Below are 110,961 nucleotides of genomic sequence, written 5' to 3'. Positions count from 1 at the left end.
GATTCGCCCGCCGCGGGACCGGACGGGGTCGTTCGGCCGGCGGCTCAGGGGGCGAGGCCGTAGACCCCGTCGCCGAGCCGGTGGAAGACCGAGCCGCCCTGCGCGCGCTTCCACAGCCGGGTGTTGAGCGCCGCCACGGGATCGTGGCCCGGCAGGGTCAGGCCGCAGGCGGCGAGCCGCTCCCAGATCTCCGCGGCATGCATCGGCCGGCCGGCCGCCGCCAGGATCTCCTCCGCCGCCTCGATCAGCCGCCGCCCCTCGCGGCGCGCCGCGCCGCCGCCGGCCGGACGAGGCTCCGCGGCGGGTTCGGCCCGCGGCGGCGCGGCGGGTGGAACGGGGGCGGCCGTGACCGGTCGGGATGCCGGGGGAACCGGATCCGGGTGCGGCGGGGCGGCCCGGGCCGGCTCCGCGACGGGGGCCGGGACGGGATCCGCGACGCCCGGCCGGGCCAGCCGGCGGCCGAGATCGAGGTAGAGCTCGTGCTCGGCGATGGCCCGGTCGAGGGCGGCGCGCTGGCGCCGCAGGTCGTCCAACCGGGCCTCCGTCTCCGCCTCCGACAGGAACATGCTTGCCTCTTGGAATATTCCATATTCCCAGACTGGAACGACATCCATCCGGAACAGTGAGAATAGGAATATTCCACGAATGAGCAAGCCCGCCGGATCGCCCTCCCCAGGGAATGCCGCTGCGGGCGATGGGACACCCTCCGCCCCCTCCCGCACGCCATCAATCCCGGTTTCGAGACCGAGACCAGGTGGATGGGATAGAATGAATTCGAAACATTCTATTTGCAGAAGGGGCATTCCATTGTTCCTCAGGATCATCGGCCGGCGCGAGGCCGACGAGAGGGGGATCGCCCTCCCCCGCCGGCGCTAGCCCAGTCACACGACCCAGGTCGAACGGCCTCCCGTCGAAGGTCCGTCGCAGGCGATCGCCGGGTCTCGGGCAGCCTCCCTGTACGTCCCGTCATGGACGCCGCAGGGACCGGAACGGCGCCAGCGCCCGGTGCACGACGGCCGCCATGGCGGCGGCGGGCACCGCGAACAGAGCCGCCGGCGACGAGACGAGGGGGCTCAGGAACGTTGCCCGGCGCCAGGCCCGCTGGCGGCGGTCCGCCGCCACGGCGGTCCGGAGCGCGTGCCGGCGCCGTCGATCGCGATCGGCTGCGACAGGGCGAGGAGCCGTCCCCAATCGGACCGGTGATGTCGGCGATGCCCGACCCGTCCGGCGAGGAGCCCGGCCATGCGGTCGAGGATGACCGTCCAGGCCCGAAGCCCGACAGCAGCAGCGCCAGGCCGACCAGACCGGCGGCGGCGAGGCCGATCCTCGCCCGCCCCTGCGCATGGGTGCCGAATCGGGTCCTCGGGCGCGTCAGCTGCCCGCACCGCGAGGGTGGCCAGGAGGCCGACACATGGGCCGGCACACGGGCCGACGCCCCGGGAAGACGGTGGGACGGCATGGGGGCGACAGCGGCGCGCGACCCTGGCAGGCGTCGTCAGGGTGGCGGCGCTTGCTCGCGGTCAGCCCTCAGGCGGCTCCCGCCCCCGCCGCCGCGGCCTTGCGACGGGCGGCCTTCGGCGGCACCAGGAGCAGGCCCGGATCGGTCGGCATCAGCTGCAGGCCGGCCTCGTCGAGGCTGAGCGGGAGCTTCGGAAAGACTTCCTTGACGTGGGCCACGTCGGCCTTGAACGCCTGGCGGAAGCTGCGCAGGGAGGCGTTGTCGGCGCCGAACTGCTTGTGCACCGTGTCCCAGCTCAGGCGGAGGGGGCGCTGCAGGCTGCGCAGGCGGTAGCCGACCCAGAACAGCAGGTCGAGCTTGCGCGCCGAGCCCGAGAAGGCGCGGGCGGCCCGGATGTCGACCGGCAGGGCGTGCTGGACCAGGTTGTCGTAGAAATCCTGGTGGAACTGCACCGTCTTCGACCAGGCGATGCCGTCCTGGCCGTCGGCGCGCCAGAGGTCGAGCTGGCGGAAGGGCGGCATGGTGAGGGTCGAGGAGCGCGACTGCCCGTCCCACAGGCCGATCTGCATCGTGCAGGCGGCCAGCCGGTGCAGCTGCTCCTTGAACTGCCGGATCGTGCCGCGCTCGCCGCCGGTGACGGCGAATCCCATCTCGCGCATGAAGCCCGACAGGCTGTCGGCGACCTCGACGGTCGGGCTGCGCTGGCGCACCGCCTCGGTGCAGAGATGCAGGAGCACCAGCCGGGCCTTGGGGCCGTAGGGCAGCCCCTGCAGTTCCATCTGGCCGGTCGCCGGGTTCTTCAGCCGGCCAGCCAGGAGGCTCAGGGTGTTGCGGCCGTATTCCCGAAAGAATTCCCGCTCGTCGCCGGGGTCGCGGTAGGGCAGTCCGCAGAGCGCCAGCACGGAATGGATGTGCTGGATCGTGTCCGGGGTCACCGGCTCGGCCTCGATCACCAGGCGGACCGCGTCGCGGCGGCGCTGGTCGCGCCCCATCGCGGCGCGGGCATCCTGCTGGCGGCCGGCCTCCGCCCGCTCGGCGTCGCGCAGGGCCTGGCGGTGGGCGATGTGCTCGACGATGACCGCGTACAGGAACCCGCCGCGGGCCGCTTCCAGCTCGGCCAGCAGGTCCTCGTCGTGGATCGCCGCGATCTTGGCCTCGATGCTCATGCCTGACGGTCTTGCCTGACGCCTGCTTCGGGTTCCGCGGCCGTCCTCGCCGGCCCGTGGTCCAAACCGTCATGCACGATTCGGCTCCCGGGATTCCGTGTCCCGGGACGGGTTATCCCAAGATTCCGACGACTCGTCCCCGTTATCCCGCGCCGATTCCGGCACCGGCCTGCCCCGAGGGCGGTCCCAGGGCCGCCAGGAGGGCCGCCGGGAGGACCGCGCAGGCTCGAGCGGAGGCCCCGGGCTCCCCCACTCCCCGGCCCGCCGCGGCCCTGTGGGCCGGCTGTGCACGACCCTGTGCACCGTCCTGGGGACCGGCGGTGGCTGGGCCGGCGCGCAAGCCTGTGGGCGGGGTGGGCAGGCCCCGGTGGAGCACCGGTGGAGGAGCGGCGCAGAGTTCGATACGGGGCCGGATCCCGGATCCGCCGGCCGCGCAGAGTTCGATACGCGAACGCGACTCGAAACCGACCGGATTCCGGGGACTTGGCCGGGCCCCGACGCCGAATCCGATGCGCGGGCACGCAGACTTCGATGCGCGAACCCCCAGAATCCCCGCAGAATCCGATGCGTCTCCACGCAGAGTCCGATGCCGATCCACGCAGAGCAGGATACGCGACCACCCCGCAAAGCCTTGTCATGGAAGGGAAATTAGCTCCTCCATATAATCCACATAACTGACTCTCTGAGAATCCATGACTGATAAGTCACCTATAGGGCCGAGACAGGGTTCGTTTTGAAGAACGATCGAGGGCGCCTTCGGCGCCGATCGGATACAATCCTCGACCGGTACGGAATTTATGGAATAAGCGAGCTTCTTCAGTGCCCTGCCCTCTCGCACCGGGCGCTTCCCCGGGGGCTTGGCGGCGCCTATGAGCGGGGTCGAGGCGCCGCCCGGGGCGGCGCGGACGGATGGCGAGCGACCATGAGCACCACCCCGATCGCGCGGCTTCTCGGGATCATGGCGCGCTTGCGCGACCCGGAGGGCGGCTGCCCGTGGGACCTGGCGCAGAACCATGCCAGCATCGTCCCCTACACGATCGAGGAGGCCTACGAGGTCGCCGAGGCGGTGGAGAACGGCGACCCGGAGGAGCTGCGCGACGAGCTCGGCGACCTCTTGTTCCAGGTCGTGTTCCAGGCCCGGATCGCCGAGGAGGCCGGCGCCTTCGGCTTCGACGAGGTGGCCACCGCCATCGCCGACAAGATGGTGCGCCGCCACCCCCACATCTTCGGCGACGCCAAGGACCTCGATCCGGCGGCGGTGAACGCGCAATGGGCGGCGATCAAGGCCGAGGAGCGGCGCGCCAAGGCGGCCCGCGCGGCGGCGAGCGGGCGCCCGCCCGCCCCGGAGGGCATTCTCGACGGCGTGCCCCTGGCGCTGCCCGCCCTCGCCCGGGCCGAAAAGATCTCGCGCAAGGCGGCGTCCGTCGGCTTCGACTGGCCGGACGCGGCGGAGGTCGTCGCCAAGGTGCGGGAGGAGACCGACGAGGTCGTGCAGGCGCTGGCCGGCGAGGGCCCGGAGGCGGTGGCCGAGGAGATCGGCGACCTCCTGTTCTCGGTCGCCAACCTCGCCCGCCATGCTGGCGTCGATCCGGAGGAGGCCCTGCGGCGGGCCAACCTGAAATTCCAGCGCCGCTTCGCCGCCATGGAGGCGGAGGTGACGAAGGACGGCCGCCCCCTGGCGGGAGCCGGCCTCGCGACGATGGAGGAGGCCTGGGTCACGGTGAAAAGGCGGGAGCGCCAAAACCCACCCTTATAGAGAGCGTCGGGCGATCGGCTTGACGGCCGATCGAATATGGGAAAATCTCTCATTCATGAGAGATGACCTCATGCCCGAGCCCGTGGCCGACTCGCGCGCCGCGCCCGGCGAGGCCGCGGCGATCGACCTGCGGCTGGCCGCCCGGCTCGCGTCCTTGCGCCAGGAGCACGGCCTGTCCCTCGACGCCCTCGCCACCGCGAGCGGCATCAGCCGCCCCACCCTGTCGCGGCTGGAGCGGGCCGAGACCAGCCCGACCGCCTCCCTGCTCGGCCGGCTCTGCACCGTCTACGGCCGGCCGATGTCGCGGCTGCTCGCCGAGATCGAGGCCGACCCGGCGGAGGTCGTGCGCCACGACGCGCAGGCGGTCTGGGTCGATCCCGAGACGGGGTTTCGCCGCCGCGGGGTCTCGCCCCCGGCCCGGGATTTTTCCGTCGAGCTCGTCCACGGCACCCTGCCGGCCGGCGCCAGCATCGCCTACGCGGCCCCTCCCGTCGGCGGGCTCGAGCATCACCTCTGGATGCTGGGGGGCCGGCTCGACCTCGCCCTCGACGGTGTCGTCCATGCCCTGCTGCCCGGCGATTGCCTGCGCTACCGCCTCGCCGGCGCCTCCCGCTTCACCAGCCCGGGCCCGGACGAGGCCCGCTACCTGATCGCGATCGGCCGGCCGTGAGAGGACGCGACACGATGACGAGAATCGAGACCCTGTCGGCCGACGCGGCGGAGGCCGCCCTGCTCGACCTCGCGGCCCTGCTCCATGCCTGCGTCCTCGCCGGGGCCAGCATCGGCTTCGTGCTCCCCTTCACTCTCCCCGAGGCGGAAGCCTTCTGGCGCGACGGGCTGCCGGCTTTGCGCAGCGGCGCCCGCCGGCTGCTGGTGGCCCGCCACGAGGGGCGCGTCGTCGCCAGCACCCAAATCGGCCTCGCCGCACCGCCGAACGGCCGGCACCGGGCCGAGATCACCAAGGTGCTGGTCCATCCGCAGATGCGTCGCCGCGGCCTCGCCCGGGCCCTGATGCGGGAGGCCGAGGCGGTGGCCCGGGCGGAAGGCCGCTCGCTCCTGATCCTCGACACCCGCTCGGACGATGCCGGCGAGGCGCTCTACCGCTCGCTCGGCTACGCCGTCACCGGCGTGGTGCCGGATTACGCCTGCTCGCCGGAGGGCGTGCCGGAGCCCTGCACCTTCATGCACAAGCGTCTCCAGGAGACCGAGCGGGATACCAGGCGCCGATCCGGACCCTGACGAAATTTTGATGCCCTGATCGCTTGCGCACAATCGAATGCTCGGGTCATGTCGCGCCGGGCCGAATCGGCCCCGCGAAGGGACGACCGACCATGACCCCCACCCCGATCCGGCGCACGCTCCTCGGCGCCGCCCTGCTGCTCGCCGCCATCCCGGCCGCCTCGGCGCAGGATGCCTCGTCCACGGCCGAGCAGACCATCGCGGCCATGACCAAGATCTTTGGCGACCATCCCGGCAAGCGCTCGAACCACGCCAAGGGCGTGGTGGTGGAGGGCAGCTTCACCCCGTCGAAGGACGCCAAGACGCTCAGCAAGGCGGGCGTCTTCTCCGGCGCCGCCGTGCCGGTGACCGTGCGCTTCTCCGACGCCACCGGCCTGCCGCAGATTCCCGACGGCGCCCCCGAGGCCAACCCGCACGGCCTGTCGATCAAGTTCAAGCCCGCCGACGGCTCCGAGATGGATGTCGTCACCAACTCGCTCAAATTCTTCCCCGTCGCCACCGGCGAGGAGTTCCGCGACCTTCTGGTGGCGATCACCAAGAGCGGCCCCGGTGCCGCGAAGCCGACCCCGGTCGAGCAGTTCATGGCCGCCCACCCGAACGCCCCGAAGGCGCTCGCCACCGCCAAGACCCCGTCGAGCTTCGGCCGCCAGGTCTATAACGGCGTCAACGCCTTCATCCTGGTCGATGCCGCCGGCAAGCGCACCCCCTTCCGCTACCGCATCGTGCCGGTGGCCGGCGAGGAGCTCCTGAGCGCCGACGACGCCAAGGCCAAGGGCCCGAACTACCTCGTCGAGGAGATGCCGGCCCATCTCGCCAAGGCGCCGGTGGCCTTCCGGATCGAGGCGCAGATCGCCCAACCCGGCGACACGACCAAGGACGCGACCGTGGCCTGGCCGGAGGACCGCCGCTTCGTCGATCTCGGCACGCTCACCCTGACCAAGGCGGTGCCCGACAGCCAGACCGCCGAGAAGGCGCTCCTGTTCATGCCCAACAACCTGCCGGACGGCGTCGAGGTCTCGGACGACCCGCTGATCGACGCCCGGGTCCAGGCCTACGCGATCTCGTTCGGGCGCCGCTCGCAGTGAGGTTTTTTGGCGCGCGGCGCGGCTCCAGGGCCGGCGCCGCGCGCCTCCCTCGGCCGCCTTGCGTCGGCCGGCCGACGCGAGGCGGCCGGGATTGGTCTCGCCGCAGATTTTCGCCGCAAAACCGGCCACCACTTTTGCGAAATCTGCTTATGCCGCTTCCCGCGCCAGGGGCCGGATGCGGTCGATCTCCGCCCCGATCGCCCGCTGGGCGCGCCGAAGTTCGTAATCGCCCTGCAGATTGATCCACACCTGGGGGTTCATCCCGAAGTAGCGCCCGAGCCGGAGCGCGGTATCGGCGGTGATCGGCGTCTCCTCCCGCGCGATCCGCTCGATCCGGGTGCGCGGCACCCCGCAGGCCTTGGCCACCGCGTAGGCCGTCAGCCCGAGCGGCACCATGAACTCCTCGCGCAGGACCTCTCCAGGATGGAGGGGGGGAAGCAGGTCTTCGGTTTCCAGTTCGATCGCCACGGGGCTGTCCCCTCCGATTGGGCCGGGTCGACACCCATGCCCGCGATGCAACTCTTCGCGTCAGTGATCGTCCGCGATCTCGACCGCTTCGGGCCCTTGACCGGTCCAGCGGACGCAGATGCGCCACTGATCGTTGATCCGGATCGCATGCTGCCCCGCTCGATCGTGCAGGATCGGATGCAGCTTGTTACCCGGTGGCAGTTTCAAATCGTCGAGTGACGTTGCGCTGTGAAGGTAGCGCAGCTTGCGACGTGCGACCTTCAGGATACTGGTCGGCAATCCCTTCGGCTGCTGATCGTTGAGCACCGCTTCGGTTCTTTCGTCGGAGAAGCTGCGGATCACGATGAGTCACCCCGACCACCTGATAGTATCATGATGCGATACCAACGACTGGGAAAGGCTTGATTTTTCGCGGTCGAAGCGCTGCCCTCCCTCGGCGTTGCCGGCCACGCTGATTCGCATTGCGTGCCTCCCGGCGGCGTCGCGCAAACCTCGCAGTCCACTCCCTCATGCCCCCCTTCCTCACGGCCAACCTGCGCTGGCTCGCGGCCGGGTTCCTGCTCCTGTTCTGCGGCTGCTTCGGCCAGACCTTCGTGGTCGCCCTGTCGGGCGGGGCGATCCGGCGGGAGTTCGGGCTGTCGGACGGGGCCTTCGGGACGCTCTATGCCGGCGTCACCCTGGCGGCGGCCCTGGCGCTGGCGGGGCTCGGCGGGCTCATCGACCGCTGGCCGGCGACCCGGGTGGTGAGCCTTGCCGCCGGCCTCCTGGCGGCCGGGGCCGCGCTCCTCGCCCTGTCGCCGAACCTCCCCGTCCTCGCCGCCGCTCTCTTCCTGCTGCGCCTCGCCGGCCAGGGGCTGATGCTGCAGACCGCCTACACGCTGCTGGGGCGCTGGTTCTCGGCCGAGCGCGGCCGGGCGGTGTCGCTCGCCGCCCTCGGGCTCAATGCCGGCCAGGCCTGCCTGCCCCTCGCCCTCGTGGCGGCCGCGACAAACCTCGGCTGGCGCGGCGCCTGGCTCGGGATCGCCGTGCTCCTGGTCCTCGTCGCCCTGCCCCTCGCCCGCCGTCTCGTGCGGCGCGAGCGGGTGCCCGTGGCGACGGGCGGCGCCGGGCCGAGCGAGGGCGCGACCCGGGCGCAAGCCCTCGCCGACCCGTTCCTCTACGGGTTGCTGCTGGCGATGCTGCCGCCCTCCTTCATCAGCAACACGATCTTCTTCCATCAGGTGCATCTCGCCGAGAGCCGGGGCTGGCCGCCGGAGGTGCTGGCCGCCGCCTTCCCGCCCTACGCGGTCGCGACCGTCCTGTGCCTGCTGCTCGCCGGCCGCCTGGTCGACCGGTTCTCGGGCCTCGCGCTGCTCCCGTTCTACCTGGTGCCGTTCGGCCTCGCCTGCCTGGTCCTCGGCGGGGTCTCCGCGCCGTGGTCCGCCTTCGCCTTCATGCTGCTCTACGGCGTCACCGACGGGATCTCGCTCACCCTGTTCGGCGCGCTCTGGCCGGAGGTCTACGGGACCCGCCATCTCGGGGCGATCCGCGGCGCCATCGTGGCGATCATGGTGCTGGGTACGGCTTTGGGCCCGTTCCTGGCAGGCAGGCTCATCGATGCCGGCGTGCCGTTCTCCGGCATCGTCACCGGGATGGGCCTCTATTGCCTGGTCGTCTCGGCCGCCTTCTGCCTCGTCCGGCGCCGGCTCGCGGCGCATCTGCGCGGGCGCCGGTTCGCGGCGGCGTGACCCGCGCCATGGACCGGGCCTACCGCTTGGGCCGGGACTATCGTTTGGGCCAGGTCCAGGACGGCGGGTCGTGGTCGGGCGCGAGGGTCTCGCCGAGGCGCTTCTCCAGGGTGATCCGCGCGGCGCCCTCCTGCTCCAGGGCCGCCACCAGGGCGGCGGCGTGCGACACCACCAGGATCTGCGTGTCCCGCGCGGCCCGGGCGATCAGCGCGGCCAGCGGCGCCAGGAGGTCGGCGTGCAGGCTGGTCTCGGGCTCGTTGAGCACCATCAGCGCGGGCGGGCGCGGCGACAGGAGTGCGGCGGCGAGCAGGATGTAGCGCAGCGTCCCGTCGGAGAGTTCCGCGCCGCGCAACGGGCGCAGCAGGCCGTGCTGGCGGAATTCGAGGGTGAAGTGGTCCTCGCCGCTCGCCACCGACAGCGCCGCCCCCGGAAAGGCCTCGGCGATGGTCGCGCCGAGGGCGTCCCGGTCGCCGATCTCCAAGATGGTCCGGATCGCCGCCGCGACGTCGGCCCCGTCGCCGGCGAGCACCGGCGTGCGGGTTCCGATCTGCGGCCGGCGGGCCGGCGCGTCGCGGTCGGTGCGGAAATGGTCGTAGAAGCGCCAGGCCCGCATCCGCTCGCGCAACATCAGCACGTCGAGGGCGTCGCGGGGATCGGCGCCGTGGGTCATCAGGCTGTCGAAGGCGGGCAGATCGTGCAAGGCCTCGGTCCAGGTGCCGGTGCCGTCGCGCAGCCGCACCAGGGGCCCGCGGCGCTCGGCGAAGACGTTGGCCCGCCCGACGATCGGCCCGGTCCAGACGCTCTCGGCCTTGATCTCGGGATCGTGGGAGAAGAACGTGCCGGCAAAGGACGGCGGCGGCAGGCCGAGGGCGATGGCGTAGCCGACCTCGTCGTCCGAGAAGCCGAGCTTCAGCTCGACGGGGCGGCGCCGCACCGTGCCCTCGACCCGTTGCGAGCCGTCGAGGACCCGGCGCCCGAAGGTCTCCGGCCCGGCCCAGAGCGCCGAGGCAAAGCCCCCTTCCCGGGCGAGCGACGGGATCGCCCGCCCCTGCGCCACTTCGGCGAGGAGCCGCAACGCACGGTAGAGACTCGACTTGCCGCTGCCATTGGCCCCCGTCACCACGGTCAGCCGGTCGAGGCCGAGCACGATGTCGCGCAAGGAGCGGTAGCCGGAAATGGCGAGGCGGTGGATCGGCATGGGCCCGCGCGCCTCAGGGCGAAACGGGAGCGAGATCGTCCGCCCCCACCGTGGCCAGGGCGCCCGGCGGCTGCGCGAATTCGACCTCGTAGGCGGCGCCGTCGCGCCAGATGCCGACGATCGTGCCCTCGGTACCGGCGGGGATCGCGTCGCCGTCGTCGGTCGTGACGGGGATGGTCACCAGGACGCTGTCGAGATCACGGAACCGCGATTCTCCCCCACCGCGCCGCGCAACGGATATCGGGTCAGTAGGTGAATGCGAACCTTTCATCGCCGATCATCCCTTCGCCGCGTCCTTTGCTGTGACCCGGGCCGAGAAGGTTTGAGGTCGATACCATCGAGAAGGTCCCGGTCCTGCCGTCGGAGCAGCGCACGGTGCCTTCGCCGCTGGAGGACCAGTGCTGGTACGAACCACGACATTCGAGGCCGTCTCTCGCCTTGAAGTCGATAGAATGGCCATCGAGATAGCCCGAGAGCATCCGGCCGCTCGCGGAGGTGCCCTCCATCCTCGTGAGGAAGCTGCAGGCGCCGGCACTCGCGCACAGACCCGCCATGACGATTAGGAGCGGCCATCGGCCGAGGATGGTCATGCGTGATGCTCGTTTTTCCGAATCGGCAGCGATGGACATTGCCACCGTCCGATTGCGAGCTTACGCGCGTCACGTTCACGAAACATGAATTTCGTTTGCCGTCCGACACTCGAACGTCGTCGGCACGTGAGAGGGCGACCCGTCGCGACCGCCCCGGGAGGCCCTACCCGCTCCCCTTCAACCGCCGCGCCGCCCCGAACCGGTTGAGGAACCGCGGCTCCTTCTCCGGCGCGACCCGGACCACGAGATGCATCGCGCCCTCGGCATCCTCGCGGCGGTCGAGCACCTCGGCATTCTCGTAGAGCCAGTGCAGTTCCGCTCCTTGCGCCGGGTCCAGGATCACCGCGAAGCTCGTGCGGGTCGCGGCGATCCGGGCCTCGATCCGGGCCATCAGGCGGTCGATACCCTCGCCGGTCAGCGCCGAGAGCAGCACGGGCTTCGGCCCCTCTTTCCCATTCGGCCGGCTCAGGTTCATCAGGCGCTCGCGCTCCGCCTCGTCGAGGAGGTCGGCCTTGTTCCAGACCTCGATCACCCGGTCGGTGTTCGGCTCGATGCCGAGCTCGGTCAGCACCTGGGCGACGTCGGCTCCTTGCGCCTCCGCGTCCTCGTGGGCGATGTCGCGGACGTGGAGCAGGATGTCGGCCTCGATCACGTCCTCCAGCGTCGCCCGGAAGGCGGCGATCAGCATGGTGGGCAGGTCGGAGATGAAGCCGACGGTGTCGGACAGGATCGCGGTCTCGCCGTGCGGCAGCTTGATGGCGCGGGCCGTCGGGTCGAGGGTGGCGAACAGCATGTCCTCGGCCAGCACCTCGGCCCGGGTCAGGCGGTTGAACAGGGTCGACTTGCCGGCATTGGTGTAGCCGACGAGCGCGACGATCGGGTACGGCACCCGGCGCCGGGAGCGGCGGTGCAGGCCGCGGGTGCGGGTGACGGTCTCGAGATCGCGCTCGATCCGGGTCATCCGCTCCTGGATCATCCGCCGGTCGGCCTCGATCTGGGTCTCGCCCGGGCCGCCGAGGAAGCCGAAGCCGCCGCGCTGGCGCTCGAGGTGGGTCCAGGACCGCACCAGCCGGCTGCGCTGGTAGGCCAGATGCGCGTGCTCGACCTGCAGCGTGCCCTCGCGGGTCGAGGCGCGCCGCCCGAAGATCTCCAGGATCAGGCCGGTCCGGTCGATGACCTTGACGCCCCAGGCCTTCTCCAGGTTGCGCTGCTGCACCGGCGAGAGCGCGCAATCCATCACCACGAGGCGGATGCCGTCGGCCTCGATCCGCCCGGCGATCTCCTCGACGCGGCCCTTGCCCAGGAAGGTCGAGGGCCGGATCTGCTGGACGGTGACGAGGAGCCGGTCGGCGACGTCGAGCTCGATCGCGGCGGCCAGGCCCACCGCCTCGTCGAGGCGGGCGAGCGGGGCCCGGGGCTCGCCGCCATGGTCGCGCCGGGTCTGGTAGGGGCCGATCACCAGCGTGCGGGTCTCGGCCGCGATCGCGGCTTCCGGCTCGGCCTGGCGTTGCAGGCGGATCTCGCCCGGTGTCCGCGGTTCCATCGTGTCTCCGGCTGCTCCCGAAAACAGGCCGGGAGTCCATCGGATAGAGGTTGGATGGAGCGGGGCCGGAATCAAGCGCCGGAGGGCGTGCGGACGACGAAAAACAGGCCGCACGAGGCGGCCTGGATGAAGTCGACGTGCCGAGGGCGGCACGGATGCGCGCGGCGGGCCGGCGAGGCCCGGCCGCGCGGGGTGCAGGCTGCGAGCGTGCGGCGGATCAGGCCTTCTCGGCCCCCTCCTCGCCCTGCTCGAACAGCTGCACCGGATGGCCCGGCATGATGGTCGAGATCGCGTGCTTGTAGACCAGCTGCGAGTGTCCGTCGCGCCGCAGCAGCACGCAGAAGTTGTCGAACCAGGTCACGACACCTTGCAGCTTCACGCCGTTGACCAGGAAGATCGTCAGCGGAATCTTGTTCTTGCGAACGTGGTTGAGGAAGGTGTCCTGCAGATTCTGAGCGCGTTCGCCCGCCATTCTTCTTGTCCTTTGAACCCGCTGCCAGTCCCTGTTGACGGGTCGGTCCGTGTTGTTGTGCTGCGGGAGGCGCGACGCGCCGCCCCGGGAACCGGCCGCCCCATTACACGGTGAAGCTCGTCCGGGCGCAAGTGCAGACTGGCCGCAGGGAAAGCTCCCCGGACCGTCGCACCCGCCGCAACCGTCCTTTGCCCGCGCTCCGTCGCGTCCCGGCCACAGGCCCGCCTAGCAGAAAGCCCCGGGCGGGGCACCGTCGCAAGCGGGCCGGCGCGACCGCGGCGCCGTCAGGCGCCGTCAGGCGCCGATGCCGAGCGACTTGAGCTTCCGGTGCAGGGCCGAGCGCTCCATGCCGATGAACTCGGCGGTGCGGGAGATGTTGCCGGAGAACCGGGCGATCTGCGCCACCAGGTATTCGCGCTCGAAGATCTCGCGCGCCTCGCGCAAAGCCAGGCTCATCAGCTTCTCGCCGCCCGCCCCGCTCGGGGTGGTGGGCACGAGCGCGCCGACCTCGCTCGGCAGCATCTCGGTCGTGACCTCGGTCTCGGGATCGCCCTGCGTCAGGATCATCAGCCGCTCGACGTTGTTGCGCAGCTGGCGGACGTTGCCGGGCCAGTCGTGCGACTGCAGCACCGCCATGGCGTCGGCGGCGATGCGCCGTTGCGGCAGCCCGGTGGCGGCCGAGATCTGCTCCATGAAGAACGCGATCAGTTCGGGCACGTCCTCGCGCCGCTCGGCGAGCGAGGGCACCCGGATCGGCACGACGCTGAGACGGTGAAAGAGATCCTCGCGGAAGCGCCCGCCGGCGATCTCCTCCGCGAGGTCGCGGGACGAGGACGAGATGATCCGCACGTCGACATGGACCCGCGTGGTGCCGCCGACGCGCTGGAAGTTCTGGTCGACGAGGACCCGCAGGATGCGGTTCTGGGTCTCGCGGGGCATGTCCGCGACCTCGTCGATGTAGAGGCTGCCGCCATGGGCCTCCTCGAGCGCGCCGACCCGGCGCGGCTTGCCGTCGGCGGCCTCGACGCCGAACAGCTCGGCCTCCATCGTCTCGGGCGTGATCGTGGCGGCGTTGATCACCACGAAGGGGCCGTTCGCCCGCGACGAGGCGGCGTGGATGGTGCGGGCCGAGAGCTCCTTGCCGGAGCCCGGCGCGCCCGCGATCATCACCCGGGCGTTGGTGGGCGCCACGCGCTCGACGGTCTGGCGCAGCTGGTTGGCCGCCACCGAGGCGCCGACGATGCGGCTCGCCTGGCCCGACCGCGCCTTGAGGTCGCGGACCTCGCGCTTGAGGCGCGAGGCCTCGAGCGCCCGCTCGGCGACCAGGATCAGCCGGTCGGCCTTGAACGGCTTCTCGATGAAGTCGTAGGCGCCCGCCTTGATCGCCGAGACCGCGGTCTCGATGTTGCCGTGGCCCGAGATCATCACCACCGGCAGGTCCGGGGCCTGGGCCTTGATCACGTCGAGCACCTGGAGCCCGTCGAGGCGCGAGCCCTGGAGCCAGATGTCGAGGAAGACGAGGTGCGGGCGGCGCGCCTCGATCGCCGCCAGCGCCTCGTCGGAGGAGCCGGCGGTGCGGGTGCGGTGGCCCTCGTCGTCGAGGATGCCGGCGACGAGCTCGCGGATGTCGGCCTCGTCATCGACGATCAGAATGTCGGCGCTCATGGCTTCAAGGCCTCCCCCGCGACGCGGGCGGCGGGCCTGAGGCCCCGCACCCGGTGCTGTATCGAATTGGGCTGTCGGATTGGGCGTTCGTGAGGTCCGGCGCTTCCGGCGGCGGGCCGGGGCGTCACGCGGCGGGCTCCGGAGAGGTCGCCGGGGAGGTGGGTGTCTCCGGGGTCTTGACCGGCCGGGCCCGGCCGGCCTCCGCCGGCTCGTCGCGGCGCATCTCCCGCAGGACCCGCATCCGCACCTGGCCGCCGCGCCCGCGCGGGTTGTCGTTCAGCTCGATGCCGCCGCCGTGCTCTTCCAAGACCTTGCTCACGATCGCCAATCCGAGGCCCGTGCCCCCCTCGCGGGTGGTCATATAGGGTTCGAGGAGCCGCTGGCGCCCTTCGGCCGGGAATCCCTTGCCGGTATCGGTGATCTCGATGACGGCGGCCTCGCCCTCCTCGTAGAGCCGCACCGCGACCAGGCTCTCGCCCCGGGTCTCTTCCGGCACCGCCTGCACCGCCTCGACGGCGTTCTTGAGGATGTTGGTGATCGCCTGCGACAGGAGCCGCGTGTCGAAGGCGGCGCTGACGCGGTTCACCCCCTCCTCCAGCGTGAAGGCCACGTCGGGATGGGCCACCCGCATCATGAACAGGTTCTGCTTGACGATCTCGGTCAGGTCGTTGCGGGCGATGGCGGGCTTGGGCATCCGCGCGAAGGACGAGAACTCGTCCACCATCCGCTTGATGTCGTCGACCTGGCGCACGATCGTGGCGACGCACTGCTCGAAGATGTCCTTGTCGACGGTGATGACCTTCCCGTACTTGCGCCGGATGCGCTCGGCCGAGAGCTGGATCGGGGTCAGCGGGTTCTTGATCTCGTGGGCGATGCGGCGGGCGACGTCGGCCCAGGCCGAGGTGCGCTGCGCGGTCACGAGGTCGGTGATGTCGTCCAGCGTGACGACGTAGCCCCGGTCGCCGTCCTGCGACTGCTCGCTCGTGGTGCGCACGTCGATGGTGCGCTCGCGGCCGTTGCGGGCGATCTGGATCTGCTGCTGGGTCGGGCGGGCGCGGGCATCCCCCGGCAGGCCGCCGAGCTCGGGCATCGCCACCGCCAGCGGCTCGCCGACGAGGTCGGCGACGGAGCGCCCGAGCATCCGCTCGACCGACGGGTTGGCGATGGTGATGACGCCGCGCCCGTCGACGCCGATGACCCCGGCCGGCACCCCGGCCAGCACCGCCTCGGTGAAGCGGCGGCGGCTGTCGATTTGCTCGCTCTGCTCGATCAGGGTGGTGCGCTGGCGGCTGAGCTCCTGGGTCATCTTGTTGAAGCTCTCGCCCAGGTGCTGGAGGTCGCCCTCCGTCTTCCGGAACGGAACTTGAGCGTAGTAGTTGCCCGACGCGACCTGGTCGGCGGCGTTGATCAGCCGGCGGATCGGCGCGACGAAGCGGTTGGCGAAGTTGAGCCCGAACCACACCGCCGACAGGAGCGCGATCAGCGCGATGAGCGCGAACATCGTCGCGAAGGCGATCTGCACGCTGCGCCGCCCGGCATCGATGGTCAGGAACTCGGTCGCGGCGGCCCGCGACACGCCCGGGAACTCGACCGCGAGCCGCGTCACCTCGCGCTCGACCAGCAGGAAGGCGTCGTCGTAGGCCGGCAGCTTCATCAGCGTGCCGAAGACCCGCCCCTCCCGGGGCAGCAGGCAGGTGGCGTCGGGGGATTTCGCCGCCTCCTCGAAGTCGCTGGCCGAGGGCAGCGGCGGATCCTTGAGGATGTCGATGTTGGCCCGCGCCACGGTCTCGGTCGGCGAGCGCATGATCCGGGCGATCGGCAGGCCGAGCGAGGCGGCGCGCGCGGTGAGGAAGCTCTCGAACCAGGCCCGCTCGACGTCGAAGGCGGGCCGGGCCCGGGTGAGGTCGTCGGACAGGATGCGCGCCTCGCGGGCGAGGCTCTGGCACTGGTTGGTCAGGTAGGCGTCGGCGACGTCGACCGACATCAGCACGACGTTGCGCATCCGGTCCGAGAACCAGGGCGACAGGCCGCGCTCGAGGGTGATCGACGCCACCACGGCGAGAAGCACCGTCGGCAGGGTCGCGATCAGGCTGAACAGGCCGACGATGCGGGTGTGGAGCCGGGCGGCCGCCGCGTTGGTGCGCCGCGCCCGCAGGAAGACCCGCGCCTCCCAGGCGATGACCACGACGAGCAACAGCACCAGGGCGACGTTGCTGAGGAGTAGCGCCACCACCACCGTATGGGTCGGCGCGATCGCGGTGGCGCCGACCAGGATCAGGAAGGTGACGAGCGCCAGCGCCAGGGCGACGATGACCGCCAGCGCCCCGAACCAGCCCGGACCCCGCGGCGCGGCGTCCGGAACCGACCCGGGCGGGAGCGGCCTGTCGGGATGACCGGCCGGGCCGGAAGCGGGCGCCGGAGCCCGGGGGCGTCGTGTGAACAGCATCCGTGGTGCAAGGCCACTACAGTGTGGCGAAATTAATACGGATGCCGCCGCGGCGGCAATCGGTGCCGCCGGCGGCGATGGGTCGGCGCGGGGTCGGGCCTGGCCGGATCCAGAGTGCCGGGTCGGGGCCCGCGGCGCGTCAGGCCGCCTGGTTCGAGCGCGGGCGGCGGACCACCGGCTTCTGGCCGAGCCCGATGCTCTTGGCGAGCTCGGAGCGCTGGGCGGCGTAGTTGGCGGCGACCATCGGGTAGTCCGGCGGCAGGCCCCACTTCTGGCGGTACTGCTCGGGGGTGAGCCCGCGGCCGGCGAGATGGCGCTTCAGCGTCCGGTACCGGCGCCCATCCTCCAGGCTGATCAGGTAGTCGGGCGAGACGGTCTTCTTGATCGGCACCGGCGGGGTCAGCCGCTCGGGCTCCGCCGGGGCGGCCGTGCCGAGACGGGCGACCGCCTCGTGGACGCTGCGGATCAGGCTCGACAGCTCGCCCACCGGCACGCTGTTGTTCGACACGTAAGCCGACACAATATCGGACACCAGGCCGATCATCTGGGGCGTTTCGACGTGGTCATCTGAACTCATTGTGGTCCTCGAGAAATGCGGCCCCCGGTCCGAGGTGATGGATGTTACGCCGGTCTGCGTCAACTGCAAGCTGTCCCGGTCAACATAAGAGAAGGTTCTGCTTTGGAGGTATTTTCCCGGAGCAGCGGACACCAGGGTGGTCGCCGTCGCGGCGGGCTGCCGTCCGACCCCGCCGGGGCACCGGCCCGCCGATCGATCGACGATGAAAAAACGATTTTTATCAAGGGCTTGTCCATAAGGACGACGCATCGTCAGCGGTCCGAGGCGAGCGCCATCCAGGGGGCTCGGCATACCGGCGCCGCTCCGCCGGTGCCAGTTAACAATCGGTAAAAACTACAAAACAATAGTTCGCGGGCCGGGCAAACTCCGCGCAGAGGCCCAATCCACGCGCCGCTGGGCCGACCGTCGCGACCGCGGCTGATCGCTCGAAACCGTGTCATCCCGCGGAGATTTTGCGCGTGGGCGACGGCGATCACGGTCCGGTGCCGCATTCGATAGATCTAACGGCGCTTCGGTCGCCGATGGCTGGCCGGATCGACTGAAGAATATGCTTGGTTCGAACGATGTTCTATTGTCCAGAGAGCGCCATGCCGCATCGTAAACGCACGGCATACGACGCGCGGCAAGGTTTCGTGCCGGTCGTGCCCAAGAATACGCCTATACTGTGGGCGGCCGATACCGGGTGCGACAGGCTCTCATCGGGCCGTCGGCAGGCCGGCCTTGCCGAATTGTCCCGGATCTTGGTCTTTGGTACCCCCCTCGTCCTACGGGGAGCCAGGATCTGCGTCGGAATGTCGCGCACGAGCGAGGGGGTTTTCCCCTCGCTTCTCCCGTCGATCGTCCCCGTCGCCAGCCTCAGCGCGGGGTGCGGAAGACCTGCAGGTCGAGGTCGCGCACCTTCTTGCGCAGGGTGTTGCGGTTCACGCCCAGCAATTCGGCGGCGCGGATCTGGTTGCCGCGGGTCGCCGCGAGTGCCGCGCCGATCAGCGGGCCCTCGATCTCGCGCAACACGCGGTGGTAGAGGCCGGGCGGCGGCAGCGTGTCGCGGTAATTGGAGAAATACTCCGAGAGGTGCCGCTCCACCGCCGCCGACAGGCCTTCCGCCTCCCCGTTCCCCTTGCGCCCCGTCCCGCCTTGCGCGGGGGCGGCGAGCGGCAGGGTGTCGAGCTCGGCCTCGATCACCGGGCCGGTGATCGTCTCCTGGGGGTAGAGCGCCGCGAGGCGCCGCACCAGGTTCTCGAGCTCGCGCACGTTGCCGGGCCAGCGGTAGCGCTTGAGCTTCTCCATCGCGTCGCCGTCGAGCTGCTTGCGCGTCAGGCCCTCGCGCTCGACCAGCACGAAGAAGTGGCGCACGAGGTCCGGCACGTCCTCGGAGCGCTCGCGCAGGGCCGGCAGGCGCAGCGGCACCACGTTGAGGCGGAAGAACAGATCCTCGCGGAAGATGCCCTGCTGGATCGAGACCCGGAGGTCCTTGTTGGTCGCCGCGATGATGCGGACGTTGGTCTTGATCGGCACCCGGCCGCCGACGGTGGTGTATTCGCCCTGCTGGAGCACCCGCAGCAGCCGGGTCTGAGCCTCCATCGGCATGTCGCCGATCTCGTCGAGGAAGAGCGTCCCGCCCTCGGCCTGCTCGAACCGGCCGGCCGAGCGCGCGGTGGCGCCCGTGAACGCCCCCTTCTCGTGGCCGAACAACTCGGATTCGATGAGGTCGCGGGGGATCGCCGCCATGTTGACCGGCACGAACGGGCCCGAGCGGCGGCGTCCGTAATCGTGGAGCGCGCGGGCCACCAGTTCCTTGCCGGTGCCGGATTCACCCGTGATCATCACCGTGAGGTCGGTCGGCATGAGCCGGGCGAGCGAGCGGTAGATCTCCTGCATCGCCGGCGAGCGGCCGACGAGCGGGATGTCCTCGTTCTCCGGGGGGGCTCCCGGGGACGCGGCGCCGCGCGGGCGCGACAGGGCGCGGCCGACGATCGCGGTCAGCTCCTTCAGGTCGAAGGGCTTGGGCAGGTACTCGTAGGCGCCGCGCTCGGAGGCGCGGATCGCCGTCATGAAGGTGTTCTGCGCGCTCATCACGATGATTGGCAGGTCCGGCCGCACCCGCTTGATGCGCGGCAGGAGGTCGAAGGCGTTCTCGTCGGGCATCACCACGTCGGTGATGACGAGGTCGCCCTCGCCCTGCGCCACCCAGCGCCACAGGGTGGCGGCGTTGCCGGTCGAGCGGACCTCGTAGCCGGCGCGGGACAGGGCCTGGTTGAGCACGGTGCGGATGGCGGCGTCGTCGTCCGCCACGATGATGTGTCCGTTCGGCATGGCGCTCACTCGGTCTCGGCGGAGGATTCGCGCCCGTCGCGCGCGTGCGACATCGGCAGGAGGACGCGGAAGGCGGTGCGGCGGGGGGCGGGATCGCACTCGACGATGCCGCCGTGGTCGCCGACGATCTTGGCGACCAGCGCGAGGCCGAGGCCCGACCCTTGCGCCTTGGTGGTCACGAAGGGGTCGAACAGGTCCGGCAGGAGTTCGGCCGTGACGCCCGGTCCGTTGTCGCGCACCGCCACCTCGATCGGCAGGCTGACCCGCTCGCGCGAGCCCGGCACCTGGAGGCGCAAGCCCGTGCGGAAGGCGGTGGAGAGGACGATCTCGCCGTCGACCGCATCGGCGCCGATCGCTTCCGCCGCGTTCTTGACGAGGTTCAGGATCACCTGGACCAGCTGGTCGCGGTTGCCGAGCACCGGCGGCAGCGAGGGGTCGTAGGTCTCGACGAAGCGGATGTGGCGAGCAAAGCCCGACTGGGCCGAGCGCTTCACCTGGTCGAGCACGCCGTGGACGTTGACCGGCCCGCGCTCGACCGGGCGTTCGTCGCCGAAAAGCTCCATCCGCTCGACGATGCGCACGATCCGGTCGGATTCGTCGCAGATCAGCCGGGTCAGAAGGCGGTCGTCCTCGGCGGCCGACTGCTCGAGGAGCTGGGCGGCGCCGCGGATGCCGGCGAGCGGGTTCTTGATCTCGTGGGCGAGCATCGCGCCGAGCGCCACCATCGAGCGGGCCGCGCCGCGATGGGTGAGCTGGCGGTTCATCTTGTCGGCGATGGTGCGCTCCTGGAGCATCAGCACCACGAGGTCGTCGTCGAGATGGGTCGCGAACACGTCGACGCTGCGCTCGACGCCGGTGCGCGGCGAGGCCAGTTCCACCCGGTACTCGCTGACGCTGGCGCGGCGGCGGCGCACCTCGTTCACGAGCGCGATGATCGGCGAGGAGAACGGGATGATGTCGCGCAGGCGCTGGCGCTGCATCATCCGGCGCGAATAGTCGAAGAAGTGCTCCGCCGCCATGTTGACCCGGAGGATCCGCTCGTCCGGACCGATGGTCAGGACGGGCAGCGGCAGGGCGTTGATGATCATCTCGCTCGTCGGGTCGCTCATGGACGAGGCCTTCCGGGTGCGGGCGGCAGGGGGGGCATCGCTCATCCTTACGCGGCCTGCTGCTCGGGCCGTGCGGCGGGCGGCGCGGCGGGCTGTTCGGACGGGGCCTCGAAGGCGCGCCGCAGGAGCCGCGCCGCCTCCGCCGGGTCGGTGGTGGTGAGAAGCCGGGTCCGCTCGTCGGGGGTGAGCCCGCCGGCATGGTCGGCATAGGCCGCGAGGTGCTTGCGGGCGTGGCGCACGCCCATCCGGGCGCCGTAGAGGGCGATGAGGCCGTCGTAATGCTCGGCTGCCAGCTCGGCCTTTGCCGCGGCGTCCGGCTCCGCCAGGCTCTCGCCGGCGAGGCCCGCCGCCACCGCGGCGACGAGCCAGGGCCGCCCGACCGCCGCCCGGCCGATCATCACCGCGTCGGCGCCCGACGCCTGGAGGCAGGCCCGCGCGTCGTCGAGGCCCGCCACGTCGCCGTTGGCGACGAGCGGGATCGCCACCGCGTCGCGGACCAGGCGGATCGCCGCCCAGTCGGCCCGGCCGGTATAGAATTGCTGCCGGGTGCGGCCGTGCACCGTGACGGCGGCGTAGCCGAGCCGTTCGGCCCGGCGGGCGAGGTCCGGGGCGTTGCGGGTGGCGTCGTCCCAGCCCAGCCGCATCTTGACGGTGACCGGCACCGAGACGGCCTCCCGCACCGCGGCGAGCAGGCGCTCGGCATGGTCGAGGTCGCGCATCAGGGCCGAGCCGGCCTGGCCGCCGGTCACGGCCTTGGCCGGGCAGCCCATGTTGACGTCGATCACGTCGGCGCCGTTCGCCTCGGCCAGCCGCGCGCCCTCCGCCATCCAGCGCGGGTCGCAGCCGGCGAGCTGGACGATGTGGGGCAGCACGCCCTCGCCCTCGGCCCGCAGGCGCGCCTCCTCGGTGCCGCGGGCGAAATCCTCCGCCGCCACCATCTCGGAGACGGTCGCGGTGGCACCCAGCCGACGGGCGATGCGGCGCATGTGCAGGTCGGTGACGCCGGACAGGGGCGCCAAGAGCGCCCCGCGCGCCAGCAGCGGCCCCCGCGCGTCCGGACGCGGCGCCCGCAGCGCGCTCCGCGCGTGCAGCGCAGCGCCGTCCGCTCCCGCCGGTGGCAGCGCTGCCGGCGACGCCCCCGAAGCCGCCCCCGGCCCCTCGACGCTCAAATAATGGTCAGTCGTCATTGTGCTCAGCAAATAGCCAAAACCCGGTCATACGCAAGCGCGTTCGACCCCCGTTCCCCGATTCGCTCCCGATTTACGCGTCGGATGGCCGTTCCTCGCGCCCCGGGGGGCCTTCGCGGGGCCCGGCGGGTGTCCGCGCGATGGCGTGCCGCGTCGATGGGACGGTGTGCGGCAGGATAGCGGGCACGAGCGCGGGAATGGAAGCGCCGGGATCCTGTCTTTGCTGCAGTGCGGGGTAGCGCCCGGCGCCGTCATCGGCCGGCGGCGGCCGCCAAGCCCTGCCCGCCAAGCCCTGCCCGCCAAGCCCTGCCCGCCAAGCCCCGACCTTGACCTGCATGCGCCGCGCGCAACCCCGCGTCCCGGCTCCGGCGGGCCCTCGCGCGCCGGTCCGTCCGCATGACCGTAAGCTGCCCCCTTCCCGCGCGGCACCGCCCTTCCCCCAGTGCATTTGCCTCGAAGGAGGACCGTCGCTAAGGAGCGGGCAATCCCGGGAGCGACCTCTTTGACATTTCCCAAGATCGCCGCGGTGGTCGTCGCCGCGGGGCGCGGCATCCGCGTCGGCGGCGACACGCCCAAGCAGTATCGCCGCGTCGGCGGCCAGGCGGTCCTGACCCGGACCCTGGCGGCGCTCGCCGCCCATCCGGGTATCACGCGGATCCAGGTGGTGATCGCGGCCGATGCCGCCGCCTTCTACGACGAGTGCCTGGGCGACCTGCCGCCCGGGATGCGCGCGAAGCTCGCCCGGCCGGTCGCTGGCGGCGCCACCCGGCAGGCCTCGGTCCGGGCCGGGATCGCGGCCCTCGCCGGCGGCGACGCCCCGGAGCTGGTGCTGGTGCACGACGCCGCCCGCCCCTTCGTCGACGAGGCGCTGATCGACCGGGCGATCGCGGCGGCCGAGACGCACGGCGCCGCGGTGCCGGGCGTGCCGGTGAGCGACACGATCAAGGTGGTCGAGCCGGACGGGCGGGTGCGCGAGACCCCGAAGCGCGAGGACTTGCGCGCCGTGCAGACCCCGCAGGCCTTCCGCTTCGCGCTCCTCGCCGAGGCGCATGCGCGCGCTGCGGCGGAGGGGCACGACGGCTTCACCGACGACGGGGCGCTCGCCGAATGGGCCGGCCTCCCGGTGGCGGTCTTCCCCGGAGACCTGCGCAACCGCAAGATCACCCAGGCCGCCGACCTCGTCGAGGCCGACCGCGCCTTTTCGCCCACCTCCGAGAGCGACCCCGCCATGACCCTTCTGACCCGCCTCGGCACCGGCTTCGACGTGCATGCCTTCACGGAGGGCGACCACGTCTGGCTCGGCGGCGTGCGCATCCCGGCCGATCGCGGCGTGCTCGCCCATTCGGACGGCGACGTGGTGCTGCACGCGCTCACCGACGCGATCCTGGGCGCGCTCGCCGACGGCGATATCGGCGTGCACTTCCCGCCGAGCGATCCCCGCTGGCGCGGCGCCTCCTCCGACCAGTTCCTCGCCGACGCGGTGCGGCGGGTGAGCGAGCGCGGCGGCGTCATCGACCACCTCGACATCACGGTGCTCGCCGAGGCGCCCCGGATCGGCGCCCATCGCGAGGCGATCCGCACCCGGATCGCCGAGATCGCAGGCGTGCCGCTCTCGGCGGTGTCGATCAAGGCGACGACGACGGAGAAGCTCGGCTTCGTCGGCCGGGCCGAGGGCCTCGCCGCCCAGGCGGCGGCCACCATCCGCCTGCCGGAGGCGCGCGCCTGATGTTCGATGCCGCCCTCATCACCCGGGCGAGCGTGCTGATCGCCGCCTATCGCGAGCGCCAGGCCCGCCTCGTCACCGCGGAATCCTGCACCGGCGGCCTCGTCGCCGCCCTGCTCACCGAGGTGGCGGGCTCCTCGCAGGTGGTGGAGCGCGGCTTCGTCACCTATTCCAACGAGGCGAAGGCCGAGATCCTCGGCGTCGACTTCAACCTGATCTCGGCCCACGGCGCGGTGAGCGAGCCGGTGGCGCGGGCGATGGCCGAGGGGGCGCTGGCCCATTCCCGGGCCGACGTGGCGCTCGCCATCACGGGCATCGCCGGCCCGAGCGGCGCGACGCCGACGAAGCCTATCGGCCTCGTCCATTTCGGCCTCGTCGCGGCCGGCCGGGCGACCCGGCACATCGAGCGCCGCTACGGCGATCTCGGCCGCTCCGAGGTCCGCCGCTGCGCCGTCGAGGACGCGCTCGGCTTCCTCGAGATGGCGTTGGAGAAGGTGTGATATGGGATCCGGAAGATTGCTTCCGGATCCAATATCACCAGCCGGCGCGGTGGAGCCGCAGGCTCCACACGCTTGAGCGAAGCCGAAATCCGCATTGCGAAGCAATCGATCGGATTTCGTATGAGGGCGCGCCCTCACAGGTCCAGCATCCAGGTCTCCCCCACGAGGTCCTGCCCGAACGAGCGGTGCGGCGCCGACTCGACCAGGCGGAAGCCCGCATCGCGATAGATCCGCCGGGCGGCGCCCAGCACGTCGTTGGTCCAGAGCGTCAGCTGCCGGTAGCCGCGGTCCCGGGCCCCCGCGATGCAGGCCTCGGTCAGGCGCCGGCCGAGGCCCTGGCCCCGGGCCGAGGGCTCGACGTAGAGCAGGCGCAGCTTGCCCACCCCCTCGGCGCCGCCCGCGGGCACCAGGAAGACGCTGCCCGCCACCGCGCCGTCCCGCTCGGCGATCCAGGACGCGGCCCGGGCCGGGTCGAAGTCCCGCACGAAGCCGGCGAGGATCTCTGCCACCAGGGCCTCGAAGCCCGTGTCGAAGCCGTATTCGGCGGCGTAGAGCAGGCCCTGGCGGTGGGCGATCCAGCCGATATCGCCGGGCTGCAGGGCGCGCAGGACCGCCGGCGCGTCCGGCGACGGATCGCCGAGCAGGCGGCGCACCCGCCCCATCGCGCCGACGAGCGCCGCCCGGTCGGCGGCGGGCAGCCGCGCGAGGAGCGCCCGCACCTCGGCGCGCGAGGCCGCGTCCAGCGGTGCGAAGGCCGCCCGCCCGGCCTCGGTCAGGGCCAGAACCTGGCGCCGTCCATCCTCCGGGGCGGCCCGGCGGATCACCAGCCCCTGGTCCTCGAAGCGCTTGAGCAGGCGGCTGAGATAGCCGGCATCGAGGCCGAGATCCTGGCCCAGGATCGAGGCGGTCAGGCGGTCGCGGTGGGCGAGCTCGTAGAGCACCCGCGCCTCGGTGAGCGAGAAGGCGCTGCGGTGGAGCCCCTCCTCCAGGAGGCCGATCTGCCGGGTGTAGAACCGGCCGAAGGCCCGCACCGCCCCGATCGCGCCCTCGTCGACGTCGCCTTCGGCCTCGTCACGCATCGTCCCGCCTCCGCTCCATCGGCAGGATCGGTCAATCGGTTGACTCCGTCAACCATCTCCGTCGCGGGTCGCGACCAGCGTCGCGACGAGGTCGCGCACCTGCTTGAGCCGGAAGGGCTTGCGCAGGAAGGCGGCGTGGCCGGCGGCGCGCTCGCGCACGGTCTCCTCGGGCATCGAGCTCATCAGCACGACCGGGATGGCCCGCGTGCCGGGATCGCCCGCGAGGGCGGCCAGCATCGCGGGCCCGTCCATCACCGGCATCATGAAGTCGAGGAAGATCAGGTCGGGCGGGTGCGCGGCGACGCGGGCGAGCCCCTGGCGGCCGTTGGCGGCGGTCGCCACGGTGTGGCCGTCGTCGGAGAGGACCGCGTCCAGCAGCTCGGCGATGCCGAATTCATCGTCCACGATGAGCACCGTCGCCACGGGCCTACTCCCCGCCGTGGCGCGGGGCGTCCCGATCGGCCAGGATCGCCTCGGCCCGCTCGGGGCCGTCGTCGATGTCCAGGCCGCCCGGGCGGATGTCGAAGAGGCGCAGGCGGGGATCGATTCGGGCGTCCCGGACCTTGGCGACGGCGATCAGGCGGTGGCGGCCGGAGCGCAGGGCGCAGGAGCGCATCAGCACCACGTTCTCGGCGACGCTGGAGGTCTGCCGCAGGGAGCCGCTGCCGGAGGGTGCTTCCACGAAGGTGCCGCGCAGATCGGTTTCTCGGGTGTACATCGCCGTCACGCCCAGCGCCCTCAGCTCCGCCGTGAGAGCGGCGAAGATGCGGACGATCCGGTCCTGATCCCCTGCGATCCGGCTCATCGCGTCCAGACCGTCGATGAACACGCGCCGGACCCCCCGGTTCCGGATCTGGCTGAGGAGATCGTCGCAGACCTCGTCGATCAGCCCCTCGGTGGCGGGCTGCCACATCACCCCGATCCGGCCCGCCGCGATCAGCCCGGCGACCGGCAGGCCGAGCGCACGCGCTTTGGCGAGGAGCGCGGCCTCGCTCTCGTAGAAGCCGCAGAGCAGGCCCGGCGCGTCCGGATCGGCACCGAGGAACTGGAGGCCCAGCGTGGTCTTGCCGATGCCGGCGGGGCCGCCGACGAGGGTGGTGGAGGCGTGCGGCAGGCCGCCGCCCAGCATCGCGTCGAGGGAGGGCAGCCCGGTGGTGAGCGCCGGGCCCTCGACGTGGTCGTGCCGGCTCGGCAGCCGCAGGCGCGCCTCGATGCGGGGAAAGACCCGCACCCCGTCGTCGGTGATGCGGAAGGCGTGGCGCCCGCGTAGGAAGCCGCCGCCGCGGAACTTGCGCACCTCGAGCTCGCGCTCGGCCCGCCACCCGGTGAGCCGGCTCGACAGGGCGATGAGCCCGTCCACCATCGTGTGCTCGGCGGCCACCAGGTCGGCCCCGGCGGACGCGCTGGTGAGGAGCAGCACGGTGGCGCCGGTGGCGGCGGCCTGGGTCTGCAATTCGTGGATGAAGGTCTTGAACTCGAGGGTCGAGGCGGCGGTCTCCTCCGCCGCCACCAGCCCGTCGAGGACGACGAGGCTCGCCTCGCGGTCGGCGGTCTCCCGGCGCAGCAGGGTCAGGAGACCGGCGAGCCCCTCGTCCTGCAGGGTGCGGAAGGCGCTGAGATAGGTGATCCGGTCGGGGATCAGGTCGGGCCGGAAGAAGCCGAGCGGCGCGATGTGGCCGAGCATCCGCGCATGGCTCTCGGCGAGCAGCGTGACGTAGAGCGCCCGGTGCTCCGGCGAAGCGCCCGCATCACCTTTGGCGGGCGGGGCGCCCGCATCACCTTTGGCGGGCGAGGCGCCCGCATGCGTGTAGCAGGCCTGGTTGCCGAAGATGGTCTTGCCCGAGCCCGGCGTGCCCTGGACGATGTAGACGCCGCCGCGAAACAGCCCGCCGCCGAGGATCTCGTCGAGGCCGGCGATTCCCGTCGGAACCCGCTCCAGCCCGCCATAGGCCCCGGCCCGCCCCATGCTCGGTCCCGCCCCCGTCATCCGCGCTCTCGGCCTCGTCTAGGAATTCGTCGACCCGTGCCGGGATCGTCGAGCCGTGGAAGGATCGCCTACCCGTGAAGGGGAAGCGTTACCGTGAAGGTCGCGCCTTCGCCAGGGCGGCTCTCGAGGGCGACGCCCCCGCCCATCGCCTCGGCGAGGCGGCGCACCAGCCACAGCCCGACCCCGAAGCCGGTCGGCGCCGTCCCGGGATCGGCCACCGCGCGCTCGAACCGCTCGAAGATCCGGGCCTGGTCGGCCTCCGGGATGCCGACGCCGCGGTCGCTCACCCGGATCCGCGCCACCGCGCCGTCCCGCAGGCCCACGACCGCGATGGCGCCGCCGTCGCCGTACTTGATCGCGTTGGTGATCAGGTTGTCGAGGACCTGGTCGAGGGCGAGGCGCTCGCAGGACAGGACGAGGTCGTCCGGCACCGCGACCGCGATCGTGCTGCCGGCATGGGCCGCCATCGGCCGCAGGCTCTCCACCACCTCGTCCACCACCCCGGCCAGCGGCACGGGTGTGGCCAGCAGCGCGAGCTGCCCGGCCTGCGCCCGCGACACGTCGAGCAGGGTCGTCGCCCGGCGCATGTAGCGCTCGACGAGCCAGTGCAGCTGCGCCAGCCCCTGCGCCACCCGGCCCTCGGGCGCCTCGCGCTCGGCGGCGGCGCGCAGGCGCTCGACCTGGCCGAGGATCGGGGTCATCGGGTTGCGCAGCTCGTGCGCCACGCCGGCCAGGAACGCGTCGCGCTCGGACAGGGCGCGCCGCAGGGCGCCGACCTCCCGGCGCAACGCGGCGGCCTCGTCGGCCTGCGCCACCTCGGCCAGGATTCGCTCCGCCCCGCTCATGCGCGCGGCCGCCCGCTCCCGACGGGGGGCGTCCGGCCGGGGGACCGGCAGGCTGTCCGGTTCGACGGCGTGGGGGGCGAGGTCGGCATCACCCGCACGGCATAACAAATCGCGGCCGGGCAGGCGAGCGCCCGCCCCCGCTCCCAAAAGCCCTTCCCGCTCCGGTTCCTGCGAGAGAAGGTCGCGGGTTAGCGCCGCGGCGCGTCGACCGGGATCACCCGGGCCCCCCCGACCCGCCGCTCGCCGCCGTTGATGACGTAGAGCACCGGATCGGCCTTGGGCTGGGGCGGGATGCCGGCGACGGTCGGGATGCCGTAGGTCCCCTCGCCCCAGGCCGACGGGACGAGCTCGCTCGGGCGCGGTAGCTTGAAGTAGGGCTCGGCGACGAGGCCGGGCTCCAGCACGCCGTTGGCGCCGTAGAGCCCGAGAGGACCGGCGAAGGTGGTGCCGCCATAGGCGGCGAACCGTCGACCCGCGAAGCCCCGGCCGGCATGGCCCCTGCCCGCGAAGCCCCGCTCGCGCAGCGCCCCGATGCGCCCGTGCCGCCCGCGCACGTCATAGACCGCGGCGCGGCCGCCCTGCGGCCCGACATGCGGCTGCCCGGCGCCCGCCCGGCCGGCGCCGCCGAGCGGCTGCGCCGCGGCGCCCGTCCCCGCGAGGGCCGCGGCGGCGAGGGTGAGGACGATCAGGTCGCGACGCATGGTGTGTCTTCCCGGCTCCCGGCAACTCGCAGGTTCAATGCCGGGGTGCCATCCTCGTTCCCGCGGGGGAACCGCGCCAGCCGTGGCAGAGTGCGGACGCGGCATGGTCGTTTCCGGTCGGAAGACCCTGGGAAAGTCCGTGTCCGATGGCCGCCGCCAGCTCAATCCGGGCAGCGGTAAATATCCAATCCCGGCCGCAATCCCCGATCGACCAGCATCGACAGCACCTGTGGCTGCAACTCCGCGCCCTCTTTGCTGTCCTGCATGAACAGACCACAGAACATGTCGCACCGGAAGCGCTCGTTCAGGTCGCGCCAGACGGCCGGATCGTGCGGGAGCTTGCCCAGGAGTGCGCCGATTCCCGCGTCGAGGCCGTCGGGCGTATCGGTCGAGAGCACCCATGATCCGACCTGGGCGATCACGTCGCGACCGGACGCGATGCGGCGGACGTCGCCCTTGCAGGTGCATCGCGTGGGTTCGATCCCCAGGAGAAGGGTGATCTCCTCCGGGTCGAGCATGTCCCCGGTGATGCGCAGGCTGACGGTCGTGCGGGCGATGTCGGGCATGCTGCCGATCCTGGCGTGGCTGCCGATATCCGCCAAGTATTTCGCCGCGTCATGTTTCGCAGCGTCATGGGCCATGGAGGCTCTCCAGAACGGCCCCCCGACGGAAGTCTCACGACCTAAGTCTCACGACGAATTGTCGAATGGGCTCCGGGATAAGGCTGGCTTAACGATTCGTGCGAGCGGCGCGGATCACGTGCGAGCGGGCGGTTCCCATCCCCCGCCCGGCATCGACGGCGCCGCCCGAGACCCGGTTCACCTCGAAACGCGACGATCCCGACGCGGCGAAGATTCGCGCGGGCGCGGCGTGCCGTCACCCAGGAAACGCTCCCCAAGGAGGATACACCCCATGGCAAGCTCAGCCGCCCTCGGGTCCGCCGGCGATGCCGCGCGCCCGATGACGCGGGAGGAGAAGAAGGTCATCCTGGCCTCCTCCCTCGGCACCGTGTTCGAGTGGTACGACTTCTACCTCTACGGCTCGCTCGCCGGCATCATCGGCGCGCAGTTCTTCTCGTCCTACCCGCCGGCGACCCGGGACATCTTCGCGCTGCTCGCCTTCGCGGCGGGCTTCCTGGTGCGGCCGTTCGGCGCCCTGGTGTTCGGGCGCGTCGGCGACATCGTCGGGCGCAAGTACACCTTCCTGGTCACCATCCTGATCATGGGCCTGTCGACCTTCATCGTCGGCATCCTGCCCAATGCCGCGCAGATCGGCATCGCGGCGCCGATCATCCTGATCGTGCTGCGCCTCGCCCAGGGCCTGGCGCTCGGCGGCGAGTATGGCGGGGCGGCGACCTACGTCGCCGAGCACGCGCCGCAGGGACGGCGCGGCTTCTACACCAGCTGGATCCAGACCACGGCGACGCTGGGCCTGTTCCTGTCGCTGATCGTGATCCTGGCGGTGCGGAGCATCACCGGCGAGGCCGCCTTCGCCGAGTGGGGCTGGCGCATCCCGTTCCTGGTCTCGGTGCTGCTGCTCGGCATCTCGCTCTGGATCCGCCTGCAGCTCAGCGAGTCGCCGGCCTTCCAGCGGATGAAGGAGGAGGGCAAGACCTCGAAGGCCCCGCTGACCGAGGCCTTCGGCCAGTGGCGCAACGCCAAGATCGCGCTGATCGCGCTGCTCGGCCTCGTCGCCGGTCAGGGCGTGGTCTGGTACACGGGCCAGTTCTACGCGCTGTTCTTCCTGCAATCGATCCTGAAGGTCGACGGCTATACCGCCAACCTCCTGATCGCCTGGGCGCTGCTGCTCGGCACCGGCTTCTTCGTGGTCTTCGGCTGGCTCTCGGACAAGATCGGCCGCAAGCCGATCATCCTGGCCGGCTGCCTGATCGCGGCGCTGAGCTTCTTCCCGGTGTTCAAGCAGATCACCACGCTCGCCAACCCCGCCCTCGAGAAGGCGATCGAAAACGTCAAGGTGACCGTGGTGGCCGATCCGGCCCAGTGCGGCAGCCTGTTCAACCCCGTCGGCACGCGGGTGTTCTCGGCGCCCTGCGATCTCGCCCGCGACTACCTCGCCAAGTCCTCGGTGCGCTACACCACCGAGGCCGCGCCCGCCGGCCAGCCGACTCTGGTGCGGATCAACGGCACCGAGGTCCCGTTCGCGGTCGGAGCCCCGGCGGCGGAGTTCAACAAGGCGGCGGCCTCCGCGCTCCAGGCGGCCGGTTACCCGAAGGCGGGCGACGCGCAGGTCGTCAAGATGGCGAACCCGTTCGACATCTTCCGGCCGCAGGTGGCCGGCGTGATCGGGCTGCTCTTCGTCCTCGTGCTCTTCGTCACGATGGTCTACGGCCCGATCGCCGCGGCCCTGGTCGAGCTCTTCCCGACCCGGATCCGCTACACCTCGATGTCCCTGCCCTACCATATCGGCAACGGCTGGTTCGGAGGCCTCCTGCCGGCCACCGCCTTCGCGATGGTGGCCCAGACCGGCGACATCTATTACGGCCTCTGGTACCCGATCGTCATCGCGCTGATGACCTTCGTGCTCGGCCTGCTGCTGGTGCCCGAGACCAAGGACCGGGACATCTTCGACGAGCGGGACACCGCCGCGCACTGACGTCGCGGATGATGGAATAAGAGGGGCGTCCGCGGCGAAGGCTGCGGGCGCCCCTCTCGTTTTCAGGACATCCCCGCAGGGGGAAGGACGCTGCCCTCGTCCTCGACGTCATCCTGGGGCCCGGCTGCTCCGGAATGACGCGGAGGGGTCCAGGACCGTCGCGCGAGGTCGGGACCGGCGACGGCGAGGGACCGGCCCATCCACGAAAAAAGGCCCGCCTCCCCGAGACGGGCCCCGAACACCGTTCAGGCGCGTACGGTCACCGGCAGGTCGTGATCCGCCGCACGATCCAGCCCTCGCCGTCGACGAAGAGCTTCCGGCGCGCGGTGAAGCACTGGGCGTCGTCGGCCTCCGGGGTGGTGACGCTCGCGGTGGCGGCGACGTCGCGGGTGGTGCCCGGGGCGGCCTTCGGCGCCTTGTCGACCGCCGGCGCGGCGCTGGCGCCGGACGGGGCGACGCCCGCGGCCAGGGCGGCCAGCACGGCGAGCAGGGGCAGTCGGGCGCAGGGGCGCGCACGCATGATCGGTGATCCCATCGGTTGAATGCCGAGCGGCAACGTCCGGCGGAGTGGCTCTGGACCGCTCTCTCTTGCCATGGATAAGTCGCGAGCGCCCGAAGAGTTGCGCCGCCAAGGCGCGTCCATTCGCAAAACGGTAAACACGGGGGTGCGACGCCGCGGTGACATTCCGCACCCGGTCTGGAAATTGACCCCACGGCAGTGGCGGACCGGCCCTCGACTGTCGCGCGGCCGCGGATCGACTGGACTGGACCTCGAACGGCGCAAGTCCCGGCGAGTTCCCTGCCCCGGCGGCGACAGACGAGGCGGCCCTCGACTGTGCCCCGGATCTCGTCCGTCAGGCCGGGACCGGCCGGCCCTGCCCGGCCTGGCGCTGGACCAGCCACAGGGCGATGGCGACGTTGAGCAGGTTCCAGCCGATGCCGTTGGCGAAGGCCGCCGCGTAGGTGCCGCTGAGGTCGAAGATCACGCCCGAGAGCCAGCCGCCGAGCGCCATCCCGAACAGGGTCGCCATCAGGACGACCCCGACCCGGCCGCCGGCCTCGCTCGCCGGGAACAGCTCGCGCACGATGATCGCGTAGGCCGGCACGAGGCCGCCCTGGAAGAGGCCGAACAGGGCCGAGATCACGTAGAGCGAGGTCAGCCCGTCGAAGGCGAGGTAGAGGAGCAGCGCCACGCCCTGCAGCACCGAGCCGACGAGGAGCGTGCGCAGGCCGCCGATCCGGTCGGCGAGGAAGCCGGAGGCGATCCGGCTGACGATGCCGAAGCCGAGCATCAGGGAGAGCATCTCGGCGCCCCGGGCGACGCCGTAGCCGAGGTCGCCGCAATAGGCGACGATGTGGACCTGCGGCATCGACATGGCGACGCAGCAGGCCAGCCCCGCGACGACGAGCAGGCCCTGGAGCAGGTTGGGCGGCAGCCCCAGCGTCCCGCCCGACCCCGCCTCCCCGGCGCGCACGACCGCCGCGACCGGCGGGCGCCGGCGCATCAGGAGCGCCAGCGGCAGCATCGTGGCGAGGCAGAACACCCCGATGCCGGCTTGCGTGGCGCGCCAGCCATAGGCCGACACCGCGTGCTGGACCAGCGGCGGCCAGATCGTGCCGGCGAGGTAGTTGCCCGCGGCGCAGACCGAGACCGCGATGCCGCGCCGGCGCGCGAACCACAGCGAGATGTCGGCCATCAGCGGCCCGAAGGCGGCCGACGAGCCGAGGAGCCCGATCAGCAGCCCGTGCGCCAGGGCGAACTGCCACAGGCTCGTCGAGAGCGCGGTGGCGCCGTAGCCGAGGCAGAGGCAGACCGCGCCGAGCGCCAGCGGCGCCAGGATGCCGAACCGGTCGGCGAGCTTGCCCATCAGCACGCCCCCGAAGGCGAAGCCGATCATGGTCAGCGTGTAGGGCAAGGCGGCGGCACCCCGGGCGGCGCCGAACTCCGCCTGCACGGCGGGCAGCACCACCACCACCGACCACATCCCGACGCCCCCGATGGTGGTGAGAAGGACGGAGACGGTGAGGCGGCGCCAGGCAGCGGCGGAATCGAGCCCGTCGGCGGGCATCGGGCGGGTCACGGGCGTTTCCTCGAATCGCTTATGGCTTTGCCGGGGCTGTAGCAGCTGGGCCGCTTGCCGAGGAGCGATCCGGGTGCAACCCCTGCCCGCTTTGCGAGGTAACGGCCCCGTGTCGCGTGAGCTTAACCGTCTGTATCCGCTCAGGACGGGTATGCCGTCACGAATCTGGCAATGTGCCGAGGATTATCGGTTGGGACATGCCAGACGGACAGGATGAAGGGCCTGGTTCCATTCGGCGTCGAGATCGGCCCCTCAAAGACGAGGTTCCGCCCCAAGGGCACGATCCGTGCGGGCCTGGAATGCTCCGGCTTGGCGTGGCGCCACAGGGCTTGCGCCAGTTCGGTCGGCGCATCCCGATGGAAGCCGTGCTTGATGAAGAACTTCGCCTTCGCCGGAGCCGCCCCTTCCGCGTACAGAAGATAATGGGTGAGCTTTGGGAACGGAATGACGAAATCCAACGGCTCGCAGAGGCCGTGTAGCACCTACCCGACTCGCCGGACCGAGCCGATCTGATGCGGATAGATCGTCGCGAGCGCGTGGATGGGAGCTTCGAACTCGACCCCGAACGCGACCGCGTCACCGTAGACCGCAACGATCGTTCCCGTCGCACCGGCCGGTACCGTCCCCCCGTCATCGCTCGCGGCGGGAGTCTTCAATGTCACCACGTCGAGTTCCGCCGGGCTGACGAGCGCCCGGTCCTCGGAGGCGAAAAGGGTGAAGGCGGGTGCGGGCATGGCGGCTTCGAGGGGCTGTGAGGGAAGAAGATAATCGACTCGCCTTGCCACTCAAGGCCGGGCCCTCCGCAGGGTCACCCTTCCGCGACCGTTCCGGGAAATTTCGCCGCGAGGTCCCGGCGCGTCGCCTCCAGCCAGTCGCGGCCGCGCTCCGCCCGCGGGGTCGGCAGCGCCACCTCTCCCGCGAGTCGCGCCGGCCGGCCGGAGAGCAGCAGCAGCCGGTCGGCCACGGCCAGCGCCTCGGGCACGTTGTGGGTCACCATCAGCACCGCCGCGCCGCGCGAGCCTGCGCTGCCGAACACCGCCGCGCGCAGGGACGCGGCCGCCGCGTCGTCGAGGGAGACGAAGGGCTCGTCGAGGACGAGGAGGCCGGGGGCCAAAGCGAGCGCCCGGGCGAGCGCGACCCGCCGGGCCATGCCGAGGGAGAGCGCCCGCGGGTAGCGGTCGCGCCACTCGGCGAGCCCGAGTTCGTCGAACAGCGCGTCGAGGGGTTGCCCGCGCTCGCGCCGCGGCAGGGACAGGCGCACGTTCTCCTCGACGGTCCGCCAGGGCAGGAGCCGCGGCTCCTGGAACACCATGCCGATGCACAAGTCGGGGCGGGTGACGAGGCGGCCCTCGAAGTCGCGGTCGAGGCCGAGCAGGATGCGCAAGGTCGTGGTCTTGCCCGCCCCCGAGGGGCCGATCAGGCACAGGGTCTCGCCGGGCTCGATCGTGACGGCGAGGTCGCGCACCGCCTCGACCGGCTCGGCACCGGCCGGGCGGTAGACCTTGCGGCGGACCGTCAGGGTGAGGAGCGCGTCGGCGGCGGGCATCTTATCGCCAGCGGCGGGCATGGGCGTCCAGGGGCTGGAGCAGCAGGGCGTCGACCGCCAGCATCACGGCGCTGAACACGAGGCTGTAGCCGATCAGCGCCGCGACGTCGAAGAGCTGGAAGTAGTACGAGATGGCGTAGCCGACGCCGTTCGGCCGCCCGAGCAGCTCGACCACCAGCACGATCTTCCAGGCGAGCGAGATGCCCGAGCGCGTCGCCGCCACCGCGAAGGGCTCGAGCTGGGGCAGGAGGACGTGGCGGATCCAGGTCCGGCGGTCGTACCGGAAGGCCTGCGCCATCTCCTCGAGGCCGGGATCGAGCCCGCGGGCGCCCTCGCGCAGGATCACCGCGACGTTCGGCATCTTGTTGAGCGCCACCGCCAGGATCGCCGCGGTCTCGGTCAGGCCGAGCCAGATATAGGCGAGCACCGTGACGATCAGCGCCGGGGTGTTGAGGAGCACGAGCAGCGGCGTGTCGATGAGCTTGTCGGCGGTCCGCGAGCGCCCGAGCGCGATGCCGAGCACCGCGCCCGTCGCCATGGCGAGGACGAACGAGGCCACGACCCGCCACAGCGTGATGCCGATGTTGCGCAACAGGTCGCCCGAGGCCGCCTCCCGCCCCACGAACGCCGCCACCGCCTCGGGCGACGGCAGGGTGCGGGGATCGACGAACCGGCTCGCCAGCCACCAGCAGGCGAGGAGGATGAGGGCGGAGGCGAGGCGGGCGAGGAGGGCCATCAGGCGGCGGCCGGCCCGCAGGGGCACCGCTCAGCCATTCGGCCCGCCGTCCCAGTACAGCCCCTCCGGCAGGGTCGTGGCGGACCCGACCAGGCGCTCGCCGCCCAGCCGCGCCAGCACCGCGTAGAGGCGTTCGGCGTCCTTGCGCTCGGCGGCGGCGGGCCGGCGCGGGATGCCCTCCAGGAAGGCGCGCTTGAGGGTGGCGTAGGTCGCCTCGTCCTCCGCCGCCATCAGCGGGCGCACGGGTGCCCAGGCGGCGTCGCCGGCCTCCAGGGCGCGCTTGGCCCGCGACGAGGCCCGGGCGAAGCCCGCGATCGTGTGCGGCGCGCGCTGCAGCAGCGCCTCGTCGAAGACGTAGCCGAGGAGCGCGATCGGGCCGGTGACGCCGAAGGCCTCGGCGATGCCGTCGGCGCCGATCAGGCGGCGGAAGCCCCTGGCCTCGAGCCGGGCGCAGAAGGTCCAGTAGAGGAGCGCCGCGTCGAGCTCGCCGGTCTCGAGCTTGCGCATCAGGAGCGGCGGTGCGCCGAAGACCGGCTGCGCCTCGCGCTCGAGGTCGCGCCCGTCCTTCTCGCGGGCCCGGGCCCGCAGGAGCAGCCAGTTCTTGTCGAGCGGGCCCCCCGCCACCCCGAGGCGCTTGCCCGCGAGGTCGGCCACCGAGCGCACCGGGCTGTCGCCCGGCACCATCAGGGCGCCCTCGGTCGAGGAATAGGGCAGGAACTTCACCGCCCGGCCCTCCGCCCGCAGGCGCGCGGCCCAGAGCAGGTCGGAGACGATGGTGTCGACCTGGCCGCCCTGGAAGGCGATGCGGGCGGCGTCGCTCCCGGCCAGCCGCACGCCCTCGAGGCTCAGGCCCTCCGCCGCGTCGATCCCCTCCGCCTTGATCACCGCCGCCTCCCACGAGACGGTGCCGAACGGCAGGAGGCCGACCTTCAGGCTGGCCTGCGCGGAGGTCGTCTGGCCTACGGCCCCCCGGAGGGCGAGCGGCCACAGCCCGGCCGCCGCCATCAATCCGCGCCGTGAGAGCATGGGCCCCCTCCTCCTGTCCGGCCGGTTCGTCCGGCCTTGGTGCCGACCGTTGTCGCCGAGAGAGGTAGGCGGCGCAGGCGGCGGCGTCCACCGCTTGCGCGCGGGGGCGCGAGGCCGCACCCTGGGCGGGTCCGCCGCCGCGGTCACTTGTACTCTCGTCGGGACGATGACGACGCCATGCCGAAAGACCAGGTTCTCGACCCCGACGCGATCGCCGCCCGCCTCGCCGACCTGCCGGGCTGGAGCGAGGCCGACGGCTGGATCACCCGCACCTACCGGACGAACAGCTGGAAGGGCACCCTGATGGTGATCAACACCGTCGGGCACCTCGCCGAGGCGGCCTGGCACCACCCCGACCTCACCGCCTCCTATGCCTGGGTCGAGGTGCGGCTCACCACCCACTCGGCCAAGGGCCTGACCGAGAAGGACTTCGCCCTGGCGAGGAAGATCGAGGAGGTGGTCGGCTGGCAGCCGGGGCTTGAGGGCGGCGCGCTGGAGGGGACGCCCACGGATCCGCGCTTCGCCTACATCAAGCACGACCGCTGAGGGCGGCGCGGCGGGGGCGGCGCGCGGGGTGTTCGTGACGGGCCCGGGCGTCCCGCCCGGCGCGCTTGGCGCCGTAGAGCGCCATGTCGGCGGCGTGGACGAGGTCCTCGAAGGCCATGCCCGGCCGGTGCCCGGCGACGCCGCAGGACATCGAGAGCAGGAGCGGCGTGCCGTCGTCGAGGGCGAGCGGCGCGCGGCGCAGGGCCTCGCGCAGGCGCGCCGCCACGACCTCCGCCCGGTCGGGATCGGTCCCGGGGAGCAGGACCAGGAACTCGTCGCCGCCGACGCGCCCGATCGCGTCGGGCGCGCGCAGGACCGTGCGCAGGACCGCCACCAGGTGGACCAGGGCCCGGTCCCCCACCCGGTGGCCGTGCCGGTCGTTGACCTGCTTGAACAGGTCGAGGTCGATCGCGATCAGGCTCACGGCCGCACGGGGGTCCTGGATCGTCGCCAGGGCCGCCTCGCGGAACGCCGCGCGGTTGAGGACGCCGGTCAGGCCGTCGGTGGCGGCGATCCGCGCCAGCTCGGCCCCCCGTGCCCGCAGGGCCTCGGCGCTCTGCGACAGGGAGTCGAAGCTCGCACCCCGGGCGGCGAGCGCCGCCGCCACCGGCAGGCAGGTGAGCAGCAGGATCGCGAGAAAGCCCTGGAACAGGGCGGCCTGCTCGTGCGGATCCGGCGTGATCGTCACGATCGGCCCGTGGCCGCGCAGGGTCGCGATCGTGCCGATCACCGCGATCACCATCACGGCGGCCTTCGTGCCGAGCCGCCCGACCCGGAACGTCACCAGCATCACCGGACCGAACAACGCGAACAGCAGCGGCCGGACGGCGACGAAGAACGCCCCGTAGGCCGCGGCCGCCACCAGGACCTGGAGCCCGACGGCCTCCGCGCGCTGGCGCCAGTCCTTGCGCGCGAAGCAGCGCCCGTAATCGCCCCGCAGGAGCGCGAAGAAGAACGGCGTGAAGATCAGGAGGCCGAGCCCGTCGCTCAGGACCCAGGTGCCGAACGCGGCCGCCAGGTCCTGCCCGAACAGCAGCCGGGCGGTGGCCGCGCCGCCGAGCCCGCTGAGTACCGGGGCGACGAGGCCGCAGACCACGATGAAGCGGCCGACGACGGCGGGCGTGACCAGGAGGTCGTCGCCCGCGGGGCCTTGGTCCGATAATCCTTGACTTGACGATCCTGCGCCCTTGAGCGCGGGCCGGAGCAGGCTCGCCGCGATGGAGACTTCGAGGAGGTTGCACGCACCATAGAGGAGCGGGCCCGCCCCGAACCCGCGCGTCACCGCATTCGCGGCCACGCCGGCAAAGTAGCCGGCGCCGAGCAGGCCCGTCCACGCTCCGGCGCGGCGGTCGAGCAGGGCGGCGAGGACGACCGCGTTGGCCGGCCACACCGTGGCGATGTCGCGCCCGTCGCTGGTGAGATGGATCGTGCCGGCGGCCAGCATGAAGGACAGGAGGCCGACGATGCACGCAGTCCGTCCGTCCGTCATCGCAGGCCTCATGGGGCGACGTGCGGGTCGCACCCACGGCGTGGGCCAACCTCTCGTCCATAAGATGATAGTGCATCCGTTGAGGGTTATCTAACGATGCCGAAATCTTGATATCGGCCGTATTGTATAGAAATATAACAGTGAAATGGAGAAGGGTGGTACTGTCGTGTCTGTTACAACCGCCGCTCTATAATACGAAGTGCTGATCGTCGCCGCGAGACGGGGCGATGCGGCGGGCGGTGCCGCTCAGCCGCCGGTCTTCACCCGCCGGCACTGCGTCTTGAGATAGGCCGTCTGGCCGATGCCATCGCGGACCTCCGAACGGGCGATGATCTCCTGCCAGCCGGTGGCGCAGCCGATCTCGCTCGCGACCCGGGTCTTGAACACGTCGGTGGCGCTCGCCTCCTCGCAATCCTGCACCGGGATCGCATTGGCGCAGATCAGCACCACCGCCAGGAATCCGTTCATGACCCGCATCCTCCGCCGAGACGGGTCATGATGGGGCGCGGCGGCGCAGAACCAACCCGTACCTTGGCCAACCCGGATCCCGGTCTCAGGCCGGAACCGCCGCCACCCGCTCCGGATCGAAGCTGCGGCCCTCGACCGGGTTGGCGAGGCAGCGCGTGCCGTACAGCGCGAGGTCGTGGGCGGCGTGGAAGTGGCCGGAGATCCAGAGGGCCGGCCTGTGGGATGCCGGCAGATCGGCGAGCAGCGTGGTGGCGTAGAAGGCCGGCACCCACCAGGGCACGCCGGGGGCGTCGCGAAACCGGTCGGCGGCCTCCGCGATCGGCGGGTGGTGGGTGACCGCGACGGTCGGTCCGGGATGCGGCCGGGCGAGCGCCGCCATCAGGGCGGCCCGGTCGGCGTCGTGGGCCCCCATCGCGGCGCGCGGCGACCACGGCGTGCCGTCGGACAGCCGGATCGCCCGGTATTCCCGCGAGCCGGTGGCCGGATCGGTCATGCGGGCGGCGGCATAGGCCACCGGGTCGTCGGGCCGGTCGGGGGTCTCGGGCGACAGCCAGCGCCCGGCGAGGCGCCAGTCGCTCCACAGGGTGGCGCCGACGAAGCGCACGCCGTCGATCACCCGGGCCTCGCCGCTTTCGAGCAGCACCACCCGCTCGCGGGAGGCCTCCCGGTTGATCGCCTCCACCCCGGCCCGGAGCGCCGCCAGCAGGTCCGGGGCGGTGCGGGGATCGCCGGCGGGCGCGTAGCGCTCGTGGTTGCCCGGCACCAGCACGATCGGCCGCTCGCCGGCGAGATGCAGGAGCGCGGCGAGCCCTCGCTCCGGCTCGCCCTCCCAGACGTCGCCGGCACAGACCATCACGTCGAAGGGCTCGGCCGGGACCGGCACGGCAGCGAGGGGCCGGCGCTCGAGATGGAGGTCGGAGAGTGGGAAGAGACGCATCGCTCAGGTGCCGAACAGCGACAGCACCACCGGGCGCCGGTCGAGGTTGTAGACCTGTGCCTCCCGGGCGGCCTTCGCGGCGCGCTCGGCGGCGTCGGCCAGCGCGGCGAGGCGGGCCGGCGGCTCGCCCTGGCGGCGTTCGATCTCGGCGGCGAGCCGGCGCTGCACCGCGTCGAGGGCGGTGGCGTAGAGGGCGTCGGCGTCGCGGCCGGCGAGCCGCTCGGCGAGCTTCAGGGCGCGGCGCCAGTCCGGCCGGTCGCCCTGGTCCATCAGGGCCTCGACCTCGTCCACCACCCCGATCGTGTCGGGATCGAGGAGTTCGATCGCGCGGGCGACCGAGCCCTCGCTCAAGGCGGCGGCCCGCTCGATCAGTTCCGGCGGCCGCGTGGAATGCGGCGCCCCGAGGCCGCGCAGCACCTGCGCCACCGCCCCGGTCGGCAGCGGCCGGAGGGCGAGGCGGCGGCAGCGCGAGCGGATGGTCGGCAGGAGGCGCCCGGGGGCGTGGCTGACGATCAGGAACAGCGAGCGCGGCGGCGGCTCCTCGATCACCTTCAGGAGGGCGTTGGCGCTGGCGAGGTTCAGTTCGTCGGCGCAGTCGACGATGCAGATCCGGTAGCCGGCATCGGCGGAGGTCGCCGAGAAGAGGTGCAGCGCGCGCCGCGCCGCGTCGACGCCGATCTGGGTCGGGATCGTCTTGGCGCCGGGGGCCTTCTGGCGGCGCAGCAGCACGAGGTTGGGATGCGCCAGCCCGGCGACCTGGCGGGCGACCGTGTGGCCGGGGGGCAGCGCCAGGGTGTCGGGCGTGCCGTGACCGTCGCCCCGCGCCAGGAGGTGGCGGGCGACCCGGAAGGCCAGCGTCGCCTTGCCGATGCCCTTCGGGCCGCCGATGAGCCAGGCATGGTGCAGCCGTCCGGCGCCGATCGCCTCGCGGAAGGCGCGCTCCGCCGCCTCCTGGCCGAGCAGGTCCTGGCGGTCGCGCGGGCGCGGCACGCCCGGGACCTCGCCGATCTCGGCCTCGTCGTCCCGGATCTCAGGCGGCATCGGAGACCCCCGGGGCGAGGTGCGGCAGCCGCACCGCGACCGCCGCCCGGACCGCCCGGGCCACGGCGTCGGGCGTGGCTTGCGCGTCGATCACGACGCAGCGACCCGGCTCGGCCTCGGCGATGGCGCGGAAGGCCGCCCGCAGGCGCTGATGGAAGTCCAGGGCCTCGGCCTCGAACCGGTCGGGCGCGCTCGCGGCGGCGCGGTCGCGCTGGCGGGCGCGGGCGAGCCCGATCTCGGGGGCCAGGTCGAGGATCAGGGTCAGGTCCGGCCGGGTCGGGCCGACCACGACCCGCTCCAGGGCGGAGAGCGTCTCGGGCTCGAGGCCCCCGGCCGCGCCCTGGTAGGCCCGGGTCGAGTCGCTGAAGCGGTCGCACACCACCACGGCGCCGCGCGCGAGGCTCGGGCGGATCAGGGTCGAGAGGTGGTCGAGCCGGGCGGCGGCGAAGAGCAGCGCCTCCGCGAAGGGGCCGTGCGGCTTGGCGATGCCGGAGAGCACCGCGGCGCGGATCCGCTCCGCCCGGGGCGAGCCGCCGGGCTCGCGGGTGGTCACCACCTCGCGGGGGCCGCCCTCGGTGCCGGCCCGCAGCCAGGCGGCGAGCCGCGCGATCTGGGTCGACTTGCCGGCGCCCTCGCCGCCCTCGAAGGTGATGAAGCCGCCGGCACGACCGGTCGCGATGGGCGCGTCGGTCACGACTTGCTGGTGATCCGGCTGAGGGCCTGGCGGAACCAGCCGGTACCGACCTCGAGCGCCGCGTCGAGGGCGCGCTGGGTCATGGTGCCGGCGGGCACGGCCTCGGCGGTGTAGAGGGGCATGTCGAGCACCACCTGCTCGCCGCGGGTGACCTTGAGCCGGCCGACCTCGCGGCCTTCCTCCACCGGCGCGGTCAGCGGGCCCTGGTAGACGGCCCGCGCCACCAGCCGGTCGCTGTTGCCCCGCGGCAGCATCAGCCGCACCGGCTTCTTCGTCACGAGGGGCACCCGGCCCTTCTCGGCCCCGAAGGTCTCGGCCTCCGCCACGGTCTCGCCGGCATTGAAGATCTGGCGCGCCTCGAAGGCGCGAAACCCCCACTCGATCAGCTTGCGCGATTCCGCGGCGCGGTCGCGGGCGGTCTTGAGGCCGCTCACCACCAGGACCAGGCGCTGCCCGTTCTGCACCGCCGAGCCGGTCAGGCCGTAGCCCGATTCCTCGAGGTAGCCGGTCTTCAGGCCGTCGGCGCCGATGTCGAGGGTGAGGAGCGGGTTGCGGTTCTGCTGGCGGATCTTGTTCCAGGTGAATTCGCGCTCGGAGAAGAGCTTGTAGTTCTCCGGGTAGGTCTCGATCAGGTGGATGGCGAGCTTCGACAGGTCGCGGGCCGTCACCTTCTGGTCGGGGGCCGAGTAGCCGGTGGCGTTGCGGAAGGTCGAGCGCTCGAGGCCGATCTCCTTCGCGTGCCGGTTCATGATCTGGGAAAAATTGTCCTCGGTGCCGGCGACGCCCTCGGCCGCCGCGATCGCCGCGTCGTTGCCGGACTGCACGATGATGCCGCGCAGGAGGTCGGGCAGCTTCACCTTGCTGTTCAGCTGGGCGAACATCGACGAGCCGCCGCCGCCCGCGCCGCCGCGGCGCCAGGCATTCTCGCTGATCGTGAACTCGGTGTCGGGGCCGAGCTTGCCCTTGCGCATCTCGTCGAAGAGCACCTCGACGGTCATCAGCTTGGCCATGCTGGCGGGCGAGAACGGCTCGTCGGCGCCCTTCTCGAACAGGATCGCGCCGGTATCGGCGTCGATCAGGATGGCGTGCGGCGCCAGCGTCTGGAAGGCGGGAGTCTGGGTGGCCTGCGCCCGCGCGTCGGTGACCGCCAGCGACGTCCCGAGGAGGGCCGCCAGGGCCAAGGCGGCGGCACGGCGCGTAAGCGCCCTGCCCGCTCCGGTGGTCGCTGTCACACGCATGAACCTGCCGCCTTGCCGCTACCGCACGAAACCCGGGCAGATCGGGAGACCTGCCGACCGGGACACCTGCCGCACTGTGCCGCTCCGCTCCGGCACGCGCAACCGCGCCTGTGCCGCAGTGCGGGATGGGGAACCGTTTTGGGTGTGGGCGCCGGCGGGCGAAGCGCAGGCTGCGTCGAGCCGACACGCCTCGCATCCGTCGATTCACGCCACGGCATCCCCCGCACCGCGTCGGTCCGGAGCGGCGCAGCGGACCCGGAACGACGATGGAGGACGGGAGACCGCTCCCGAGACCAAAAACGGCTCTCGCGCCGGTCCGCCCTCAATACATTCCCGCCACCTTCGAGCGCGTCGGCATGCCGGGCTTGCGGCCGGTGTTCTTGGTGTCGGTGTTCTTGGTGTCCTCCCGGTCGCCCTTCTGGGCGCCGGCGAGACGCAGGGGCGGCGCGATCGGCAGCGGTCCGGTCTTGGTGGCGGTCTTGACGGCAGCCTTGGCGATCACGGTCGTCTTCGGCGCGGCCGGGTGCGCGGCGGCGTGCATCGCCTGCGCGAGCGAGGCGCGGTCCGTCGCCGGGTGGCTCGCGAAGGCGAGGGCTTGGCTCGGCGCGGCGGGCTTGTGGGTTGCGGCAACCGCCGGGGCAGCCGCCGCCTTGGGCGTGCGCGGCGCGGAAAGGCCGGGATTCAGGCCCTCGACGGCGGCGACGCGGACGGGAGCCGGCAGGCGGGCGCTCGGCGCCCGGGGCGCCTCGGCGATCCGGACGGGGGCCGGTGCGTGCGGGGCCGCCCGGACGGGCGCCGGACGGCGGGATTCGGGCTCGGCCTCGGCGAGCTGGACCGGGGCGACGACCCGCGGCGTCTCGACGATCGGGCGCACCGGCTCCGGCTCGGGCTGGCGGAACGCGAACGGCTTCGCGTCGTCACCCGCATCCGCCACCATGATGTTGGCGCCAAAGGGCGAGCCCGCGGGCGTGCCGTCGGTGCGCAGGGTCGCCATCAGCTTGCGGTCGTCGCTGCCGCCGACCGAGGCCTTGCCGACATACTCGACCCGGACCTTGGTGGTGCCGCGGCGGCGGAAGTCGAGCGCCTCGGCCACCGCCTGCGACACGTCCATCAGCCGGTCGGCGTGGTAGGGCCCGCGGTCGTTGACCCGCACCACCATCGAGTGGCCGTTCTGGAGGTTGGTGACCCGGGCGTAGCTCGGCAGCGGCAGGGTCGGGTGCGCGGCGGCGACCGAGAAGCGGTCGAAGATCTCGCCGTTGGCGGTCTGGCGGCCGTGGAAGGCGGTGCCGTACCAGGAGGCCAGGCCCTCGCGCACGTAGCCCCGCGCGTCCTGGCGCGGCACGTAGGTGCGGCCGGCCACCACGTAGGGCTTGCCGGTCATCTGCCGGCCGCCGCCCTTGGGGATCTTGTCGTTCTCGCCGTAGAGCCGCGGGCTCGCGGCGACGCCGTATTTCGGGTCGATCTCGCGGCCGCCGCTCCGCACCGCCAGGTTCTTGGGCGTCGGCCCGGCGCAATTGGCCGCCGCGAGCGCGATTCCCGCCACCGCGGCCCACTTGACGACCGGCACAGGCCGGAGGGCCCCCCGCTCCGTCGACGGACGCGGAGAACCGCTCTTCGAAGATCCCGCCATCGATCCCTCGGATCCCGCGCCGCTCCGAGGCTGCCCACCCGGTCCGGGGAGCAGGCCTCAGGGCCGCACGGGGTTACGCTGCACTCGAGCGAAACCCTGCCGGCCCTGCGTAAACGAAAGCGTAACGGTGAGCGTCGCGCGAGTCCCGTCCACACCCATCCACAGGCGGGCGGCCCTACTCCGCCGGATGCGCCACCCCGCGCGGGCCCTCCTCGGCCTTGCGCCCGCGCCGCGCCACCAGACGCTCGGCCGCGACGTAGAAGACCGGGGTGACGAACAGGGTCAGCAGCGTCGCGACGAGGAGCCCGCCGATCACCACCGTGCCCATCGAGATCCGGGCATTGGCGCTGGCGCCCGAGGCGACGGCGAGCGGCACCGAGCCGAGGATGAAGGCGAAGGAGGTCATCAGGATCGGCCGCAGCCGCAGCCGCACCGCGTCCCGGGCCGCCGTCACGGGATCCTCGCCCTTGGCGCTGAGGTCGCGGGCGAAGGAGACGAGCAGGATCGCGTTCTTGGCCGCCAGCCCGACGAGGAGCAGGAGCCCGATCTGCCCGAAGATGTCGAGGGGCAGGTCGCGGAGCGCCAGCGCGCCGACGGCGCCGAACAGGGCGAGCGGCGTCACCAGGATCACCACGAAGGGCAGCCGCAGGCTCTCGTACTGGCCGGCGAGCAGCAGCACGATCATCACCACGCCGAGCCCGAAGATCAGCGGCGCCCAGCCGCCGGCGATCTTCTCCTGGTAGGCGACCTCGGTCCATTCCACCGCGTAGTCGGTCGGCAACGCCGTGTCGGCGAGGCGCTCGATCGCCGCGATCGCCGCGCCGGAGCTCGCGGTCTCGGCGGTGTCGACCGCGATCTCGATCGCCGGGTAGGTGTTGTAGGACAGGACCGCCGTCGGCCCGCTGACGAAATGCGGCGTGACGAGCGCGCCGATCTGCACCGGCTCGCCGTTCTTGTTCGGCACCGTCAGCCGCGCCAGGTCCTGGATCGTGCGCCGCCCCTGCGACTCGCTCTGGACGTAGACCTGGTAGACGAAGCCGAACTTGTTGAAGAGATTGACGAAGGACGAGCCGACATAGGTGCCGAGCGCGTCGAACAGCGATTGGAGGCTGACGCCGAGCTGCTCGGCCTTGGCCCGGTCGATGTCGAGGCGCAGCTGCGGCACGCCGTAGCTCGTGGTGGCGGTGGCGCCGCCGACCTCGGGCAGCCTCTTCAGCTCGGCGATGAAGCCCTCGGCGGTTTTGGCGAGGGTGAGGCCGCCCGCGCCGCTGCGATCCTGCAATTCGAGCGTCAGGCCGCCGCGGGACCCCAGCCCCGGCAGCGGCGACGGATCGACGATGCGCAAGACCCCGTCCGGGTGGTTCTTGAACTGCTTCCTCAGCCGCCCGATCACGTCGGCGACCGTCTCCTCGCGCTGGTCCCAGAGCTTCAGGGTCGGGATCTGGAAGCCGTAGAACGGCGCGGTGACGTCGGCCAGGATGCCGCGCCCGGCGACCCCGATCGTGCCGGCGACGGAGGGCTCGGCCAGAGCCGCACGCCCCACCTCCTCCACCATCGCGGCGGTGCGGGCGACGGAGGCGCCCTTCGGCATCGCGATGTCGGCGAAGAAGTAGCCCTGGTCCTCCTGCGGCACGAAGGCGCTCGGGCGGCTCGTCACCATCCAGGCCGTCAATCCGGCAAAGACCAGGAACACGAGCCCCGTCGCGACGAGGTGGCGCGACAGGCGCCCGACCGAGCCGACCGCGACCCCGGTCGCCCGGTCGAGGCCGGCGTTGAACCAGCGCAGCGGCGCCCGCCAGCGGCTCCGGTGGGCCGCCTTGTCGTGGGGTCGCAGGAGCAGGGCGCACAGGGCCGGCGTGAGGGTGAGCGAGACGAGGGCCGAGATCAGCACCGAGATCGCGATGGTGAGCGCGAACTGGTTGTAGAGCTGGCCGGTCAGCCCCGGGATGAAGGCGACCGGCACGAACAGGGCGGCGAGCACCAGGGTGGTGGCGATGACCGGGCCCGCCACCTCGTTCACCGCCTCCCGGGCGGCCGCGCGGGGCTCCTGGCCCTCCTCCATCAGCCGCTCGGTGTTCTCGACCACGATGATCGCGTCGTCGACCACGAGCCCCACCGCCAGCACCAGCCCGAGCAGGCTCAGGGTGTTGAACGAGAAGCCGAGCGCCGCCATCGGCCCGAAGGTGCCGACGAGCGCCACCGGCACGGCGATCGCCGGGATCAGGGTCGCGCGCCAGCTCTGCAGGAACAGGTAGGTGATCACGACGACCAGCACGATCGCCTCGATCAGGGTCTTGATCACCTCGTGGATCGAGGCGGTGACGAACTCGGTGCGGTCGAGGGCGATGCGGTAGTGCAGGCCCGGGGGAAAGCGCTTGGCGAGGTCCTTCATGGTGGCGTGGACGCCCTTCATGACCTCGACGGCGTTGGCCTCCGGGTTCTGGTACAGGCCGAGCGAGGCGGCGGGCGCGTTGTCGTAGGTCGAGCGGCTGCCGTACTGCTCCGCGCCGAGCTCGACCCGGCCGACGTCGCGGATGCGCACCACCGAGCCGTCGGGATTGGCCCGGATCACCACGTCGGCGAATTCCCTGGGCTCCGTCAGGCGGCCCTTGGTGACGATCTGCAGCTCGAAGGCGGGGGCGTCGCGCACCGGCTCCTTGCCGAGCGAGCCCACGGTGATCTGGGCGTTCTGCTGCTCGACCGCCTGGACGATCTGGCCCGGGCTCAGGCCCAGCGACTCCATCCGGGCCGGGTCGAGCCAGACCCGCATCGCGTAGCGCTTGTTGGAGAAGTTGACGATGCGGCCCATGCCGGCGACCCGGCGCAGGGGCTTGATCACCTGGGTCTCGGCCCAGTTCGACAGGAAGAGCTCGTCGTAGCGGTCGCCGTCGCTGTAGAGCACCACGTTGCCGAGGCGCTGGCGCGACGATTTCACGATCTCCAGGCCCTGGTCGCGCACCGCCTGCGGCAGGCGCGATTCGGCCCGCTGGGCCCGGGTCAGCACGTCGGCGGCGGCGGCGTTGAGGTCGGAGCCGACCTCGAAGGTCGCGTCCATGCCGACGCTGCCGTCGGCGTTGGTGGTCGAGCTGATGTAGATCAGGTTCTGCGCGCCGTTGATCTCCTGCTCGAGCGGGATCGCGATCGCCTCGTAGGCCTGCTGCGCCGTGGCGCCCGGATAGGTCGCCTGGATGTTGATGATCGGCGGCGCGATCTCGGGGAACTGGGCGATCGGCAGGGAAAAGCCCGCCACGGCCCCGATCAGGGTGATGAGCACCGAGATCACGCCCGCCAGGACGGGCCGGTCGACGAAGGTGGCGAACATCCCGTGTCCCGGTGCGCCGCCGACGGCCGGCGGGGCCGCCGCGAGCCGCCGGGCCCTGGAGACGGCCGCCTCGGGGCCCGCGACGGGAATGTGAAAAGCTCTCGTGCAACGCGATCGTGTCCGAGGGTGTTCCCCCCGGCAGGCCGGCGCCCCGCCCCTGCGCCGGCAGGATCGCCGCAGGGCAGCCCCGGATCCGGAACCCGGGACTCGCTCCGGGTCTTCTGGTCCCTGCGGGCCGCCCGTCGGCGGGTCCCGCGCCGGCGGATCGTGCGTCGTCGAAGGAGCCCGGTATCGTGCGCGCAGGTTTTCGCTACGGCCTCGTCGGTCTGGCCGCGCTCGCGGCGGGCGCCGGCCTCTGGTGGGGCCTCGGCCATCCGCTGCCCCGGGGCGTGTCCGGGGCCCTGCCCGGCCCGGTGGCGCAGCTCCTGGCGCCGGCGGCGGCCCCGAAACCCCGTGTGCCCGAGGCGCCCGAATTCGCCGTCGCGGTGGCGCGGGCGGCCACCCAGACCGTGCCGGTCGCCTTCTCGTATACCGGCACGGTGATCTCGCCGAAGGATGCCGCGCTCCAGCCCCGGGTCACCGGCGTGGTGACGGAGCGCCCCTTCGAGCCGGGCGGCCACGTCAAGCAGGGCCAGGTCCTGTTCCGCATCGACCCTCGGCCCTTCGAGGTGGCCCTGCGCACGGCGGAGGCCCAGCGCGCGCAGGCGGCGGCGCAGCTCGACTTCGCGGATGCCGAGGTCGACCGCACCCAGCCTCTCGCCGACAAGGGCTACGCCTCCGAGCAGCGCTTCCAGCAGCTCGAGAGCAACCGCCAGGTCGCCCGCAGCCGGGTGCAGGAGGCCGAGGCCGCCATCGCCCGCGAAAAACTCAACCTCGACTACGCGGTGATCCGCGCGCCCTTCGACGGGCGCTCCAGCCTCTCGGACGTCAATGTCGGCGACCACGTCAACGCGAACACGACCCAGCTCGTCAGCGTGGTCCAGGTCGACCCGATCGAGGTGCAGGTGGCGCTCTCGGCCGAGGATTCGGAGGCGGTGCGCGCCGCCCTCCGGGAAAACCGCGCCTTCATCCAGACCCTCGACGGCCAGGGCAAGCCGGAGCGCAAGGCGACCGTCTACAAGCTCGACAACCGCTTCGACCCCCGCACCGCCCGCCGGCTGATCCGGGCCTGGCTCGCCAATGCCGACGAGCGCTACCTGCCGGGCGAGTTCGTGCGCACGCAGGTGCAGGTGGGCACCGAGGAGCGCCTGCTGGTGCCGACGGTCGCCCTGTCGGCCCAGCTCGACCAGCGCATCGTCTGGCGCGTCGACGACGACGGCAAGGTGGCGATGGTCCCGGTCACGACCGGGGAGGAGTTCGGCGACCGCACGGCGATCCTCAAGGGCCTGAAGGCCGGCGACCGGATCGCCACCGACCACCTCCAGCTCCTGCGCCAGGACCAGCGGGTCGGGATCGGGGAGGAGGACGCGCCCGCGCGTCAAGCCGCGAACGAGCCCGCCGGCCCCCCCGGCCGCGCCGTGCGCTGACGCACGGCGCCGGAGCTTGCCGCGGCGAAAGTCCGGACGCTACGGTTGGCGGGACCCCCCCGCCACGGCACGCGAGCGACCGCCCCCGCATGATCTCGTCCGAGACCGCGTCTCCCGATGCCGCCGATCCCAGGACGCCTCGGGACGAGACGCCCCCTCGCGAGGCTGCGACCGAGGCCCCCCCGCCCCGGACGTCGTTCGGCGCTGCCCCGCGCTTCTCGGTCGTGACCGCCGGGCCGGACGAGGTCGAGCTCGTGGTGGCGTTCGGGCCGCGGGACTACGCGGTGCGCCTCGCCCCCGCGGAGGCCGCCGAGCTCGGCGTGGCCCTGCTCGCCACCGCCTCGGTGGCGGCGGATGCGGCCCAGACCGTGCCGGCGGGCACACGGGTGGAGAACTGCTTCTTCCCGGTCCTCGGCTGGACGGCCGGCGAGGTCGGCCCGGGAATGCCGGCGCTCGCGCTGCGGCTCGCCGAGGGCACCGAGATCGCCGTCCAGTTCGACCGCGCCGCCGCCCGGGCCTGCGGCCGCGACCTCGCCCGCAGCGGCCGGGTGCCGTTCCGCGAGCGCCTGCGGCGCATCCTCCGGCGCCGCGCACCGGCCGGTCCTCAGGGCGCCTGAGCGCCCGCCCGCCAGGCGAGATCGAGGGCGAGGCCCCGCGGCAGGGTATCGAGGAGCGGCGTCACCGGCAGGCCGGCCGCGTGGAGGAGTCCGGCGCTCCAGTGGTTGCAGACGTGGAAGAGGCCGAAACGCCCTTGCGCCTCGTAGAAGAGGCTCGGGCCGTAGAGCCCGGGCCCCGCCTCGACCGGGCGGCCGTCCCGCAGGGTGAAGGCGGCGGCGAGCGCCGCGGCGAGGCGCCCGAACCCCGCCCGCGACAGGTGCAGGGTCACGATTCCGGCGCCCCGAAAGGTGCTCGCGTCCGCGATCCCGACGACGTGCAGCACCGCCGGGCGCCCGCCCGGGGTGAACAGGGCCCTGAGGGCCAGCCGCCAGTCGAGGGCGCCGAGCGTCGGCACGGCGCGGTAGAAGCCGGCATCGCCCCAGCCGATCTCGAGCGCCGGGTAGGCGCCGAAACGCTCGGTCACCCCGACGAGGGCGCCGCTCCCGGCCTGCGCGGCCGCCCGGGCCAGCGCCTCGCGGGGCAGGAGCAGGCCGGAATGCCAGGCATTGGCGACGAGCCGCACCGTGACGGCGTCGTCGCCGGGGGGCGGCGGGTAGAGGGCGGGATCGCCGGCCTTCGCGGTAAGCCAGGCCGCCAGGGCGAGGCCGGCGGCGAGGATGAGGACGAGCGGGGCGGTGCGCCGCAGGGTGCGCAGGAGGAGGCGCAGGCCGCGTCGCATGCGTCAGGCCGCCTCGACGAGCCGCCGCAGCTCGCGGTCGATCGTCGGGCCGCCCGCGGAGGCGGCAAGAATCTCGATCCCCGCGACGGCGCCGGCGGCATCGTAGGCGACGCGCAAGCCCGGCCGGACCTCCCGGCTCGCCACGGCCTCCGCATCGCCGAAGCGGACGGACAGCACGTCGGACCGTGTGTCGTAGCGGCCGGTCACCGGGCGGCGGGAGGGTTCCGGCGAAGACGGAGGGGCGAGCGTCTGGCTCATGCCTGTGCAGGTTTCCGGGGTGGCGGTGATGCTCGCCCTCTTCGTTCGCCGCGCGGACGCCCGATCCCCCGGATCGGGCGCCGCACGGGCGTCTCTCTCCCCCATCGCCTCGTCCGGGCGATCGTCCGGTTCCGGTGCGCGCGAATCGACGGCCCGCACCGGATCGTGCGTCCGATCAGCCCTGCAGCCGCGTCAGGGCGTCCCGCACCTTCTCGCGGCGGGCGATGGCGGCGTCGCGGCGCTCGCGCTGCTCCTCGACCACCTCCTCGGGGGCGCGGGCGAGGAAGTCGGCATTGCCGAGCTTGGCGTCGATCTTCCCGATCTCGCCGTCGAGCTTGGCATCCTCCTTCTTCAGCCGCGCCACCTCGGCGGCGAGGTCGACCACGCCTTCGAGCGGCAGGGCCGCGACCTCGCCGCGCACGATGAGCTGCACCGCGTTGCGCGGGCTCGTCTCGACGGTCTCGATCGAGGCGATGCGGCCGAGCCGCCGCACGGTGTCGCCCCATCGCGAAAGGCGCTCGCGCACCGCCTCGCCCGGGGCCACCAGCACCAGGGGGATCTGGGCGCCGGCCGGCACGTTCGTCTCCGAGCGGGCCGAGCGGATCTCCGACACGAGGTCGACGACCCAGCCGATCTCGGCCTCCGCCTCGGGACGCGCGAGCCCGCCGAGATCCGGCCAGGCGGCGAGCGCCAGCAGCGGACGCGTGAGGCCCGCCTCGCGCGCCTTCGTCGCCCACAGTTCCTCGGTGAGGAACGGCATGAACGGATGCAGCAGCACGCAGATCTGGTCGATGATGAAGGCGATGGTCCGGCGCGTCTCCTCCTTCGCCGGGCCGTCCTCGCCCTGGAGCACGGGCTTGGCCAGTTCCAGGTACCAGTCGCAGAACACGTTCCAGACGAAGCGGTAGGCGGCGTTGGCGGCGTCGTTGAAGCGGTAGGCCTCGATCGCGCCGGTCACCTCGGCGACGGCCCGGGCGGCCTCGCCGAGCGCCCAGGCGTTCAGCGTCTGGGTCACGCTCCCCGGCGCGAAGGCGGAATCGAGCCGGCAGCCATTCATCTCGGCGAAGCGCGCGGCGTTCCAGAGCTTGGTGGCGAAGTTGCGATATCCCTCAACGCGTTGCACCGAGAGCTTGATGTCGCGTCCCTGCGCCGCCATGGCCGCGAGGGTGAAGCGCAGGGCATCGGCGCCGTAGCGATCGACGAGGTCGAGGGGATCGACCACGTTGCCCTTCGACTTCGACATCTTGGCGCCCTTCTCGTCGCGCACGAGGGCGTGGATGTAGATCGTGCGGAACGGCACTTCATCGAGCGCATGAAGGCCGAGCATCATCATCCTGGCAACCCAGAAGAAAATGATGTCGAAGCCCGTCACCAGCGCGCTGGTCGGGTAGTAGCGGGCGAGCTCGGGCGTCGCCTCCGGCCAGCCCAGCGTCGAGAACGGCCACAGGCCGGACGAGAACCAGGTGTCGAGCACGTCCTCGTCGCGGCGCAGGGTCACCGGGCGGCCGTGCTTTTCGGCGGCCTGGGCCAGGGCCTCCTCCTCGCTGCTCGCGACGAAGCAGTTCCCGTCCGCGTCGTACCAGGCCGGGATCTGGTGGCCCCACCAGAGCTGGCGCGAGATGCACCACGGCTCGATGTTCTCGAGCCACTGGAAGTAGGTTTTTTCGTAGGTCTCGGGCACGAAGCGGGTGCGCCCGTCGCGCACCGCCTGCAAGGCCCGCTCGGCCAGCGGCTTGACGTTCACGTACCACTGGTCGGTGAGATACGGCTCGATCACCACGCCCGAGCGGTCGCCGTGCGGGACCGCATGGGTGTTGGGCTCGATCGCGACCAGCCGGCCACGCTCCTCCATCAGCGCCACGACCGTCTCGCGGGCCTTGAAGCGATCGAGGCCGTGGAGCGCCAGGGCCTCGGGCTCCGGGTTCGTGCCGTCCAGGAAATCCGCATTGCCCTCTAAGCTTATGCGGGCTTCCTCATCCAGGATGTTGATTTGCGCCAGCCCGTGCCGGCGGCCGACCTCGAAGTCGTTGAAGTCGTGCGCCGGGGTGATCTTGACCGCGCCGGTGCCCTTCTCGGGATCGGAATACTCGTCGGCCACGATCGGGATCAGGCGGCCGACGAGCGGCAGGCGCAGCCGCTTGCCGACCAGCGCCCGGTAGCGCTCGTCCTCCGGGTGGACCGCGACGGCGGTGTCGCCCAGCATGGTCTCGGGCCGGGTGGTGGCGACCGTGATCGTCTCACCGGTCTCGGTGCCGGCCTCGTCCACCACCGGATAGGCGAAGTGCCAGAGATGGCCCTTCACCTCGACCTGCTGCACCTCGAGGTCGGAGATCGCGGTCTGGAACTTCGGGTCCCAGTTCACCAGGCGCTTGTCGCGGTAGATCAGCCCCTGCGCGTGCAGGTCGACGAAGACCTTCAGGACGGCCTTCGACAGGCCCTCGTCCATGGTGAACCGCTCCCGCGACCAGTCGCAGGAGGCGCCGAGCCGCTTGAGCTGGTTGACGATGGTGCCGCCGGATTCCGCCTTCCACTCCCAGACCCGGCGGACGAATTCCGGCCGGCCCAAGCTGCGCCGGTCGGGCTGCTGCTGCTCGGCGAGGCGGCGCTCCACCACCATCTGGGTGGCGATGCCGGCGTGGTCCGTGCCGGGCTGCCACAGCACGTCCTTGCCGCGCAGGCGCTCGAAGCGGGCGAGCACGTCCTGGAGCGTGTTGTTGAGGGCGTGGCCCATATGCAGCGAGCCCGTCACGTTCGGCGGCGGGATCATGATGCTGTAGGGCTCGGCGCCGGCGCGGTCCGGGCGCCCGGCCCGGAAGGCCTGCGCCTCCTCCCATTCGGCGGCGATGCGCGCCTCGACGGCGGCGGGATCGAAGGTCTTGTCCATCATCGCGGGAAGCAGCCACTCGCCCGGCGCCCGCGGCGCATCCCGTCCGGCGGGACGCGCGCCCGCGGGCGCCGTCTGAAACGAAACAAGGCCGGCCGCGCGAGCGACCGGCCCCCGAGCCCGCTTTCAAGCGGACCCGCGTCGTTCCGTCAACTGCGGGCGTCAGCGCCCGCGGGCGACGCGCTCGATCTCGGCGCGCACCAGGCGCTCGACCATGACCGGCAGGTTGTCGTCGAGCCAGGATTTCAGCATCGGGCGCAGCATGTCCTGCACCAGGTCCTCGATGGTGCGGGCGTTGCGGGTCAGCACCGTGTTGGCGAGAAGATCGAAGGCGTGGCTGACGGTGGCGTCGGTCGCCTGCGACAGGAGCCGCTCCTCGACCGCGGGCGGAACGGCCGGCGCGGGCGGCGGCGGGGCGGCGGCCTTGGGCGGCTCCGGCGGCGGGGGGGCGGGCTCCGGCTCGATCTCGATGGCGTCGAAATCCATCGGCTCGTCGCGGAATTCGATCTCGCTCAGCGAGTCGAAGGCGTCCAGGCTCGGCTCGGGCTCCGGCGCCTTCTCGGGCGCCTTTTCAGGCATCTTGGCGACGGGCTCGGGCTTCGGGGCCGGCATCGCGACCTCGGCGAGGTCGAGCACGTCGTCCTCGTCCTCCGGCTCGGGATCCGGCACGGGGGTCGGCTTCGATCCGGCGGCGGGCGGTTCGCCCGGCTTCTGGTCGTCGGCGATGATGCGGCGGATCGAGGCGAGGATCTCCTCCATCGAGGGTTCCTGCGACTTGTCCTGCGTCTTGGGGCTCGCGGCGCTCATCGGGCTCAACGCTCGAGGTCGGAGTGGGGAGGATCGGGTGGGTCAGAGTACGCAGCGGAGGCCGTCCCGCACAAGCGAAGCGGTCCCCGACTCACACGCAAAAAGGCACCGGCCCGGGGAGGGCCGCGGCGTACCGGGGGCCTTATCGGCCGTCCGGCGTGCGCACACCGTACCAGAGATCCTTGACCTGATCGTAATGCTGCTTGGCGCTGTACTGGGCCACCGGCACCGCGATGAAGCGGGTGGTGAGGCGGCCCACGGTCTGCACCACCTGGTAGGAGCCGATCACCCGGTCGCGCTGGGCGGCGATCAGGCTGACGCGGGCGCTCAAGAGCTCCTGCTGGGCGTTCAGCACGTCGAGGGTCGTGCGCTGGCCGACCCGGGCCTCCTCGCGCACGCCGTTCAGCGCCACCTCGTTGGCCTGGACCTGGGCCTGCGAGGCGATGACGCGGGCCTTGGCGGCCTCGAGCGCGCCCCAGGCGGTGACGATGCCGGCGCGGACCTGGTCGCGGGTCAGCTCGGCCTGGAGCCGGGCCTGGCCGACCTGCTCCTTGGCCTGGCGGATCTGCGCGTATTCGGCGCCGCCCTGGTAGAGCGGGACCGTGAGCTGGCCGACGATCGAGCCCTGGAAGAAGCGGGTATTGGCGATCTGCTGGTCGAACACCTGCGCGGCGTTGCCGGTCACGCTGACCGTCGGATAGAGGGACGATTCCGCGATCTTCACCTGCGCCTCGGCCGCGTCGACCGAGTGGAGGGCCGAGAGGATCGCCGGGTGCTCCATCAGGCCGATCTCGACCGCCGCCGTCAGCGTGCCGGGCACGAAGCGGTCGATCGGGCGACCGGGGGCGAGCTGGCGCGGCTCGACGCCGATCACCTGCCGGTAGGTCGCGATGCTGGTGCGCAGGTTGGCCTCGGCCAGGCTGACCTGGGCCCGGGCGCCGGCGAGCCGCGCCTCGGCCTGGGCGACGTCGGTGCGGGTGACCTCGCCGACGTTGAAGCGGTCGCGGGTCTGGCGGAGCTGCTCCTCCAGCACCTCGACGTTGTTGCGGTTCAGCTCCAGCGTGGCGGTGTCCGCCAGCACGTTCATGTAGGCCTGCGCCGCCGAGAACAGCGTCGTCATCTCGGTGTTGCGCAGGGTCTCGCGGCCGCCCAGCACCTGCGACTCGGCCTGGCGGGTCTGGTTGTCGGTGCGAAAGCCGTTGAACAGCGTCTGGCTCACCGAGAGGCCGGCGGAGCCCGGGACCAGGGTCTGCTCGGATTCGCGCCCGATCCGCCCGCCGCCGGCGCCTTCCGCCAGGGCGGCCGCGCCGAGCTTGCCGGAGACGTGGCTGACGCCGACGCTCGCCGAGGCGCTGACCGTCGGGCGGTAGCCCGCCAGTGCCCGCGGCACGTTCTCGTCGTTGGCGCGCTGGCCGGCGCGCTGCGCGTTGAGCGTCGGGTTGCCCGCATAGGCCCGCGCGAGCGCGCTATCCAGGGTTTCCGCAGTCGCGCCCTGGCCCGCCAGGGCGAGGGCCATGGCGGCGAAGCCGCCCAGCCGAAGCCCGCGGAACGCCCGAGTTCCTGTGTCCGTCACGCCTGTCTACCCTGTGCGGCTAGCTCAAAATGACCGGCCCCGCGCCGTGGGCGACGGAGCCGATTCGTCATCTCGCTATGCCCACCTCGACCGGGACCTTAACCGAGGGCGGTTACCGGGGCACTGCCCCCGCACCGCGGGCAATCCTGTTTGGCCGTCACTGCCGCAAAAAAGCGACAGGTGCCGCAGGGGAAGTCGGGGGTATCGACCGGTCCGGGCAGGCAGCCGCACGCATTCCCCGGCCGGCGCACGGCCGGAGCGATGTCTCGGGCAAGGTTTCGGGGGCCGGCGTGGTGCAGACGGGGCCGCCCGGTAAGCCCGTCGGCTCGGACCGGATCCGGCCGGGCGGGGCCTGCCGCGGACGACCGGTCGCGTCGGCCGGGAGACAACGCGTCGAGGCAGGCCTACGGAACCGGCCCGCGTCGAAGCGGGTCATGCGAGGCCCGACGGATCGCTGCGCGACGTGGAACCCGAGGATGCTCGGGCGCCGCGCGGGCCCGCGGACGGAGCCCGGACGTCACCGTCCGGACCCCGCGTCAGAACGCGAAGCCGGCCTCGACCGCGAAGGCGCGCAGGGGCGGCAGGGTGGCGTCGAAGAGCGGGCGCGAGCCGAAGGCCTCGCCCGAGCGCACCCACAGGGTCGCCTTGGCCGGACGGCCCTGACCCTGGACGCAGGCGAGGCGCCCGCCATCGGCGAGCTGGTCGAGCAGCGCTTGCGGCCGCCGCTCGACCTGGCCCTCGATCAGGATCGCGTCGTAGGGAGCGTGGCCCGGCGCGCCCGTCTCGAGCGGGCCGGCCTCGACGGTGACGCCCTCGCCCAGCCGCTCGCGCGCGGCGGCGGCGAGGCCGGGGAGCGATTCGAGGGCGACCACCTCGACGCCGAGGCGGCGAAGCACCGCGGCGGCGTAGCCGAGGCCCGTGCCGACGTCGAGGACGCGGTCGCCGGGCTTGAGGGCCAGCGCCTGGATCAGCCGCGCCAGCACCATCGGGGCCGGCATGAAGCGGGTCTCGCCGTCCTCGGCGCCGACCGCCTGGGGCTGGTCGATATAGGCGAAGGCTTCCCGATCCGCCGGCATGAACCGCTCGCGCGGGACGGCGTCGAACGCGTCGAGGAGCGCGATGTCGGTCACGTCGAACGTCCGGAGCTGGCAATCGACCATGAGGCGGCGCGCTTGCGCGTAGTCGAGCATGAACGTCTCTGGAGAGCTTGAGCGACGGCCAAGCCGCGACGGTCGAGCCGCCGGGCGACGCGGTTGTGGTGGATCGCCGGCCAAAAGGCAAGGATCCGGGCGGCACGGCGCACGGGGGTGCGCTGTGCCGGGTCGAACGATGTCTCGGAAGAAAAAGGAGAAAGGATGGAGGCCTCGCCCGGAATCGAACCGGGGTGCAAGGATTTGCAGTCCTCTGCGTAACCACTCCGCCACGAGGCCATCCGGGCCGGTTCGCAACCGGCGATCGGGCGGGCCGGATCTGATCCGGTGCGCCGTCTCCCCGGCGTCGGGCGGACAACCCGGGGACGAGGGGTCATTAGCAGGACCCGGCCCGGCTCCGCAACAGGGTTCCTGCCGCAAAACCGCGCCCGGCGGGGCTGAAATGAGCCGGCTCGCGAAAATCCGGCCCGGCCCGGAAAATCCCTTGCGCGCCCTGCCCGGCTTGGGTAGAGGTCCCGCCGCGATCCCCGATAGCTCAGTTGGTAGAGCAGGCGACTGTTAATCGCCTTGTCGCAGGTTCGAGTCCTGCTCGGGGAGCCACTCCCTTCCGCCCCGCGTTGCATGATGAGAGCGCCGCCCGTCCCGGGTCGGCGCCGTCTCGCGTGGTGCGGGTCGCACGGACAGCCACCGGCTTTCATCCGAAAAAATCGACGGAACCTGTCGCCCCGTCCGTCAGTTTCTCGTTCAACTTGCTGCAACGCTTCACAGCACGGCGCCGCGAAGCAATCCAGCAGCCATTGATACGGGAGTTTCCAATGATCGGCTGGGCTATCACCTTCCTCGTCGTCGCCCTCGTCGCCGCTCTGCTGGGTTTCGGCGGCATCGCCGGCACCGCCATGGAGGCGGCCAAGATCGTGTTCTTCGTGGCGATCGTGCTGTTCGCCGTTTCGGCCATCTTCGGCCTGATGCGCGGCCGCTCGCCGCGAATCTGACGCGGGACGAAAGGCGGGCCGGACACGGCCCGCCCCCTCGCGATCGAGGCGGTCCTTCGGGGCCGCCTCTTTTCGTTGGCGCGGGTCCCCGACGATCCGGCGGGCTCTCTCAGGCCTCGGCGACCCGCCGCAGCGCCTCGGCCGGGACGGACCGCGGACGGGCGCGGCGCGGCACCAGCCGGTGCACCGTCGCGGAGGGCGGCTCGGCGGGTGGCTCCCGGCGCATCGCGCGGGCGGCCCGCAGGTCGGCGAACAGGATCGCCGCCGCGAGGTAGCCGCGGGACGACACCGCGATCCCGTCGGGACGGATCTGCGGCTCGAAGCGGGCCGTGGCGTTCATCGCAAACCCTCCCTCGTCGCGCTCCCGCGCGGACGTCGCTTGGACGCGGATCGACCGAGGCGGTGGCGCCGCGGCGGCCGGATCGGCGCGACGACCCGGGGATCGGTACGGCGCAGATCGGTCCGTCGCCCGGGGCGGGCGGGCCAGGCAGCCCTCGGAGTCTCACCGCCTGGCCCGTCGACCACGCCCGGCCGTGCAAGGGAGAGTGGACACGGCGGGTGCAGTGGATGCTTCGCAGCAAACGCCGTGCCAGCTGTGGCGAGGCGGGGAACGTTCCCCTCGCCCGCCCCCTCGCCCGATTCGGTGGCGGCGACGCCTGGAAAGCGAGCACGTTGCCCCGGACGGGTCCGACGCTCTACCTATGGGTGAGACGGGTCTCTTAGGCCCGATCCTGCAGGACCGGGCCCGCGCGGCCCCGCTTCGGAGAGAGACAGGCATGTCGATCGGCCCCTTCGTCACGGTGGACTGGCTCGCAGAGCGGCTCGCGGCGCCCGACATCGTCGTGGTCGACGGCTCCTGGTACCTCCCGGCGATGGGCCGGGACGCCGAGGCCGAGTTCCGCGCCGCGCACATCCCGGGGGCGATCCGCTTCGACATCGACGCCGTGCGCGACGAGGGAAGCGCCCTGCCCCACATGCTGCCCTCGCCGGAGGCTTTTGCCTCCCGAATGCGCCAAATGGGCATCGGCGACGGCATGACGGTCGTGGTCTATGACGGGATGGGCCTCTTCTCCGCCCCGCGGGTGCGCTGGACCCTGAAGGCCTTCGGCGCCCGCGAGGTCGCGGTGCTCGAGGGCGGCCTGCCGGCCTGGGTGGCGGGCGGTCATCCGGTCGAGGAGGGCGAGGCCCGCCCGCGCGACCGGCGCCACTTCACCGCCCGCCTCGACCACTCGGCCGTCGCCAATGTGGGCGACGTGCAGCGGGCGCTCGCCGGCTCGGCCCAGATGGTCGATGCCCGGTCGGCCGCCCGCTTCGCCGGCGAGGAGGCCGAGCCGCGCCCCGGCGTTCGGCCCGGCCACATGCCCGGCGCCCTCAACCTGCATTACGCGGCCTTGCAGGAGAACGGCCGGCTCAAGGACGAGGCCGCCTTGCGCGAGGCGGTCGCCCGGGCCGGGATCGACCTCGACCGCCCGGTGGTGACCACCTGCGGCTCCGGCGTGACCGCGGCGATCGTCGGCATCGCCCTCGAGAGCCTCGGCCGCCCGCCCCGCTCGCTCTACGACGGCTCGTGGTCGGAATGGGGCGCGCGGGAGGACCTGCCGGTCGCGACGGGGCGGTAACCGGCCGCCGGCGCCGGGCCCCGGGGCATCAGGTGCCCCGGGACCGTCCGCCCCGGTCGGTGTCGCGGGGCGGCGGTCCCAGCTGCTGCATCCGGCGCGGCAGCTCGCGCAGGAGCGCGGTGCGCCGGAAGGGCGTGAGCTTCCGCCACGCCTTGATCTCCGGCACGGTCCGGCCGCAGCCCAGGCACCAGCCGGTCTTGCCGTCCCAGGCACAGACCCCCGTGCAGGGATCGTCCTTCTTCATCGCAGGGCCTCTCCGCGCCGCCGCCCAGTCTCGCGCCCAGTCTCGCGGCGGCCGACGGGATGTCCCTACCCCCTCCCGTCGCGCGAAGGCAGCCCCGCCTGCGCCGACGGGAGGGGGCGGGGCCGCTCTCCCGCTCAGTGCAGGATCTGGCTCAGGAACAGCCGGGTCCGCTCGTGCTCGGGCGCGCGGAAGAACGCCTCGGGGGTGTTCGATTCGACGATCTGGCCCTCGTCCATGAAGATCACCCGGTCGGCGACCTGGCGGGCAAAGCCCATCTCGTGGGTGACGCAGAGCATGGTCATCCCCTCGTCGGCGAGCCCCACCATGGTGTCGAGCACCTCCTTGACCATCTCGGGATCGAGGGCCGAGGTCGGCTCGTCGAACAGCATGATCTTGGGCGCCATGCACAGCGAGCGGGCGATCGCCACCCGCTGCTGCTGGCCGCCGGAGAGCTGGCCCGGATATTTGTGCGCCTGGTTGGGGATCTTCACCCGGGTCAGGTACCGCATGGCGACCGCCTCGGCCTCGGCCTTCGGCATCTTCTTCACCCAGATCGGCGCCAGCGTGCAGTTCTCGAGCACGGTCAGATGCGGGAACAGGTTGAAGTGCTGAAACACCATGCCGACCTCGCGGCGGATCTCGTCGATCCGCTTGAGGTCGTTGGTGAGCTCGATCCCGTCGACCACGATGCGGCCGGCCTGGTGCTCCTCCAGGCGGTTGATGCAGCGGATCAGGGTCGACTTGCCGGAGCCCGAGGGGCCGCAGATCACGATCCGCTCGCCCTTGCGCACCGTCAGGTCGACGTCGCGAAGCACATGGAAGGCGCCGTACCACTTGTTGACCCGCTCCAGCGACACCGCGGTCGGCGCGCTGGCGAGCCGCGCCGCCGAGGTGTTGCGCGGCGACAGGTCCGGATCGGTCTCCGGCAGGAGGACGGGGGTGCTGGGGGCGGGAGAGGAAGCCATGGCAGGACTCACCGTGTCTGGCCGGCCGCGAGCCGACGCTCCATGAAGCGGGCGTAGCGGGACATGCCGAAGCAGAAGACGAAGTAGAACAGGGCCGCGAAGGCGTAGCCGGTCATCACCACGGTCGGCGCCGCCCAGGCGGGATCGACCCGGGCCGACTCGATCGTGCGGATGAAGTCGAAGATGCCGACGATCGAGACGAGGCTCGTATCCTTGAACAGCGCGATGAAGCTGTTGACGATGCCCGGGATCACGATGCGCAGGGCCTGGGGCAGGATGATCAGGCGCATCCGGTGCCAGGGGCTCAGGCCCAGCGACATCGCCCCCTCGGTCTGGCCCCGCGGGATCGCCTGCAGGCCGCCGCGCACCGTCTCGGCCATGTAGGCGGCGGAGAACAGGGCGATGCCGACCAGCGGCCGCACCAGCCGGTCCACCGTGACGTCGCCGGGCAGGAACAGCGGCAGCATCACGTTGGCCATGAACAGCACGGTGATCAGCGGCACGCCGCGCCAGAACTCGATGAAGATGACGCAGAACAGCCGCACGATCGGCAGCCGCGAGCGCCGCCCGAGCGCCAGCAGGATGCCGAGGGGCAGCGCGGCGACGATGCCGACGAGCGACACGATCAGGGTCACCAGCATGCCGCCCCACAGGGAGGTCGGCACGGCGGGAAGCCCCAAGGCCGGCACCCCGGCGAGCAGCCCGTAGGAGACGATCGGGAAGACGACGAAGAAGTAGAGCGCGCCCCATGCGCGTTTGGGCGCGTCGAGCCACAGCATCCACCCCACCCCGACCGCCATCAGGGCGAAGAAGACGTTGGGGCGCCAGCGCGCCTCGATCGGGTACGAGCCGTAGATGAAGTAGTTGATCTTGTTCGCCACGAAGGCCCAGCAGGCGCCGACCGGGCGGCCGAGCACCTCGGGCCGGCAGGCGTCGCGGTTGTCGCCGGTCCAGACGGCGTCGATCACGAGGAAGCGCAGCAGCGGCGGCAGCACGAGGGCGACGACGGCGAGCGCCGCCAGCGTCATCACGGCGTTGGCGGGGCTGGAAAACAGGTTCCGGCGCAGCCAGGCGAGCGGCCCGGCGACCAGGGCGGGCGGCGCGGCGGCCGGCACCGCCTCGCGGCGGACGAAAGTGAGTGGCTGGGTTCCGGCGGTCATCGGTTTTCGCCTCACCGCTCGATCAGCGCGACGCGCCGGTTGTAGAGGTTCATCACGAAGGCCGTGACGAGGCTGATCGTCAGGTAGACCGCCATGGTGATCCCCACCACCTCGACCGCCTGGCCGGTCTGGTTCAGCACCGTGCCCATGAAGACCTGGACGAGGTCCGGGTAGCCGATGGCCACCGCCAGCGACGAGTTCTTGGTGAGGTTGAGGTACTGGCTCGTCAGCGGCGGCACGATCACCCGCATCGCCTGCGGGATCACCACCAGCCGCATCGTCGGGCCGGGCTGCAGGCCCAGCGCCCGGGCCGCCTCGGTCTGGCCCTTGTTGACCGCCTGGATGCCGGCCCGCACCACCTCGGCGATGAAGGCCGCGGTGTAGACCGTGAGCCCGACGACGAGCGCGACGAATTCCGGATAGAGCTGCATCCCGCCGCGCAGGTTGAAGGTGCCCTTGACGGGGAAGTCCAGCGCCACCGGGGCGACGCCGATCAGCGCCAGCACCCCGTAGGCCAGGAGCGGCAGGCCGAGGATCAGCGCCAGCCCGACCGCCGGCACCGGCAGGCGCCGGCCGGTGCGCGCCTGCTCGCGCTTGGCATGCGCCCGGAAGACCAGCGTGCCGACGATCCCGACGACGAGGGCGACGGGCAGCGCCCAGGCATCCGCGGCGAGCAGGGGCTTGGGCAGAAAGAGGCCGCGCTGGTTGAGGAAGACCGACGTCCCCAGCGCGTAGGAATCGCGGGCGCCCGGCAGGCTCGCCAGCACCGCGACGTACCAGAACAGGAGCTGCAGCAGCAGCGGGATGTTGCGCAGGACCTCGACATAGACGGTGGCGAGCGTCCGCACGATCCAGTTCGGCGACAGCCGCGCCACGCCGACCGTGAAGCCCAGCACGGTGGCCAGCACGATGCCGATCGCCGCGACCATCAGGGTGTTGGTGAGCCCGACCAGGAAGGCGGTGCCGTAGGTCGAGGTCGCGGCCGCGAACGGGATCACCGTCTGGTTGACGTCGAACCCCGCCGTGTTGCCGAGGAAGCCGAAGCCCGAGGCGACGCGGGCGTTGCGCAGGTTCTCGGCGGCGTTGCCGATCGCGATCCAGGCCACCGCCCCGACCGCGAGGAGCAGCAGGATCTGGTAGGCCGCCCCGCGGAAGCGGGGATCGTAGAGGGGCGAGACCCGGGGCGGACCCGAGCGTGAGTCGGCCGGAAGCTGCGTCGGCAAGGGGGGCGTGCTCGCGCTGGCGGGTGGCGGGGGACGGCGCCCGGCGGATCCGGGCGCCGCGAGGATCAGCGGATCAAGGGATCAGCGGATCGGCGGGCCGTATTGCAGGCCGCCCTTCGACCACAGGGCGTTGAGGCCGCGCTGGATCTTCAGCGGCGAGCCCTGGCCGACGTTCCGCTCGAACACCTCGCCGTAATTGCCCACGAGCTTGATGATCCGGTAGGCCCAGTCGTTGGTGAGCCCGAGATCGGCGCCGTACTTGCCCTCGGTGCCGAGGATGCGCTTGACGTCCGGGTTGTCGGACGATTTCGCCATCTGGTCGACGTTGCCTTGCGTGATGCCGGCCTCCTCGGCGTTCAGCATCGCGTAGTGGGTCCAGCGGACGATGTCGGCCCATTGCGCGTCGCCCTGGCGCACCGCCGGCGCGAGGGGCTCCTTCGAGATGATCTCGGGCAGCACGATGTTGTCGTCGGGGGCCGAGGCGCGCAGGCGCTCGGCGTAGAGGCCCGAGGCGTCGGTGGTGAAGGCGTCGCAGCGCCCGGCATCGTAGGCCTTGAAGGTCTCGTCGGCGCTGGCGAAGGCCACCACCTCGTACTTCATCTTGTTGGCCCGGAAGTAGTCGGCCAGGTTCAGCTCGGTGGTGGTGCCCTGCTGGGTGCAGACCGAGGCACCGTCGAGCTGCTTGGCCGAGGTGACGCCGAGCTTCTTCTTCACCATGAAGCCCTGGCCGTCGTAGAAGTTGACGGCCGGGAAGTCGAGGCCGAGCGCCGTGTCGCGCGACATCGACCAGGTGGTGTTGCGCGAGAGGATGTCGACCTCGCCCGACTGGAGCGCGGTGAAGCGGTCCTTGGCCGAGAGCGGGATGAAGCGGACCTTCGTGACGTCGTTGAAGATCGCCGCGGACAGGGCCCGGCAGAAATCGACGTCGAGACCGGTCCAGCGGCCCTGCGCGTCCGGCACGCCGAAGCCGGCCAGCCCCGGATTCGAGCCGCAGGAGATGTAGCCCTTCTGCTTGATGCTGTTGAGCGTCCCTTGGGCCTGGGCGGCGCCCGCCAGCAGGGTGGCACCGAGCCCGAAGGCCAGGGCGGCGACGATTCTCTTCATGCGGTCCTACGTCTCCCGTTCCGGTTGCGGCCCTGCCGCCGCCCGATTGCTCAAGCGCGAACATTGCCTAAGCAAGAGGCATTCCAAGCGAAGCGGCCTGCCCGGTCAAGAGGTTGGCGCGTGCGACGAACAGCGCAGGCGCCCCTGCCGCCGGGTTTTGGCGGGTACAAGGCTGCCGCGGAGGTCCCGTGCCGCCGAGGCTTGACGGCGGCGGGTGGCGCGGGATGTGCTCGCCCCGGTCGATTTCCCGTTTTCCTCACGCCCGATCCCATCACGCCAGAGGCCCGATGAGCATCACCCCGCCCCGCGACAAGAGCCGCCTCGGCACCCGCACCCGCCTGGTCCATGCCGGCCGCGACCCGTCGCAGCAGCACGGCTTCGTCAACACCCCGATCTATCGCGGCTCGACCGTGCTCTACGAGAGCTACGACGCGCTCAAGAACCGGCGGGCGGAGTACACCTACGGCACCGCCGGCACGCCGACGATCCGCTCCCTCGAGAGCGCCTGGACCGAGCTCGCCGGGGCCGCCGGCACGGTGCTGACGCCCTCGGGGCTCGCCGCCGTCACGGTCGGGCTCCTGTCCTGCCTCAAGGCCGGCGACCACCTGCTGGTGACCGATTCCGCCTACCGGCCGACCCGGGTCTTCTGCGACGGGTTCCTGGCGCGGTTCGGGGTCGAGACCACCTATTACGATCCGACCCTCGGGGCCGGCATCGCGGACCTGATGCGCGGGAACACGGCCGCGGTGCTCACCGAGGCACCGGGCTCGCAGAGCTTCGAGATGCAGGACATCCCGGCCATCGCGCAAGCCGCGCATGCCCGCGGCGCCTGCGTGCTGATGGACAACACCTGGGCGACGCCGCTCCTGTTTCCGCCCCACGAGCGCGGGGTCGACATCGCGATCGAGGCGGGCACCAAGTACCTGTCGGGCGGCTCGGACCTGCTGCTCGGCCTGACCTCCGCCAATGCCCGATACTGGCCGGCCCTGCGGCGGACCTTCGACCAGCTCGCGATGTGCGCCGGCGCCGAGGACGTGTTCCTGGCGCTCCGGGGCCTGCGCACCCTGCCCCTGCGCCTGCGCGAGCACGGCGAGCAGGCGCTCGCCCTCGCCCGCTGGCTCCAGGGCCGGCCCGAGGTCGCCCGGGTGCTGCACCCGGCCCTGCCGGAGGATCCCGGCCACGCGATCTGGTCGCGCGACTTCCTGGGCTCGTCCGGCCTGTTCTCGATCATCCTCAAGCCCTGCCCCGAGGCCGCGGTCGCCGCGATGCTCGACGGGCTGGAGCTGTTCGGGATGGGCTTTTCCTGGGGCGGGTTCGAGAGCCTGGTCATCCCCTTCGACTGCGCGCCCTACCGCACCGCCAACCCATGGGCGCCCGGCGGGCCGGGCCTGCGGTTCCAGGTCGGGCTGGAGGACATGGAGGACCTGACGCGGGACCTCGAAGCCGGGTTCGCGCGGCTGCGGGCGGCGTCGTGAGGGCGCGCCCCCTCGCGTGACCACGCATCGCGGCGGCCGGGCGCCGGTGTCGGTCCCGTGTGCCGCCCGAGATGTCGGACCCGTTCGCGCGTCGAGACGGGAAAGCCTCTACGGGGCCAGCCAGGTCGCCGCGGGCGCCTCACCGTCCCAGGTGAACAGCGCCCGCCGGTGGCCCTGGCGGGCGAGGTACAGGAACTCGAGCCGGGCGGCCGTCAGAACCACGACGCGGAACTCCGCAAAACCCGCCTCCACGCCGTCCTCGTCCTCCGGCGGGGCGTAGGCGCCGCCCGCGGCCAGGGGCGTGCCGGGCCCGGGCGCGGTGGCGTAGCAGACCCGGCTCATCGGCCGCGATGACGCCCAGGCGGCGCGGGCGATCCCGTCCTCCCCGTGCAGGCGGGCGGTACCCTCGATCCGCACCTGGATCTTGGCCTTCGGGTCATAGGCGTGGAGCGAGACCCGGGGATCGGCGGCGATCTCGGCGGCCTTGGCGGAGCGGGCGTCGCAATGGACGCGCAGCGTGCGGGTGGTCGGGTCGACCCCGCGCAGCACCACGGTGCGCAGGCGCGGGGCGCCGTCGCGGCCGATCGTGGCGAGGGCCGGCGTGTGGAAGCCGCTCTGGTGGGCCGCCCCCTCCTCCAGCCGGCGCCAGGCCTCGGCGAGGCAGCCCGCGAGGTCGTCGTAGAACGCAGGCGTCTCGGTCATGGTGTCTCGGTCCTAGCGTCTCGGTCCTGCGGGCTCGCGCGCTCCGGTTCGTTCACCAATCTAGGTCACGATCCGGGGAACCGGGATGCCCCGGTGAAGCTTGTCCGTACGACTGATCCTGCCGAGGTTGTTCGACCCATGACGTTCCGTACGCTGCCGGCCTGGTTCGCCCTCGCGGTCGCCCTCGCCGCCGCGCCGGCGACGGCCGCCGACCTGCCCGCCGGATATGCGGGGCGGGCCGGGGCCGGGTTCTCGGCCGGCTGGGCGCCGCCCCCGCCCCCTCCGCCGGTCGCCCTCGAGGCGGAGGTGCAGGCGGAGGTTGTCGTCGTCGAGCCGCCGCCGCGCCGGCTCCTCGGTTTCGGCTACGCGCCGGTCCTGCCCTATTACGGCGTCTCGACCGGGCCCTACGGCTACCCGCCGCGGCGCGAGCCCGGCGTCGGCGTCGGGCTGTTCTGAGCCGCCAGGGCAGCGCCCGGTCATTGATCGTGCGGCGTTTTCTCTCGGCGAGCCGGTGCCCGTGCCGTCGGCCAATGCGCGAGCCGCTCGGCCACCAGCGCCTGCATGGTCCAGAGGTGGCGGTCGCGCAGACCCACCGCCTCGCAGGCCGCCACCGTGTTGAGCAGGTACTCGGCGCTCGGGCCGGTGGGGCCGCAGGCCGCCGCGATCCGATCGGCGATCGCCGCGTCCGACAGCCGCCCGGCGTAGCGCCCGCCCGCCCGGTCGGCCACGAAGGCCAGGGCCGGGACCGGCCCCTCCGCCGTCTCGGCGGCGACCCAGCGGGACGCGTAGCCGCGCCCGCGCATCTCCCGCCGCCAGACCGGCCGCACCGCCTCGCGCAGATCGTCGCCGACGATCCGGTAGGCGAAGCCGCGGCACTGGCCGCCCCGGTCGAGGGCCAGCATCACGCCGGGCCGCTCCGGCGTGCCGCGAAAGCCGGGCTGCCACAGGCAGAAGCGCCGGTGCCAGCCCCGCACGGTCGCGGCGCGGCGCTCGCAGAACGGAAATTCCGGGCGCCACATCAGGGCGCCGTAGGCGAACAGCCACAGGGCGTCGGGATCGCCGGGCTTCGCCGCCAGGGCCGCGTCCAGGCGGGCATCGGCCTCCGCCTCGCCCATCAGCGCCATGCCGCAGCCGGGGCCGCGTTCGTCCGCGGCGACGGGGTGCGGATGGGTGCGCGCGATCAGCGCGGCGGTGAGCGTGAGGGAGCGTTTCAGCATCGCAACCGTTAGTGCAGGGGGGGCGGCAGCGCGGCCGTGGGCCGATCGGGGACGATCGCGCCTCCGGGCTTTCCCGCCAAGCGTGGCCGCCCCATCTCTGTTAGTGCCGTGCTAAGCCGCGCGGGTCCAGATTGTCCGGAATGGAGGACGCGTCATGGCCATCACGGGTCGCTTCAACTTCCGCAAGACCCTGACGGGCAAGCTCGTCCTGCAGGTCGAGACCGAGCGCCGCTCCTGGTGGCCCTTCGCCCGCGCCGCCTCGCCGGGCCACGTCTGGCGCGACGCCACGCCGAAGGACCTGACCGCGGTGGAGCTGCAGCCGCTGCTCAACCTGCGCCGCAATCCCGGCTACATGCCGCGCAACCCGGTGATCTTCATGATGGGCCGCGAGCCGGCGAGCGAGGCGCCGTCGGCCGAGGTGGTCACCCTCGCGGCCCACCGCGCCGGCCAGCAGCAGGCCGGCTGAGCGTCCCTCGCAGGAGTCTCGCGCACGCCGCCCGGTCGCCGCCCGGTGCGGCGGCGTGGCCCGCCGGGCGTCGTGCGAGGTGTTTGCGGCACCGCCTTCGCCCTGCCGCGTTGGTCCGGCTCGAGAGGACGGGGCACGACCCCGTCGAACGGGAGAGCGCAGCATGGGCATGACCTCCGTGAACCAGGCCGTCATCGAGACCCTGTCGGAGCAGATCGTCGCCGCCTATTGCGAGGCCGGCCTGCCCGAGGGGCCCGCCCGCGGCAAGGCCCGCGCCCGGCTGATGGACGAGGTCGCGCACGCCATCGGGGAATCGGTCGGCAGCCGCACCCTGGCCGAACAGGGCCCGGAGCGGGTCAACGCCGTGCTGGCCGACTGGGAGGCGCAGGAGGGCCGCAGCTTCGGCCTGCGGCTGATCGAGATCGATCCCGGCCGCACCGTGGCGACGATGGGATAGGCCTATCCCCGGCCGAGCTCCACCAGCAGGTCGGCGAGCGGCCCGGGCGCGCTCACCATCGCATCGTGGCCGGTGGCGAGGTCGCGCCAGCCCCAGCCGGGCTGGTCCCGCACCCAGGCCTTGACCCGGTCGAGGGTGGCGTAGGACGGCGTCGTGCAATCGACGTAGGTCCGGGGCAGCCCGTTGCCGACGGGGCCGCGGATCGGCAGCGGGCTCTCGTAGGTGCCCAAAGGGTGCGGGGTCAGGCGCCGCTCGATCCAGGGCACGTCCGCCGGATCGAGGACGCCGAAGGCCGCGGCCGGGGGCGGCGGCAGGCTCAGGCCGCCGCTCGAGTCCGCGGCGGCGCGGCGGCGGGCCGCCACCACCTCGGGGGGAAGCCCGTCGAAGGGCGACCGGCCCGGCTCCACGATCAGCGCGTCGAGATAGACGAGGTGGCGCAGCCGCTCCGGCATCGCCTCGGCGACGCCGCTGATCGCGAGGCCGCCGAAGGAGTGCCCGACCAGCACCACGTCGGTCAGCTCCTCGGCGGCGATCACCCCGGCGACGTCCCGCACGAAGGTGTCGAGGGTGATGGCGCGCGACAGGAGGTGCGCCCGCTCGCCGAGGCCGGTGCAGGTCGGGGTGAAGACCCGGTGGCCTTGCGCCCGCAGCCGGTCCGCGACCCGGGCCCAGCACCAGCCGCCGTGCCAGGCGCCGTGGACCAGCACGAAGGTCAGCCCGTCGCTCATCTCGCAAGCCCTCCCGTGTCAGGGGCGAAACCAAGCGCGAACGGGCGTGGGACGCAAGGGCCTCGGTGCAAGGGCCTTGGCGAAAGGGAGACTCGGCGTGGGGCCCTACTCGTCGGCCTCGTCCCGGTCCGCGCGGTTCGCGTCGAAGCCGGCGATCATCCGTTCGATCGCCTTGAAGCTGCGCACCGCCTCCTGGGTGCGGCCGGCAGCGCACTGGCCCTCGGCCGAGCGGTACCACAGCAGCATGCTGTTGAAGGCGTGCTGGTGGGGCGCCTCGGCGACGCGGGCGCGCCGGGCGGTCTCGGCGTCGAACCACACCCGGGCGACGTGGCCGGCATTGGTGCAGACATCGGCGGAGGGCGGCAGGGCGGCGCGGGAAACGCTCGGGTCGCACAGCATGGCGAACCAGATCGCCCCGGCGACGAAGCCGGAGGCGCCGAGCATGCCGAGGACGCCGCGCCCGCGGCGGCGCCAGTCGGGCCGCACCGGCTCGGCGGCGGGCAGCGCCTCGACGGCCTCGGGCCGGCAATGGGTGTAGTGCACCGAACCGTCGGTGTGATGGTGGGGCCACGGCTGGGTCATCGAGCACCCCCTCGGGTGGGACCCGGGAGCCTCGCATGAGCGATCAAGGGAGCCGGGTCGTCGGAACGGATCGCGGCGGCAGCACGACGAGCCGCGGCCGATCGCCGGACGATCGTGCGGCGGCGTCGGACCCTCGCGAGATGGTGGAAGGGTTACGCCCGCGCGGCGCGGCCCGGCGTGTTCCAGCGCACATTCCGCGCGCAGACGCTGGCGCTCCCGCAGGCGCCATGCTCTGTCTGTCGGCAGGGGCGCGAGGACGCCCGCGACCGGGAGGACGACGATGAGGCGTTGGCACGCGGCGGCCGCGGCCGCTCTCTGTTGCGCGACCCTGTGGGCGGCAGCCCCGGCGGAGGCCCAAGCCCCGGCGGAGGCCCAAGCCCCGGCGGAGGCCCAAGCGCCGCGCCGCTGGACGACCGCCTGGGCCGGCCCGGTCCAGGGCCCCTACCCGGTCGGCAACCCCTCGGCCCAGCCCGACCAGAGCTTCGCCTTTCCCGATCCGGCGGAGGGCGCCCGCGACCAGACCCTGCGGCTGGTGCTGCGCCCGGACGTGTGGGGGCGCGAGGCCCGCTTGCGGATCTCGAACGCCTTCGGCACCCGGCCGCTGACCCTCGACGGCGTCCATGCCGGGCTGCAGCTCGGCGGCGCCGCCCTGGTGCCGGGGACGAACCGCCCGGTGCTGTTTTCCGGGAAGGACCGGGTCACGGTCCCGCCCGGGGGCGAGGCCTGGTCCGACCCGGTCGCCCTGCCCTTCGCGGCCGACCCCGACGCCGCCCTGCTCGCCGGGCGCAAGCTCGCGGTCTCGCTCCACGTCGTGGGGGCGAGCGGGCCGATGACCTGGCACGCCAAGGCGCTCCAGACCTCCTACGCCACCGCGCCCGGCACCGGCGCGCACGGCGCCGACGAGGACGAGGCCGCCTTCCCGTACTCCACCGCCTCGTGGTTCTTCCTCGACGCGCTCGACATGGCGGTGAGCGCGCCGACCCCGGTCGTGGTCGCCTTCGGCGATTCGATCACCGACGGCACCGCCTCGACGATGAATGGCGACGACCGCTGGCCCGACGTGCTGTCGCGCCGCCTGCACACGACGCTCGGCAACCGGGTCGCGGTGGTCAATGCCGGCATCGGCGGCAACCAGGTGGTCGGCCCGGCGGAATACGGCCCCCAAAAGCCCTTCCCGGGTGGGCCCTCGGCGCTGGCCCGGCTCGACCGCGACGTGATCGGCCTGTCGGGCGTCGCCAGCGTGATCTGGCTCGAGGGCACCAACGATTTCAGCCGCAACGGCGGGGCCACCCGGGAGGCGGTCGAGGCCGGGATGCGCGAGGGCGTTGCCCGCCTGCGCGCCGGCATCCCGGGCGTGCGGGTGATCGGCGCCACTCTCACCTCGGCCAAGGGCAGTTCCAGCCCCGCCCACGGCCATCCCGAGCAGGACGAGAAGCGCCGAGGCCTCAACGCCTTCATCCGCGAATCGGGGGTGTTCGACGGCGTGGTGGATTTCGACGCCGCGACCCTCGATCCCTCGACCGGCGGTCTGCGCCCCGAGATGGTCCCAGAGAGCACCACCGGCGGCAAGGGCGACCGGCTGCATCCGAACCGGGCGGGCTACGTGGCGATGGGGAGCGGGATCGATCTCGGGGTGGTCTTGCCGGGGCGCTAAACCCTCAATCGTCCTTCGTCCGGGCGTAGAGCCGGCAATCGCGCGGCTCGGGCTGGAGATTGGGATGGATGGTGTGGCGGCGCAGCACGCCCTCGCACCGCATCCCGGCCTTCTCCATCACCCGGGCCGAGGCGCGGTTCTCCACGTCGCAGGTGGCGACCGCGCGCCAGATCCCCGGTTGCGCCAGCGCCCAGTCGGCGAGCGCCCGCAGGGCCTCCGGCATCAGGCCGCGCCCCCAGGCGGCGCGGGCCAGCACGTAGCCGAAATCCGCGCTCATCTCGTGCAGGCGTAGGTCGATGGCGCCGATCGGCCCGGCTCGATCCAACTCCTCCAGCAGGTAGGTGAACCCGGTCCCGGCCGCCCATCGATCCGCGCAGGCGCGCAGGTAGTCGCGCGTTTCCGCGACGGCCCGGTGCGGCCGCCAGGTCATGAAGCGGGCAACCTCCGGATCGGCCGTGTAGGCAGCAAACAGCGCTTCGGCGTCGTCGGGCCGCGCCGGCCGCAGGACGAGGCGAGCCGTCGTGAGACGGGGCGGCGGGGTCAGGCTTGCGGCAGCCATGGCGTTGCGTAAGATCGTTGGAGCGCGAATCGTCCCGCGGAGGCTGCCACGCCATGCGGTTTCTGAGCCAGCCCGGCCCCATCGATGGTTTCGACGTCCAATTAGCTGATCTGAAACCAACTATGCCGTTCTGGCGCTCTGTTCTGTATCCGCGCGAATCAGGTTGCACCAAGTGAGGGGGGCGATCTCAGCGTGGCGTTGCAGAAACAATCAAGCGAAAAATACTAAAATTATATGAGAAAAATTGGCTGTATTCCTATCGCCGCCTTATTTATATTTTTATTATGGATGATATTGTATATTAGAATGTCTATCTGGCCAACTGGCGAATCTTTCGTTCAGCTCCCGATGGGTGATGCCGTTGCACGCTTCCAAGCGTGGGGCGGATTCGTGAAGTCTCAGCCCTACGCGTTACGGGTCGACACTCCCCACGGAACAGTGTCGAAGGAACTTTGGACCGATTGGGGACCAGCTAGCACTATTAACCTGTATCGGACGCCGGAAGATTGGCTCGTCGGCATAGGTGGTGGCGGCGATACGGTCGTGATCGATGTTGTCGATCGAGCAGGGCCACGCATAGTATACGGCAGTGAACTGGATAAAACTGACGACGAAAAGTGGATATTTCTCGGTTACGCCAGTGCTGGCGGGTTTGTTCCAGCCTCCCGAATGCCCGAATGCGTTGAGTTGTTGGGGGCGGGTTACACTCGGTACAGGAAAAAGTACCAGAATCCTCATTTTTGCACATTTCCGATCGAGCAGTGATAACAACAGCCGAAGATGCTGACGCATCAGGCTGTTGATCGTTCTCGAATTTTCGACACCGAACCGAGGTTTGGTGAAAATTCGAGAGCGGAACGAGAGGTCTTTTTCAACGACCGCTCGTATCAATCTGTTGAAGTGGATCGGGCCATGAATGGTTCTGAAGAGGGCAATCCGCGCTTTCTGATCGGGTGATGTGGATCAGCCCTCCCCACGGGGCGATCCCGGGGCCGCAGAGTGGATCCCGTGATACGAACCACTGACGGTGCAGACCGAAACGGGACGAGGCCTGCCAGCTTCTCCAACGTCAGCGATCGTAGATCCCGAGCTCTCGCCTGCGGCGAGCCTCGGGACGACGACGGAGAATGTCAGGCTGGTGGGAGTGACATTTCACGCCCGCGCGTACAACCGGTCCGCCCGGCTCTCGAACGCATCCGTGAACTTGCGGAACGCCCGGTCGAACATCTTGCCCATGAGGAGCCCGAGCGCCAGGCTCTTGAACTCGTAGGTGATGAAGAACTCGACCGTGCAGCCGCCGTTCGGCGCCTCGCGGAAGGTCCAGCGGTTCTCGAGGTGCCGGAACGGGCCGTCGATATACTCGGCCAGGATCTTCAGGTTCGGCCGGTCGAGGCGGACCCGGGTGGTGAAGTGCTCGGAGATCGCCTTGTAGCCGACGCCCATGTCGGCGACGAGGGTCTCGGTGCCGTCCTCGCCCTCCTGCTTGCGCAGCACCCGGAGCGAGTCGCAGAGCGGCAGGAACTCGGGGTAGCGCTCGACGTCGGCGACGAGGTCGAACATCTCCGTCGGGCTGTGGCGGACGGTGCGGGTGGTGCGGAAGCTCGGCATCGGGTCAGAGGGTCCCCAGCCGGTCGAGCCGGGCCTGCTTGAGCCGGGCGAAATCCTCGCCGGCATGGTGGGAGGAACGGGTGAGCGGCGTCGCCGAGACGAGCAGGAAGCCCTTGGCGTAGGCGGTGGTCTCGTAGGCCTTGAACGCGTCCGGCGTCACGAAGGACAGGACCGGGTGGTGCTTCTTCGTCGGTTGCAGATATTGGCCGATGGTCAGGAAGTCGACCTCGGCCGAGCGCAGGTCGTCCATCAGCTGGAGCACCTCGTTGCGCTCCTCGCCCAACCCCACCATGATTCCCGACTTGGTGAAGATGGTGGCGTCGAGCTCCTTGACCCGCTGCAGCAGGCGGATCGAGTGGAAGTAGCGGGCGCCGGGGCGCACCGTCAGGTACTTCGACGGCACGGTCTCGAGGTTGTGGTTGAACACGTCGGGGCGGGCCGCCACCACGATCTCGAGCGCGCCGTCCTTGCGCAGGAAGTCGGGGGTCAGGATCTCGACGGTGGTCGAGGGGCTCGAGCGCCGGATCGCCGCGATGACGGCGGCGAAATGCGAGGCGCCGCCGTCCTTGAGGTCGTCGCGGTCGACCGAGGTGATGACGACGTGGTGCAGGCCGAGCTTGGCCACGGCCTCCGCCACCCGCTCGGGCTCGGCGGCATCGAGGGCATCCGGCATGCCGGTGCGCACGTTGCAGAACGCGCAGGCCCGGGTGCAGGTATCCCCCATGATCATGAAGGTGGCGTGCTTCTTCTCCCAGCACTCGCCGATATTGGGGCAGCCCGCCTCCTCGCACACCGTGACGAGCTTGTTCTCGCGCACGATGGCCTGGGTCTCGGCCCATTTCGGCGAGCCCGGCGCCTTGACGCGGATCCAGTCCGGCTTGCGCAGGATCGGCTGGTCGGGCCGGTGCGCCTTCTCCGGGTGACGGGGGCGCTGGTCGTTGCGCAGGAGGTCGAGGACGACGGCCATGGGATCCGGGCGGGAAGCGGTCGCGAACCCTTCGCGGCGCGGTCCTGACTTAAGATGTCCGGGCCGCCGGGGCAAATGGGGCGTGACGCGCCGCCGCGCGGCGCGCCATCCCGGGCCTGCCGTCGCGCCGAAGGCGCCACGGTTTCGGGACGGTCAGTAGCGCCGCTCGCCCCGGACCGCCCGCACCACCGCGATGATGATCACCGCGCCGATGGTGGCCGAAAAGAGGTTGCGCCAGAACCCGAAGATCGGGATGTGGAACTGCGCCGCCAGGAAGTTGCCGACGAGGCCGCCGATGATGCCGAGCACGATGTTGCCGAGCAGGCCCATGCTCGAATTCATGAAGCGCTCCGCCAGCCAGCCCGCCAGCGCGCCGATGACGATGGCCATCAGGAAGCCGACGCCCGGCTGCCCGAGCGCTCCGTACACGTGACCGTCCATGCTGTTCCCCTGTCTCGCCGCCGGTTCGCGGCCCGGGCATAGATGGGGTGGCGCGGCCGGGTTGCACCAGGCCGGGCCGGGCGGGGGATGCGAAATCCGACGCTGCGGAACTCTGGTGACCGGGCTTCGCCCGCCGGAGAGCCGCGCGCCGGGCCCCTATCGCCCCTCGGCCTTCCGCTCGCGGAACAGGAGCGCGAGGTTGCGCAGGTAGATCACCGTGCCGAGGCTCTGGCCGAGGATGAAGACCGGGTCGCGCCGGTAGAGCGCGTAGCCGAGCAGCACCGCCGAGCCGCCGAGCGACAGGAACCAGAACGAGAGCGGGATGACGCTGCGCCCCGCCTTCTCGCTGGCGATCCACTGGACGAGGAAGCGGGCGGTGAACAGCCCCTGCCCGACGAGGCCGACGAGCAGCACGAGGTCGACCGGGCCGGTGAACAGCGACCAGAAATAGGCGCTGAGCCCGTGCATGATGTCGGCGACCATCGCCCTACTCCGTCTCGCCCGTCTCGCCCGTCACGACCTGCGGCACCCGGCGCCGGCGGCGGATCAGCCACCATACCCCGGCGAGGTCGAGGATGCCGACCCAGAGCCTGTCGAACAGGCCGTAATTCGAGTGCCCGGTGAGCCGGGGCCGGTCGACCACGTCGCCGTGGACGACGGAGAATCCCTCGCGGGCGACGAGGGCCGGCATGAAGCGGTGCAGCGCGTCGAAATACGGCAGGCGCAGGTACACCGCCCGGCGGAAGACCTTGAGGCCGCAGCCGGTGTCGCGCGTCGCGTCCTTGAGGATGCGGCCGCGCACGCCGTTGGCGATGCGCGACTGGATCATCTTGCGCCGGCCGTCCTTGCGGCCGACGCGCTGGCCCTGCGCCAGCCCCGCCCCCGGCCCGGCCGCGATCAGCGCCGCGGCGAGCGCCGGAATGAAGGCCGGGTCGTTCTGGCCGTCGCCGTCCAGCGTCGCGACGAGCTCGCCGCGCGCCGCGAGCACGCCGCTGCGCACCGCCGCGCTCTGGCCGCAGCTCTCGCGGTGGCGCACCACCCGCAACTCCGGGTGCCGCGCCCGCGCCTCCGCCAGGGCCGCCGGGGTGGCGTCGGTCGACCCGTCGTCGACGTAGACGATCTCGAACGGGCTCAAGGGCGCGCAGGCCGTCGCGATCTCGGCGAGGAGCGGGGCGATGTTGCCGGCCTCGTTCTTCACCGGCACCACCACGCTGAGGCGGATCGCCTCCTGCTCCCGCATGGCCTGATCCGGCATGGCCTTGTCGCTCTTCGTCTGGGTCACGGCGTCACCGCGTAGGCCGACAGGCCGACCGGCTTGCCGCCATTGATGTTGAAGCCCGTCACGCGGCCGACCGGGTGCGGCGGGGTCGCGCCCTCCGCGTCCGCGAACGCCTTGGCGAAGCGATCCTCGACGTAGACGAGGCGGCAGCCGCCCTGGCGCAGGAAGGCGGCGGCCTCCTCGCCGGAATCGAGCATGGCGAGGTCGGTGCCGATCAGGAAGACCAGGCTCGGCTCGCGGTAGCCGAGGGTGCCGACCTTCGGATTCCGGCAGGGCAGCGCGTCGCGGATCGCGGCGAGCCGCGGCGAGACCTTGAGGGCGGCGAGCGCCGGCTGGGTCAGCCCGAACACCGCCGGGCTCAGAAGCAGGCTCGCCAGCACCGCGACGGCGAGCGCACGCTCCGGGAACCCGTCCACGAAGGCGCGCCAGGCGAGGAACGCGACGGCGCTGGCGGCGAGGAGCAGCGGCAGCCCCGCCCAGGGGATCACCCCGTCGAGGCGCCAGGCGGCGAGGCAGAGGCCGATCGTGAGGCCGGCCGGGATGAACGGCACCAAGAGCGCCACGAGCCGCGCCCCCGGCCGGTCGCGGTGGACCGCCCCGCGGGCGACCGCCATCACGGCGAGGATGGCGAGGGCCGTGCAGAGCGGCAGCACGTAATGCGGCAGCTTGGTCGGTACCGCCTCGAAGACCAGCCAGGACGGCAGCACCCAGGCGACCAGGAAGGCGACGCCGTCCTCGCGCCGGTTGGTCCAGGCGAAGGGGATCGCCATCGCGGCGAAGGCGGCGGCGGGCCAGAAGGTGGCGAAGATGACGAGGAGATAGGTGCCCGGCGGCGCCCAGTGCTGGGTCTGGGCGGTGCCGACCTTGCCCAGCATGTCGTGGCCCACCGCCTCGCCGTAGAAGGCGCCGCCGCTCTTCAGCGTGATGGCGACGAACCAGGGCGCGACGAGGACCAGCACCAGGACCAGGCCGAGGCCCGGCCGCAGGCGCTTGAGCCAGGCGCCGGAGCGGACGACGATCGACAGGCAGAGCGCCGCGAGCCCGGCAAAGAGCGGGACCATCGGCCCCTTGATCAGGATGCCGAGCGCCACCGCCAGCCAGAAGGTCAGCACCGTGCCGGTCGGCAGCCGGAGGGCGGCGGCGCGGGTCAGCCAGGCCCGGGCGAGCGCCCCCATGGCGGCGACCGCGCAGGCGGTGAGCAGCGCGTCGGTCTTGGCGAGCCGCGCCTCGGCCGAGAGCATCACGCTGGCTCCCACCAGGGCGGCGGCCAGCAGGGCCTGGCGCCGCGGCAGGAAGGCGAGCGCGGCCCAGTAGCCGAGCAGCACCGTGGCGACGGCGCCGATCAGCGAGGGGATGCGGTAGAGCCAGATGGCGGTGCGGGCGCCCGGCACGCCCAGCGCCTCGCCGGCCGCGACGACCGCGCTCTGGGCCCAGTAGATCCCGACCGGCTTCTTGTGCCGGGCCTCGCCCTGGAAGCGGATGTCGACGAACTCGCCCGATTCGAGCATCTGCTTCGAGGCCTGGGCGAAGCGCGGCTCGTCCCGGTCCATCGGCTGGAGCGAGGCGAATCCCGGCAGGAAGCAGATCAGGGACAGGACGACGAGCAGCGCGCAGGCCGCCCCGTGGCTGCGCGCCCCGAGATCGAGGAGGCGCTCCGCGAGAAGACCCACGGAGGCGGCGCGGCCGGGGCGGCGCCCGGCGGCAAGGCTCGTCAATGCATGGCTCCGAACCGGAAATCCCGACGCGCACGGCGCCTGTCGCGGCGGGCGCCCGTGTCGGTGATCCGGTCCGGAAAGTCAATTTTTCGCGGCCGGAGCGGCGGGGCGTCTCGACCGGTCCGGGAAGCGGGCGGAATCCTGCCGTTACGCCATCTCGAACAGGAACCCGTCCACCGCCGGGATCGGCACCGACAGGCTGACCCCGCGCGAGGCCCGCGACAGGCGCCAGGGGCGCTCGCGGCCGGCGCGCACCGCCTCGGAGGGGCGCAGGCGGCGGGTGGCGCCGTCCTCGCCGACCTCGTCGATGGTGAGGAAGCCGTAGACGAGCAGGCGCGAGGCGAGCAGCTTGGTCTCGCGGTCGCCCGCGGCCACCGGCAGGCTGCCGGCCTCGTAGACCGTGTCCATCAGGCTGCGCTGGTCGCGCCGCGCGGCGGCGACCCGGGGGCTCGGCGCGAGCTCGTGCTCGATCGGCCCGGGACGCTCCCGGCGCCGGAACGCCACCACTTTCCCCCCTTCGAAGGCTCGACCTCCCTCGGGGGCGCCGTCCTGGCCCGACAGGTTACGCATACGCACCACACCCTTCGACGCGCCGCCGACTCGTGCAGGCCGCGGCGATGCGGAGGATTCGATGATTCCGCTTAACGCCCGATTGACCCTGAGCGCGATCGCCCCGTGCCGGATCGGCGCAGGCACCCGCGCCCTCGCCTTGTCCCGGCGCCCTCGCCCGGGGCGAGCATCGCGTGTATGAGCGCCGACGCTTCCCCCTTCTCCCCTCCCTGGTGCACGAGGATCGCCCGCATGACCGAACCGGCCCCCTCGCGCCCGGCCGCCCTGGCGGTGGAGGAGCTGGCCTGCCGGTTCGGCCGGGTGCAGGCCCTCGCCGGCGTCTCGCTCGCCGTGCGCCCGGGCGAGGTGATGGCGCTGCTGGGTGATTCCGGTTGCGGCAAGAGCACGCTGCTGCGGGTCGTGGCCGGGCTCGAGGCGCCGCAGGCCGGCACGGTGCGGCTCGACGGGCGCCTCGTCGCCGGGCCGGGCGCGAGCGTGCCGCCCGAGGCGCGCGGCGTCGGGCTGATGTTCCAGGACTACGCCCTCTTCCCCCACCTCACCGTGCGGGAGAACATCCGTTTCGGCCTCAAGGGCCAGCCGCCTGCGGCCCGCGAGGCGGCCGACGAACTCCTGGAGCAGGTCGGCCTCGCGGCCCATGCCGGCGCCTATCCCCAGACCCTGTCCGGCGGCGAGCAGCAGCGGGTGGCCCTGGTGCGGGCCCTCGCCCCGGGACCGCGGCTGCTGCTCCTCGACGAGCCGTTCTCCAACCTCGACCGGCGGATGCGCGACCGGGTGCGGGAGGACACGGTGGCGCTCCTGCGCCGCACCGGCACCACCGCCCTGATGGTGACGCACGATCCCGAGGAGGCGCTGGCGGTGGCAACCCGCATCGCGCTGATGCGCCGCGGCCGCATCGTCCAGGTCGCCACCGGCGAGGCGCTCTACCGCCGCCCCGAGAGCCTGTTCGCCGCCCGCTTCCTCGCCGACGCCGCCGAGATCCCGACCCGGATCGCCGGGGGCCGGGCCGGCACGCCGCTCGGCGCGGTGCCCGCCCCCCACCTGCCGGAGGGCGCCCCGGTCCGGGTCTGCCTGCGGCCCGAGGCCCTGCGGGTCGGGGCGCCGGGGGACGGCCTGCCCGCCCAGGTCCTGCGCCGCACCTTCCTGGGGGCGGCGAGCGTGCTCCATCTCGGCCTGCCGGGTCTGTCCCTGCCCCTGCGCGCCCGCCTGCCCGGGCCGGGGCCCTACGGTCCGGGCGACGCCGTCGGGGTGACGCTGGTGCCCGACGCCGTGCTGGTCCTGCCGGACGAGGAAGCCGCGTAGCCCACAAGACTTGGTGCACCTCGCAAAACTCCCGCCGCAATGTTGCCGCCACAGCAAGCCGAGGCGGTGATCGGGAGTTTTGTGAGAGACACTGGCGCGCCGGGTCGAGCAGGCTTACATTGAAACAACTAAAATCTATCGCGCTTGCTTTTGTTTCGCGATTGCTTCTCTAGGAGGCGCCACCTTCGGGAGACGCCCCTTGTCCCTGTCACGTATCGCGCTCGGCCTCCTCGGTCTCGTCGCCCTCGCGGGCCCCGCCCGCGCGCAAGGCGCCCCGGAGGGCGCCCGCGAGGTCAACCTCTACACCACCCGCGAGCCCGGCCTGATCCGCCCGTTGCTGGACGCCTTCACCAAGGCGAGCGGCGTCACGGTCAACACGGTGTTCGTGGACAAGGGCCTGACCGAGCGCGTCGCCGCCGAGGGCGCCCGCTCCGCCGCCGACGTGATGATGACGGTCGATATCGGCAACCTGATCGAGCTCGTCGACCGCGACCTCGCCCAGCCGGTGCGCTCCCCCGCCCTCGAGGCGGCGATCCCCGCCGCCCTGCGCGACCCGGAAGGCCGCTGGTTCGCCCTCTCGACCCGCGCCCGGGTGGCCTATGCCGATCCGGACCTGCGCGACCTCGCCGGGCTGACCTACGAGGACCTCGCCGATCCGAAATGGAAGGGCAAGGTCTGCCTGCGCTCGGGCCAGCACCCCTACAACACCGCGCTGATCGCCGCCTATCTGGTCAAGCACGGCGAGGCCAAGACCGAGGCCTGGCTGCGCGGACTCAAGGACAACCTCGCCCGCAAGGCGGCCGGCGGCGACCGCGACGTCGCCCGCGACATCGTCGCCGACCTCTGCGACATCGGGCTCGGCAACTCCTACTATGTCGGCCTGATGCGCAGCGGCCGCGGCGGCCCCGAGCAGCAGAAGTGGGGCGAGGGCATCCAGGTGGTGCTGCCGACGTTCCAGGGCGGCGGCACCCACGTCAACGTCTCGGGCGCCGTGGTGGCGAAGAACGCCCCGCACCGCGACAACGCCGTCAAGCTCCTCGAATACCTCACCTCCGACGAGGCACAGGCGCTCTATGCCAAGGCCGATTACGAGTACCCGGTGAAGCCCGGCGTCGCCGTCGATCCGCTGCTGGCCGCCCTCGGGACCCTGAAGGTCGATGCGACCCCGCTCGCCGAGATCGCCCGCAACCGCAAGGCGGCGAGCCTGCTCGTCGACAAGGTCGGCTTCGATCGCTGATCCGCGATCCGTCTGCGTCATGCGGTGGGGAGAACGACGAAGCTCGGGACACCTCCTCTCCCCGCGGGCGGGGAGAGGAGAAAACCCTGTGCTCTTCTCGTCTCGAACATTTGACCGGAGGGGCTCCCGCCGACGGCGCCGGGGGTGATCCCGGGCCCTCCCCCGGTCTTCCGTTGCCGCTCCCTGCCTTGACGGAACCGGCGGGTTCCTGGACGAGCGGGGCCGAAAGCCGCCGCTCCCGCCTGGACGAATCTCCATGCCCGACACCGCCGTGCCCGACGACCTCCGCCACCCGACCCGACGGACGCTGCTGGGCGGCACCGCCGCCCTGGCGGCCGGCCTCGCCGCGACGGGCGCCGCGGCGCAGACGCCCGCCCCCGCCCCGCGCCGCTCGCGGCTGATCCTGCTCGGGACGGCCGGCGGCCCGACGCCGAAGCCCAACCGCGCCGCGCCGGCCCAGGCCATCGTGGTCGACGGGCACACCTACCTGATCGATGCCGGCAACGGGACCGGCCGGCAGATGGTGCTGGCGAAGCTCAAGCTCGGCTCGCTCGATTCGGTGTTCCTCACCCACCAGCATTCGGACCACAACGCCGATTACGGCAACGTGCTGCTGCTCGCCTGGGCGACCGACCTCGCCCACCGCGTCGACACCTACGGGCCGCCGCCCCTCGCCCGGATGACGCGCCAGTTCCTCGACCTGAACGACGACGACATCAAGACCCGGATGGAGGACGAGGGGCGCCCGGCGCTCGCCGACCTGATCGTGCCGCACGAGATCGCCGGGCCGGGCCCGGTGATGCGCGACGAGCGCGTCACGGTGACGGCGGCCCTGGTCCAGCACCCGCCGGTCGAGCCGGCCTTCGCCTTCCGCTTCGACTGCCCCGACCGCTCGATCGTGATCTCGGGCGACACCCGCTACTCGCCGAACCTGATCGCGCTCGCCAAGGGCGCCGATGTCCTCGTCCACGAGGTCATGTACCTGCCCGAGCTCGACAAGCTCATCGCCACCGAGCCCAACGCCAGGACGCTGCGCGAGCACCTGATCGCCAGCCACACCACCACCGAGGAGGTCGGGCGCGTGGCGACCGAGGCCGGCGTGAAGACGCTGGTCCTCTCGCACTTCGTGCCCGGCGGCTACCCGTTCATCAAGGACGAGGTCTGGCTCGAGGCGGTGCGGCCGCACTTCAAGGGCGAGATCGTCGTCGGCCGCGACCTGATGGAGCTCTGATGCCGCACGCCGTCGCGCCGGCCGTTGCCCCGATGTCCGTCGGCCGGGGCCTCTCGTGACGGATCGCGACGGCGTGATCGAGCAGGAGCTCGGCGGCGTGGCCCCGCTGCGGCGGGCTCCTCGCCCGGGGCGCGGCCTCGCGGAGCGCGGCACCCCCGTGGAGCAGGCGGCCCTCGCGCCGGCTCTCCCGTCGTCCGGGCGCCGCCGGCCGGTCGCGGCCGGGCCGGCGCGGCGCCCCTGGCTCCTGGCCTGGACGCTCGCCGCCGGCCTCACCGCCCTCCTGGTCCTGGCGCCGGTGGCGGCACTCGGGATCGAGGCGCTGCAGGGCTCGGGCGGGCTGTGGCCGCACCTCCTCGCCTACGTGCTGCCCCCGGCTTTGCGCGACACCGCCCTGCTGCTCGCCGGGGTCGGACTCGTCGTGGTGGCGGTCGGTACCGGGGCGGCCTGGCTCGTCGCCGCCTACGACTTTCCGGGGCGGCGCCTCCTCGACTGGGCGCTGCTGCTGCCGCTCGCCGTCCCCACCTACATCGCGGCCTATGCCTATCTCGACCTCCTGCATCCGGTCGGCCCGGTGCAGAGCGCGATCCGGGCGCTCCTCGGCTATGCCCGTCCGCGCGACCTGATCCTGCCGGACCTGCGCTCCCTGCCCGGCTGCATCCTGCTCCTCGGCTTCGTGCTCTACCCCTACGTCTACCTGCCGACCCGGGCGCTGTTCCTGATGCAGTCGGCGACGCTGGTCGAGGCCGGGCGCAGCCTCGGGGCCCGGCCGGCCGCGGTGTTCCTGCGGGTCGCCCTGCCCCTCGCCCGCCCGGCCATCGCGCTCGGCGCCAGCCTGGCGCTGCTCGAAGCCCTCAACGACATCGGGGCGGCGGAATTCCTGGGCGTGCGCACCCTCACGGTCTCGATCTACGACACCTGGGTCAACCGCTCCGACCTGCCCGGCGCCGCCGGCCTGGCGCTGGTGATGCTCGCCGCCTGCCTCGGCCTGATCGCGGTCGAGCGCCGGGCCCGGCGCGGGCGCGGCTATGCCGGGGCGGCCCAGCGCCCGCGCCGGATGAGCCGCACGCCGCTCTCCGGCCCCGCGGCCCTCGCGGCGCTTGCCCTCGGCCTCGTGCCGGTCGCCCTCGGCTTCCTGGCGCCGGCGAGCTACCTCGCGGTCGAGGCATCCCGGCGGCTGCATCGTGCCGGCCTGTCCGGGGCGATCCTGTCGGAGAGCGTCAACACCCTGGTCTATGCCGCCCTCGCGACGGCGGTCGCCACCACCCTCGGCCTCGTCGTGGCGGCGGGGCCCCGGCTTCTCGGCGGGCGCTGGCGCGAGGCGCTCCTGCGCTGCGCCACCTTCGGCTACGCGATCCCCGGCGCGATCCTGGCGATCGGCCTGCTGCCGCCGCTCGCCGCCCTCGACGGGGCCCTCGACGGCGCGAGCCGGGCGCTCACCGGCGCGCCGCTCGCCGCGATGGGCCTCGGCACCGGGGCGGCCCTCGTCTACGCCTACGCGGTGCGCTTCCTCGCGGTCACCGCCGGCAGCAGCGAGGCCGGCCTCGCCCGGGTGCCGCGCTCGCTCGGCGACGCCGCCCGCATCCTCGGCCGCGGCCCGGCCGGCGCGCTGGCGCGGGTCCACCTGCCGCTGACCTGGCCGGCCTTGCTCGGCGGCGCGCTCCTGGTCTTCGTCGACTGCGTCAAGGAGCTGCCCGCGACCCTGATCCTGCGCCCGCTCAACGTCGAGACCCTGGCGACCCATCTCTACGGCGAGGCCGCCCGGGGCACCTACGAGGACGGCGCGGTCGCCGCCCTGCTCATCGTCGCCGTCGGGCTCCTGCCGGTGGCGCTGCTCCTGCGGGTCTCGACCCCGAAGGTGTCCCCCGGGGCATGAGACCCCGGCGTCTTCGAACGAGTCCGCTCGAAGGCGCGAAGGGACAACAGCTCAGCCCGCCCGGGCGTGCCCGCGGAAGAACCGCAGCATCTCCGCGCTGGCATCCGGCCCCCGCGGCTCGGTGTAGGAGCCGTCCGGGCTGCCGCCGGACCAGGCATGGCCGGCCCCGTGCAGCACCCACTTCTCGACGATCCCCCGGCCGGCCGCGTCCGCATGGACGCTGCGGGTCCAGGCGATGCCGCCGGGTGATTCCCCCCGCGTCACGGTCTCGGTCAGGCCCGGGCCCGGCAGCGCCTGGGCGGCCACCCGCTCGCCGTTGAGGGGGTGGACCGTGCGGTCGCCGTCGCCGTGGAAGACGATGGTCGGCACGCTCCCGCCCGCCCGCTTGGGCGCCGCCCCGCCCTGGCCCATCGCGGCGAGCGCGGAGGGCAGGTCCCGGGCCGCCCCGCAGGCGAGCCCCGAATGGATGCCGGCCGCCGCGAACACGTCCGGATAGGCCGCGGCCAGGATCGCCGCCGCCGCCCCGCCGGCCGAGAGCCCGGCGACGTAGACCCGGGCCGGGTCGGCCCCGAACTCCGCCACGACCTCCCGGGCGATGCCGGCGATCAGCGCCGGCTCGCCCGCGCCGCGGCCCTGGTCGCGGGGCTCGAACCAGTTCCAGCATTTCTGGGCGTTCGCCGCCCGCTCCTGGCGCGGATAGACCACGATCGCGCCCTGCTCCTCGGCGAGCGCGTTCATCCGCGTGCCGAGGGCGAAATCGTCCGGATCCTGGGTGCAGCCGTGCAGCATCACCACGACCGGCAGGGCCTCGCCGTTCCGGCCGCTCGGCACGAAGACCTTGTAGCTCAGGCTGCCGGCCGGGCCCGCGAAGCGCCGCTCCTCGAACCGGGCGCCCGGCGGTACCGGAACGGGGCGGCGCGCCCCGAGGCCATGGCCGAGGCCTGCCCCGAGGCCTGCCCCAAGGCCCGCCTTCAGGGTCGCGCCGAGGTCGGCGCCCAGCTTGGCCTCCAGGCCCGCCCCGAGCCCGCCGGAGCGCAGCAGCTCGGCGAGGCCCCCGGCCTGGCCGGCCTTCTGCATCAGGGTCCGCAAGGCCTCCGGCATCTCGGGCGGGCCGGACGGTGCGGCCGCGGCCCGCGCCGGGCCATCCCCCGGAACGGTCCAGGCGCCGCCCGGCTCCGCGGGGGCCTCCAGGTCGACGGCTCCCTCGAGGGCGGGCGCCGCGCCGCGCGGCGACGGAATTGGTTCGGAGACGGGCGGCTCGGCTGCGGCGCGGCCCTGGAGCAGCGCCACCGCCTCGGCGAGGCGGCCGGCGCGGGTGAGGCGGGTCACCTCCGCCATGTCGACGGCGGCGAGGTTCATCGAAGCGAGGCCGGCCGGGTTCGGGCCGCCCCGGGCGAACGGGTCGAAGGCGCTCATGGGTGTCATCCTTGCGAAGCGAGGGAGCCGGTCAGGCGATGCGGTCGGCGAGCGCCGCCTTGACGGCGGCGCTGGCGTGGAAGGCGCCGAGCACGTGGATCGACGCGATCGCGGCCCGGGCGAGCTCCGGCGTGACGTCGTCGGCGATGCTGGCGAGCCCGAGCACCTGGATGCTCAGCCGCGTCCCGGCCTCCCGCGCCGCCTCGAGCTCGGCCCTGGTGATGTGCGTCAGCCCCAGGCTGAGCTGGCGGCGCGCCACCGCCTGGCGCACCGCCTCCTCCTGTCGGTCGAGCTGGTTGCGCACCGCCGTGCGGATGAAGTCGGCGCGATTGGCGTAGAAGCCGTCCCGCACCATCAGGTCGATGCGGCCGAGGTCGACGAAGCCGAGATTGACCGTGACCTTCTCGCTGTCCGGCATCTTGGGCCGCAGCTCGTGAACGGTGCCCGTCATCCTGTCGCCTTCCATAAACCATCCGATTGGATGGTCTGGAGATGGCGATGGTTGGTTCGACCCGCAAGGGGCGCCCCGCCGGAACGGATCGAGCGCCCGCGCGCTTTGGCCCGCGGGTGCGTCGGCGGCACCCGAGGGCCGGACCATCCGGGGGAGAGGCCCGGCCTCGACGCCCCGGCGGCCCGCGCGTAAGGCTTTGCCCCGCATGACCACACCCGATCGGACCCCGCCGGACCGGGACGCGGCGCCGCATCCCGAGGCGGCCCGCGCTGCCGCGCCCCGTCCCGCCGCGGACGAATCCGCCCTCGCCGCGGGCCTCGCGGCCGGCACCGCCACCCGCATGCTGGCGATGCGGCTGGTGATGCTGCTGGTGCTGGCGGTCTCGGCCCATCTCAGCGACGGCGTGCTGCATGCCGGCAGCCACTGGTTCATCCTGGGCGGCTACGCGGTCTCCTCGCTCTGGCTGGCCGCCACGGCGCGGCGGCGGGGCGGGGCGCGGCTCGCCTGGATCGCGACGCTGCTCGACGCGGCGCTCGCCGCCTACATCGTGCTCGAGCACATGGTGGCGGCCGCCGAGGTCGCCGACGAGCCCGGCACGATGGCGAGCCGCCTGCCGGCCTTCCTGCTGCTGCTCGAATCCGGCCTCACGCTCCGGCCGCGCCATACGGCAGTCTTCGCCGCCCTCGTCGCGGGGGTATGGTCGGGCGCCCTCGGCCTCGGGCTCCTCGATCCGCATCTCGGCTTGCCGCCGGCGGCGAACGTCTTCGGGCTCCTGTCCTTCCTGGTCGCCGCCGCCTTCGTGATCGAGGGGGCGCTGCGCCTGCGCCGGGGGGTGGCCACGATGCTGCGCCTCGAGCACGAGCGGGCGACGCTGGCGCGCTTCGTGCCGGCGGGGATCGACCTCGTGCGCCGCGACGGGCCGACGGCGCTCCAGCCGCGCCACGCCTGCCTGCTCGCCCTCGACATCCGGGGTTTTTCGGCGCTGACCCGGCGCTGGGGCGAGGCGCGGGTGCTCGACTGGCTGCTGGCGGTGCGGGCGCTCGCCCACGCGGCGGTGACCGGGCGCGGCGGCCTCGTCGACAAGTATGTCGGCGACGGGGTGCTGGCCCAGTTCGTCGACGGCGCCCCGGCCGAGCAGGCGGCGGCGGCGCTGGCCTGCATGCGCGAGATCGAGGTGCGGATGCACGCGATGAACGAGGCGCGCCGCCGCGAGGGCCTGCCGGCGCTCGCCCTCACCGCCGCGGTGCATGCCGGCGAGGTTCTGGTCGGCGTCCTCGATGACGGCTGGCGGGCCGAGTTCACCGTGCTCGGGCCGGCGATGAACGCCCTCGCCCGGGTCGAGGCCCGGGCCAAGCGCGAGGACCTGGCGGTCGCGGTCTCGAAGCGGGTGATGCGGCTCCTCGGCCCGGCCGCGCCCCCGGGCCGGCGCCTGCCGCGGCGACCGGGCGAGGAGGATTGCCCCGACCTGTTCGGCCTTGATCCCCTGCCCGTCGCTGCCCCGGCCCCTATCTCCCCGGATCTGCCGGTGACGGCGGCGCCGTGAACGCCGCCGGGCCGGCCCCCTCCTGCCCCGAGTCGCGCGTGCCCGAATCGCCCTCCCTGGACTTCCGCTCGCCGCCGCGTCCCCTGCGGGAGGACGGGACGCCGCGCCGGGTCGGCGTCGAGATCGAGTTCACCGGGCCCTCGGCCCGGATCGCCGCCGCGGCGCTCGCTGCCGGCCTCGGCGGGCGCCTCGCCGAGGAGGACCCGCATGCCTTCCGGCTCGAGGGCACGTCGCTCGGCGACCTGCGGGTCGAACTCGACCTGCGCGCCGCCCATCCGCAGCGCCGCATGACCGAGCCCGGCGCGCTGCCCCGCCTGCCGGTCCGCGCCGCCGGCCGCTCGCTCGCCGCCCTCCTCGGCCCGGTCGTGCCCCGCGAGCTGATCACCGGCCCCCTCGCCTTCGATCGGCTGCCGGAGGTCGACCGGCTGGCCGCCCTGCTGCACGGCGCCGGCGGCCGGGGCCGCGGTGCGGTGCTCCTCGGTTCGCTTGGGCTGCACTTCAACGTCGAGCCGTCGGATCTCACCGCCGCGACCCTGACCGGCCTGCTCAAGGCCTATCTCCGCGCCGAGCCGCAACTGCGCCGGGAGACAGCGGCCGGCGGCTTCCTCGCCGCCCGCGGGCTGCCGCCGCCCTTCCCCGCGCCTTACGCCGCCAAGGTGCTCGATCCCGCCTACCGGCCCGACCTCGACGGCCTCGCCCGCGATTATCTGGCGGCCAACCCGACCCGCCACCGCGGCCTCGACCTCCTGCCGCTCCTCGCCCACCGCGACGAGGCCGGCGTGCGGGCCGCCCTGCCGCCGGACGAGAAGGTGAGCCCGCGGCCGGTGCTGCACTACCGGATGCCCCAGGCCCATATCGGCCTGCCCGGCTGGAGCCTGGCCCCCGCCTGGAACCTCTGGGTCGGGGTGGAGGAGATGGCGGAGGGCGGGGCGACGATGCGCCAGGCGGCGTCCGGTCCCGCTTGAGCGCGGCGACGACGCGGCGTAAGCTCATTGTCGATGACCGACCCCCGCTTCCCCCGTCCGACCGTCTGGTGGCGCTTCCCCTAGGGAAGCGGCCGTCGTCATCCTGTTGCGACCGATGCCGCCGTCCGGTGGCATGGTCGATCCTCGTAGGCTCTCGGCACCCGTCGGCGCGGCGGCTGTCTTCGAGAAGAGAGCCCCGATGTCGTCAAAGCCCGTCATCCTCACCGGCGACCGCACCACCGGTCCGCTGCATCTCGGCCATTACGCCGGCTCGCTGCGCAACCGCGTCGCGCTCCAGCACGACCACCGCCAGTACCTGCTGCTCGCCGACGCCCAGGCGCTGACCGACAACGCCCACGATCCGGCCCGCATCGCCCGCAACGTCATCGAGGTCGCGACCGATTACCTCGCGGTCGGCATCGATCCGGCGGTGACGACGCTCTGCGTCCAGTCGGCCCTGCCGGCGCTCGCCGAGCTGACCCTGCTCTACCTCAACCTCGTCACGGTCGCCCGGCTCGAGCGCAACCCGACGATCAAGGACGAGATCCAGGCCCGGGGCTTCGGCCGCGACATCCCGGCGGGTTTCCTGTGCTACCCGGCGGCCCAGGCCGCCGACATCACGGCATTTCGCGCCACCCTGGTCCCGGTCGGCGCGGACCAGGCGCCCCTGATCGAGCAGGCCAACGAGATCGTCCGCCGGATCAACCGGCAGGCCGGGCGCGACCTCCTGCCGGAGGCGACCGCGCTGATCCCGCCGGTCGGGCGCCTGCCCGGGGTCGACGGGCGGGCCAAGATGAGCAAGTCCGGCGGGAACGCCCTGCCGCTCTCGGCCTGCGACGCCGAGATCGCCGCGGCGGTGCAGCGGATGTACACCGATCCCGACCACCTGCGCGCCTCCGATCCCGGCCGGGTCGAGGGCAACGTGGTCTTCACCTATCTCGACGCCTTCGATCCCGACCCGGACGAAGTGGCGGCGCTCAAGGCGCATTACCGCCGCGGCGGCCTGGGCGACGCCGCCCTCAAGCAGCGCCTCGCCGGCATCCTGCGCGACCTCCTCGGGCCGATCCGCGAGCGCCGTGCCGCCATCGCCCGCGACCCCGACCGGGTGCGGGACGTGCTGCGCACCGGCACCGCGCAGGCCCGCCGCCTCACCGAAGAGACCCGCGACGCGGTGCAGGACGCCCTCGGCCTGTTCCGGCTCTGACCCTCCCTGTGCGCGGCTGCAAGCCTGCCCTTGCATTGCCGCGCATTTCAAACCGGCCCCGGCGCGTCCATCTTGGGAGCCATGACACAGACCCTGCAATTCGGCCTCGACACGTTCGGGGATGTCACCGCCCGCGACGGCGAGCCCCTGTCCCACGGCCAGGTCCTCCGCGACGTGGTGGCGGAAGGAGTCTTGGCCGACGAGGTCGGGCTCGACTTCTTCGGCGTCGGCGAGCACCACCGCGAGGACTTCGCCGTGTCCTCGCCCGAGATGGTGCTGGCGGCGATCGCGGCGCGCACGACGCGCATCCGCCTCGGCTCGGCCGTGACGGTGCTCAGCTCCGACGACCCGGTCCGGGTCTACCAGCGCTTCTCGACCCTGCAGGGCCTCTCGAACGGCCGCGCCGAGGTGATCCTCGGCCGCGGCTCGTTCACCGAATCCTTCCCGCTCTTCGGCTACCCCCTCGACCAGTACGAGACCCTGTTCGAGGAGAAGCTCGGGCTCTTCTCGGCGCTGCTGGCCGGCGGGCCGGTGACCTGGCAGGGCACCACCCGGGCGCCGCTTGCGAACCAGTCCGTCTTCCCCACCCCGGAGGCGCCGCCCACGACCTGGATCGGGGTCGGCGGCAGCCCGAACTCGGTGGTGCGGGCGGTCCAGCACGACCTGCCCGTGATGCTCGCCATCATCGGCGGCGATCCGCAGCGCTTCCGCCCCTATGTCGATCTCTACCACCGGGCCTGCGCCCAGCTCGGCCGCCCCGTGCGGCCGATCGGCGTCCACTCGCCGGGCTATGTCGGCGAGACCGATGCGGGCGCACGGGAAGAGTTCTTCGCCGATTACAAGCGGATGCGCGACCGCATCGGCGCCGAGCGCGGCTGGCCGCCGATGACGCGCCAGGAATTCGACCGCGAGGCCGATCACGGCTCGCTCTACATCGGCAGCCCCGAGACGGTGGCCAGAAAGATCGCCGCGACGGTGCGGGGCTTGGGGCTCGGCCGGTTCCAGCTCAAGTACAGCGCCGGCCCGATGCCGCACGAGCGGCTGATGCGCGGCATCGCGCTCTACGGGACCCGGGTGGCGCCCCTGGTGCGCGAGATGCTGGAAGTGGGGTAAGGAGCGCCCGCGCCCGCCGGGCGCGATAACCCGGGATATCCGGCCCGCCGGGCGCGGTATCCGGGGTGCCCGGCACCCCGGGCGTCCGGCCCGCCCGCCACCGCAAGGAGCCCGCCATCTTCCACCTCGTCTTCGCGGCGCCGTGCCTCCTGGTGATCGCCCGCTGGCTCCTGCCGCTCGCGCTGCCGCTCGCCGTCAAGGCGGCGCTCGCGGTGCTGCTGCTCGCCGCCTCGCAGTTCCACCTCTGGAACCGGCTCTCCTCCGGCTCGGTCTTCGCCCCGGAATTTCCCCGCGCGGTCGTCCTCGCGCTCAACGGGGCGTTCGGGGCGATCGCGCTGCTCGCAGTCCTGCAGATCGCCCTCGATCTCGGCGCGCTCGCCGCCGCCCTGGTCCAGCGCGGGTCCGTCGCGATTCCCGACGGCGTGCGGTTTGCCGCCGCCGGGCTCGCGGTGCTGCTCGCCGGGATCGGCGTCGCCCAGGCCGCCCGGGTGCCGCCGGTGGTCGAGCGCGAGGTCGTGATCCCCGGCCTGCCGCCGGCCTTCGAGGGCTACCGGCTGCTCCAGCTCACCGACCTGCATCTGAGCCGCCTCTTCCCCGCCGCCTGGGCCCGCGCCGTGGTCGCCCGCGCCAACGCGGCGGGCGCCGACGCGATCGTCGTCACCGGCGATTTCATCGACGGCTCGGTGGCGATGCGCCGGGACGACGTGGCGCCGCTTGCCGCGCTTCGCGCCCCGGACGGCGTCTTCGGCATTCCCGGCAACCACGAATATTTCTTCGATTACCCCGCCTGGATGGCCCATCTCGCCGGCCTCGGCCTGCGGATGCTGCCGAACGCCCACGCGGTGCTCACCCGCGGCGAGGCCGCCCTGGTGCTCGCCGGCGTCACCGACGCCTCGGCGCCCAACGCCGGCCAGCCCGGCCCCGACCTCGCGGCGGCGCTCACGGGCGCCCCGCCCGGCGCCCCGGTCCTCCTCCTCGACCACCAGCCCCGGAACGCCCGGCAGGCGGCGGCGCGGGGCGTGGCGCTCCAGCTCTCCGGCCACACCCATGGCGGCATGATCCGCGGCCTCGACCGGCTGGTGGCCCGGGGCAACGACGGCTTCGTCTCGGGCGCCTACGCGGTCGGCGGCATGACCCTGTTCGTCGGCAACGGCACCGGGATCTGGCCGGGTTTCGCGCTGCGGCTGGGGCGGGATTCGGAGATGACGCGGTTTGTTTTGCGGCGCTCATCAGTCGCTGCTCGATAGCAAAAACTGATAACATTTTTTCTTGCTATCGAACATAAATCATTTTTGAATGTGAATTATTGCCAGCCTATAGTAAGATTTTTGCAAATCATAATTTAAAGGTTGGTAGTTATCAATATCATGATTTGATGTTTGCGTATGCGCGCACAAGTTAGATTTTATTATGATCACCATAATTGTAATTTAATATTTATTGATTGCACATCAAAAATATACATGAACACTGGTGCGCAAATTCAAATTATTTTCAAAATCATCAGATGGATTGACAATAGATTTTTAGTATATTGTTTGAATCCAAATCTTGGATTGGTCTCGCACGCGATCGGAGAGCTATCTGTCATTGCCTTTGGCATATTATATTATTAAACACATATATATTTTTTAACTTTAATGGCTAGCAATATATATTACACAAAAAATATCAAATCAACGAGCGGGCTTTCCAATAAAAACCCCGAAGCCACATATAGTTTAAACCATAAGTGTTTTTTAATGGCTATTAATTACCTCATCTCCCTAGCCGCAATCGTTTTACAATATATGAGGCTGAATCAACATCTATTTGCAGATCATAAATAAAATATATACAATAAATATCATTATAACGGAAATATCTAGTCGGCATATTGATGCATTGCAATTATTAAATTCAGGGGAATAGTCAATAACGTTTAAACTAATTAGAGTTGAGTGAAAGAGCTATGATCTCTTTCCTTCTTTCAGACGCTAGCTTTGCCAAGCTAATGATCTGTTCCGGCAATAATCGATGAGAATCAATCGGATCGTATGGCAGGTAAATAATTTTTCGTAGTTTTTTATTTATTTCAACTATATTATCTGCAAGTATGCCACCAGAAAAAATATAATGAGGACGCGCCGATGGGAATTTTAGTGCGTACATCTCCATAAGCGAGACTATCGCCGGGTCGTCCATCGAGAAGCCAATGAAAAGGAATGTATAATTTAGAAGCAGACTTTCTAAGAAGCTAGAATAACGAATATTGCCAAACGCTGATTTTATGTATTCAGACCTAGAAAATATTAATGAATCCGGCCTATCAACAGTTCCGTGTATTTTTATGAGAAACTTGTTTGAGTGATCTTTTAATAATCTAAATACGGTCTCGTCTATATTTGTCATAACGATAGGATAGTGGGTCGATACATCGTCAACAGACTCCCATGCCGTCTCTAGCAATTTATCAAAATTTGTAGTTATTATTATTCTCTGTTTCAGTGAAATGATCGCTTTATGCAGTTCGGACGGAATTGCTTTTTGACCAAATTCAACTGCGATAAGATCATTCCAGCTGTCCGAGAGAGAAGATTGTAGTATTTCGCAGGCTAACAGATAATCTTTGCGAGAAAGGAGTCCTTGTACTTGTTTTTGCAAGCCATCTGGAAGTTGAAGACAGGATTTTGATAGAAATTCGTCCCACCCAGCAATTTTTCCACCTTTCACGGTCTCTGCGCTTGACGAAACTCCTGCCCCCAGAAATAGAACAACTTTTTCGCGGGCAAGGTCATCTATTAAATCTCGATTGAACATGGCCTATACCGCAAATGACTCAAGATTTTGGAGGTATCTGACAGCAATATCTCGGTATATCTCGCGCGCCTGCTTTCTTGATTGAATAAATCTACCTGTGCCTCGAACGGAGATCATCGGCGTATGCTGACTTTGCGATTTAGGAGCTATGCTTCCAAGGTGCCTAACATTCCCTAGGAACGGATCGACTGCTGGAGAACCAAAGGCGGCACTAAGGTTTTCTGCGACCTGCTTAGGAAACTTCTCGCTTATTTCCTCATATGCTTGGACTATGCGTTTGCGTCTATTGTCTGCCTGATCATCAGATATTTCAGTATTGACGTCAATTTCTTCTTCGGTTCTTTCTCGATGTTGCTGGGTCACATAGCCTAAAAACCGAAGCGATGTCTGTCCGTCAACAATCCCAAGTTCCGAAGGTTCTTCGGCAAGACCAATACCAGTTTTTAATTCTTTGTGCCAAATTGATATTGTGCTTCCAATATTTCGTATGGCCCACGAGGAAAAAACATCGATAGACATGGGAACGACAAAAAATCCATCGCGAGCAGCACAGATCTATTAATTGCTCCCAATGATGGGCCCATATCAAAAAATACAAAATCATAGCCGCGCTTTTTCGCGCGTGTTACGAGATCTGCAAATACAAATGTCGTGCGAATACCTCTCATTCCACCGCCACGCGCATCTCTCCAGTCATTGGCAAGTAAATCTTCTTGAAGAGCAAGTCTTGGATCGCCAATAATAAGATCAAATCCAAAATTTTCTGCTGATCTAATAGGAAGATTTGTGCCGTAGCCCTTGCCCAACGATAAAGGTCTTATGACTGAAAAGACGCTTTCGGGATCTGCAGACGCGTATGTATTAAGCGCTTCGTCTTCTTTTAAAACATATTGCGTTAGATTGCATTGAGGGTCGGCATCAACCACCAGAACTTTTGCACCAAAATTCAAAGCAAGTTCGGCACCCAAGTTGGCAACCAAGGTAGTTTTTCCTACCCCACCTTTATTGTTGAAAAAACAAACTGCTTTTGAGCCAGAGCCTCTTATATTGGCAAATAGAGATTTTTGTTCGTGGGTGATAGGTATTCCAGGGCTGATTCTGCTGGGTCGAGGGGAAGCTGCCACTCAGCGCTCCTTAGTCTCTTGTAAAACGATACGGTCTCGCGATGATATCGTACACTACAAGAGCAGGAGCGCAAACCATATTATCGAGGGCCATCTCTTCCTTTTTATTAATAATATAGCACTATACGAAAATATTCAAGTTGAATATTTTTTATACTTAAATCCAAAATAAAAATATTGTTACGCAAAAATCTAATTCGACAATTGTAAATAGCACTGCCGTAGAATTCGATTTTAAATCTGGCGGAAGGGGTGGGATTCGAACCCACGGTGGAGTTGCCCCCACGGCGGTTTTCAAGACCGCTGCCTTAAACCACTCGGCCACCCTTCCGGCCGCGGACGCGCGTGGGTCCGGGTGCCCCTTCTGTAGGGCGGCGCGGCGCGGTGCGTCAACCGCGGCCGGCGGTCTGCGGGCCCGGCCCGGGACGCCTATCGCCGGGGCGCCCCGCGCCGTACCGTGCGGGCCGTGACGGCGGGGCGCGATCGGATGCGTCCCGAAGGGAGAGCCGCATGGGCTATCGGTACGACCACCTCCACCTGCGCAGCCGGGACGCCGCGGCGGCGGCGCGGTTCTACGGCGAGGTTCTGGGGGCGCGGGAGACGGGGCGCGAGGGGGCCGAGCGCCCGAGCCGGGTCATCCTCGATCTCGGCGGGATGACGATGTTCATCGAGCAGGCGCCGGAGGGCACCGGGCCGGCCGCGACGCCGCCCAACCTCGGCATCGAGCATATCGGCCTGCGGGTCGAGGACATCGAGGCGACGGTGGCGGACCTCGCGGGGCGCGGCATCCCGCTCGTCTCGGGCATCACCGACGTGCGGCCGGGCCTGCGCATCGCCTTCTTCGAGGGGCCGGACGGCGTGCGCATCGAGGTGCTGCAGCGGGGCTGAACCCCGCCCCGGCGGCCACCCGCGGGACCGGTCCCACCCGGCCCTACTCGGCGACGTGGACGACGATCGGCTGGGCGCGGCCGCGCAGGGTCAGCGGCAGGCTGCGGGTGAAGCGGCCCGCCGCCGCCGGCCCGGCGGCGGTCAGGCAGCCCTCGGAGACGAGGATGCGGCCGCCGACCTCGCGGGTGGCGGATTGCAGGCGGCTCGCCACGTTGACGACGTCGCCGATCACCGTGAACTCGACCCGCTGGTCGGCGCCGATCGTGCCGATCACCACCGGGCCGCAATGCACGCCGACCGCGACCCGTATCGGCTCGGCCCCGCGGGCGATGCGCTTGGCGTTCCAGGCGTCGATCTCGCGCTGGAGGTCGAGGGCGCAGGCGACCGCCCGGGCGGCGCCGTCGCCGCGCCCGTCGAGGCCCCCGAAGGTCGCCATGAAGCCGTCGCCGAGGAACTTGTCGAGGGTGCCGGCATGGCGAAACACCACCTTGCAGCTGCGCTCGCGAAAGCCGCCGAGGAGCGCGAAGGCCCGCTCCGGCCCCAGCTCCTCGCTCATGCCGGTGAAGCCGATCACGTCGGCAAACAGCACCGCCACCACCCGGGTCTGGGGCGCCCCGAAGCCCGCATGGGCCCGGGCGGCGAGCGCGTCGGCGACGTCGGGCGAGACGTAGCGGGCGAGGTCGGCCCGCACCACCTCGGCGCGGACCTGCGCCAGCATCGTGCCCCGGCCGCGCCACACCGCGATGGCGAGCAGCAGCGTGAACAGGCCGGTGACGATCCCTTGCGTCCACAGCGGGGTCAGGCCGACATAGGCCGGGTCGAGGAAGACCTTGAGGCTCTCCTCGCTGCGCAGACCCCCGTCGCGGACGGCGTCGGCGAAGCGCACGGTGTCCTCGCGGGCGTAGACCAGCCAGACGCCGAGCGACCAGATCGCGGCGATCCAGGTTCCGGTCCACAACACCGCCAGCGGCCGGTAGGTCAGCGCCGCCTCGCCGAGCAGCAGCAGCACGTAGAGGAATTCCGGGGTGCGCAGCCGGGTCTGGATCGGCCAGTCGACCCCGAGCCCGGCCGGCGGCGGCACGATGATGACGGCGCTCATCAGCGCCACGTCGAGCACCGTGAAGGCGAGCTTGATCGCCCAGGCGTGGCGGTGACGGCGCAGGCCGTAGGGAATCGTGCCCAGGACGAAGAACAGGCCGGCGGCGGCGAGGTAGTAGAGGCCGCGCGGCCAGGGCACCAGCACGACGAGCCACAGCGCCACCACCGCGATGGCGACGGCGCGGGCCCGGAACGCGAAGGCGAGGCCGGCGAGCTCGGCGTGGCGCACGTTCTCGGCCAGCCGCCCGCGGGCCCGGGGCGGCAGCCTTCCGGCGAGCCAGTGGCGCAGGCGCGCGACCCGCAGGCTGGTGCGGAAGGCGAGCACGCGGGCGAGCCCGGCGCGGGCCAGGCGCGCGGCCCTCGGCTTGGACGACGCCTTGGGCGACGACTTGGACGACGTCTTGGACCACGCCTCGGGCGCGGCCTGCGGCGTCGGAAAGGGATCGGGCGACGGCTCGGCCGCCGCGATGGGCTCGCTCACGGATCCGGTCGCTGGGCTCCCGCTACCCTCCCTATGGTAGGGCGCGGGAGGGCCGGCGCGTAGCCCCGGGCGGGTGACCGGGAGGTGTAACGGTCAGACCGCGACCGCCCGCCCCTCGGCCTCGTCCAGAAACTCCTCGGCGTAGTGGCAGGCCACCGCCCGGCCGGCGAGCGGCCGCGGGACCGGCCGTTCCTGGCGGCAGCGGTCGGTGGCGTGGGGGCAGCGGGTCGAGAACACGCAGCCCTGCGGGGGATTGAGCGGCGAGGGCAATTCGCCCCGCAGGACGATCCGCTCGCGGGTGCGGGCGCCCACGCCCGGCGTCGCCGCCATCAGGGCCCGGGTATAGGGGTGGAGCGGGTTGGCGTAGATCGCGTCCTTCGGCCCCTGCTCCATGGCAAGGCCGAGATACATCACCAGCACGTCGTGGGCGATGTGGCGCACCACGCCGAGGTCGTGGGAGATGAACAGGTAGGCGAGGCCGAGTTCCGCCTGCAGGTCGGCCAGGAGGTTGAGCACCTGGGCCTGGATCGACACGTCGAGGGCCGAGACCGGCTCGTCGGCGACGACGAGCTTGGGCGACAGCATCAGGGCGCGGGCGATGGCGATGCGCTGGCGCTGGCCGCCGGAGAACATGTGGGGGTAGCGCGCGTCGTGCTCCGGGCGCAGGCCGACCTTGGCCATCATCGCCCGCACCCGCTCGCGGCGCTCCGATCCCGACAGGCCGGTATTGATGGCGAGCGGCTGCTCCAGGATCGCCCCGATGCGCTTGCGCGGGTTGAGCGAGCCGTAGGGGTTCTGGAACACCAGCTGCACTGTGCGGCGCAGGCGGCGGCGCTCCGATGACGGGGTATCGACGGCGTCGATCCCGTCGAGAGACAGGTCGCCGTCGGTCGGCGGCTCGATCAGCGTCACCATGCGGGCGAGGGTCGACTTGCCGCAGCCGGATTCGCCGACCACCGCCAGCGTCCGGCCGGGCTCGATCGCAAACGAGATGCCGCCCACCGCCTGGAGCCGGGCGGGCGCGCGAAACAGCCCGCGGCGGATCTCGTAGGTCTGGCGGAGATCGTCCGCGACGACGACGGGGGCGCTCACCGGACGGCCTCCGTGATGGCATCGGCGCTCGCGCCAACATCGGCGCTCGCGCCGACAGGGTGGTCCTGGCGGATGCGGGCGTCGCGGGAGGGGTCGCCGAGGGGGTAGTGGCAGCGGACCGAGCCGCCCTGCCAGGGCCGCAGGGCCGGCCGCTCGTTGCGGGAATGGTCGGTGGCGTAGGTGCAGCGCGGCGAGAACAGGCAGCCGCGGGGCCGGTCGTAGAGGCCCGGCACCACGCCCGGGATGGTGGCGAGCCGCCCGCCCTCGCTGCGCTCGGGCAGGGCCGCCAGCAGCGCCGCGGTGTAGGGGTGCTGGGGCGCGGTAAACAGGGTTTTTGCCGGCTGCTCCTCCATCACCTGGCCGGCATACATCACCATCATCCGGTCGGCGGTCTCGGCGACCACGCCCATGTTGTGGGTGATGAGCACCAGCGCCATGCCGCGCTCGCGCTGGAGCGAGAGCAGGAGGTCGAGGATCTGCGCCTGGATGGTGACGTCGAGCGCCGTGGTCGGCTCGTCGGCGATGAGGAGCTTCGGGTTGCAGGCGATCGCCATGGCGATCATCACCCGCTGGTTCATGCCCCCCGAGAGCTGGTGCGGATAGGACGACAGCCGGCTCTCGGCCGCCGGGATGCCGACCTGCTCCAGGAGTTCGATCGCCCGGCGTTTCGCCGCCTTGCGGTCGAGGCCGAGATGCTGGCGCAGGGACTCGGTGATCTGGAAGCCGATGGTGAAGCAGGGATTGAGGCTGGTGGTCGGCTCCTGGAAGATCATCGCCACGTCGCGGCCGGTGAGGCGGCGGCGCTCGCGGGCCGGCATCCCTGAGAGATCTCGGCCGGCGAAGGCGAGACGGTCGGCGGTGACCCGGCCCGGATAGGCGACGAGGCCCATCAGCGCCATCATGGTCACGCTCTTGCCCGAGCCGGACTCGCCGACGACGCCGAGCACCTCCCCCTCCTCAAGGGTCAGGCTGACGCCGTCGACGGCGCGAAGCGTCCCGCCGGCGGACGGGAAGGCGACGGAGAGGTTTTGGATGTCGAGGAGCGGCATCGGGCGCCTCACCGCTTCAGCTTGGGGTCGAGGGCATCGCGCAACCCGTCCCCGACGAGGTTGAAGGCCAGCACCGTGACCAGGATGATGAGGCCCGGGAAGGTCACCACCCACCAGGCGCGCAGCACGAATTCGCGGGCATCCGCCAGCATCGTGCCCCATTCCGGCGAGGGCGGCTGGGCGCCGAGGCCTAAGAAGCCGAGCGCCGCGGCATCGAGGATCGCGGTCGAGACGCCGAGCGAGGCCTGGACGATGAGGGGTGCGGCGCAGTTCGGCAGCACCTCCGACAGCATGAGGCGCAAGGGGCCGGCGCCGCTGACCCGGGCCGCCGTGACGTAGTCCTTCGATTTTTCCGCGATCACCGCCGCGCGGGCGATGCGGACGTAATGCGGCAGTACCACCACGGCGACCGCCAGCATCGCGTTCATCAGCCCGGGGCCGAGGATCGCCACGATGACGATGGCGAGCAGCAAGGACGGCAGGGTCAGGATGATGTCCATCACCCGCATGATGACGATGCCGGTGGCGCCGCCGACGAAGCCCGCGACCAGACCCAGCATCGTGCCGACGAGGATCGACACCGCCACCACCGCGACGCCGATCGACAGCGACAGCCGGGCGCCGTGGATCAGGCGCGAGAGGATGTCGCGGCCGATCGCGTCGGTGCCGAGCGGGTAGGTGAGCGAGCCGCCCTCCTGCCAGAACGGCGGCTTGAGGAAGGCCGCGTCGTTGGTGAGGTTCGGCGGATGCGGCGCGATCACGTCGGCGAAGACCGCCATCAGGAACACCGCGACGATCAGCGCGAGGCCGATCACCGCGCCCCTGTTGGCGCGAAAGCTCGTCCAGAACTCGGCGAGCGGGTGCGGCGGGCCGGCGGGGGCCGCCGAGGCGGCGGGAGTGTCGAGAAGTTCGGCGCTCATCGTGCGTGCCGGATGCGGGGGTTCACGAGGCCGTAGGCGAGGTCGACGAGGAGGTTCACCGCCATCACCACCGCGCCGATCAGCAGGATGCCGCCCTGGAGGACGGGGTAGTCGCGCCGGCCGATCGCCTCGATCAGCCACTTGCCGATGCCGGGCCAGGAAAAGATCGTCTCGGTCAGGATCGCGCCGGTGAACAGCACGCCGACCTGCAGCCCGATCACCGTGACGACCGGGATGAGCGCGTTGCGGAGCGCATGCAGCCCGACGATGCGCCAGGCCGGCAGGCCCTTGGCCCGGGCGGTACGCATGTAATCCTCGCCCAAGACCTCCAGCATCGCCGAGCGGGTCATGCGGGCGATGACCGCGAGCGGGACCGTGCCGAGCACCACCGCCGGCAGGACCAGGTGAGAGAGCGCGGAGGCAAAGGCGCCGGATTCGTCGGAGAGCAGCGTGTCGATCAGCAGGAAGCCGGTCACCGGCTCGATGAAGTACTGCACGTCGATGCGGCCCGAGACCGGCGTCCAGCCGAGCTGCACCGAGAACAGCAGGATCAGCAGCAGGCCCCACCAGAAGATCGGCATCGAGTAGCCGGTGAGCGACAGCCCCATCACCCCGTGGTCGAAGACCGAGTTGCGGCGGAGCGCCGCCAGGATGCCGGCCGGCAGACCGACGAGGAGCGCGAACAGGATCGCGCAGATTCCGAGCTCGATCGTCGCCGGAAACAGGCTGGCGAATTCGGCGATCACCGGTTCCTTGGTGCTGATCGAGCGGCCGAGATCGCCATGCGCCAGCCGCTCGAGATAGATGCCGTATTGCACGAGCAATGGCTTGTCGAAGCCGTACTCGGCGCGCAGTTCCGCGTGCCGCGCCGGATCGATGCCCCGCTCCCCCGCCATCGTCTCGATCGGGTCGCCGGGCACCAGGCGGATCAGGAAGAACGCCACCAGGGTGATCCCGAGGAAGGTCGGGATCACCAGGGACGCGCGGGTCAGGAGGAAGCGGAGCACGGGAGGACCGTTACTTCAGGCTGACGCCGTAGAAGGTGTGGCGGCCGAACGGCGACAGCTTGAAGTCCACCACCTCCTTGCGCACCGGCTTCAGCTGCACCGCATGCGCGATGGTGAACCACGGCGCCTGCTCCTTGAACACCACCTGCGCCTGTTCGTAGAGCTTGGTGCGCTCGGCCTTGTCGGTGATGGTCTTGGCCTTGGTGACGAGGTCGTCGTAGGTCTTGTCGCACCACTTGGCGGCGTTGCCGCCGCCCTTCTCCGCCGCGGCGCAGCCGAGCAGGGTGTGGAGGAAGTTGTCCGGATCGCCGTTGTCGCCGGTCCAGCCGAACATCGCGGTCTGGTGCTCGCCGTCCTGGATGCGCTTGCGGTACTCGCCCCACTCGTAGGACTTGATCTCGGCCTTCACGCCGATCTTGGCGAGGTCGGCCTGCATCAGCTCGGCGATGCGGCGGGCATTCGGGTTGTAGGGCCGCTGCACCGGCATCGCCCACAGGTCCATCGCGAAGCCGCTGCCGAGGCCGGCCTCGGCCAGAAGCTTCTTCGCCGCGTCCGGATCGTAAGGGTCGTCCTTCACCGCGTCGTTGTAGGACCACAGGGTCGGCGGGATCGGGTTCTTGGCGGCGACGCCGGTCGACAGATAGACCGCGTCGATGATCGCCTTCTTGTTGATCGCCATATTCAACGCCTTGCGCACGCGCACGTCGTCGAACGGCTTCTTCTTGGTGTTGTAGGCCAGGTAGCCGATGTTGAGGCCGGGCTGCTCCAGCACCTGGACGTTGGCGTCCTTGCGCATCGCGTCGACGTCGGCCGGGTTCGGGTAGGGCATGACGTGGCACTCGCCCTTCTGGAGCTTGGCCCAGCGCACCGAGGCATCCGGCGTGATGGCGAAGACCAGGTCGTCGAGGGCGGCCTTGCCGGCGTAGTATTGCGGGAAGGCGCGGTAGCGGACGATCGCGTCCTTTTGATATTGCAGCAGGTAGAACGGACCGGTGCCGATCGGCTCCTGGTCGAGCTTGTCCGGCGTGCCGGCCTTCATCATCGCGTCGGCGTATTCCTTCGACTGGATCGCCGCGAAGGGCATGGCCAGATCGGCGAGGAACGGCGCCTCGGGCCCGGTCAGGGTGAAGCGGACCGTATAGTCGTCCACCTTGTCGAGCGACGAGAGGAGCTTGGGCAGCCCCATGTCGTTGAAATAGGTGTGGTTGGAGCTGGTCACCCGGAAGAACGGGTTGTTCTCCTTCCACTGCCGCTCGAACGAGAAGATCACGTCGTCGGCGTTGAAGTCACGGGTCGGCTTGAAGATCTTGTTGGAGTGCCACTTCACGCCCTTGCGCAAGTGGAAGGTGTAGGTCTTGCCGTCCTCGGAGACGTCCCATTTCTCGGCGAGGTCGGGCACCACGTCGGTGGTGCCGCGCGCGAAATTGACGATGTTGGAGTAGATCTGCGAGCCGGCATCGAACGAGGTGCCGGTGGTGTTCACCGCCGGATAGAAGTTCTCCGGGCTGCCCTCGGAGCAGTAGACCAGCGTCTTGGCGCCGGCGGGCAGGCTTGCCGCCAGGGCGGTCGCGGCACCGAGAACCACCGCCAGGGACGCGCGCTTCATGCTATGATCTCCGATCGAGGGCCTGACGGCCTTGCTTGCGCCACTTCTGGCGGGTTTCCGATCTTTTTCGCAAGGCCCCGGCGGATGGGACGCACAGTCGCGTAACCTTCCGGGTGATTGTGTTCGGGTCGGAAGTCGTGTCTGGTTTCGGACGGATCGTCGGAGCGGACCCCCGCCGTGACGGTCGGTTCGGAGGCCGCGTGGCGCCTGACTCTTCACCCGCGGCGGAGCGCCCGACGGTCGCGCAGGCCTGTCGCGGCATCGCCCGGCAGCTCGCCGTGCTCGACGAGCGCCGGCGTCGGGGACTGCCGACCGGGCGCACCGAGGAGGCCCTGCGCGTCCTGCGGGTCGAGCTCGGCCTCGCCTATGCCCGCGAGGCGATCGGGGTGGCGGAGCTGCGCCACCGGATGACGGGGCAGGCGGAGTGAGCGCGGGCCTGACGCTGTCGAAGACCGGTTCGTGAACCCTCCCCCCTCTCCCCGCCCGCAGGGACAGGAGGAAACCCGTGCGTTCTCGTCTCCGGTCGTTCTTCCGGGCTGTTCTGCCCGCAGAGGCTGGCAGCGGCGCCGTCAGCCCTCCACCGCCATCCCGCAGGCCTGCCCGATCTCGCGCGACAGGGCCCCGCGCAGGGCCAGCACCGCCGGATGCCCGGCGCTGGCATAATCCCGCGCCCCGATCCGCCGCACCGGCGCGACCAGCCGCAGGGAGTTGGTGAGGAAGACCGCCTCGGCTTGCGCCAGATCCTCGGGTGTCACCGTCCGCTCGGCCGCGTCGAGGCCGAGGCCGGGGGCGAGCGCCAGCACCCGGGCGCGCACGATGCCGGCGAGCACCCCCTCGTCCAGGGGCGGCGTCACCACCTCCCGCCCGGACACCGCGAACAGGGTGCCGATGCCCGCGCAGGCGACCCGGCCCTGCATGTTGAGGAAGACCGCCTCGTCGTGGCCTTGGGCCCCGGCGGCCTCGGCGGCCAGCACCGCGTCGAGGTAGCCGAGCGTCTTGTGGCGCGAGGTCGGCGAGGTCTCGTTGCGGCGGATCGCGCTCCAGCCGAGGGAGACCTCCGAGAATGCCGTGCCGGGCCGCCAAGGCGCGGCGCTGGCCCACAGGACCGGCCGGGGCTCCGCCGGCGGGCGCAGGCCCCGCGGGCCGGAGCCGCGGGTCACGGTGGTGCGGATCGCCGCCCGCTCGTACCCGGCGGCCACCGCCCGCATCGCCGTCCTCGCCTCACCCTCGTCGAGCGCGAAGCCGAGGGTGGCGGCGGCGCGGCTCAAGCGGGCCAGATGCGCCTCCTCCTCCACGATCCGGCCACCCAGCGCCAGGGCGGTGTCGAACACCCCGTCGCCGAGCAGCAGGCCGCGATCGGCGAGGTCGAAGGGCTGAACCGTGTCCTCGTGGAGCGCCCCGTCACGCCACAGCACGGGATGCCCCTCCCTCCGCGTGCCAGCGCCGGGCGAGATCGAGAAAATTGCCGAACAGGGCGTGGCCGTGCTCGGTCAGCACCGATTCCGGGTGGAACTGCACCCCGTAGGTCGGGTGGCGGCGGTGCGAGAGCGCCATCACCTCGCCCTCGGGCGAGACCGCATCGACCGTGAGGTGCGGGTCCATCGCGGCCTGCGGCGTCACGATCAGCGAGTGGTAGCGCCCGACGGTGAGCGGCGCCGGCAGGCCGTGGAAGAGGTTGCGGCCCTCATGCGCGATCGCCGTCGCCTGGCCGTGGAGGGGCCGCGCCGCCCGCTCGACCCGGCCGCCGAAGGCCGCCCCGATGCATTGGTGGCCGAGGCAGACCCCGAGCAGCGGCACCGCGCCCGACAGCTCGCGGATCGCCGGCAGCGACACCCCGGCCTCCGTCGGGCTGCAGGGCCCGGGCGAGATCACCACGGCCTGCGGGGCCAGCGCCCGGATCCCCGCGACGTCGAGGGCGTCGTTGCGCGCCACCCGGACCGCTTCGCCCAGTTCCTCGACGTAGCGCACCACGTTGAAGACGAAGGAATCGTAGTTGTCGATGACGAGGATCATGCGCCCTCCCCGGTCGCGAAGGCCGAGAAGACCCGCTCGGCCTTGGTCAGGGTCTCGCGGTACTCGGAATCGGGGTCGGAGAGCAGGGTGACGCCGCCGCCGGCCTGGAGCACGGCGCGGGTGGCGTCGAGCATCACCGTGCGGATCGCGATGCTGGTGTCGAGGCTGCCGTCGAACCCGATCCAGCCGATGGCGCCGCAATAGGCCTCGCGGGCATCGCCCTCGATCTCCGTGATGATGTCCATGGCGCGCAGCTTCGGCGCCCCGGTGATCGATCCGCCCGGGAAGGTCGCGGCGAGGAGGTCGAGCCCGTCCGCCCCGTCCTTGAGCGTGCCGGTCACCGCCGAGACGAGGTGGTGGACCCCGGCATAGGTCTCGATCCCGCACAAGCTCGGCACCGCGACGCTGTGGGGCGCGCAGATCCGCGACAGGTCGTTGCGCAGGAGATCGACGATCATCACGTTCTCGGCCCGCTCCTTGGGGTCGGCGGCGAGCGCCTCGGCCCGGGCCCGGTCCTCCGCCGGGTCGGCGGCGCGGCGCGCCGTACCCTTGATCGGCCGGGTCTCGACCGCGCGGCGATCGAGGCGCAGGAAGCGCTCGGGCGAGGACGAGGCGAGGGTGAGCCCGTCGCCCTCGAGATAGGCCGCGAAGGTCGCGGGGTTCCGCGCGCGGAGCCGCCGGTAGAACGCGAAGGCGTCGAAGCCCGGCGGCAAGGCGGCCTCGAAGCGCTGGGCGATGTTGGCCTGGTAGATGTCCCCGGCCCGGATGTAGTCGCGCACCCGCTCGACCGCCCCGGCATAGGACTCGGCCGTGAAGTTCGAGCGCCAGGCGAGCGGCGCGACCGGGGCCGGCGCGGTGTCCGGCGCCGGGGCCGCCAAGGCCGCCTCCAGGGTGTCGAGGTCGGCAGCGGCCTTGGTCGCGCGGGCGGCCGGATCGGTCTCGGGAAAGCCGGTGGCGATCAGCCGGCAGGTGCCGGCGCGATGGTCGAAGGCGACGACCGTGGCGTAGAGGCTGACCGCGAGGTCGTCGGCGAGGCCGGCGCGCCGGGCCGGCGGCGCCACCCGCTCCAGGCTCGCGCCGAGATCGTAGGCGAAGTAGCCGATCGCCCCGCCCTGGAATGGCGGCAGGTCGGGATCGGCCTCGATCCGGTAGGGCGCCAGCACCGCCCGCAGGGCCTCGAGGGGCGTGCCCGGCACCGCCGCGCCGTTCCAGGTCGCCCGGCCGTCCCGCGCGCGAAAGGTCCCGAACGGCGCGGCGGCGAGGTAGGAGTGGCGCCCGAGCGTGTCGTGCCGCATCGCGCTGTCGAGGAGCGCGAGCCGGCCGAGGCCGGCCCCGCGCAGGCGGGCGGCCGCATCGGCGGGATCGAGCGGGGGAAACGGGCGGCTCCACATGGCGCCGTGATAGCGGAGGCGGGGGGGAGAGCGGAAGCCGTCCGTCGGTCGGAAGGCCCGCCCCGTGACGCCCGCCCTCCCCTGTGCTAGAGCCCTGCCCCAGCACCCTTCCCTAAATCCTTGATCCCGCTTGCTGCCGCCTTGGCCGTGGGCCGGTGTCCCATCCCGCCGTCGCCATGAACGCACCCGCCCCCAAGATCTCCTTCGTGTCGCTCGGCTGCCCCAAGGCGCTGGTCGATTCCGAGCGCATCCTCACCCACCTGCGGGCCGAGGGCTACGAGCTGGCGCGCAAGCACGACGGCGCCGACGTGGTGATCGTCAACACCTGCGGCTTCCTCGATTCGGCCAAGGCCGAGTCGCTGCAGGCGATCGGCGACGCGATGGCGGAGAACGGCCGGGTGATCGTCACCGGCTGCATGGGCGCGCAGCCGGAAGAAATCCGCGAAAAGTACCCGAACCTGCTCGCGGTGACCGGGCCGCAGGCCTACGAATCGGTGGTGGCGGCGGTCCACGAGGCGGTGCCCCCGGCGCACGATCCGTTCCTCGATCTCGTCCCGCCCCAGGGCGTCAAGCTGACGCCGCGGCATTACGCCTATCTGAAGATCTCGGAGGGCTGCAACAACCGCTGCACCTTCTGCATCATCCCGCAACTGCGCGGCGATCTCGTCAGCCGTCCGGCGGCGGACGTGCTGCGCGAGGCCGAGAAGCTGGTGAAGGCCGGCGTCAAGGAATTGCTCGTCGTCTCGCAGGATACCAGCGCCTACGGCATCGACACCCGCTACGCCACGAGCCCGTGGCGCGACCGCGAGGTGCGGGCCCGGTTCTACGACCTCGCCAAGGAACTGGGCGAACTCGGCGCCTGGGTGCGCCTGCACTACGTCTACCCCTACCCGCATGTCGACGAGGTCATCCCGCTGATGGCCGAGGGCAAGGTGCTCCCCTACCTCGACATGCCGCTCCAGCACGCGAGCCCGACGGTGTTGAAGCGCATGCGCCGCCCGGGCAACCAGGAGAAGATGCTGGAGCGCATCCGCTCCTGGCGCACCACCTGCCCGGACCTCGCCATCCGCTCGACCTTCATCGTCGGCTTCCCGGGCGAGACCGAGGAGGAGTTCGAGGAGCTGCTGACCTGGCTCAAGGAAGCCAAGCTCGAGCGCGTCGGCTGCTTCCAGTACGAGCCGGTGCGCGGCGCGCCTGCCAACGCCGTCGCGGAGGCGGTACCGGACGAGGTGAAGGCCGAGCGCCAGCGCCGGTTCATGGAGACGCAACAGGCGGTCTCGCTCAAGCTCCAGAAGGCCAAGGTCGGCAAGCGCCTGCCGGTGATCATCGACGCCGCCGGCCCGACCGTCGCCAAGGGCCGCTCGAAGTACGATGCGCCGGAGATCGACGGCAACGTCCACGTCGCCTTCCGCCGCCCGGTCCGGGTCGGGGATATCGTGACGGTGAAGATCGAGTCGGCGGATGCCTACGACCTGCACGGGGTGGCGGTTTAGTCGGTGGATGAGGCGGCGCGCGTGAACTCGCGGCCGAGCGCGCCGACCAGCGGCTGTACCCCCTTGCAGTCTTTTTCAAGGCTCCGGCGCTCGATAATGTCGGCGCCGGAATAGCGTCATGCTGCCGGATTGCGCATCTGTCAGCAGACGTTCCGGCGTTCTTCCGGCGCGGTTCGCCCGGCCATTCTAGACTAAGAAATATTTTTGATCTCAATAATGAGTCAGGCGCATGCTCATTCAGTTTCTTGCCGTTTCTAATCTGGCAGGACATTATTCGAAATGCCCGACATGCCACAAACTATTTTTATTGCTAGGAGATTATTATGGGAATATTGAGGAATAATTTATTAAGAAAGTATTCTTTATGTCTTGTTTTATTGATGCCCTTATGCGCTTGCCTAGATTTTGACGACGAGCGCGAAGACAATGAAATTTATAAACTATATTCTACAAGACAAGGCTCCTTTGATTTGAAAATTTCAGAATTGTTTCCGGAGGAGTGGGAATTTGTCTGCGTTATGCCTCCAGGTAGCAGCCCTTCGATATTGCTTAAGCACCTTCTTCCTGACAGTTCTGATAAAAATTTAAATGTTGCAGATCCGGAAGATTTTCCTGACCATTTATGGAAATTCATACTTGTTGATAAAACCAGAGAAAAAATTCGGTTATTGCAACTAGATAAAAGAGACTTTACTTTCAGAGAAGAAGTATTTTGCGCCAGCGCGAAAGGCATGAAGCTTTATTTTACTGAGAAAAAAGATAGCTCGTACGGAAGGGAAAGATCGAATTTCTTGGTGGAGGTCAGGTAGCACGTACTCCTGTGAGACGCAGATCGACCTGCCCTACCCCCCGATCGCCCCGCTCCCCACCCGCTCCACCCCGGCCGCCGCCATGGCCTCCCAGGCGCGCGCCAGCGAGCCGCCGAGGTTGATCCCCCGGCAGGCCTCCTCGACCACCACCGCCGCGAACCCCGCCTCCCGCGCGTCGAGGGCGCTCCAAGCGACGCAGTAATCGGTGGCGAGCCCGCACAGGACCACCCGGGTGAGGCCGCGCTCGCGCAGGTAGCCGGCGAGCCCCGTCGGGGTGGTGCGGTCGGCCTCGCGGAAGGCCGAGTAGCTGTCGATCCCCGCCCGGTAGCCCTTGCGCAGGATCAGTTCGGCGTGGGGCAGGTCGAGCTCCGGCGAGAGTTCCGCGCCGGGCGTACCCTGGATGCAGTGCTCCGGCCACAGCACCTGCTCGCCGTAGGGAAGCCGCACGGTCTCGAAGGGCTGCCTGCCCGGATGGCTCGTCGCGAAGGAGGCGTGGCCGGCCGGGTGCCAGTCCTGGGTCAGGACGACGTGCCGGAACCGGCGCCCCAGCGCGTTGATCGGTCCGATCACCGCGTCCCCGTCCGGCACCGCGAGCGCGCCGCCGGGCAGGAAATCGGCCTGGACGTCGATGACGAGGAGGAGGTCGGTCTCGGTCGGGTGCATGGTGCCGCGATCTCCGGGCATCCGGGGCGGGGGCGTCCCGGATGCCGCGGGGTCAGCCTATCAGGGATGCATCACCGTGGCGCCCGTCGTCTGGCGCCCGGCGAGGTCGGCATGGACCCTCTGCGCGTCGGCGAGCTTCGCCCGGGCATGGACTGGGATCTTGACCGCGCCGCTCTTCACCACCTCGAACAGGTCGGCGGCCATCTCGTCCAGCACCGCCCGGTCGGCGGTGTGGGTGAACAGGGTCGGCCGCGTGGCGTAGAGCGAGCCCTTCTGGGCCAGGAGGTTGATGTCGAACTGCGTCACCGGCCCCGAGGCGCTGCCGAAATTCACGAAATAGCCGAAGGGCCGGAGGCAATCGAGCGAGGCCGGGAAGGTCGCCTGGCCGACGCCGTCGTAGACCACCTGGCAGCCCTTGCCGCCGGTGATCTCCTTGACCTTCGCGGCGAAGTCCTCGTCCCGGTACAGGATGACGTGGTCGCAGCCGTGCTCGCGGGCGAGCGCGACCTTGTCGGGCGAGCCAACGGTGCCGATCACAGTGGCGCCGAGGTGCTTGGCCCATTGCGTCGCGATCAGCCCGACGCCGCCGGCGGCGGCGTGGAACAGGATCGTGTCGCCGGGCTGGACCTTGTAGGTGCGGCGCAGCAGGTACTGGGTGGTGAGGCCCTTCAGCATCATCGCGGCGGCGGTGTCGTCGTCGATGCCGTCGGGCACCCGCACCACGGACTTGGC

General features: G+C 71.2%; 109 protein-coding genes and 3 tRNA genes (1 of these 112 cut by a window edge). 33 read left to right on the top strand and 79 right to left on the bottom strand.

From position 1 onward, the window contains the following. Positions 1-44: 44 nt before the first annotated feature. The 3 genes from miv_RS13560 to miv_RS13550 form a co-directional block, all read right to left on the bottom strand. A complete protein-coding gene (locus miv_RS13560; RefSeq protein WP_207183142.1) occupies positions 45-566 on the bottom strand; it encodes an HTH domain-containing protein in 522 nt (173 codons plus the stop codon). Between the two features lie 400 nt (positions 567-966). Beyond that, entirely contained in the window at positions 967-1,122 is a 156-nt protein-coding gene (locus miv_RS13555; RefSeq protein ID WP_207183141.1) for a hypothetical protein, read from the bottom strand. Between the two features lie 405 nt (positions 1,123-1,527). Continuing rightward, entirely contained in the window at positions 1,528-2,625 is a 1,098-nt protein-coding gene (locus tag miv_RS13550) for a replication protein RepA (protein ID WP_207183140.1), read from the bottom strand. Between the two features lie 922 nt (positions 2,626-3,547). On the opposite strand from miv_RS13550, the gene mazG reads away from it, so the two are divergent. From mazG to miv_RS13530, 4 genes are all read left to right on the top strand, one after another. Beyond that, a complete protein-coding gene (gene mazG, locus miv_RS13545; protein ID WP_207183139.1) occupies positions 3,548-4,381 on the top strand; it encodes a nucleoside triphosphate pyrophosphohydrolase in 834 nt (277 codons plus the stop codon). A gap of 55 nt (positions 4,382-4,436) precedes the next feature. Continuing rightward, positions 4,437-5,051, top strand: a complete 615-nt coding sequence (locus tag miv_RS13540; RefSeq protein WP_244496782.1) for a helix-turn-helix domain-containing protein — start codon at positions 4,437-4,439, stop codon at positions 5,049-5,051. Positions 5,052-5,065: 14 nt separating this feature from the next. Further along, positions 5,066-5,620 (top strand): GNAT family N-acetyltransferase, encoded by a 555-nt coding sequence (locus miv_RS13535; protein WP_207183138.1) that lies wholly within the window; start codon positions 5,066-5,068, stop codon positions 5,618-5,620. 92 nt (positions 5,621-5,712) lie between these two features. Next, positions 5,713-6,705 (top strand): catalase family peroxidase, encoded by a 993-nt coding sequence (locus miv_RS13530; RefSeq protein ID WP_048429577.1) that lies wholly within the window; start codon positions 5,713-5,715, stop codon positions 6,703-6,705. A 147-nt stretch (positions 6,706-6,852) separates the two neighbouring features. Here the strand turns inward: miv_RS13530 and miv_RS13525 are convergent, their stop codons facing one another. Both miv_RS13525 and miv_RS13520 read right to left on the bottom strand, forming a co-directional pair. Then, positions 6,853-7,173 (bottom strand): HigA family addiction module antitoxin, encoded by a 321-nt coding sequence (locus miv_RS13525; RefSeq protein WP_048429576.1) that lies wholly within the window; start codon positions 7,171-7,173, stop codon positions 6,853-6,855. Between the two features lie 60 nt (positions 7,174-7,233). After that, the gene (locus miv_RS13520; protein ID WP_082172198.1) at positions 7,234-7,515 is read right to left on the bottom strand and encodes a type II toxin-antitoxin system RelE/ParE family toxin; all 282 of its coding nucleotides are present in this window, start codon (positions 7,513-7,515) and stop codon (positions 7,234-7,236) included. Between the two features lie 167 nt (positions 7,516-7,682). Between miv_RS13520 and miv_RS13515 the strand changes: the two genes are divergently transcribed. After that, positions 7,683-8,900 carry an MFS transporter gene (locus tag miv_RS13515; protein WP_207183137.1) on the top strand — a complete coding sequence of 406 codons (1,218 nt, stop codon included), beginning with the start codon at positions 7,683-7,685 and terminating at the stop codon, positions 8,898-8,900. A gap of 37 nt (positions 8,901-8,937) precedes the next feature. Here the strand turns inward: miv_RS13515 and miv_RS13510 are convergent, their stop codons facing one another. The 11 genes from miv_RS13510 to dusB form a co-directional block, all read right to left on the bottom strand. Further along, positions 8,938-10,098 carry an AAA family ATPase gene (locus miv_RS13510; protein ID WP_207183136.1) on the bottom strand — a complete coding sequence of 387 codons (1,161 nt, stop codon included), beginning with the start codon at positions 10,096-10,098 and terminating at the stop codon, positions 8,938-8,940. A 13-nt stretch (positions 10,099-10,111) separates the two neighbouring features. Then, a complete protein-coding gene (locus miv_RS13505) occupies positions 10,112-10,279 on the bottom strand; it encodes a DUF4926 domain-containing protein (RefSeq protein WP_244748991.1) in 168 nt (55 codons plus the stop codon). A 64-nt stretch (positions 10,280-10,343) separates the two neighbouring features. Continuing rightward, positions 10,344-10,688: a hypothetical protein gene (locus miv_RS13500; protein ID WP_207183135.1), complete on the bottom strand. Its 345-nt coding sequence runs from the start codon at positions 10,686-10,688 to the stop codon at positions 10,344-10,346. A 163-nt stretch (positions 10,689-10,851) separates the two neighbouring features. Further along, complete coding sequence (gene hflX, locus miv_RS13495; RefSeq protein ID WP_207183134.1) at positions 10,852-12,231, bottom strand: GTPase HflX; 1,380 nt, start codon at positions 12,229-12,231, stop codon at positions 10,852-10,854. A 217-nt stretch (positions 12,232-12,448) separates the two neighbouring features. Then, positions 12,449-12,703, bottom strand: coding sequence for an RNA chaperone Hfq (gene hfq / locus miv_RS13490; RefSeq protein ID WP_048429571.1), 255 nt, complete (start codon positions 12,701-12,703; stop codon positions 12,449-12,451). A gap of 294 nt (positions 12,704-12,997) precedes the next feature. Further along, the gene (ntrX, locus tag miv_RS13485; RefSeq protein ID WP_207183133.1) at positions 12,998-14,368 is read right to left on the bottom strand and encodes a nitrogen assimilation response regulator NtrX; all 1,371 of its coding nucleotides are present in this window, start codon (positions 14,366-14,368) and stop codon (positions 12,998-13,000) included. 124 nt (positions 14,369-14,492) lie between these two features. Beyond that, positions 14,493-16,814, bottom strand: a complete 2,322-nt coding sequence (locus miv_RS13480; RefSeq protein ID WP_048429569.1) for a sensor histidine kinase NtrY-like — start codon at positions 16,812-16,814, stop codon at positions 14,493-14,495. 139 nt (positions 16,815-16,953) lie between these two features. After that, a complete protein-coding gene (locus tag miv_RS13475; RefSeq protein ID WP_048429568.1) occupies positions 16,954-17,391 on the bottom strand; it encodes a Ros/MucR family transcriptional regulator in 438 nt (145 codons plus the stop codon). 855 nt (positions 17,392-18,246) lie between these two features. Continuing rightward, positions 18,247-19,704, bottom strand: a complete 1,458-nt coding sequence (gene ntrC, locus miv_RS13470; RefSeq protein WP_058617532.1) for a nitrogen regulation protein NR(I) — start codon at positions 19,702-19,704, stop codon at positions 18,247-18,249. Between the two features lie 5 nt (positions 19,705-19,709). Continuing rightward, on the bottom strand, positions 19,710-20,813 hold the full coding sequence (locus miv_RS13465; protein ID WP_207183132.1) for a two-component system sensor histidine kinase NtrB: 1,104 nt from the start codon (positions 20,811-20,813) through the stop codon (positions 19,710-19,712). A 47-nt stretch (positions 20,814-20,860) separates the two neighbouring features. Beyond that, positions 20,861-22,000, bottom strand: a complete 1,140-nt coding sequence (gene dusB / locus miv_RS13460) for a tRNA dihydrouridine synthase DusB (protein ID WP_207183131.1) — start codon at positions 21,998-22,000, stop codon at positions 20,861-20,863. Positions 22,001-22,517: 517 nt separating this feature from the next. Between dusB and miv_RS13455 the strand changes: the two genes are divergently transcribed. Both miv_RS13455 and miv_RS13450 read left to right on the top strand, forming a co-directional pair. Beyond that, positions 22,518-23,726 (top strand): bifunctional 2-C-methyl-D-erythritol 4-phosphate cytidylyltransferase/2-C-methyl-D-erythritol 2,4-cyclodiphosphate synthase, encoded by a 1,209-nt coding sequence (locus miv_RS13455; protein WP_207183488.1) that lies wholly within the window; start codon positions 22,518-22,520, stop codon positions 23,724-23,726. Next, complete coding sequence (locus tag miv_RS13450) at positions 23,723-24,223, top strand: CinA family protein (RefSeq protein WP_048429610.1); 501 nt, start codon at positions 23,723-23,725, stop codon at positions 24,221-24,223. Before miv_RS13455 ends, miv_RS13450 begins: the two co-directional genes overlap by 4 nt. 134 nt (positions 24,224-24,357) lie before the next feature. Here the strand turns inward: miv_RS13450 and miv_RS13445 are convergent, their stop codons facing one another. The 6 genes from miv_RS13445 to miv_RS13420 all read right to left on the bottom strand — a co-directional run bounded on the left by miv_RS13445 (position 24,358) and on the right by miv_RS13420 (position 29,476). Then, complete coding sequence (locus miv_RS13445) at positions 24,358-25,302, bottom strand: bifunctional helix-turn-helix transcriptional regulator/GNAT family N-acetyltransferase (protein ID WP_207183130.1); 945 nt, start codon at positions 25,300-25,302, stop codon at positions 24,358-24,360. A gap of 48 nt (positions 25,303-25,350) precedes the next feature. Then, positions 25,351-25,725 (bottom strand): response regulator, encoded by a 375-nt coding sequence (locus tag miv_RS13440; protein WP_048429564.1) that lies wholly within the window; start codon positions 25,723-25,725, stop codon positions 25,351-25,353. Positions 25,726-25,729: 4 nt separating this feature from the next. Continuing rightward, positions 25,730-27,289, bottom strand: coding sequence for an RAD55 family ATPase (locus tag miv_RS13435; protein ID WP_207183129.1), 1,560 nt, complete (start codon positions 27,287-27,289; stop codon positions 25,730-25,732). A 68-nt stretch (positions 27,290-27,357) separates the two neighbouring features. After that, a complete protein-coding gene (locus miv_RS13430) occupies positions 27,358-28,134 on the bottom strand; it encodes a sensor histidine kinase (protein ID WP_207183128.1) in 777 nt (258 codons plus the stop codon). Positions 28,135-28,322: 188 nt separating this feature from the next. Further along, on the bottom strand, positions 28,323-28,835 hold the full coding sequence (locus miv_RS13425; protein ID WP_207183127.1) for a hypothetical protein: 513 nt from the start codon (positions 28,833-28,835) through the stop codon (positions 28,323-28,325). 161 nt (positions 28,836-28,996) lie between these two features. Beyond that, positions 28,997-29,476 carry a DUF4279 domain-containing protein gene (locus miv_RS13420; protein WP_207183126.1) on the bottom strand — a complete coding sequence of 160 codons (480 nt, stop codon included), beginning with the start codon at positions 29,474-29,476 and terminating at the stop codon, positions 28,997-28,999. Positions 29,477-29,795: 319 nt separating this feature from the next. Here miv_RS13420 and miv_RS13415 point away from each other — a divergent pair, with 319 nt between their 5' ends. Then, positions 29,796-31,448: an MFS transporter gene (locus miv_RS13415; RefSeq protein WP_207183487.1), complete on the top strand. Its 1,653-nt coding sequence runs from the start codon at positions 29,796-29,798 to the stop codon at positions 31,446-31,448. A gap of 259 nt (positions 31,449-31,707) precedes the next feature. Here miv_RS13415 and miv_RS13410 read toward each other — a convergent pair whose 3' ends face one another. The 7 genes from miv_RS13410 to miv_RS13380 form a co-directional block, all read right to left on the bottom strand. After that, positions 31,708-31,968, bottom strand: coding sequence for a hypothetical protein (locus tag miv_RS13410; protein WP_058618396.1), 261 nt, complete (start codon positions 31,966-31,968; stop codon positions 31,708-31,710). A 334-nt stretch (positions 31,969-32,302) separates the two neighbouring features. Continuing rightward, positions 32,303-33,517 carry an MFS transporter gene (locus miv_RS13405; RefSeq protein WP_058618400.1) on the bottom strand — a complete coding sequence of 405 codons (1,215 nt, stop codon included), beginning with the start codon at positions 33,515-33,517 and terminating at the stop codon, positions 32,303-32,305. A 152-nt stretch (positions 33,518-33,669) separates the two neighbouring features. Next, positions 33,670-33,987, bottom strand: a complete 318-nt coding sequence (locus tag miv_RS13400) for a DUF6883 domain-containing protein (protein ID WP_207183125.1) — start codon at positions 33,985-33,987, stop codon at positions 33,670-33,672. A 24-nt stretch (positions 33,988-34,011) separates the two neighbouring features. After that, positions 34,012-34,263 (bottom strand): hypothetical protein, encoded by a 252-nt coding sequence (locus miv_RS13395; protein ID WP_058618394.1) that lies wholly within the window; start codon positions 34,261-34,263, stop codon positions 34,012-34,014. A gap of 74 nt (positions 34,264-34,337) precedes the next feature. Next, entirely contained in the window at positions 34,338-35,096 is a 759-nt protein-coding gene (locus miv_RS13390) for an ATP-binding cassette domain-containing protein (protein WP_207183124.1), read from the bottom strand. After that, positions 35,077-35,811 carry an ABC transporter permease gene (locus miv_RS13385; protein ID WP_207183486.1) on the bottom strand — a complete coding sequence of 245 codons (735 nt, stop codon included), beginning with the start codon at positions 35,809-35,811 and terminating at the stop codon, positions 35,077-35,079. Before miv_RS13385 ends, miv_RS13390 begins: the two co-directional genes overlap by 20 nt. Before the next feature lie 30 nt (positions 35,812-35,841). Beyond that, positions 35,842-36,837: an ABC transporter substrate-binding protein gene (locus tag miv_RS13380; protein ID WP_048429558.1), complete on the bottom strand. Its 996-nt coding sequence runs from the start codon at positions 36,835-36,837 to the stop codon at positions 35,842-35,844. A 177-nt stretch (positions 36,838-37,014) separates the two neighbouring features. Here miv_RS13380 and miv_RS13375 point away from each other — a divergent pair, with 177 nt between their 5' ends. After that, on the top strand, positions 37,015-37,383 hold the full coding sequence (locus miv_RS13375) for a 4a-hydroxytetrahydrobiopterin dehydratase (RefSeq protein WP_048429557.1): 369 nt from the start codon (positions 37,015-37,017) through the stop codon (positions 37,381-37,383). Here miv_RS13375 and miv_RS13370 read toward each other — a convergent pair. The 8 genes from miv_RS13370 to miv_RS13335 form a co-directional block, all read right to left on the bottom strand. After that, positions 37,367-38,872 carry a GGDEF domain-containing protein gene (locus miv_RS13370; RefSeq protein ID WP_207183123.1) on the bottom strand — a complete coding sequence of 502 codons (1,506 nt, stop codon included), beginning with the start codon at positions 38,870-38,872 and terminating at the stop codon, positions 37,367-37,369. The genes miv_RS13375 and miv_RS13370 overlap by 17 nt on opposite strands. 246 nt (positions 38,873-39,118) lie before the next feature. Then, positions 39,119-39,340, bottom strand: a complete 222-nt coding sequence (locus miv_RS13365; protein WP_058618391.1) for a hypothetical protein — start codon at positions 39,338-39,340, stop codon at positions 39,119-39,121. A gap of 85 nt (positions 39,341-39,425) precedes the next feature. Then, positions 39,426-40,277 (bottom strand): metallophosphoesterase, encoded by an 852-nt coding sequence (locus tag miv_RS13360; RefSeq protein ID WP_207183122.1) that lies wholly within the window; start codon positions 40,275-40,277, stop codon positions 39,426-39,428. Between the two features lie 3 nt (positions 40,278-40,280). Beyond that, positions 40,281-41,318 (bottom strand): DNA polymerase III subunit delta', encoded by a 1,038-nt coding sequence (locus miv_RS13355; RefSeq protein ID WP_048429604.1) that lies wholly within the window; start codon positions 41,316-41,318, stop codon positions 40,281-40,283. Next, entirely contained in the window at positions 41,308-42,012 is a 705-nt protein-coding gene (gene tmk, locus miv_RS13350) for a dTMP kinase (protein ID WP_244748990.1), read from the bottom strand. The genes miv_RS13355 and tmk overlap by 11 nt, the downstream gene beginning before the upstream one ends. Next, positions 42,009-43,250 carry a D-alanyl-D-alanine carboxypeptidase family protein gene (locus miv_RS13345; protein WP_082171550.1) on the bottom strand — a complete coding sequence of 414 codons (1,242 nt, stop codon included), beginning with the start codon at positions 43,248-43,250 and terminating at the stop codon, positions 42,009-42,011. Before miv_RS13345 ends, tmk begins: the two co-directional genes overlap by 4 nt. Before the next feature lie 322 nt (positions 43,251-43,572). Next, positions 43,573-44,880: a septal ring lytic transglycosylase RlpA family protein gene (locus miv_RS13340; RefSeq protein ID WP_207183121.1), complete on the bottom strand. Its 1,308-nt coding sequence runs from the start codon at positions 44,878-44,880 to the stop codon at positions 43,573-43,575. A 175-nt stretch (positions 44,881-45,055) separates the two neighbouring features. After that, positions 45,056-48,202, bottom strand: coding sequence for an efflux RND transporter permease subunit (locus tag miv_RS13335; protein ID WP_207183120.1), 3,147 nt, complete (start codon positions 48,200-48,202; stop codon positions 45,056-45,058). Positions 48,203-48,495: 293 nt separating this feature from the next. Between miv_RS13335 and miv_RS13330 the strand changes: the two genes are divergently transcribed. Further along, positions 48,496-49,728 (top strand): efflux RND transporter periplasmic adaptor subunit, encoded by a 1,233-nt coding sequence (locus miv_RS13330; RefSeq protein WP_207183119.1) that lies wholly within the window; start codon positions 48,496-48,498, stop codon positions 49,726-49,728. 89 nt (positions 49,729-49,817) lie between these two features. After that, a complete protein-coding gene (locus miv_RS13325; protein WP_207183118.1) occupies positions 49,818-50,345 on the top strand; it encodes a hypothetical protein in 528 nt (175 codons plus the stop codon). Here the strand turns inward: miv_RS13325 and miv_RS13320 are convergent. From miv_RS13320 to miv_RS13290, 7 genes are all read right to left on the bottom strand, one after another. Continuing rightward, entirely contained in the window at positions 50,333-51,064 is a 732-nt protein-coding gene (locus tag miv_RS13320; RefSeq protein WP_207183117.1) for a DUF2459 domain-containing protein, read from the bottom strand. The two genes, miv_RS13325 and miv_RS13320, sit on opposite strands and share 13 nt — an antisense overlap. A gap of 3 nt (positions 51,065-51,067) precedes the next feature. Further along, the gene (locus miv_RS13315) at positions 51,068-51,322 is read right to left on the bottom strand and encodes a DUF2283 domain-containing protein (protein ID WP_048429549.1); all 255 of its coding nucleotides are present in this window, start codon (positions 51,320-51,322) and stop codon (positions 51,068-51,070) included. Between the two features lie 175 nt (positions 51,323-51,497). Continuing rightward, a complete protein-coding gene (locus miv_RS13310; protein WP_207183116.1) occupies positions 51,498-54,209 on the bottom strand; it encodes a valine--tRNA ligase in 2,712 nt (903 codons plus the stop codon). Positions 54,210-54,368: 159 nt separating this feature from the next. Further along, a complete protein-coding gene (locus miv_RS13305; protein ID WP_244748989.1) occupies positions 54,369-55,013 on the bottom strand; it encodes a PopZ family protein in 645 nt (214 codons plus the stop codon). Positions 55,014-55,155: 142 nt separating this feature from the next. After that, complete coding sequence (locus miv_RS13300; RefSeq protein ID WP_179945849.1) at positions 55,156-56,529, bottom strand: TolC family outer membrane protein; 1,374 nt, start codon at positions 56,527-56,529, stop codon at positions 55,156-55,158. Between the two features lie 593 nt (positions 56,530-57,122). After that, positions 57,123-57,776, bottom strand: a complete 654-nt coding sequence (locus miv_RS13295) for a protein-L-isoaspartate O-methyltransferase family protein (RefSeq protein ID WP_207183115.1) — start codon at positions 57,774-57,776, stop codon at positions 57,123-57,125. A gap of 166 nt (positions 57,777-57,942) precedes the next feature. After that, positions 57,943-58,016, bottom strand: a tRNA-Cys gene (locus miv_RS13290). A 245-nt stretch (positions 58,017-58,261) separates the two neighbouring features. Between miv_RS13290 and miv_RS13285 the strand changes: the two genes are divergently transcribed. Further along, positions 58,262-58,337, top strand: a tRNA-Asn gene (locus miv_RS13285). A 62-nt stretch (positions 58,338-58,399) separates the two neighbouring features. Next, the gene (locus miv_RS13280; protein ID WP_125901280.1) at positions 58,400-58,729 is read left to right on the top strand and encodes a DUF1328 domain-containing protein; all 330 of its coding nucleotides are present in this window, start codon (positions 58,400-58,402) and stop codon (positions 58,727-58,729) included. Positions 58,730-58,838: 109 nt separating this feature from the next. On the opposite strand, the gene miv_RS13275 is transcribed toward miv_RS13280, so the two are convergent. Further along, positions 58,839-59,069: a hypothetical protein gene (locus miv_RS13275; RefSeq protein ID WP_048431005.1), complete on the bottom strand. Its 231-nt coding sequence runs from the start codon at positions 59,067-59,069 to the stop codon at positions 58,839-58,841. Positions 59,070-59,505: 436 nt separating this feature from the next. On the opposite strand from miv_RS13275, the gene sseA reads away from it, so the two are divergent. Continuing rightward, positions 59,506-60,348 (top strand): 3-mercaptopyruvate sulfurtransferase, encoded by an 843-nt coding sequence (gene sseA, locus miv_RS13270; RefSeq protein WP_048431006.1) that lies wholly within the window; start codon positions 59,506-59,508, stop codon positions 60,346-60,348. A 28-nt stretch (positions 60,349-60,376) separates the two neighbouring features. On the opposite strand, the gene miv_RS13265 is transcribed toward sseA, so the two are convergent. The 5 genes from miv_RS13265 to miv_RS13245 all read right to left on the bottom strand — a co-directional run bounded on the left by miv_RS13265 (position 60,377) and on the right by miv_RS13245 (position 65,044). Then, on the bottom strand, positions 60,377-60,592 hold the full coding sequence (locus tag miv_RS13265) for a DUF1289 domain-containing protein (protein WP_048431007.1): 216 nt from the start codon (positions 60,590-60,592) through the stop codon (positions 60,377-60,379). A gap of 134 nt (positions 60,593-60,726) precedes the next feature. After that, positions 60,727-61,557 carry an amino acid ABC transporter ATP-binding protein gene (locus tag miv_RS13260; protein WP_162234107.1) on the bottom strand — a complete coding sequence of 277 codons (831 nt, stop codon included), beginning with the start codon at positions 61,555-61,557 and terminating at the stop codon, positions 60,727-60,729. An 8-nt stretch (positions 61,558-61,565) separates the two neighbouring features. Next, entirely contained in the window at positions 61,566-62,717 is a 1,152-nt protein-coding gene (locus tag miv_RS13255) for an amino acid ABC transporter permease (protein ID WP_207183114.1), read from the bottom strand. Between the two features lie 11 nt (positions 62,718-62,728). Next, on the bottom strand, positions 62,729-63,940 hold the full coding sequence (locus miv_RS13250; protein WP_058620719.1) for an amino acid ABC transporter permease: 1,212 nt from the start codon (positions 63,938-63,940) through the stop codon (positions 62,729-62,731). Positions 63,941-64,021: 81 nt separating this feature from the next. Beyond that, complete coding sequence (locus tag miv_RS13245) at positions 64,022-65,044, bottom strand: amino acid ABC transporter substrate-binding protein (RefSeq protein ID WP_048431010.1); 1,023 nt, start codon at positions 65,042-65,044, stop codon at positions 64,022-64,024. Positions 65,045-65,331: 287 nt separating this feature from the next. On the opposite strand from miv_RS13245, the gene metC reads away from it, so the two are divergent. Beyond that, positions 65,332-66,519, top strand: a complete 1,188-nt coding sequence (metC, locus tag miv_RS13240) for a cystathionine beta-lyase (protein WP_207183113.1) — start codon at positions 65,332-65,334, stop codon at positions 66,517-66,519. 108 nt (positions 66,520-66,627) lie between these two features. Here metC and miv_RS13235 read toward each other — a convergent pair whose 3' ends face one another. Beyond that, positions 66,628-67,221 carry a pyridoxamine 5'-phosphate oxidase family protein gene (locus tag miv_RS13235; protein WP_207183112.1) on the bottom strand — a complete coding sequence of 198 codons (594 nt, stop codon included), beginning with the start codon at positions 67,219-67,221 and terminating at the stop codon, positions 66,628-66,630. A gap of 138 nt (positions 67,222-67,359) precedes the next feature. On the opposite strand from miv_RS13235, the gene miv_RS13230 reads away from it, so the two are divergent. Further along, positions 67,360-67,677 (top strand): hypothetical protein, encoded by a 318-nt coding sequence (locus miv_RS13230; RefSeq protein ID WP_207183111.1) that lies wholly within the window; start codon positions 67,360-67,362, stop codon positions 67,675-67,677. A 20-nt stretch (positions 67,678-67,697) separates the two neighbouring features. Here the strand turns inward: miv_RS13230 and miv_RS13225 are convergent, their stop codons facing one another. Then, positions 67,698-68,438 carry a gamma-glutamylcyclotransferase gene (locus miv_RS13225; protein ID WP_207183110.1) on the bottom strand — a complete coding sequence of 247 codons (741 nt, stop codon included), beginning with the start codon at positions 68,436-68,438 and terminating at the stop codon, positions 67,698-67,700. Positions 68,439-68,592: 154 nt separating this feature from the next. Between miv_RS13225 and miv_RS13220 the strand changes: the two genes are divergently transcribed. Next, positions 68,593-68,904, top strand: a complete 312-nt coding sequence (locus miv_RS13220) for a hypothetical protein (RefSeq protein ID WP_048431015.1) — start codon at positions 68,593-68,595, stop codon at positions 68,902-68,904. 163 nt (positions 68,905-69,067) lie between these two features. Further along, entirely contained in the window at positions 69,068-69,361 is a 294-nt protein-coding gene (locus miv_RS13215) for a hypothetical protein (protein ID WP_048431016.1), read from the top strand. A 2-nt stretch (positions 69,362-69,363) separates the two neighbouring features. On the opposite strand, the gene miv_RS13210 is transcribed toward miv_RS13215, so the two are convergent. After that, positions 69,364-70,089 (bottom strand): alpha/beta hydrolase, encoded by a 726-nt coding sequence (locus miv_RS13210; RefSeq protein WP_207183109.1) that lies wholly within the window; start codon positions 70,087-70,089, stop codon positions 69,364-69,366. Between the two features lie 105 nt (positions 70,090-70,194). Then, positions 70,195-70,671 (bottom strand): hypothetical protein, encoded by a 477-nt coding sequence (locus miv_RS13205; protein ID WP_207183108.1) that lies wholly within the window; start codon positions 70,669-70,671, stop codon positions 70,195-70,197. Between the two features lie 280 nt (positions 70,672-70,951). On the opposite strand from miv_RS13205, the gene miv_RS33730 reads away from it, so the two are divergent. Further along, positions 70,952-72,325 (top strand): GDSL-type esterase/lipase family protein, encoded by a 1,374-nt coding sequence (locus miv_RS33730; RefSeq protein WP_207183107.1) that lies wholly within the window; start codon positions 70,952-70,954, stop codon positions 72,323-72,325. A 4-nt stretch (positions 72,326-72,329) separates the two neighbouring features. On the opposite strand, the gene miv_RS13195 is transcribed toward miv_RS33730, so the two are convergent. Continuing rightward, entirely contained in the window at positions 72,330-72,884 is a 555-nt protein-coding gene (locus miv_RS13195) for a GNAT family N-acetyltransferase (protein WP_207183106.1), read from the bottom strand. A 780-nt stretch (positions 72,885-73,664) separates the two neighbouring features. Here miv_RS13195 and miv_RS13190 point away from each other — a divergent pair. Further along, a complete protein-coding gene (locus miv_RS13190; RefSeq protein WP_207183105.1) occupies positions 73,665-73,841 on the top strand; it encodes a hypothetical protein in 177 nt (58 codons plus the stop codon). A 195-nt stretch (positions 73,842-74,036) separates the two neighbouring features. On the opposite strand, the gene miv_RS13185 is transcribed toward miv_RS13190, so the two are convergent. The 7 genes from miv_RS13185 to miv_RS33325 form a co-directional block, all read right to left on the bottom strand. Next, complete coding sequence (locus tag miv_RS13185; protein ID WP_048431019.1) at positions 74,037-74,492, bottom strand: type II toxin-antitoxin system RatA family toxin; 456 nt, start codon at positions 74,490-74,492, stop codon at positions 74,037-74,039. Between the two features lie 4 nt (positions 74,493-74,496). Then, positions 74,497-75,459: a lipoyl synthase gene (gene lipA, locus miv_RS13180; RefSeq protein WP_048431020.1), complete on the bottom strand. Its 963-nt coding sequence runs from the start codon at positions 75,457-75,459 to the stop codon at positions 74,497-74,499. Positions 75,460-75,612: 153 nt separating this feature from the next. After that, the gene (locus tag miv_RS13175; protein WP_048431021.1) at positions 75,613-75,900 is read right to left on the bottom strand and encodes a GlsB/YeaQ/YmgE family stress response membrane protein; all 288 of its coding nucleotides are present in this window, start codon (positions 75,898-75,900) and stop codon (positions 75,613-75,615) included. 156 nt (positions 75,901-76,056) lie between these two features. After that, positions 76,057-76,383 (bottom strand): lipid-A-disaccharide synthase N-terminal domain-containing protein, encoded by a 327-nt coding sequence (locus miv_RS13170; RefSeq protein ID WP_048431022.1) that lies wholly within the window; start codon positions 76,381-76,383, stop codon positions 76,057-76,059. 4 nt (positions 76,384-76,387) lie between these two features. Continuing rightward, entirely contained in the window at positions 76,388-77,140 is a 753-nt protein-coding gene (locus tag miv_RS13165; RefSeq protein ID WP_207183483.1) for a glycosyltransferase, read from the bottom strand. A 38-nt stretch (positions 77,141-77,178) separates the two neighbouring features. After that, complete coding sequence (locus tag miv_RS13160; protein ID WP_207183104.1) at positions 77,179-78,894, bottom strand: ArnT family glycosyltransferase; 1,716 nt, start codon at positions 78,892-78,894, stop codon at positions 77,179-77,181. A 147-nt stretch (positions 78,895-79,041) separates the two neighbouring features. Then, positions 79,042-79,464 carry a hypothetical protein gene (locus miv_RS33325; RefSeq protein ID WP_244538238.1) on the bottom strand — a complete coding sequence of 141 codons (423 nt, stop codon included), beginning with the start codon at positions 79,462-79,464 and terminating at the stop codon, positions 79,042-79,044. A 231-nt stretch (positions 79,465-79,695) separates the two neighbouring features. On the opposite strand from miv_RS33325, the gene miv_RS13150 reads away from it, so the two are divergent. The 4 genes from miv_RS13150 to miv_RS13135 all read left to right on the top strand — a co-directional run bounded on the left by miv_RS13150 (position 79,696) and on the right by miv_RS13135 (position 85,104). Further along, positions 79,696-80,763: an ABC transporter ATP-binding protein gene (locus miv_RS13150; protein WP_207183103.1), complete on the top strand. Its 1,068-nt coding sequence runs from the start codon at positions 79,696-79,698 to the stop codon at positions 80,761-80,763. A 214-nt stretch (positions 80,764-80,977) separates the two neighbouring features. Continuing rightward, complete coding sequence (locus tag miv_RS13145; protein WP_425312981.1) at positions 80,978-82,000, top strand: extracellular solute-binding protein; 1,023 nt, start codon at positions 80,978-80,980, stop codon at positions 81,998-82,000. A 256-nt stretch (positions 82,001-82,256) separates the two neighbouring features. After that, positions 82,257-83,231: an MBL fold metallo-hydrolase gene (locus miv_RS13140; protein ID WP_207183101.1), complete on the top strand. Its 975-nt coding sequence runs from the start codon at positions 82,257-82,259 to the stop codon at positions 83,229-83,231. A 157-nt stretch (positions 83,232-83,388) separates the two neighbouring features. Then, entirely contained in the window at positions 83,389-85,104 is a 1,716-nt protein-coding gene (locus tag miv_RS13135) for an ABC transporter permease (protein ID WP_207183482.1), read from the top strand. A gap of 51 nt (positions 85,105-85,155) precedes the next feature. Here the strand turns inward: miv_RS13135 and miv_RS13130 are convergent, their stop codons facing one another. Both miv_RS13130 and miv_RS13125 read right to left on the bottom strand, forming a co-directional pair. After that, entirely contained in the window at positions 85,156-86,463 is a 1,308-nt protein-coding gene (locus tag miv_RS13130) for an extracellular catalytic domain type 1 short-chain-length polyhydroxyalkanoate depolymerase (protein ID WP_207183481.1), read from the bottom strand. Between the two features lie 88 nt (positions 86,464-86,551). After that, positions 86,552-86,971 (bottom strand): CopG family transcriptional regulator, encoded by a 420-nt coding sequence (locus tag miv_RS13125; RefSeq protein WP_207183100.1) that lies wholly within the window; start codon positions 86,969-86,971, stop codon positions 86,552-86,554. A 205-nt stretch (positions 86,972-87,176) separates the two neighbouring features. On the opposite strand from miv_RS13125, the gene miv_RS13120 reads away from it, so the two are divergent. From miv_RS13120 to miv_RS13100, 5 genes are all read left to right on the top strand, one after another. Continuing rightward, the gene (locus tag miv_RS13120; protein WP_207183099.1) at positions 87,177-88,514 is read left to right on the top strand and encodes an adenylate/guanylate cyclase domain-containing protein; all 1,338 of its coding nucleotides are present in this window, start codon (positions 87,177-87,179) and stop codon (positions 88,512-88,514) included. 38 nt (positions 88,515-88,552) lie between these two features. Continuing rightward, entirely contained in the window at positions 88,553-89,479 is a 927-nt protein-coding gene (locus miv_RS13115) for an amidoligase family protein (RefSeq protein ID WP_244748988.1), read from the top strand. A 199-nt stretch (positions 89,480-89,678) separates the two neighbouring features. Beyond that, positions 89,679-90,683, top strand: coding sequence for a tryptophan--tRNA ligase (gene trpS / locus miv_RS13110; protein ID WP_207183098.1), 1,005 nt, complete (start codon positions 89,679-89,681; stop codon positions 90,681-90,683). Between the two features lie 81 nt (positions 90,684-90,764). After that, the gene (locus tag miv_RS13105; protein WP_207183097.1) at positions 90,765-91,796 is read left to right on the top strand and encodes an LLM class flavin-dependent oxidoreductase; all 1,032 of its coding nucleotides are present in this window, start codon (positions 90,765-90,767) and stop codon (positions 91,794-91,796) included. Positions 91,797-91,912: 116 nt separating this feature from the next. Continuing rightward, entirely contained in the window at positions 91,913-93,043 is a 1,131-nt protein-coding gene (locus miv_RS13100) for a metallophosphoesterase (protein ID WP_207183479.1), read from the top strand. Positions 93,044-93,722: 679 nt separating this feature from the next. Here the strand turns inward: miv_RS13100 and miv_RS13095 are convergent. From miv_RS13095 to miv_RS13080, 4 genes are all read right to left on the bottom strand, one after another. Continuing rightward, positions 93,723-94,595, bottom strand: a complete 873-nt coding sequence (locus miv_RS13095) for an SIR2 family protein (protein WP_207183096.1) — start codon at positions 94,593-94,595, stop codon at positions 93,723-93,725. Between the two features lie 3 nt (positions 94,596-94,598). After that, a complete protein-coding gene (locus miv_RS13090) occupies positions 94,599-95,114 on the bottom strand; it encodes a hypothetical protein (RefSeq protein WP_207183095.1) in 516 nt (171 codons plus the stop codon). Further along, the gene (locus tag miv_RS13085; RefSeq protein ID WP_207183094.1) at positions 95,039-95,719 is read right to left on the bottom strand and encodes a ParA family protein; all 681 of its coding nucleotides are present in this window, start codon (positions 95,717-95,719) and stop codon (positions 95,039-95,041) included. The genes miv_RS13090 and miv_RS13085 overlap by 76 nt, the downstream gene beginning before the upstream one ends. Before the next feature lie 241 nt (positions 95,720-95,960). Further along, positions 95,961-96,050, bottom strand: a tRNA-Ser gene (locus miv_RS13080). Positions 96,051-96,229: 179 nt separating this feature from the next. Here miv_RS13080 and miv_RS13075 point away from each other — a divergent pair. Continuing rightward, a complete protein-coding gene (locus tag miv_RS13075; protein WP_207183093.1) occupies positions 96,230-96,607 on the top strand; it encodes a VOC family protein in 378 nt (125 codons plus the stop codon). Positions 96,608-96,650: 43 nt separating this feature from the next. Here the strand turns inward: miv_RS13075 and miv_RS13070 are convergent, their stop codons facing one another. From miv_RS13070 to miv_RS13045, 6 genes are all read right to left on the bottom strand, one after another. Continuing rightward, on the bottom strand, positions 96,651-98,186 hold the full coding sequence (locus miv_RS13070; RefSeq protein WP_244748986.1) for an adenylate/guanylate cyclase domain-containing protein: 1,536 nt from the start codon (positions 98,184-98,186) through the stop codon (positions 96,651-96,653). A gap of 93 nt (positions 98,187-98,279) precedes the next feature. After that, positions 98,280-99,278: a peptide ABC transporter ATP-binding protein gene (locus miv_RS13065; protein ID WP_207183092.1), complete on the bottom strand. Its 999-nt coding sequence runs from the start codon at positions 99,276-99,278 to the stop codon at positions 98,280-98,282. Then, entirely contained in the window at positions 99,275-100,327 is a 1,053-nt protein-coding gene (locus miv_RS13060) for an ABC transporter ATP-binding protein (RefSeq protein ID WP_207183091.1), read from the bottom strand. The genes miv_RS13065 and miv_RS13060 overlap by 4 nt, the downstream gene beginning before the upstream one ends. Before the next feature lie 8 nt (positions 100,328-100,335). After that, complete coding sequence (locus miv_RS13055; RefSeq protein ID WP_207183090.1) at positions 100,336-101,247, bottom strand: ABC transporter permease subunit; 912 nt, start codon at positions 101,245-101,247, stop codon at positions 100,336-100,338. Next, positions 101,244-102,254, bottom strand: coding sequence for an ABC transporter permease subunit (locus miv_RS13050; RefSeq protein ID WP_207183089.1), 1,011 nt, complete (start codon positions 102,252-102,254; stop codon positions 101,244-101,246). Before miv_RS13050 ends, miv_RS13055 begins: the two co-directional genes overlap by 4 nt. A gap of 10 nt (positions 102,255-102,264) precedes the next feature. Next, on the bottom strand, positions 102,265-103,860 hold the full coding sequence (locus miv_RS13045; RefSeq protein WP_207183088.1) for an ABC transporter substrate-binding protein: 1,596 nt from the start codon (positions 103,858-103,860) through the stop codon (positions 102,265-102,267). Between the two features lie 200 nt (positions 103,861-104,060). On the opposite strand from miv_RS13045, the gene miv_RS13040 reads away from it, so the two are divergent. Next, positions 104,061-104,288: a hypothetical protein gene (locus miv_RS13040; RefSeq protein ID WP_048425902.1), complete on the top strand. Its 228-nt coding sequence runs from the start codon at positions 104,061-104,063 to the stop codon at positions 104,286-104,288. A gap of 141 nt (positions 104,289-104,429) precedes the next feature. On the opposite strand, the gene miv_RS13035 is transcribed toward miv_RS13040, so the two are convergent. The 3 genes from miv_RS13035 to pabB are packed head-to-tail and all read right to left on the bottom strand — an operon-like array spanning position 104,430 to position 107,264. Then, positions 104,430-105,275: an aminotransferase class IV gene (locus miv_RS13035; protein ID WP_207183087.1), complete on the bottom strand. Its 846-nt coding sequence runs from the start codon at positions 105,273-105,275 to the stop codon at positions 104,430-104,432. Beyond that, on the bottom strand, positions 105,262-105,873 hold the full coding sequence (locus miv_RS13030; protein ID WP_048425900.1) for an anthranilate synthase component II: 612 nt from the start codon (positions 105,871-105,873) through the stop codon (positions 105,262-105,264). Before miv_RS13030 ends, miv_RS13035 begins: the two co-directional genes overlap by 14 nt. Further along, positions 105,870-107,264: an aminodeoxychorismate synthase component I gene (gene pabB, locus miv_RS13025; protein ID WP_207183086.1), complete on the bottom strand. Its 1,395-nt coding sequence runs from the start codon at positions 107,262-107,264 to the stop codon at positions 105,870-105,872. The genes miv_RS13030 and pabB overlap by 4 nt, the downstream gene beginning before the upstream one ends. A 176-nt stretch (positions 107,265-107,440) precedes the next feature. Between pabB and rimO the strand changes: the two genes are divergently transcribed. Next, positions 107,441-108,757: a 30S ribosomal protein S12 methylthiotransferase RimO gene (rimO, locus tag miv_RS13020; protein WP_048431575.1), complete on the top strand. Its 1,317-nt coding sequence runs from the start codon at positions 107,441-107,443 to the stop codon at positions 108,755-108,757. A 323-nt stretch (positions 108,758-109,080) separates the two neighbouring features. Then, complete coding sequence (locus miv_RS13015) at positions 109,081-109,566, top strand: hypothetical protein (RefSeq protein ID WP_207183085.1); 486 nt, start codon at positions 109,081-109,083, stop codon at positions 109,564-109,566. Between the two features lie 33 nt (positions 109,567-109,599). Here miv_RS13015 and pncA read toward each other — a convergent pair whose 3' ends face one another. Both pncA and miv_RS13005 read right to left on the bottom strand, forming a co-directional pair. Beyond that, the gene (pncA, locus tag miv_RS13010; protein WP_207183084.1) at positions 109,600-110,229 is read right to left on the bottom strand and encodes a bifunctional nicotinamidase/pyrazinamidase; all 630 of its coding nucleotides are present in this window, start codon (positions 110,227-110,229) and stop codon (positions 109,600-109,602) included. A gap of 60 nt (positions 110,230-110,289) precedes the next feature. Then, on the bottom strand, positions 110,290-110,961 hold the 3' portion of the coding sequence (locus miv_RS13005) for a quinone oxidoreductase family protein (protein ID WP_207183083.1). It continues 303 nt past the right edge of the window; 672 of the gene's 975 nt are visible here — the last part of the coding sequence; the start codon falls outside the window, past its right edge — the gene reads right to left on this strand; it ends in the stop codon at positions 110,290-110,292.

Source organism: Methylobacterium indicum (assembly GCF_017347565.1).
Lineage (GTDB): Bacteria > Pseudomonadota > Alphaproteobacteria > Rhizobiales > Beijerinckiaceae > Methylobacterium > Methylobacterium indicum.
The sequence above is the reverse complement of the archived record's forward strand: the minus strand, read 5'-3'. Positions and strand labels throughout refer to the sequence as shown.

Excerpts from the sequence above, each read along its gene's own strand:
- miv_RS13130 (WP_207183481.1), bottom strand. The coding sequence starts at position 86,463 with ATGAACCTCGCCGCCGTCGACATGGCGGAGGTGACCCGCCTCACCCGC.
- miv_RS13210 (WP_207183109.1), bottom strand. The coding sequence starts at position 70,089 with ATGAGCGACGGGCTGACCTTCGTGCTGGTCCACGGCGCCTGGCACGGC.
- miv_RS13345 (WP_082171550.1), bottom strand. The coding sequence starts at position 43,250 with ATGCGTGTGACAGCGACCACCGGAGCGGGCAGGGCGCTTACGCGCCGT.
- miv_RS13090 (WP_207183095.1), bottom strand. The coding sequence starts at position 95,114 with ATGTCTATCGATGTTTTTTCCTCGTGGGCCATACGAAATATTGGAAGC.
- miv_RS13150 (WP_207183103.1), top strand. The coding sequence starts at position 79,696 with ATGACCGAACCGGCCCCCTCGCGCCCGGCCGCCCTGGCGGTGGAGGAG.
- miv_RS13185 (WP_048431019.1), bottom strand. The coding sequence starts at position 74,492 with ATGCCGAGCTTCCGCACCACCCGCACCGTCCGCCACAGCCCGACGGAG.
- miv_RS33325 (WP_244538238.1), bottom strand. The coding sequence starts at position 79,464 with ATGCGTAACCTGTCGGGCCAGGACGGCGCCCCCGAGGGAGGTCGAGCC.
- miv_RS13465 (WP_207183132.1), bottom strand. The coding sequence starts at position 20,813 with ATGAGCGACCCGACGAGCGAGATGATCATCAACGCCCTGCCGCTGCCC.
- miv_RS13430 (WP_207183128.1), bottom strand. The coding sequence starts at position 28,134 with ATGAGCGGGGCGGAGCGAATCCTGGCCGAGGTGGCGCAGGCCGACGAG.
- miv_RS13530 (WP_048429577.1), top strand. The coding sequence starts at position 5,713 with ATGACCCCCACCCCGATCCGGCGCACGCTCCTCGGCGCCGCCCTGCTG.
- miv_RS13140 (WP_207183101.1), top strand. The coding sequence starts at position 82,257 with ATGCCCGACACCGCCGTGCCCGACGACCTCCGCCACCCGACCCGACGG.
- hflX (WP_207183134.1), bottom strand. The coding sequence starts at position 12,231 with ATGGAACCGCGGACACCGGGCGAGATCCGCCTGCAACGCCAGGCCGAG.
- miv_RS13370 (WP_207183123.1), bottom strand. The coding sequence starts at position 38,872 with ATGACGGACGGACGGACTGCGTGCATCGTCGGCCTCCTGTCCTTCATG.
- miv_RS13480 (WP_048429569.1), bottom strand. The coding sequence starts at position 16,814 with ATGCTGTTCACACGACGCCCCCGGGCTCCGGCGCCCGCTTCCGGCCCG.
- miv_RS13260 (WP_162234107.1), bottom strand. The coding sequence starts at position 61,557 with ATGGCTTCCTCTCCCGCCCCCAGCACCCCCGTCCTCCTGCCGGAGACC.
- miv_RS13095 (WP_207183096.1), bottom strand. The coding sequence starts at position 94,595 with ATGTTCAATCGAGATTTAATAGATGACCTTGCCCGCGAAAAAGTTGTT.
- miv_RS13225 (WP_207183110.1), bottom strand. The coding sequence starts at position 68,438 with ATGCTGAAACGCTCCCTCACGCTCACCGCCGCGCTGATCGCGCGCACC.
- miv_RS13335 (WP_207183120.1), bottom strand. The coding sequence starts at position 48,202 with ATGTTCGCCACCTTCGTCGACCGGCCCGTCCTGGCGGGCGTGATCTCG.
- ntrC (WP_058617532.1), bottom strand. The coding sequence starts at position 19,704 with ATGCCGAACGGACACATCATCGTGGCGGACGACGACGCCGCCATCCGC.
- miv_RS13415 (WP_207183487.1), top strand. The coding sequence starts at position 29,796 with ATGACGCGGGAGGAGAAGAAGGTCATCCTGGCCTCCTCCCTCGGCACC.
- miv_RS13030 (WP_048425900.1), bottom strand. The coding sequence starts at position 105,873 with ATGATCCTCGTCATCGACAACTACGATTCCTTCGTCTTCAACGTGGTG.
- miv_RS13220 (WP_048431015.1), top strand. The coding sequence starts at position 68,593 with ATGGCCATCACGGGTCGCTTCAACTTCCGCAAGACCCTGACGGGCAAG.
- miv_RS13340 (WP_207183121.1), bottom strand. The coding sequence starts at position 44,880 with ATGGCGGGATCTTCGAAGAGCGGTTCTCCGCGTCCGTCGACGGAGCGG.
- mazG (WP_207183139.1), top strand. The coding sequence starts at position 3,548 with ATGAGCACCACCCCGATCGCGCGGCTTCTCGGGATCATGGCGCGCTTG.
- miv_RS13275 (WP_048431005.1), bottom strand. The coding sequence starts at position 59,069 with ATGAACGCCACGGCCCGCTTCGAGCCGCAGATCCGTCCCGACGGGATC.
- miv_RS13295 (WP_207183115.1), bottom strand. The coding sequence starts at position 57,776 with ATGCTCGACTACGCGCAAGCGCGCCGCCTCATGGTCGATTGCCAGCTC.
- miv_RS13300 (WP_179945849.1), bottom strand. The coding sequence starts at position 56,529 with ATGGCCCTCGCCCTGGCGGGCCAGGGCGCGACTGCGGAAACCCTGGAT.
- miv_RS13510 (WP_207183136.1), bottom strand. The coding sequence starts at position 10,098 with ATGCCGATCCACCGCCTCGCCATTTCCGGCTACCGCTCCTTGCGCGAC.
- miv_RS13410 (WP_058618396.1), bottom strand. The coding sequence starts at position 31,968 with ATGCGTGCGCGCCCCTGCGCCCGACTGCCCCTGCTCGCCGTGCTGGCC.
- miv_RS13015 (WP_207183085.1), top strand. The coding sequence starts at position 109,081 with ATGGGAATATTGAGGAATAATTTATTAAGAAAGTATTCTTTATGTCTT.
- miv_RS13305 (WP_244748989.1), bottom strand. The coding sequence starts at position 55,013 with ATGAGCGCCGCGAGCCCCAAGACGCAGGACAAGTCGCAGGAACCCTCG.
- miv_RS13420 (WP_207183126.1), bottom strand. The coding sequence starts at position 29,476 with ATGGCCCATGACGCTGCGAAACATGACGCGGCGAAATACTTGGCGGAT.
- miv_RS13120 (WP_207183099.1), top strand. The coding sequence starts at position 87,177 with ATGACCACACCCGATCGGACCCCGCCGGACCGGGACGCGGCGCCGCAT.
- miv_RS13205 (WP_207183108.1), bottom strand. The coding sequence starts at position 70,671 with ATGACCCAGCCGTGGCCCCACCATCACACCGACGGTTCGGTGCACTAC.
- miv_RS13500 (WP_207183135.1), bottom strand. The coding sequence starts at position 10,688 with ATGACCATCCTCGGCCGATGGCCGCTCCTAATCGTCATGGCGGGTCTG.
- miv_RS13435 (WP_207183129.1), bottom strand. The coding sequence starts at position 27,289 with ATGACGGGGGCGGGACCGAGCATGGGGCGGGCCGGGGCCTATGGCGGG.
- pncA (WP_207183084.1), bottom strand. The coding sequence starts at position 110,229 with ATGCACCCGACCGAGACCGACCTCCTCCTCGTCATCGACGTCCAGGCC.
- rimO (WP_048431575.1), top strand. The coding sequence starts at position 107,441 with ATGAACGCACCCGCCCCCAAGATCTCCTTCGTGTCGCTCGGCTGCCCC.
- hfq (WP_048429571.1), bottom strand. The coding sequence starts at position 12,703 with ATGGCGGGCGAACGCGCTCAGAATCTGCAGGACACCTTCCTCAACCAC.
- miv_RS13540 (WP_244496782.1), top strand. The coding sequence starts at position 4,437 with ATGAGAGATGACCTCATGCCCGAGCCCGTGGCCGACTCGCGCGCCGCG.
- miv_RS13425 (WP_207183127.1), bottom strand. The coding sequence starts at position 28,835 with ATGCGTCGCGACCTGATCGTCCTCACCCTCGCCGCCGCGGCCCTCGCG.
- miv_RS13235 (WP_207183112.1), bottom strand. The coding sequence starts at position 67,221 with ATGACCGAGACGCCTGCGTTCTACGACGACCTCGCGGGCTGCCTCGCC.
- miv_RS13255 (WP_207183114.1), bottom strand. The coding sequence starts at position 62,717 with ATGACCGCCGGAACCCAGCCACTCACTTTCGTCCGCCGCGAGGCGGTG.
- miv_RS33730 (WP_207183107.1), top strand. The coding sequence starts at position 70,952 with ATGAGGCGTTGGCACGCGGCGGCCGCGGCCGCTCTCTGTTGCGCGACC.
- miv_RS13315 (WP_048429549.1), bottom strand. The coding sequence starts at position 51,322 with ATGAGCCAGACGCTCGCCCCTCCGTCTTCGCCGGAACCCTCCCGCCGC.
- miv_RS13560 (WP_207183142.1), bottom strand. The coding sequence starts at position 566 with ATGTTCCTGTCGGAGGCGGAGACGGAGGCCCGGTTGGACGACCTGCGG.
- miv_RS13195 (WP_207183106.1), bottom strand. The coding sequence starts at position 72,884 with ATGGCTGCCGCAAGCCTGACCCCGCCGCCCCGTCTCACGACGGCTCGC.
- miv_RS13325 (WP_207183118.1), top strand. The coding sequence starts at position 49,818 with ATGATCTCGTCCGAGACCGCGTCTCCCGATGCCGCCGATCCCAGGACG.
- miv_RS13390 (WP_207183124.1), bottom strand. The coding sequence starts at position 35,096 with ATGCCCGCCGCTGGCGATAAGATGCCCGCCGCCGACGCGCTCCTCACC.
- miv_RS13385 (WP_207183486.1), bottom strand. The coding sequence starts at position 35,811 with ATGGCCCTCCTCGCCCGCCTCGCCTCCGCCCTCATCCTCCTCGCCTGC.
- miv_RS13405 (WP_058618400.1), bottom strand. The coding sequence starts at position 33,517 with ATGCCCGCCGACGGGCTCGATTCCGCCGCTGCCTGGCGCCGCCTCACC.
- miv_RS13535 (WP_207183138.1), top strand. The coding sequence starts at position 5,066 with ATGACGAGAATCGAGACCCTGTCGGCCGACGCGGCGGAGGCCGCCCTG.
- pabB (WP_207183086.1), bottom strand. The coding sequence starts at position 107,264 with ATGTGGAGCCGCCCGTTTCCCCCGCTCGATCCCGCCGATGCGGCCGCC.
- miv_RS13380 (WP_048429558.1), bottom strand. The coding sequence starts at position 36,837 with ATGCTCTCACGGCGCGGATTGATGGCGGCGGCCGGGCTGTGGCCGCTC.
- miv_RS13170 (WP_048431022.1), bottom strand. The coding sequence starts at position 76,383 with ATGGTCGCCGACATCATGCACGGGCTCAGCGCCTATTTCTGGTCGCTG.
- miv_RS13165 (WP_207183483.1), bottom strand. The coding sequence starts at position 77,140 with ATGCGGGAGCAGGAGGCGATCCGCCTCAGCGTGGTGGTGCCGGTGAAG.
- miv_RS13055 (WP_207183090.1), bottom strand. The coding sequence starts at position 101,247 with ATGAGCGCCGAACTTCTCGACACTCCCGCCGCCTCGGCGGCCCCCGCC.
- miv_RS13045 (WP_207183088.1), bottom strand. The coding sequence starts at position 103,860 with ATGAAGCGCGCGTCCCTGGCGGTGGTTCTCGGTGCCGCGACCGCCCTG.
- miv_RS13060 (WP_207183091.1), bottom strand. The coding sequence starts at position 100,327 with ATGCCGCTCCTCGACATCCAAAACCTCTCCGTCGCCTTCCCGTCCGCC.
- miv_RS13365 (WP_058618391.1), bottom strand. The coding sequence starts at position 39,340 with ATGAACGGATTCCTGGCGGTGGTGCTGATCTGCGCCAATGCGATCCCG.
- miv_RS13360 (WP_207183122.1), bottom strand. The coding sequence starts at position 40,277 with ATGCGTCTCTTCCCACTCTCCGACCTCCATCTCGAGCGCCGGCCCCTC.
- miv_RS13475 (WP_048429568.1), bottom strand. The coding sequence starts at position 17,391 with ATGAGTTCAGATGACCACGTCGAAACGCCCCAGATGATCGGCCTGGTG.
- miv_RS13190 (WP_207183105.1), top strand. The coding sequence starts at position 73,665 with ATGCTGACGCATCAGGCTGTTGATCGTTCTCGAATTTTCGACACCGAA.
- lipA (WP_048431020.1), bottom strand. The coding sequence starts at position 75,459 with ATGGCCGTCGTCCTCGACCTCCTGCGCAACGACCAGCGCCCCCGTCAC.
- sseA (WP_048431006.1), top strand. The coding sequence starts at position 59,506 with ATGTCGATCGGCCCCTTCGTCACGGTGGACTGGCTCGCAGAGCGGCTC.
- miv_RS13175 (WP_048431021.1), bottom strand. The coding sequence starts at position 75,900 with ATGGACGGTCACGTGTACGGAGCGCTCGGGCAGCCGGGCGTCGGCTTC.
- miv_RS13265 (WP_048431007.1), bottom strand. The coding sequence starts at position 60,592 with ATGAAGAAGGACGATCCCTGCACGGGGGTCTGTGCCTGGGACGGCAAG.
- miv_RS13445 (WP_207183130.1), bottom strand. The coding sequence starts at position 25,302 with ATGCGTGACGAGGCCGAAGGCGACGTCGACGAGGGCGCGATCGGGGCG.
- dusB (WP_207183131.1), bottom strand. The coding sequence starts at position 22,000 with ATGACGACTGACCATTATTTGAGCGTCGAGGGGCCGGGGGCGGCTTCG.
- miv_RS13215 (WP_048431016.1), top strand. The coding sequence starts at position 69,068 with ATGGGCATGACCTCCGTGAACCAGGCCGTCATCGAGACCCTGTCGGAG.
- miv_RS13230 (WP_207183111.1), top strand. The coding sequence starts at position 67,360 with ATGACGTTCCGTACGCTGCCGGCCTGGTTCGCCCTCGCGGTCGCCCTC.
- miv_RS13310 (WP_207183116.1), bottom strand. The coding sequence starts at position 54,209 with ATGATGGACAAGACCTTCGATCCCGCCGCCGTCGAGGCGCGCATCGCC.
- miv_RS13075 (WP_207183093.1), top strand. The coding sequence starts at position 96,230 with ATGGGCTATCGGTACGACCACCTCCACCTGCGCAGCCGGGACGCCGCG.
- trpS (WP_207183098.1), top strand. The coding sequence starts at position 89,679 with ATGTCGTCAAAGCCCGTCATCCTCACCGGCGACCGCACCACCGGTCCG.
- miv_RS13125 (WP_207183100.1), bottom strand. The coding sequence starts at position 86,971 with ATGACGGGCACCGTTCACGAGCTGCGGCCCAAGATGCCGGACAGCGAG.
- miv_RS13550 (WP_207183140.1), bottom strand. The coding sequence starts at position 2,625 with ATGAGCATCGAGGCCAAGATCGCGGCGATCCACGACGAGGACCTGCTG.
- miv_RS13375 (WP_048429557.1), top strand. The coding sequence starts at position 37,015 with ATGCCGAAAGACCAGGTTCTCGACCCCGACGCGATCGCCGCCCGCCTC.
- metC (WP_207183113.1), top strand. The coding sequence starts at position 65,332 with ATGAGCATCACCCCGCCCCGCGACAAGAGCCGCCTCGGCACCCGCACC.
- miv_RS13245 (WP_048431010.1), bottom strand. The coding sequence starts at position 65,044 with ATGAAGAGAATCGTCGCCGCCCTGGCCTTCGGGCTCGGTGCCACCCTG.
- ntrX (WP_207183133.1), bottom strand. The coding sequence starts at position 14,368 with ATGAGCGCCGACATTCTGATCGTCGATGACGAGGCCGACATCCGCGAG.
- miv_RS13105 (WP_207183097.1), top strand. The coding sequence starts at position 90,765 with ATGACACAGACCCTGCAATTCGGCCTCGACACGTTCGGGGATGTCACC.
- miv_RS13515 (WP_207183137.1), top strand. The coding sequence starts at position 7,683 with ATGCCCCCCTTCCTCACGGCCAACCTGCGCTGGCTCGCGGCCGGGTTC.
- miv_RS13395 (WP_058618394.1), bottom strand. The coding sequence starts at position 34,263 with ATGCCCGCACCCGCCTTCACCCTTTTCGCCTCCGAGGACCGGGCGCTC.
- miv_RS13355 (WP_048429604.1), bottom strand. The coding sequence starts at position 41,318 with ATGCCGCCTGAGATCCGGGACGACGAGGCCGAGATCGGCGAGGTCCCG.
- miv_RS13320 (WP_207183117.1), bottom strand. The coding sequence starts at position 51,064 with ATGCGACGCGGCCTGCGCCTCCTCCTGCGCACCCTGCGGCGCACCGCC.